Here is a 104,154-nt window from a genome sequence, read left to right as displayed (position 1 = left end):
TCATCCCGTTTTTCTCGTCATCGGACCATTGGCCCGCATCAACGCCATCAGCATCGGACCGAGCGAGAACTCACCGCGCTCCGCCCGCCGCGTCAGATCACGCAGATAGCCGCCGGCCGAATTGATATGGCCGCCGCGTTCCAGAATGCAGGCGATCACGGTGGCAGCATTCTCCGGCCCCATGACGTCGCAGGCTTGCTGATAGGCGCTGGGGCTGACGCCAAGGGTGGAACGGACGACGACGGCGGCGGCCATCAAATCCCGCCAGCTACCGATTCCGCCGCCCGGCCCATAGGCAACAATCTCGGGGCAGGCCTGCAGCACCACGGCAAGGGGGAAGGATTTCGGCGGCTCCCGCCACGGCCGCGGTTCTTCCTCCGGCTTCGCGCCCTGCTTCGTGTCGAAGCTTGGTTCAAGTTCAGATATGGGGTGTGGGTTTGAATTATGTATGTGCCGACCGTTTTGGCTGTCATTGGCGTCTGTTTTTTTTGCTTTTGCCTTCGATTCCAGCGTCTTGACGATCATTTCGCGGAACGCTTCGAGATCAGTCAGCAGGCTCTGGATCTCCGCGGTCGACGGGCGGCGCGGCAGGCTTGCCGATAGGCAATTGAAATGTTGCTGCATCTTGATCCACTCGCCGGCGATTTCCTCTTCCAGCGCGATCTCGATGAGCTTGGTGATGTCACGCCGGCAAAGGCTCAGCCGCTCTCTCAGGCGCTTCCATTCAAGCTTGTCGGCCAGCACCTGCGCCGCCTGGGCTTCGATCTCGCGAGCGCGCACGACGAGCGGTGCCAGGCTGAAGCCGAAGGCTTCCCCAACCCCGCCCTCGCCGTTGCGGCGGGCAAAACGTTTTCCGTTCGGACTATCCCGCCGGATGATCAGGCCGGCCTCCACCAGCATCGCCAGGTTTCGCCGCAGCGTGGTGCCGGCCATGCCATGAGTGCGCAGCGACAGCTGCTCGTTCGAAGGAAAGACGACGAAGCCGTTGGTCTCGGCAATCTCGTTCTTCGGATAGAAGGTCAACAGCGCGTTGAGAACGGCAAGCGCACGGTCGGACACGCCGATCAGGCTCTTTGCTTCACAGAGCGCACGAAAGATCTTCCATTTGTCGACCGATGCGTCCGCATCGATCCTGCTGGCGCTTTCCTGGCTTTCCAGCATGCCAAGCGTCATCGATCGCCGCCCGAAGGGCGTCGATACATATTGAGGCTCCATGTCCCTCACCTTTTTTCAAGGCAAAAGAAATCTACCATCCAAAAGGATGCCGAAGAAGCTTGACACTGATTCGAGGAAGTGCGATTCTCAGATTGTCCAGATATGAGAAAGGCTTCCGCGACGGCAACGTTCGGAGGCTTTTTTCTTTTGCGGCCTACTCTCCTGCTTGCAACTTGCCGGCCTGATAAGCTTCGTAAAGCTCATCGAGACGGCGTGAAATGTAAGCGCCGAAATCCGGCGCATCGCCTGTTTTCAACGCGATCGTGAAGGAATTGCCGGCGCTTTTGATTCGGCCGGCAATCTTGCCGCCGCTCTTCGGCTTCCAGTCATATTCGGTGGGCTCGGGCTTGGCCTCTTTCCTGGCGAGTTCGGCGACCAACAGCTCGAATCGGCGGTCGCTCTCCTCCGCCCTGAACCGATCCGAGGCGATGAACTTCGCAAGCCGCGCCGCCGTCGTCCCATTCCAGTCCTGGGCAAGCGCCATCCACTTGCGTCGTCCGATACCGGGTGCGTCCCCCACCGACCTGATGATTTCGGCCGGAATGGCCTTGGCGACCGACAGCAGCTTCGATAGCTCCGTCTTATCAGTGGACAGCGCCTTCATGATAACGGGACGTTCAAAGCCCTTGAGCTCGAGATTGAGAGCGAAGACGGCGCGTTCGATATAGGAAAGGTTCCGGCGCGCCGAATTCTCGATGCCCTGCGCAATGACGACATCGGTGTCGTCGAGCTGGCGGACGATCGCCTGCACCCTGCGCCCGAGCAGCTTGACGGCCTGCAGCCGGCGATGGCCGTAGGCGATCTGGTACCGCTCGCCATCTTGGGGATGGCGCCGAACAAGGATCGGCACTTCCTGGCCATTGTCGGCAATCGACTGCACCAGCTCGTCCTCGCGATCGAGCGGCTGGTCGGCAAGGCGATCGCGGACGAAGGAAGAATCGATCAGATCGGGATCGAGTTCGACGATGCGCTCGCCGGAGAGCAAAGCCTCCTGCATCGCCCTGCTCTCTTCCTCCATGCGGCCAAGGGTCAGCGCCATTGTCCGAACCGGACCGGCCGATCCACGCAAAGAAGGCTCCTCGTAGTTGGCCGCGGCCAACTCCTGCGCCGTATCGTCGAAAAGACCTTTCAGGCGATCACGTCTGCTCATGTGCGGCCCCAGGCTTTGTGAATGCCGGCAAGAACCTCGCCATTGGCAGCGTTGACCGATTCCAGCGCCCGATCATACGTCGAGCGGCGCACCTGCCCCTTCTCGATTTCGTAAAGCGTCTGCTTTGTCAGCCCCGCATCGGCGATTGCCGTCGATTTGAGAATGGTTGCCGTCAGCACGTCGTCGCCGAACAGGCTGCGCAACAGCGCAACGATCTGCGACTGCGGTGCATCGAAGGGTTCGTGACGGGTGACGACATATTTGATGAAGTCGTGCTGCAGGTCGCCGCCGGCCCTGCGAACCACAGAGAGAAGATCCGAGGTCATCAGCAGGAACTGCGACATGGAGGCGACATCAACCATCTGCGGGTGGATGGTGATGAGCAGCGATGTGGCGGCGCAAACGGCACCGAGGGTGAGATAGCCGAGCTGCGGCGGGCAGTCGATCACCACCACATCGTAATCGGCCTCGACCTCGGCGATAGCGACGCCGACGCGGCGGAAAAACAGCTCGGCCGGCTTCTGGCGATCATTGAGCGCCCGCGGCGTCTCATGCTCGAACTCCATCAGTTCGAGATTGCCGGGCACCAGATCGAGTCCGTCGAAATAGGTCTTGCGGATGATCTCCTTCAGCGGCTTACGAGCCGCATCGTAGCGGATGGCCCCATACAGCGTATCGCCGTCGGAAAGATCGAATTCCGGCTGAACGCCCAGCATGGAGGAGAGCGAGGCCTGCGGGTCGAGATCGACCGCCAGCACCCGGTAACCCTCCAGTGCCAGATGTTGCGCCAGATAAAGCGTGGTCGTCGTCTTGGCCGAACCGCCCTTGAAATTGGTGACGGCGACCGTCTGCAGCTTTTCGCCGGGGCGACGCCACGGGAGGTAACTCAGCGCATCCTTCGGCTTGAGATTCGCCATGTAATGGCGCAATTCATTGATCTGCCCGAGCGTATAGGAACGTCGACCATTTGAGGAAAGCTCCGGCTGCGGCCCCTTGCCGTCAAGCGAAAGCTGGCGAAGATAACCGTCGGAAACGCCGATCATCTGGGCGGCTTCGCCGGAAGAGAATGTGCGCAGCGTCTTCTGCGCAAGCGGCGGAAACAGCTTGTCGCGGAGAAGCTTCAGTTGCCGCGAAAGCTGGTTCGCGTGCCGCTCGATCCGCACGTCTGTCGTCGATACGCTAATGTTGTCCAAAACACCCAATCCTTTTCGATGCGCTTTTCTGTCAACATAGCGTCAAAAAGCGTATCGAAAGTGACACGATTCGGGATTTACGGCAACAATAGGGGTCAAGCCGCCATGTCGGGCCGAGTTGGCCGCGGCCAACTCCCTGCCCCGCCCTTGCGGGCGGCCGGGTTTTTGGGCAAGACCGCTTGGACTCACGGGGAAATATCCGCTTGAAGCATATCAATATCATCGGAATCGGCACGGGCAATCCGGAGCACGTCACCATACAGGCGATCAAGGCGATGAACTCCGCCGAGGTGATCTTCCTGCCGCTCAAGGGCGCCGGCAAGGAAGAGCTCGCCGAGATCAGGCGGGAGATCTGTGAGCGTTATGTCACCCGTCCAGGCGTCCGGATCGCAGAATTCGCGGTGCCGGAAAGGCAGACCGCACACACAAGCTACTCCCAAAGCGTCGATGCCTGGCACGGCGAGATCGCGAATATCTATGGAGAATTGATCTCGGGCCTGCCGGACGGCGGCACCGGTGCCTTTCTCGTCTGGGGTGATCCCAGTCTTTACGACAGCACGATCCGCATCATCGAACGCGTGCGCCAAGCAAACAGCATTGAATTCGATTACAGCGTCGTTCCCGGCATCACCAGCATCCAGGCGTTGGCGGCCAGCCACAAAATCCCGCTCAATCTCGTCGGCAAGCCGGTCGAGATCACCACCGGGCGGCGGCTGGCGCGAGATGGACTTTGCGGCGGCAGTACGGTCGTCATGCTCGATGGCGAACAGGCTTTTGCGAAGATCGACGATGCCGACGCCGAGATCTTCTGGGGCGCCTATCTCGGCACTGGAGACGAGATCATCCGATCGGGACGGCTCGCAGACATCGCTGCCGACATCCAGACACTCCGAAGCGAGGCGAGGCAGCGGCACGGCTGGATCATGGACATATATCTGCTGCGCAAGGGACGCGACTTCGAGGAATAGCCATCGCCATCGTGTTTTGCCGCGCCGGCCGCGATCATGTAAGAGATGATCAGAGGGTTGAGAATGGGCACAAAGGCCGCCAAGGCAATCGACAGGACAGGCGAGGCGGATCTCGATGATCGGCCGCTGGCGAAGCCACGCCCGCGCGGCGCCTGCCCAGCCCTTGCCGCACCGATGCCGACCGGCGATGGTTTGCTCGTGCGGCTGCGTCCGGCCGGCGGCGCCTTGATACTATCGCAATTCTCAGCGCTTGCCCGCTCGGCTGCGGAGCATGGAAACGGCATCGTGGAAATCACCGCGCGCGGCAACCTGCAGATTCGCGGGCTGCGGGTCGAAACCGTTAGGCGCCTCGCCGCCGATATCGATGCCGCCGGGATCGCCGTGCCGGACGGGCCGGCCATCGAAATATCGCCGCTGCACGGCATCGATCCCGAGGAGATAAGCGATCCGGCAGTGCTGGAACAAGCGTTGCGCAGCACGCTCGGAGAGCGGCTCGCCTCGCCGCGGCTAGCACCGAAACTCTCGCTCATCATCGACGGCGGCGGCGCGTTCGGTTTATCGGCGCTTCCGGCCGATATTCGTATCGTCGCGCGACCCGGCGCACAATGGCTCGTTGCGATCAATGGCGACGGCGAAACGGCAACGCCAGTTGCGAAGGGTGCAGCAGAAGCGGCGATATCAGCCGTTGGCGAGATTCTCGAGCTGCTGGCGGTCAGGCAGAGCCGACGGGCGAGGGATATCGATCCGGCCCTTCTGCGGGCGCGGTTTCCCGCTATGGATGCCATCCGATTTCGTCCGTCACATCGAGCAAAGATGCCGCTTTCCGGCTTGCACCGGCTGAAGAACGGAAAACATGTGCTTGGTGTGCGGCCGGAATTCGGTCAGATGAGGGCATCCGATCTGACCACCCTGTTCGACGAGGCAAAAGCCCACGGCGCGACAGCCATTCGACTCGCGCCCGGCCGCGGCTTCTTCTTCACCGACTTTCCGGCGGGTGCCGCGCCGGCCATGCAGATCACTGCGAGCAAACATGGCTTCAGTGTGCAATCCGGCGAGAAATGCGAATATATCGCCGCATGCGCCGGCGCCGGCGCCTGCGGCTCCGCCTTCTTCGAGACCGGAACGCTGGCGCGCCGAATTCTGGCCGCGGCACCCGACCTTTTCGACGGCTCGCTGATGCTGCATCTCTCCGGCTGCGCCAAGGGCTGCGCGCATCCGCGTCCGGCACTGACGCTGACCGGCACGTCTGAAGGTTACGATCTCATCCTCAACGGGTTGGCAATGGACCGGCCGGATGAACGGATCGCTGGCGGACGGATCGATTTCGCTATAGAGAGGCTCGCCCGCTCCATCGAAGACAACAGAGGCGCTGGCGAATCGACCGCCGCCTGCCTTAAACGGCTTGGCGCAACCGGCGTTGCGAAGGCGCTGCGACAGGGATAGGAATGCCAGACTACGATTATATCCGCAGCGGCGACGCGATCTACGAGCGTTCCTTTGCGATCATCCGCGCCGAGGCCGATCTTTCGCGTTTCACCGAAGATCAAGCCGAGATCGCCGTCCGCATGATCCATGCCTGCGGGCTGGTCGAAGCGGCGGAGCATTTCGTCTTTTCGACCGATTTCGTCGGTGCCGCACGCGAGGCGCTGAAGGCCGGGGCGCCGATCTTCTGCGACGCGGAAATGGTCTCCCATGGTGTCACCCGGGCGCGGCTGCCGGCGCTGAACGAGGTGATCTGCACGCTGCGCGATCCGGCGACGCCAGAGCTGGCGCGCGAGATCGGCAATACGCGCTCGGCCGCCGCCATGCATCTGTGGCTCGACCGGCTCGGCGGAAGTGTCGTCGCGATCGGCAACGCGCCGACGGCGCTGTTCCACCTGCTCGAGCTCCTGCGCGACGGCGCTCCGAAACCCGCTGCGATCCTCGGCATGCCCGTTGGCTTCGTCGGCGCGGCGGAATCGAAGGACGCGCTGGCAGAGAATTCCTACGGCGTTCCCTTCGCCATTGTGCGCAGCCGGCTTGGGGGCAGCGCCATGACGGCTGCAGCGCTCAATGCGCTGGCGAGGCCGGGGCTATGACGGAACATGGCCGTCTGATCGGCGTCGGCACGGGTCCCGGCGATCCCGAGCTTCTGACCCTCAAAGCCGTCCGCGCCATCGAAGGCGCCGAAGTCATTGCCTATTTCGCCAAAGAGGGCAGGGGCGGCAACGGCAAGGCGATCGTCGAGCCGCTGCTGAAACCCGGCGTGACGCTGCTGCCGCTCTATTATCCCGTGACGACCGAGATCGACAAGAACGACGAACGCTACCAGAGCCTGATCACCCGGTTCTATGATCGCTCTGCCGCGGCAATCGCCGACCATCTCGATGCCGGGCGGACCGTCGCGGTGCTCAGCGAAGGCGATCCGCTGTTCTATGGATCCTATATGCACCTGCATGTCAGACTTTCCCAGCGCTACCCGACGGAAGTGATCCCCGGCATCAGCGCCATGTCGGGCTGCTGGTCGTTAGCCGGCATGCCGATCGTACAGGGGGACGACGTGCTGTCCGTACTGCCAGGTACGATGGCGGAGACGGAGCTGACGCGCCGCCTGGCCGATACGCAAGCGGCCGTCATCATGAAGGTCGGCCGCAATCTGCCGAAGATCCGCCGGGCGCTCAAAGCTGCCGGCCGGCTTGCGGAAGCCATCTATGTCGAACGCGGCACCATGGCGAATGCGGCCATGGTAAAGCTTGCCGACAGAGCTGACGGCGAGGCGCCGTATTTTTCGCTGGTGCTGGTTCCCGGCTGGGAGGGCAGCCGATGAGCGGCGCGCTTTTCGTGATCGGCACCGGTCCTGGTAATCCCGAGCAGATGACGCCGGAGGCGTTGGCTGCTGTCGAAGCTGCGACCGATTTCTTCGGGTATGGACCCTATCTCGACAGGCTGCAACTGCGACATGATCAGCTGCGGCATGTCTCGGACAATCGCGAAGAGCTCGACAGGGCAGGGGCGGCACTGTCGATGGCGGCGGATGGCGCCAAAGTCTGCGTCGTCTCCGGCGGCGATCCCGGTGTCTTCGCCATGGCTGCGGCCGTCTGCGAGGCGATCGAGAACGGACCGGCCGCCTGGCGCGCCGTCGATCTCACCATCCTGCCCGGCGTCACCGCCATGCTGGCAGTGGCGGCAAGGGCGGGGGCGCCGCTTGGTCACGACTTTTGCGCCATATCGCTCTCCGACAATCTAAAGCCCTGGAATATAATAGAAAACCGTCTTGAATTGGCGGCCAAGGCCGGGTTCGTCATCGCCCTTTATAATCCGATCAGCCGGGCCCGGCCCTGGCAACTCGGCGAGGCCTTCAAGCTGCTGCGGGCGCATCTGCCTGCAACGACACCAGTTATTTTCGGGCGTGCGGCCGGGCGGCCGGACGAACGTATCGCCGTGCAGCCGCTTTCTCAGGCTGATGCCTCGATCGCCGATATGGCGACCTGCATCATCATCGGCTCGGCCGAAACGCGGATCATCACGCGGCCCGGCAGGCCGGATCTCGTCTATACCCCGCGTTTCATGGCGGAGGGAAAGAGGTGATCGATCGCCGCCAGCGCCGCCGCGACAGTTTCGACCGTCTTGACCGCGGACGCCTCAGCCCGCGCGACCATCAACACCTCGATGCCGAGCAGGCGGGCTGCCTCGATCTTCGCATAGGTGGCGGCGCCGCCGCTGTTCTTGGCAATGATGACATCGATATGGTGTTGCCTCAGCAGAGCCAATTCGCCTTCCAGCGTGAACGGACCGCGATCGAGGATATAATCGACATTCGCAAGCGTCAGCGGCGGCTCGACGGGGTCGACGCTGCGGATGAGATAGTGATGCTGCGCTGCCGCTTCCGCATAATGCGCACCCTGCCGGCCGGTTGCCACGAAGACGCGGCGAGGGGAGGGGCCAAGCGCTCCGATCGCCGCCGGAATGCTTCGCAGGTCCCGCCAATGATCGCCCGGCAGGCGCTGCCATTCGGGACGGCGCAGAGCGATTGCGGTTATGCCGATGGCCTCGGCAGCATGGGCGGCATTGGTGGAAATGCGCTCGGCGAAGGGATGCGTGGCGTCGATCAGCAGATCATATCCGCCGGCCTTCAGGAAATCGGCGAGCGCCGCAGCCCCGCCGAAACCACCGATTCGAACCGGAACCGGCTGCGCGGCCGGTTTTTCGGTACGACCGGCCAGCGACAGAAGAACGTCGCAATCGTCACGCGCCGCGAGCGCTTCGGCCAGCAGACGCGCCTCGTTGGTGCCGCCGAGGATCAGGATGCGAGGTCGTCCCATGGCTGATGTCTCTCCTGCCGGCAATCCGCCCTGGCTGACTATTATCGGCATCGGTGAAGATGGTCCAGAAGGGCTGGGCGAGGAGGCGAGGAGGCTGATCGCCGGCGCACCGGCCGTCTTCGGCGGCGCACGGCATCATGCGCTGGCGGCGCCGCTGATATTAGGTGAGACCTTTGCCTGGCAGAGCCCGTTCGAGCGCTCGATCGAAGCCATCCTTGCCAGGCGCGGCACGCCGGTTGTCGTGCTCGCCTCCGGCAATCCGTTTCTCTATGGCGTCGGCGCAACGCTCTCCCGCCATGTGGCAGTGGACGAGATGCGCACCATCCCCGCGCCCTCGGCCTTCAGCCTTGCCGCCTCGCGCCTCGGCTGGCCGCTGCAGGACGTCGCGACGATTTCGCTGCATGGCAGACCGATCGACCTGATCCGGCCGCATCTGCACCCAAGGCGGCGCATCATTGCGCTGACGTCGGACGAGAATGGGCCTCGCGCGCTGGCAAACCTGCTGGCCACCGATGGCTTCGGTCAGTCGCAGCTTACCGTTCTCGAGGCGCTCGGCGGCGCGCGGGAACGGCGCAGAAACGCGATCGCGGCCGATTTCGATCTCACAGATATCGATTCCCTCAACGTCTGCGCCCTGCAAATCGCGGCAGGGGAGGGGGCGCGCATTCTGCCTTTCGCCGCAGGCCTTGAGGACGGGCTGTTCGAACATGACGGTCAGATCACCAAACGCGAAATCCGGGCGATGACGGTGTCGGCGCTTGCGCCGCGTCACGGGCAACTGCTCTGGGACATCGGCGCCGGTTCCGGCTCGATCGGCATCGAATGGATGCTCGCCGATCCGTCGCTGAAGACGATCGCCCTCGAGCAATCGTCGGAGCGGGCGGCGCGGATCGCCCGCAATGCATCCGCTTTCGGCGTGCCGCATCTCGCCGTCGTCGAAGGCGCAGCACCCGGCGCATTAGCGGGCTTGCCGGAACCGGACGCGATCTTCATCGGCGGCGGCGGCAGCGAGCCCAACGTTATCGATGCTGCGACTGCGGCGCTGAAGCGGGGAGGGCGGCTCGTCGCCAATGCCGTGACGCTCGAAATGGAGGCGGTGCTGCTCTCAGAACACGCAAAACGCGGCGGCTCGCTGACGCGCATCGAAATAGCGCGCGCAGGCGCCATCGGCGGCATGAGCGGCTGGCGGCCGGCCATGCCGGTGACGCAGTGGTGCTGGACGAAAGGATGACGGAATGACGGTGCATTTCATCGGCGCGGGGCCGGGGGCTGCAGATCTGATCACGGTGCGTGGCCGCGATCTCATCGCCCGGTGCCCGGTCTGTCTTTATGCGGGTTCGATCGTCTCCCCCGAACTGCTGCAATATTGCTCGGCGGATGCGCGGATCGTCGACACCGCACCCATGTCGCTCGACGAGATCGAGGCGGAATATCTGAGCGCCGCTGCAGCCGGCCAGGACGTCGCAAGGCTGCATTCCGGCGATCTCTCGGTCTGGAGCGCGGTCGCCGAGCAGGTGCGCCGGCTTGAAAAACACGGCATTGCCTATACGATGACGCCAGGTGTTCCGGCCTTTGCCGCCGCTGCCTCGGCACTCGGGCGCGAGCTGACGATCCCGGCCGTCGCCCAGAGCCTGGTGCTCACCCGCGTTTCCGGCCGCGCTTCGCCGATGCCGAACGATGAGACGCTAGCGAAATTCGGCGCGACAGGCGCCACGCTGGCGATCCATCTGGCAATCCATGCGCTGAAGCAGGTGGTGGAGGAATTGACGCCGCTTTACGGCGCCGACTGCCCGGTCGCCATTGTCGTCAAGGCCTCCTGGCCGGACGAGCGCGTCCTGCGCGGCACGCTCTCAAATATCGAGGCAAAGGTTGCGGCCGAACCGATCGAACGCATGGCGATCATTTTCGTCGGCCCGTCGCTTGCGGCAGAGGATTTTCGCGAGAGCTCGCTCTACGACCCCACCTATCAGCGCCGGTTTAGAGGCCGCGAATAGATCGATACGATCGGCCGCTCGCCGGCGGCCGATCGTCAGGCGACGTTGCTTAGGCTTCAAACCCTTGCGGAGAGATAATCCATGCTGGCGCGCAACGCGCCGGCCGGGTCCTTGACCGCATGCACTTCGGCTGCGAAGGGCTCGAAGGAGAAGGGACCCTTATAACCCGCCTGCAGCAGCGCCTTGATCTGCCCGGCATTGTCCAGCCGGTCGTCACCGTCGACGAGCACGCGGTGGGAATCGCGCATATCGGCAACGGAAACAGCGGGATCAGTGACGCCGGAAATGTGGACGAGACCGGCCAGTTCGGGGAAGGTCCCGGCTTCGCCGGCAAGGTGATGGTGGAAGGTGTCGTGGACGAGCTTGAAGGTCGATTGCGCGCCGAGTTCCTTGATTGCCTCGGCCGCCTCGGTCTTCGAGCGCAGTGAGCAGATCTCGAAACCGAGCGGCTCGACGAGACCGATAATGCCGGCTTTATCGAGCATCGGCTTCAACGCCGTCAAGGACTGGCGCAGATTGGCCTGCCGTTCGCCATCGGCGCAGCCGGTGCCGTCGTTCTTCGGAACGAGGACGAGCGCCTTGGCGCCGCAGGCGCTGGCATAATCGATCAGTTCCTGCGCTTCCCTGGCGCGGGCTTCATTCCATTCGTTGAAGCGCTGCAGGGCGTTGATCGAAATAATCGTCAGGCCGTGGCGGTCGGCAGCCTGCTTGATCGCTTCGGGTTTGGTGCCGTCGAGAATCGCATTGCCGGAAAGGTCGTTGCGGATCTCGACCGAATCGATGCCGAGCGACTTTGTCAGCGCGAAGAAATCATCGATTGCGAGCGACGGCGCGGCCATATGGTTGAGCGCAAAGCGGATCGAAGTCATGACGGATATATCCTCCTCGTCTCCGCGACATCAGCGGAGCAGTTCCTCGTGAATGAGCGTGCGAATTTCTATCGGAATTCCTGCGGCAATCCATCGGGCATCGCTGCCCCCCGCTCTCATTGCTGAAAGAATTTCAGCCGAAATGATAGATTTCCATCATTTCTCAGATATTCTCCGAAATATGGATATCGAAGGGCAGGAAGAACTGGCCGGGAACGGCCGTTTCGCTGTTTTCGATCGCACTCGTCATCAGCCCTATCAGCTCTTTGCACAGTGCGGGCAGGGGGGTGCCGATCGCCATGGCGACGATATCGTCGGCAAGCCCGGCTTTGCTGTCGGGCGTCAGCTCGTTGACCACGAGAACGATCCTGCCGCCGAGATTCTCCTCACGGATCGCCGAGATCGCGCCTTCCATGCCGCCGCCGCAGACATAAAGGCCGACGAGATCGGGATGCTTCTGTAGCAGCGTCAGCGTCGCCTCATGGGTGATCTCCGGAGTATCTAGGTTGATCAATGTATCGATGACGTCGAATTCCGGCGCGTTTTCACGAAAATAGGAACGAAAACCGATCTCACGCAGCTCATGTCCGTGAAAACGGTGACTGCCGACAAAACAGGCGACCTTACCCGGCACACGGGCAGTCTTGGCAATCACCCACGCGGCGGTCCGGCCGACCTTGCGGTTGTTGACGCCAATATAGGCATTGCGCACCCCTGAGGCGAAGTCGGAAAGCAGCGAAAAGACGGGAATGTCTCTTTCCCTCAGTTCCTCAATTGCCGCCGTCACCGCAGGATAGTCTGGAGCGACGAGAGCGATGGCCTGATTGCGGGCGCCGAGGGCCTTGAGCTTCTCGACGATCGCCGCCGGTGTTGAAGCCGAGGGATAGTCGATCTGGGTCTGGACACGGGCGGTGGTCACGGCGCGTGCCGCCACTTCGATCTCGCGAGCGAAAGCCTGATAGAAGGGCTGCATCGGCTTTTGCAGCAGGAACGCCAGCCTGTATTGCGGCAGATCCTCGAAGACCCGTTGCCGGATGAGGCCGACGGCATGGTAGCCGATCGACTGGGCTGCGTCATAGACCCGCCGCGCCGTTTCCTCGCGCACGCGGTGGCGACCGTTGAGCACCCGGTCGACGGTGGCGACGCTGACGCCCGAGGCGCGGGCAAGGTCGGAGATGGTGGGGCGGCGCATGGTGTTTCCTGATGGATTCGCTCATGGATGCGAGCCACTCTTGATGGCTTTTGATAGATTACATCAAGCCTGCATTGAGCCTCGCCCAAAGTCAACCTATTCTCCCGGCAACAGCATTAGGGAGGCGGATAATGGCGAGCGAGACCAAGAAGCGTGACTACGACCTGCTCGGCGAAAGCGGCCGCACCGCGGTGGAGACGGGACTGGCGGCTGCCGAATGGTATCACACCGAGATTCCGCGCAAGGAGATGAAGGCGCTGATGCAGCGATCCGATGCGCCGGCGATCCGTGACACGGTCATCTGGCTCGGCAGCATGGTGGTCTTTGCCGGTCTCGGCATCTATTTCTGGGGCTCCTGGATCGCTCTGCCCTTCTTCCTCGCTTACGGCGTGCTCTACGGCTCGGCCTCCGACAGCCGCTGGCATGAATGCGGTCACGGCACCGCCTTCAAAACGCGCTGGATGAACGACGCCGTCTACCAGATCGCCTGCTTCATGATCATGCGCAATCCGGTGACCTGGCGCTGGAGCCATACGCGCCATCATACCGATACGGTCATCGTCGGCCGCGATCCGGAGATCGCCGTCATGCGGCCGCCGGACCTGCTCCGGTTGATCCTCAATTTCTTCGGCATTCTCGACGTCTGGCACGCGATGGCCGACATGCTGCGCAACGCCTTCGGAGTCGTCAGCGCGGCGGAGAAAACCTTCATTCCAGAAATGGAACAGCCCAAAGCGATCCGCATCGCCCGCATCTGGCTGGCGATCTATCTTGCGACCGTCGCCGTCGCGGCCGTCACGGGCTCGATCCTGCCGCTGATGCTGATCGGCCTGCCGCGTCTCTACGGCGCCTGGCACCATGTGCTGACCGGGCTCCTGCAACATGGCGGGCTTGCCGACAACGTCATCGATCACCGGCTGAACAGCCGCACGGTCTATATGAACCCGATCAGCCGTTTCATTTATTGGAACATGAATTACCACGTCGAACATCACATGTTCCCCATGGTGCCCTATCACGCGCTGCCCCGGCTGCACGCAATGATCAAGCACGATCTGCCGGCGCCGAACCGGTCGATCTGGTCGGGCTACCGCGAGATGATCCCGGCTTTCCTGCGCCAGCTGCGCAACGAGGATTATTTCCTGAAGCGGGAACTGCCGGCCACCGCACGGCCCTACCGCGAGGAATTCCACAACGAACTCGCCCCGGCGGCGCAATAAGCACAATCAAGGGAGGTTAGAGATGAGCGGAAACTGGATCGAAGTCTGCGGCAAGGACGAGATCGACGAAGAGGATGTCATCCGCTTCGATCATGGCGGGCGCACCTTCGCGGTCTACCGCAGCCCCGACGACGAATTCTTCGCCACCGACGGACTCTGCACGCATGAACATATCCATCTCGCCGACGGGCTTGTGATGGATGAAATCATCGAATGCCCGAAACATAACGGCCGCTTCAACTACAAGACGGGCGAAGCCAAGGGTGCACCGGTCTGCGTCAATCTCAAGACCTATCCGGTCAAGATCGAAGGCGACACCGTCTTCATCGCTGTCTGAGGAGGCTGATGTGGCTCATTTCGTCATCCTCGGTGCGGGCGAATGCGGTGCTCGCGCCGCTTTCGCTCTGCGGGAAAAGGGTTTTGCCGGCGAGATAACGCTCGTTGGCGCCGAACCCCTTCACCCTTATGAACGGCCGCCGCTTTCCAAGGCCGCTGCCGCCGATGCCGGCGATCCGAAATTCATCGCGGCTGCGGAAAAATACGCCGAAAGCGGCATCCGGCTGCTGATCGGTCTTGAAGCCAGGGATTTCGATCCTGCCTCCCGGACCGTCCTGCTTTCGGATGGCGCCGCACTCTCCTACGACAAGCTTCTGCTGGCGACGGGCGCGGCCGCGCGATCGTTCCCGGGCGCCTCCGAAGGCAATCCGCATATCCGTTCGCTTCGCACCCATGACGATGCGGCCGCTCTGCGCGAAGCCATGAAGCCCGGCCGGCATATCGCCATTATCGGCGGCGGCTTCATCGGGCTGGAACTTGCCGCGACGGCGCGCCTGCTTGGCGCCGATGTCACCGTCATTGAGGGCCTGGAACGCGTGCTGAAGCGCGGCGTGCCGGACGAGATCGCTCATCTGCTGACCGAACGCCACCGGGCCGAAGGTGTCGATATCCGCTGCGGTGTCTCGATTGAGACATTGACTGCGGAAAGCGGGAAGGCCGTCGTCAAACTATCGACTGGCGAGGTGATAGAAGCCGATCTCGCCCTCGTCGGCATTGGCGCGCGGCCGAATGTCGACATCGCCGAAAGGGCGGGGCTTACAATCGAAAACGGCATTGCCGTCGACACCTATCTCCGGACCTCGGCGCCTGATGTTTTTGCCGCCGGCGACTGCTGTTCCTTTCCGCTGCCGATCTATGGCGGCCGGCGGGTAAGGCTCGAATCCTGGCGCAATGCCCAGGAGCAGGGCACGTTGGCCGCCGCCAACATGCTCGGCTGCGACGAAGCCGTTTCAACCGTGCCGTGGTTCTGGTCGGATCAATACGACATGACGCTGCAGATATCAGGCCTCGCCGAAGGGGCGGTCCTGCATCTGCGCCGCGACCTCGGACCGGACGCCTTCATTCTCTTCCACCTCGGCGCCGATGGCCGGTTGATCGCCGCAAGCGGCATCGGCCTGGGCAATGCCGTGGCGCGCGACATCAGACTTGCGGAAATGTTGATCGCGGCTGGCGCCCATCCAGACCCTGCTGCGCTGACATCAAGCAACGTCAAGCTGAAATCCCTTCTGGCCGCCTGAGGCCCCGATATTTTCAAAGGAATTGATGATGAAAAAACATAAGCGTGCAACCGTTGCCGATCTGCTTGCGGAAAAGGGCAAGCGCCAGCTGACCATGCTGCGCGTCACCTCGCTCGAGGAGGCCGAAGCCGCCGAAAAGGCCGGGATCGATATCGTTTCGGTACCGCCGTCGCTGCTCGGCCCGGTCTTCCGCGAGATCGCCCCCACGCCCTTTGCCATTCCGGGTCTCGAATATGGCGACCACGTCTCGGCCGAAGACTACCTGCGCGCCGCCTTTGCGGCCCTGAAGGCCGGCGGTGATGCCGTCTATTGCGCCGCGAGCCTGCAGACGATCCGTCGCCTGCGCGACGAGGGCATCCCCGTCTGCGGCCATCTCGGGCTGATCCCCTCGAAAGCCACCTGGACCGGAGGCTTCCGCGCCGTCGGCAAGACGGCAGCGAGTGCGGCCGAGATCTGGCGGCAGACCAAAGCGCTCGAGGAGGCTGGCGCCTTCGCCGCCGAAATCGAAGTCGTGCCGGGTGACGTTGCCGCCGCCATCAGCAGCAACACCTCGATGCTGATGATCTCGATGGGCGCGGGCAGCGGCTGCGACGCCCAATATCTCTTCGCCGACGACGTGCTCGGCGCCAACCGCGATCATTATCCCCGCCATGCCAAGGTCTATCGCAACTTCGCCGCCGAACATGATCGGCTGCAGCGCGAGCGCATCGCCGCCTTCACCGAATTCGCCGAGGACGTCAGGACCGGCGCCTATCCGGAAAAGCGTCACTGCGTCGGTATCGACGAGGCCGAACTGAAGATTTTCCTCGACCGGCTGACTAACGAGACGGGCAAGCGCTGACGCCTGCCCGGCGACTCCCTTCTTCCCAGCGGGGAGAGGGGGAAAGTTGCATTGGCTTCCGTCGCCGCCTGTGGCAGGAATGATCCGTTCGATTCATTCGGAACGGAGTATTCGGCCCCCTGTGACGATCGGCTTTGCGCATGCGGAACTGATTGCAGTGCTCGTCGCGGTGACGGGGGATGAGCCGCGCGTCATGACCATCCGCTCCGGCAACGCGCTGCCGTCGGGCCCATTCGAAATGGGCCATCGAACCCTGCAATCGGGCCTGCGCGAATGGGTGCAGGAGCAGACCGAGCACCCGGTTGGTTATCTCGAACAACTCTATACCTTCGCCGACCGCGACCGGAACAACGAGATTCTTGGCGGGCGGACGATCTCGATCAGCTATCTCGGCCTCGTCAACGAGCAGGCGGGCGCCGGCCGGCCCGGATGGCACGGCTGGTACGACTATTTTCCCTGGGAAGACCATCGGCAGGGCCGGCCGGCCGTGCTGGATGAAATCGTGGCCCGCCTGAAAAGCTGGGCGGATGCCGATCCGGCCCGGCGGGACCATCGCCATCGCCGCGCCGACTTCACCTTCGGCCTCGACGGCGGCGGCTGGAATGAGGATCTGGCCCTGCAACGCTACGAACTGCTTTATGAAGCCGGCCTCGTGGCCGAAGCCGGATGCGGGGCGGAAGCCAATCTCGGCCGGGCGATGTTTGCCGATCATCGCCGCATTCTTGCGACCGGGATTGCTCGGCTGCGCGCCAAGATTAAGTACCGCCCCGTCGTCTTCGAACTGATGCCGGAGAGTTTTACGCTTCTGCGGCTGCAGCGCACAATTGAGGCCCTGGCCGGACTGACGCTGCACAAGCAGAATTTCCGCCGCCTGATCGAACAGCAGGAACTGGTCGAGGAAACCGGCGGAACTGAAAGCGAAACCGGCGGCCGGCCGGCCAAGCTCTTCCGCTTCCGCCACACCGTGCTCGAAGAACGGGCGCTCGCAGGAACGAAATTACCGCTCTCCCGCAATTGACATATGCTCATAGCGAGAATATGTCTTTGCCTGTGATATGCTCAAATCGAGCATAATTAGGAGCCGGTCATGAATCACGCAGTTTCCGCATCCTCGCTCTACAACCGCGTCAGCCGCGTCATCCCCAAAGCCGAATGGATGTCGTTCGCGGACGACGTGGACGCCATTCTCGAGCTCAAGCGCCGCCGTAATGCCGTCATTCTCGCTCACAACTATCAGACGCCTGAGATTTTTCACGGTGCGGCCGATATCGTCGGCGACAGCCTGGCGCTCGCCCGCAAGGCTGTCGAGGTCGATGCCGATGTCATCGTGCTGGCCGGCGTGCATTTCATGGCCGAGACCGCCAAGCTTCTGAACCCCGAAAAAACCGTGCTGATCCCCGATCTCGGCGCCGGCTGCTCGCTGGCGGATTCGATCACGCCGGAGGATATTGCGCTGCTGCGCCAGGCTCATCCCGGCGTGCCGGTCATCACCTATGTCAATACCTCGGCGGCGGTGAAGGCCGCCTCCGACATCTGCTGCACCTCGGGTAATGCCAAACAGGTGGTGGAGTCGCTCGGCGTGCCGAAGGTGCTGATGATCCCTGACGAATATCTCGCCCGCAACGTCGCCCGTGAGACCGACGTCGAGATCATCGCCTGGCATGGGCATTGCGAAGTGCATGAACTCTTCACCGCAGACGATGTTCGCCGGCTGCGTGAAAACCATCCCGGCGTGACGGTGCTCGCCCATCCGGAATGCCCGCCGGACGTGGTGGCGGAGGCCGATTTCGCCGGCTCCACCGCTGTGATGTCCGATTATGTCGGCAGGCAGAAGCCGGCGCGCGTCGTGCTACTGACCGAATGCTCGATGAGCGACAACGTCGCAGTCCACCATCCCGACGTCGAATTCATCCGCCCCTGCAATCTCTGCCCCCATATGAAGCGGATCAACCTCGCCAATATTCGCGCCGCACTTGAGGAAAACCGCCATGAAGTGACGGTCGATCCGGCAATCGCCGCAGCGGCGCGGCGCGCCGTCGAAAGGATGCTGGCGATATGAGCGAACGTCTCGATCATCTTGCCGGGCGCACCGTCATCGTCGGCAGCGGCCTGGCCGGGCTGATGACGGCACTGACGCTGGCGCCGGAACCCTCCGTCATCGTCACCCGCGCCGCCCTCGGCACACAGACCTCAAGCGCCTGGGCGCAGGGCGGCATTGCCGCCAGCATCGGCGCCGACGACAGTGCGGCGCTGCATCTGGCCGATACGCTTGCGGCCGGCGACGGGCTCTGCGACCGGACCGTCGCGGCCGGCATCATTGCCGAGGCACCGGCAGCCATTGCCGCGTTGGAACAGGCCGGCGTGCGCTTCGACCGCAATGCGACGGGAGAATTCTCGCTCGGATTGGAGGCGGCCCATAACCGCCGCCGCATCGTCCATGCCGAAGGCGATGGTTCGGGTGCGGCAATCATCGCCGCATTGGTACGGGCCGTGGCGCAGTCGCCTGCCATTTCAGTGCTCGAAGGCTTCGAAGCGCGGCGGATTCTGATGGACGGAGAAGGGGTCGCCGGCCTGCTCTGCGCGACCGCGGATGGGACTGCCATCCTGCCGACCGCGAAGGTGGTGCTGGCCACTGGCGGTATCGGCGGCCTTTATGATGCGACCACCAATCCGATCGGCAATTTCGGCCAGGGGATTGCGCTCGCGGCACGGGCGGGTGCCGACCTTGCCGACATGGAATTCGTCCAGTTCCATCCGACGGCGCTCGATTCTCGCCGCAGGCCCTTGGCGCTGGTCAGCGAGGCGGTGCGCGGCGAGGGGGCTCTGCTCGTCAATGAAAGCGGTGAACGGTTCATGGCCTGCATCCCGGGCGCCGAGCTTGCGCCACGCGATGTGGTGGCGCGCGCCATCAGTGCCGAGATCGCCCGCGGCGGCAGGGTCTTCCTCGATGCCCGCGACGCGCTCGGCAGCCGGTTCGCTACACGCTTCCCTGTGATCGCAGCCCTTTGCGGCGAAGCCGGAATCGATCCGGCGAAAGACCTCATTCCGGTGCGCCCGGCCGTTCACTACCACATGGGCGGCGTCGCAACCGATGCCAACGGCCGCAGCTCCGTTCCCGGCCTCTGGGGTGCCGGGGAGGCGGCCTCGACCGGCCTGCACGGCGCAAACCGGCTGGCCAGCAATTCGCTGCTGGAAGCGGCGGTGATGGGCATGCGGGCGGCGCGTGACATAGGGGGCATGCCGGCACGAACCGGCAGTCCCTTCCAATCCGAAAGGCTGCCGGCGCCGGCCGACGCATCGCTGGTCCGGCCGGTCGTCTCGCGCCATCTCGGCGTGCTGCGCAATGGGGGCGCGGTGCAGGACGCGATTGCCGCCCTGCTGCCGCTTGCCGAAAGTGACGGCCCGGCCGCCGATCCGGCCATCGTCGCGCTTCTGATCGCCGTGTTTGCCGGTCTGCGGATGGAATCGCGCGGCGCCCATGCCCGCACCGATTTTCCGCTGAAGCTCGCTGATATCAAGCGTCGTCGGATGCGTCTGTCCCAGGCGTTGGAGATCGCCCGTGCAACACCGTCCTATGCCCTTGCCAGGAGTGCCTGAGATGAGCCTTACTCCCCTTCCGCGTCTGATTATCGAACCCTTGGTGCGGGCAGCCCTGCTCGAAGATCTCGGCCTTGCCGGCGACATCACCTCGGCATCGGTCATTCCCTCGGATCACCACTCCACGGTGGTGATGGCCGCCCGCCAGCCCGGCGTGATCGCCGGCCTCGATGCGGCCGACCTCGCCTTCACGCTCGTCGATCCTCAAATCGTCATGCGCCGCCACATCGAGGACGGCGATGCGGTCAAATCCGGTGACGTCATCGCCACCATCGAGGGCCCTTCGCGCGGACTCTTGACCGGTGAGCGCACCGCGCTGAATTTCCTCGGCCATCTCTCCGGCATCGCCACCGTCACCGCCGGGATTGCCGCTGCCATCAGCGGCACCAAGGCCTCGGTCGCCTGCACGCGCAAGACGACGCCGGGGCTGCGGGCGCTGGAAAAATATGCAGTACGGGCCGGCGGCGGCATGAACCACCGTTTCGCGCTTTATGACGCGGTGCTGATCAAGGACAACCACGTGGCCATATCAGGCGGCGTTGCCGAGGCGATCCGCCGGGCGCGGGCCGGCGTCGGTCACCTGGTCAAGATCGAGGTCGAAGTGGACAGGCTCGATCAGCTGCAGGAGGCGATGGCCGTCGGTGTCGATGCCGTTCTGCTCGACAATATGACGCCGGACCAGCTGCGCGAGGCGGTCGCCATCGTTGCCGGGCGGGCAATCACCGAGGCATCGGGCCGGGTGACGCCGGCAACGGCCGCTGCAATCGCCGCTTCCGGCGTCGACCTTATTTCGGTCGGTTGGCTGACGCACAGCGCGCCCGTGTTGGATATCGGCCTCGATTTCGTCGAGGCCGCCGGCGCGGCATAAACCAGCGCCAAATAGATCGCGCCGATGCTGTGATCGATCAGGACCGCTTGCTGTTGGTTGCGGCTGTAGAGGCCGCAACGGCTGGAATAACGGATCAAAATCACGTCGGGGGGCAAAGTGTTGGCAAGCATTTCCGGCCGCTTATGTGAGAAAATGCAAATATTCGGTGTAAAAACTTCTTTTTGCGCTATGCGCGGGCCTATTATCGCTCTAACATGTTCCTGAGCGACCGGTGCGTATGCGCGTCTGGTCTTCAGGGGTGAGAAGCGGGATGCAACGGACATCCGGACAGATGTCGACGAACAGGCTTTGCCTGCTCGGAAGACCGCGATTGCTGGCAGCGGGGAGGGAACTCCCCTTGCCGGAGAAGTCTTATTTTCTCTTCGCCATGCTCGCCGCCGAAACCAATCTCGAACTCGACCGGGAAACCGTCAGGCGGCAGCTCTGGCAATCGGAAGCCCCGGAAAAACGCGCAGGCAGTCTGCGCCAGCTGCTGGCGCGCATCGAGCAAAGCATTCCCGCCGACCTTCCGCCGCTGCTGAAAGCGACCCGAACCCATATCGGCCTTGCCGACGGCTGGGAGGTCGACGTCCATATACTGAAGCAGAAAGGGCCGCTCGCGGCCGAAGACGGCGACATTCTGAATGGCGAATTGCTTGAAGGCGCCAAGTCGCCGACGCAGGGCGCCGAAGACTGGCTGACTTTCGAGCGCCAGCGCATCGATGAATTGCGCGCCGCCCATCTGACGCGGCTGGTGGAAACCACTGAAGACAGATCGGATGAGGAGCAGGTGGCCTTTGCCCGTCGCCTGCTGGAGCTCGACCCCGCCAGCGAGACGGCCTATCGGTCGCTGATGCGCACTTATGTCAGGATGAACGATCCGGCCGCCGCCCGACAGTCCTATCTGAAGTGCAAGAGCCAGTTGAAGGAAGAGTTCGACACCGAGCCGGAGGAAAGCACCACCGCGCTTGCCCGCGAACTCGGCCTGATCCCGGCAGCTCAGCCCGCAGCGGCCGAACGTCCGTCGGCAGTGCCCGGCGGCTTCGCCGATCTGCTCGGTCAGCCGCGGATCATCATCCTGCCGCCGGAAAGCATTTTCACCGATCCGCTGATGGAGCGCGTCGGCAGAGCCTTGCTTGAGGACGTCACCATCGGCCTCAGCCAGCAGCGCGGCTTCAAGGTGATCGCAGCCCATACGAGCCTCGAAATCCTCAGCCGTTCGGTCGATCCGGCCCGCGTGGTGCCCCGTGCGCTCGACATTAGCTTCGACTATGCGGTTTACGTCACCATCCAGGGCCGCGACGAGGATGTCTATGCGACCTGCCGTCTGACGCGGACGACGACATCGGAGGTGATCTGGGCTCTGGAACTGCCGCTGGTCATGCAGAAGATCAGCGAATCCTTCGCGCATCTGACACGGCGCATCGTCTCCTCGCTTGCCGATACGGTCGAACGCCACGAGCTGGCGATGCCGATCGGCGAGGCGCCGCCATCCGCTTACCGTCTCTATCTGGAAGGCAAGCGGCTGATCGCCCAGACCGATCTGCAGCATCTGCGCCAGGCGCGAAAATGGTTCAGATCCTCGCTTAATCGTTACGAGAATTTCTCGGCCGCCCATGCCGGCGTATCGCGTGCGCTCGGCATGGAATGGCTGATCCGCGGCATGCAGGACACCGAACTGCTCGACGAGGCGAACGGTGCGGCCCGGCTGGCGCAGCAATCCGACCCGAACAGCGGCCGGGCTTACCGCGAACTCGGCTTCGTGGCGCTGTATCGCCGCCGTTTCGACGAAAGCCTGGACTATTTCCAGCAGGCTCAGGATCTCAATCCGAACGACGCCGACATCCTTGCCGATTATGCCGATGCGCTTTCTCACGACGGCGATTTCGATCGGGCGCTGGAGCTGAGCAACGCGGCTTTCAAGCTCAATCCGCTGCCGCCGGACTATTATTACTGGAACCTCGGCGGCATCCATTTCATGCGCGAAGAATATAAAAAGGCGATTGAAGCGCTGGAACCGGTGAAGACCAAGCAGGCAACGGCGCGCCTGCTGGCAGCCTCTCATGCTATGGCGGGCGATCAGGGCAAGGCTGGGAATTACGCCCGGGTCGTCCTTGAAAACTTCCCTGATTTCCGCAGCGACGATATCCGTCACTTCGTTCCCGATCGCGACCCCGCCTTTACGGAACCGCTGATAAAAGGCCTGCAACTTGCCGGTCTTCCGTGATTGCATCGCCTTTTAACGAAGCCTGTAACGCTTAAATGACGCAGGCAATGTTTCCTTCGAATGGTTAACGGCAGAAACGCGCCGTTTAATCAATCGGAGATGAAACATGAAGACGAATGCTGAAACTCCCGCCGCTCAGACACAGTCCCTGCGCTTTTCCGCAGCCGCCAAAGCAGCCCTGAAGCAGGACGAACTCAACGTTTCCGCCAATGGGCTCGAGAGCCTGACGCATGCCCTGAGGTTTCGTTAAAGGGACGAGATCGGTATGTCCGCCTTCGCCGACCTCGAAACGCTTGCCGGTGACCTCGAACGATCATCGGCAGGCGTCAGCGACTATCACGACCGAGCAGTCACGCCGGCGCAGACACTTGCAGCCATCAGGCCGCATCTGCGCGAATTCGGTATTACGCGCGTCGGCCTGCTGACGGCTCTCGACGTGCTGAACATCCCCGTCGCCTTCGCGACGAGGCCGAACAGCCACACGCTTTCGGTCTTCCAGGGCAAAGGCATCGACAATGATGCCGCCATGGCCTCGGCCGCCATGGAAGCGATCGAGACGCGGATCGCGGAAATTCCGCCCGCCGACCTGACGCAGGCGACGGTGGAGAGCATGCGGGCGGAACGCGCCGCCATGATCGATCTCGACAATGTCGCACGATGCACACCCGATGAAATCGGCGGTGACCCCGTCCCCTGGTGCTCCGGCCTCGACGTTCTGTCCGGCAGCAGCGTCTTCGTCCCCTGGTGGCTCGTCGGCCTCGACCATCGCGGCGAACGGCCGCCGGGCTTCGAGCAATCGAGCGATGGGCTTGCCTCCGGCAATACGCCGTCCGAAGCGGTCCTGCACGGACTTTGCGAGCTGGTCGAGCGCGACGCCTGGGCTCTGACCCAGTTGAAATCACCACAGCGCCTCAAGGAAAGCCGCATCGACCCCGCCTCCTTCGGCGATGCGGTCATCGACGTCATGACCGACCGGATCGCGCGCGCCGGCATGCGGCTGCTGCTGCTCGACATGACTACGGATATCGGTGTTCCGGCTTTTCTGGCCGTCATTATGCCGGGCAATCTTTCCGACCGCGTCGACGTGCGCTGGTCGCATGTCTGCGGCGGCTGCGGCTGCCATCCCGATCCTGTGCGCGCCGCGCTGCGCGCCATTACCGAAGCGGCCCAGAGCCGGCTGACCGCAATCGCCGGCAGCCGCGACGATTTCTCCCCGCGCGTCTATCAGCGGCTCGACCGGAGTGCGGCGATGCAGCAGGTGGTCGAGCTCTGCCAGGGCGACGGCCGAACGCGCGCCTTTCAGAACCGCCATCACCGCTCGGCGACAATCCAGGAGACCATCCGCCACATAGCCGACCGGCTGGTGGCGAACGGGATCGAGCAGATCGTCGCCGTGCCCTTTGCCCATCCGGCTTTGCCGGTCTCGGTCGTCAGGGTGATCGTGCCGGGCCTGGAGGTCGATATATCAGGTCAGTACATCCAGCTCGGCCTGCGCGCCGTCAATACCATGAGAGGAGCCCAATCATGAAGGTTCTGTTCGTCGGTCCGAGCCTTGGTGGCGGCCTTGCCGCAGCGAGAAACATGTCTCCCTGCATCGATTTCCGCCCGCCCGCCGCCCGCGGCGATATTCTGAAGGCGGTGGAGGATGGCGCCACCGCGATCGGCCTCGTCGACGGCTATTTCGGCGATCTTCCTTCGGTCTGGCACAAGGAAATTCTCTACGCGCTCGAACATGACGTCGCCATAGCCGGCGGCGCCAGCATGGGCGCGTTGCGGGCTGCGGAATGCGCGCCGTTCGGCATGGTCGGCCTCGGCTCGATCTTCGAAGATTACGATTCCGGACGGCTGCTCGATGACGAAGCCGTTGCGCTGGTACATGCGCCGCAGGCGCTTGGCTGGCTGCCGCTTTCCGTGCCCTGGGTCGATTTCGAGCCGACGATCGATGCGCTTTATGCCTGCGGCGAGATTTCGACGGGTGAGCGCAAGAAACTGCTGCTCTCCGGCCGCTTCCTGCATTTCTCCGAGCGCACCTATGCGCGCGTGGTCGACGAGTGCCATTTCCGCAAGCCGCGCCGCGATCACCTTCTCGCCGCTCTCCGCAAGAATCGAGTCGAACGCAAGCGCGACGACGCGCGGCTGGTGCTGGAGTGGCTGCACCGCGACGAATTCGCGCCCGTCAACCGTGACTGGCGCTTTGCCGCAACCTCGCATTGGGATCTTTTGCACGCCGAAGTCACACGCAATGTGACTCCTGTAACGCTAGAATAACGGTCTCGGCGAAATGATGCAGTACTGATGGAATCTGAGGCTTAACGGCCAAAGGGGCGGGAACAATGTTTGAACAACATAACGAAGGTACAGGCAGTGAATACGCAAGGATCTTCCGGCTGCTGTCGGCAGCCAAGGAGGAGGCTGAAAAACTTCAGCTGCGTAATCTGATGCACCTGACGAACATGGCGCTGCTGCAGGTCGTAATCGATTGGGACGGCATAGATCCGGACAGGGAACTTGACGTCAACCTCGAGAAACTGCTCGGCAGCAAGGCCAAGATCGCAATGAAGGACGCTAGCGAGAATCTGATCCTGATCGATCGCCATTGACCTTCATGCCGTCCGTTAGGATCGCGTGAAGGAGACCGGCCTATTCGGCCGCTTCACCGTCGACCTGTTCGGTGTGGGCGATTGCCTGAACAAGCTTCAGGATCTTCTTGCGAAGAGCTTCGTTTTTGATCGAGAAGAACGCCGCATTCAAAAGGACACCCTCGCGCGAAATAACGAATTCCTCGCTGGGTGCGGGGTTGTCGTTAGCCGTTTCAGGGGTCGACAGGTCGTCGAAGAACGTCCTGACGTCGACATTCAGCGCGCCGGCGATTTCAACCAGCATGCTGGCGGAAACGCGGTTGGAGCCTTTTTCGTATTTCTGGATCTGCTGAAACGTTACGCCGACACGATCGCCCAATTCCGTCTGCGAAACTTTGCGCAGCAGACGCTGTATGCGGATCGTCTTTCCGACATGAACGTCCACTGCGTGCGGTTCTTCTTTCATTTGTTTTCCCTCCTGAGGACACGGACATGAGGTTATTCGCCATATCCGTGTCTGACAACTTGTAACTGAGACACACAAAGCTAGCAATTGTTTGGCTGTAAGTCGTCCCAAACCGAAACATTGCATCGCTTCATATTAGCAGCAGCAAAAAACATGCCAAAGTAGCACTTTTGGGGGGTACATCATCCGATTTCAGGGTGCCGGACATGGTGCGCAAACTTTGGCGGCGGGTTTCGCAGCCAAAGGATCGGGGCAGCGTAAACAAAAAGTTACAATGACCAGAGGCGCTGGGCATTGGCGAAGAGCAGCTTGGACCGCTCCGCCTCGCTGCTGCCGGAGATGACGGCATGGGTCGCTGCAACCCAGGTGGAAAGGCCGCCGCCGAGCGTGCAGACCGGCCAATCGCTGCCCCAGACGACACGATCCCAGCCGAAACTTGCGATCACATGTTCGATATAGGGCGTCAGCGTCTGTGCTGTCCATGTCTGCGCATCCGCATAGGTGACAACGCCGGAGATCTTGCAGATCACGTTCGGCCGGCGGGCGATCTCCGAAATGCCGGCCTTCCATGGCTCGAAGGCATCGGAGCGGATATCCGGCACGCCGCAATGATCGAGGACGAACTGCACGTCGGGCGCGAGATCGACGAGAGCGGTGACGCGACCGGCCTGGTGCGGCAATGTGCAGAGGTCGAAGGTCAGGCCGCTGCCACTGATGCGCCGGATATTGTCTCGAAACAGGGCACTTTCCGAGACGGTGTCAGGCACGACATGCAGCACGCGGCGGAAGCCCTTGACGAAGGGATCGGCCTTCTGCCGCTCGAGATAGGCTGCAAAACCCTCCTCTTCCGGGCGGCAGGAGACGATCGCCCCGGCAATCAGGCTGCCTCGCCCTTTGGCGAGAGAGGCAATGTGGTCGGTCTCAGCCTGCATCACGGCCGGATCGACATCGACCTCCATATGCAGCGCCGTGGTAATGCCGCAGCGCCGCGCCTCGGCCGCATAGGTCTCATAAAGAAAGTCACGATCGAGAGCCGGCACGCCGGAAAGCCAGGGATAAGAAAGCGCCGACCGGTCGATGATGTGCAGGTGGGTGTCGATGAGCACGTTTTCCTCCTCCAGAAATGGCCTTTGCCGCAACCTATTTCTCGTGAATGGATTATTCAAATAGAAATTCCCGAGATCCTCCCACCGATTCAGCCGGAATTGATGACATCCGCCCCGGCCAGCAGCGAAAGCTGAGCGGCGGTCTTCTGCACCAACGTGATCGTCTGCGTGATGTCGGGGGCAGACGGCGCGTTGACAAGGGCGATGAAGGGGCAGGTGAGGGCGGCGATGCAACGCCGATCCGGCCCGAGAACCGGCGCCGACAGATTGTAGACGCCCGATGTCTGGGCGCTTGCCATCATCTCGTAGCCGCGCTCGCGGATCTGGTCGAGACGATCGTAGAATTCGGCACCGAGGTCGATCTCGGCGCGGTTGCGCGCATGTTCCGATATCATCATCTCCCGCTCCTCGTCGCCGCGGAAGGCGAGCAGCACATGCCCCGAGCCGGTGTCGAACAGGCTGATATGGGCGCCGATGCGGATCGAGAAGCCCCAATAGTCCGGTGCTTCCTGCTGGGCGATGACAACGGCGGCGCCACGGTCGAAGACGGCGAGATGATTGGCCTGGCGGGTGCGCTGGGCGAGATCGCGCATCAGCGGCGTGGCATAGGAGGCAAGCCGGCGCACAGGCGCATGCAATTGCGCAAGACCGAAGAGCTTCAGCGTCAGCGAATAGCGATCGCCGTCCAGCCGGGTGACGTAACCGCGACGCACCAGCCGGTCGAGCATGCGATAGAATTCATTGGGGCTGCGGTCGAGCCGCTTGGCGATTTCCGCCTGGGTGAGGCCGCTGTCGACGCCGGCAAGCAGCTCCAGGATATCGAGACCCTTGTCAAGGGCAGGAGCGCGGTAGCGGTCTGACTCGTCGGTCTCCATTCCTTCCTCCTGTGAATATTGTTCTGCATATACGCAGAACCACGGCCGGAAAAGGAAAACTTCGCGCTTGACCCTTGGCCAATCGTCTGTTTGTCTATAAACAGACAAATCATAATTGAAGATAGCCGATCAGCAGAAACGAGGCGAGGCTTCGTGCCTTGCTCCAGACCGGACGAAACGCGCAAAGAGAGAAAATGGCAGGCTCTGATGGACGCCCTATTCCATCACTGCTCGGCCTTCGGCAAGATAACCGCATGCATCGTCTCATGTAGACAATCCAGAAGAGGCCCGTGACATGACAAACAGACTTTCCGGCAAGACCGTTCTCATTACCGCGGCCGGCCAGGGCATCGGCCGGGCGACGGCGGCAGCCTTTGCCGCGGTCGGCGCCAAGGTCCATGCAACCGACATCAACACCGATGCGCTGGCGACCCTTGCCGCGGAAACCGGCGTCTCCACCCATAAGCTCAACGTGCTCGATGGGGATGCGGTCACGGCGCTCGTCGCCGAAATCGGCGCTGTGGACGTGCTGTTCAACTGCGCCGGCTTCGTCCATGCCGGCTCGATCCTGGAAATGCCGGATTCCGATCTCGAATTCGCTTTCGACCTCAACGTCAAGGCAATGATCCGCACCATCCGGGCGGTGCTGCCCGGCATGCTCGAACGCAAGGACGGGTCGATCATCAACATGGCCTCCGTCGCCTCCAGCATCAAGGGCGTGCCGAATCGCTTCGCCTATGGTGTCACCAAGGCGGCGGTCATCGGTCTTACCAAATCGGTCGCCGCCGATTATGTTGCTCAAGGCATCCGCTGCAATGCCATCTGCCCCGGCACGGTGGAAAGTCCGTCCTTGCAGGACCGCATGCGCGCCCAGGGCGATTATGATGCGGCCCGCGCCGCCTTCATCGCCCGCCAGCCGATGGGCCGGCTCGGCACGCCGGAAGAGATCGCCGATCTCGCCGTCTATCTCGCCGGCGCTACCTACACGTCTGGCCAGGCGATCGCCATCGACGGCGGCTGGACGATCTGACGTCGGCTCGTGACGCGGCCGGCAGACCGCCGGCCGATCCGGCTATCGCAATTGGCCCCATAAATCGGGAGGAACACCATGATCCGCATCACCGACCTTCGCGTCTTCGATCTCCGCTTTCCCACCTCGCAAAGCCTGGACGGATCCGATGCGATGAACCCCGATCCCGACTATTCGGCCGCCTATGTCATTCTCGACACGGATGTTCCAGGCCTTGCCGGCCATGGCCTGACCTTCACCATCGGCCGCGGCAACGACATTTGCTGCATGGCGATCGAAGCGATGCGCCATCTTGTCATCGGCACCGACCTCGCCGAAGTTCTCGCCCATCCCGGCAAATTCTGGCGGCACCTGACCAGCGACAGCCAGTTGCGCTGGATCGGCCCGGAAAAGGGCGCCATTCACCTGGCGACCGGTGCCGTCGTCAACGCTGTCTGGGATCTGCTTGCCAAACAGGCCGGCAAGCCGGTCTGGCGGCTGGTCGCCGAGATGTCGCCGGAAGAAATCGCCGATATCGTCGACTACCGCTACCTCACCGACGTGCTGACGCGCGATGAAGCGGTCGCTATCCTCAAGAAGGCGGAAGCCGGCAAGGCGGAACGGATCGCCATTCTCGAAAAGGAGGGCTACGCCTGCTACACGACGTCGGCCGGCTGGCTGGGTTATGAAGACGAGAAATTGCGCCGGCTCTGCCAGGAAGCGATCGATGCCGGCTTCAACCATATCAAGATGAAGGTCGGCCGTGATCTCGACGACGATATCCGCCGTCTGAGGATCGCCCGCGAGGTGATCGGCCCCGACCGCTACCTGATGATCGACGCCAACCAGGTCTGGGACGTCGGCCAGGCGATCGACTGGGTCAAGGCGCTCGCCTTTGCCAAGCCCTTCTTCATCGAGGAGCCCACCAGCCCCGATGACGTCGCCGGCCATCGCAAGATCCGCCAGGCAATCACCCCGGTGAAGGTCGCGACCGGCGAGATGTGCCAGAACCGCATCATGTTCAAGCAGTTCATCGCCGAGAGCGCCATCGACATCGTCCAGATCGATTCCTGCCGCATGGGTGGGCTGAACGAGGTCCTTTCTGTGTTGCTGATCGCCGCCAAGTTCGGCCTGCCGGTCTGGCCGCACGCCGGCGGCGTCGGCCTCTGCGAATATGTGCAGCACCTGTCGATGATCGATTACGTCGCGGTGTCAGGCACCAAGGATGGCCGCGTCATCGAGTATGTCGATCACCTGCACGAACACTTCCTCGACCCCTGCCGGATCGAGAATGCCGCCTACATGCCGCCGACCCTGCCGGGCTTCTCCATCGAGATGAAACCGGCTTCGATCAGCGGCTATACATTTCGAGGCTGAGCAACCAGCGCCGGCGGCGCGCTCGTCCCCGCCAGAACCCGGAGAAGGAATTCTCTGCTCTCAAACCAGCATCGACTGCTGGGCGAAGATACCCGCCATCGCACCCTGCGATATTGCCGTGGTGACGGAGGCCATGGCTGGGTTGGCGACGTCGCCGGCCGCGTAGATGCCGGGCATGCTGGTTTCGCGGCGCTCGTCGACCTTGAGGGCGATGCCGAAGGGCGTATCGACCGTGGCGAGGCCCAGTGATTCATGCAGGCTTGCGGATGGCTTGTTGCGCGGATGCGCGAACAGGATATCAACCCCGGCATTGCGGCCGCTCTCGAGATTAACGGTGGTGATATGGCCCCGGTGATGGGCGATTTCGGCGATCCGGTCATCAACGACAGGTATGTTGCGGCGCGCCAGATCGGCGCGGATATCGGGCGCAATGTCGTGACCATCGGCGAAGACCGTCAACGTGTCGGTCCAGTCGTGATACAGCCTGACATAATTGTGCGACGGCGGGCCGGACCAGACAAGGCCCCAATGCTGGTCGGCGACTTCAAAGCCATCGCAATAGGGGCAGGGCACGATGGAAGTGCCCCAGCTTTCGGCAAAGCCGGGAACATCAGGCATCTGATCGGCGACGCCATAGCTCAGGATGAGGCGGCGCGCCCCAAGGCTTTCGCCATCGCCAGTGAGGACGGAGAAATCATCGATGGCGCCGGAGATGCTGTTGGCCCGGGCATTGACCAGCCTAACCGCGGGATAGCGTGCCAGCTGCTTCCGCGCCTCGGCCAGGATGTCCAGCGGTGGCTTGTGATCGTGGCCGAGCAGGCCATGCGAGTGGCCGGCGAAGCGATTGCGCGGCAGGCCCGTATCGAGAACGGTGACCCTGCGGCGGGCACGGCCGAGCTGAAGGGCGGCGGCGAGACCGGCAAAGCTGCCGCCGATGATGATGACGTCATCCATGGTGATAAGCTCCGTGCTGTTGAGCGAGTGTGATTGGCTGAGCCTTGGCGCGTCTCGTCCACCGATCTGCATCGATATGGCCAAGCGGCTTAGAGACTCGATCTATGGGACAGGATAAAATCCGTTCGTTGGCTTGCATATTTCCGATACTGCGTGGTATCGTAAGACATGAATAACGATACTGTCAAGGATCTTAATGGTCGTGACCGAAAATAGTCGAGGCCGGCGCGGCCGGCCAGCCAACGAGGCGCTTGGCCAAACGATAGTCGACGCAGCATACGAACTCTTTGTGGAATTGGGTTTTCAAGCGACGACATTGGACAAGGTCACCCAGCGAGCGAAGATATCCAAGCTCAGCATCTATCGGCACTTCGAGAACAAAGAGGCGCTGTTCAGCGCTGCCATCGCGGACCGCTGCCATCAGTTTGCACCACAGGCCCTTTTTGAAGGCGTCGACGGTTCCGCCGAAGAGCAGCTCATGGCGGTGGGATCATCCCTCCTTCGCACGCTGTTGAGCCCGGACGTCCGCAGTGTCGAAGCCATGGTCATGGCCGACAAGACGAATCAAAAGTCGTTAAGCAAGCTCTATTACGAAGCCGGCCCCGCCCATGTCATCGCCCAAATCGAGGCCCTATTGCGTCAGTTGCATGCGAAGGCGGTTCTGAACGTCCCCGATCCTCTCCAGTCCGCCCGCTTGTTTGGCGCGCTTTTCAAAGGATCCGATCTGCTGATTATTGCGCGCTTCGACCCGGCAAGAGCAGAGGACGATAACGAAATCGAATCCTATTGCCGGTCGGCCGTCGCCATGTTCATCGCCGCGCACGGTGGCAGCGACCACGCGGGCGGATCACTTGGTTAAGAACGGATCAGAACAAGGATATGGCATCGTGGCAGAGGAAAATTTTTATCAGGTAGCCGACTGGAATGGCCAAAGCGGGGAGCGCTGGGTCGCCAACCAGGCTCGGCTCGACGCCATGCTGGCGGTGTTCGGCCAGGCCGCGATCGAAGCCGCCGCGCCCGCCATAGGCGAACGCGTGCTGGACGTCGGCTGCGGCGCGGGGGCGTCTACTCTGGATTTGGCCGCCCGCGTCGGCGCGGGGGGCCAAGTGCTGGGCGTGGACATATCCGAACCGCTGATCGGCAGAGCGCGCGCGTTAGCACCGCAGGATACGCCGGCCCTGTTCCAGGTGGCCGACGCCAGCAGCGCCGAACTGCCCGAGGGCGCGTTCGACATCTTGTTCTCGCGTTTCGGCGTGATGTTCTTTGACAATCCGACAGGGGCGTTCGCCCATATGCGCCGTGCTCTCAAGCCGGGCGGGCGGGTTGCTTTCGTCTGCTGGCGCGGCATGGCCGAGAACGATTGGGTGCGCTTGCCGATGGGCGCGATCAAGGGCATCCTCCCGCCGACCGCGCCGCCCGATCCCGAAGCGCCCGGCCCATTCTCGTTCGGCGACCGGGAGCGGGTGGCGCGTATCCTGACGGCGGCTGGCTTCACCGATATCGCTATTGCGCCATTCGATGCCTCCATCTCGTTCGGCGAGGGAAGGACGCGGGACGCGGCAATCGACGACGCGGTTGAGATGACACTCGAGGTCGGCCCGCTGTCGCGCGCGCTCGCTGATCAGCCAGACGACATCCGCGCCCGCGCCTCGGCCGCGGTTCGTGCCGCCTTCGCGGACCGCCCCGGCGAGCGGTCGGTGATGATCGACGGCGCGGCATGGATCGTCACGGCGCGCAAGCCGGTAAGCTGACGGGGATTGACCGGCATTATGGCCCTCAATATGCCACAGCAAGCGCCGCGGGCAGAGCCATGTTCGCGACCTCGCGATTGGAGAAAAAGAGCAGCAACGACGCCGATCGCCTGAGTAAATATCTCGCGCGCTTCAGTCTTAGATTCGAAGACATCAAGAAACCGGGATAAAGGCTATTGCTGCGCGCGCGACCGCCGATCATCTCTTTCCATTGAGGCGACAAACATTGGCGGTTGACGGCAAGGATAGTCTTTACGCGTTATCCTTCAGCGCCCGCCGCCATATCCTTAAGCTCGTCCCAGAGGCTTTCGGCGAAGCTGCGCAGGACCGTGAGCTCGAAGCTGTCATCGCCGGTGCGGGCGATCTGTACGGAGATATGGCCGATCATCGTCATCGCCGAACTGTTTTCCTGAAAGACGGCGGGGTCGAGATCGACGGCGGTGCCCTTTGAAAGAAGCAGGCGCGCAGACCGGCCGGAAATGCCGATGCGGACACGGCCGTGGCTCTGATCCATGACGAAGGCTTTTCCGGCAAGCGCTGCTGTGAGAGTTTCAAGACCTGCGGATGAAAGCGGCGCGTCGCCGGCGACGAACCATTGCCGGAAACCGGCCTGACGGATCGAACTTTCCGCAAAGCCCGCCTTCGTCAGTTCAGCGGCAAGCGCCGCTGGCTCAGTTCCGCCGAGCACATGCAGCAGATGGCCTTCCGGCAAGGCTTCCAGCCGGATGCCGGGTCCCGTTACGTTATGTGCCGTGCCGGCGAGAACCGGTCTATGCTGGGGGAGATCAGGCATGGAGCTTCTCGTTTTCAGGATCGATAAAGACGGGATGGCAGAGCACCGCATCGGTGAATTCATTGCGCAGGCCGTTCCAGACCGTCACCTTTTCGCCGATGCGCTCAGGCCCGCGCCGGACCAGCGCCAGGCCGATCGTATGGCCGAGGCTCGGTGAAAAGGCGCTCGAGGTGACATAGCCCTGGTCGTTTTCCAGCGTCGCCGGAGAGCCCTCGGCGAGGATATGCGAGCCGGTGCGGAAGCCGCTTACCGGATTGAGCGGCTTGACGCCGACGAGGCGCGGCCGCTCGGGATCCTGCAGGCCTTCGCGGGCGAGCATCGCCTTGCCGATGAAATCCGGCTTGGTCGATGACACAATGCGGCCGAAGCCGAGATCACCCGGGGTGACCGTGCCGTTGATCTCGGCGTGGGTGACATGGCCCTTCTCGATGCGCAGGACGCCGAGCGCTTCGGCGCCGTAGGCGCAGATGCCGTGTTTTTCGCCGGCGGCCATGATGGCGTCGGCAACGCTTTCGCCGTAGCCGGCCGGCACCGCCAGCTCGTAGGCGCGTTCGCCGGAGAAGGAGATGCGGAACAGCCGGCCTTCGAGACGGCCGCCGAACAGCGAAATCTCGCGGGCGCTCATGAAGGGGAAGGCGGCATCGGAGATATCCTCGTCGACGATCTCGGCGAGGATGGCGCGCGACTTCGGCCCGGCAACCGCCATCTGCGCCCATTGATCGGTCGAGGAGGCGAAGCAGACGTCGAGTTCCGGCCAGAGCGTCTGGGCGCAGAATTCGAGATGGCTCAGCACGCCGGCGGCCAGCGCCGTCGTCGTCGTCATGAAGAAGTGGTCGTTGCTGAAGCGGCTGGTGGTGCCGTCGTCATAGATGAAGCCGTCCTCGCGCAGCATGATGCCGTAACGCGCCTTGCCGAGGGCAAGCTTGGCAAAGCCATTGCAATAGACCCGGTCGAGGAAGGTCGCGGCGTCGCGGCCGAAGATTTCGATCTTGCCGAGCGTCGAGACGTCGCAGAGGCCGGCATTTTTGCGGATATTCAGCACTTCGCGGTCGACGCTTTCGCGCCACGTCGTCTCGCCGGCGCGCGGGAACCAGGAGGAGCGATACCAGAGGCCGGTTTCAACGAAGACCGCGCCATTCTTTTTCGCCCAGCCGTGCAGCGGCGATTTGCGCGCCGGCTGGAAATCCTTGCCGCGCGACGCTCCGGTCAAGGCGCCGAAGGAAACCGGCGTATAAAAGGGCCGGAAGGTCGTCGTCCCCACTTCGGCGGGTGACACACCGCGCGCCTCGGCAAGGATGCCGATGGCGTTGATGTTGGAAAGCTTGCCCTGGTCGGTCGCCATGCCGCTGGTGGTATAACGCTTGGCAAGCTCGACATGGCCGTAGCCTTCGCGGACGGCAAGACCCAGATCTTTAAGATGCACGTCGTTCTGATAGTCGACGAAAGCCTTGCCCTTCGATCCCTTGACCGACCAGAGCGGCTTTACATGCGGAGCCGTCTCGGGAGCTGAAACAAAGGCCGGTTCCGCTGAAAAGCCGATTGCCTGCAATGCGGCGGCGGCCTTCGCCGCGCCATCGCCGAGGCAGGCCGTGGCTTGCGCGAGGCCGGCGGCTGCGCCGGCAACGGCAAGGCCGTCCTGTGATGCCGGCGCCAGGAAGGCCGAAGACACCTCGGACCATTGCGGCTTGCCGCCGCGATGGCAGGCAAGATGAATGACCGGGCTCCAGCCGCCCGACATGGCGAGCGCATCCGCGTCGATCCGGCGAATGCCGCCTGCGGTCTCGATGCTGACGCCGCGCAGGTGTTTGCCGCCCTCTGCATCGATGACCCGGGCGCCCCGCAGAACCTCGGCGCGACCCTGCCAGCCCTTGCCGCCATCGGCGCGGCTGTCGACGATCGCGGCAACTCGAAGGCCGGCAGCTTCGAGGTCGGCGGCGGTGTCATATGCAGTATCGTTGGTGGTGAAGACCACCGTGCTTTGGCCTGGCGCCACCGCCTGCCGATTGAGATAGCTGCGCATGGCGCCTGCCATCATCACACCGGGGATGTCGTTGCCGCCGAAGACCAGCGGCCGCTCCTCGGCTCCCGTCGCCAGAAGCGCCTGGCGGGCGACGATGCGCCACAATCGTTCGACGGGACGCTCGGGATCGGGCAGCGCCACATGCTTCTGCACGCGTTCGACGGCGCCGAAGACATTGTCGTCGTACCAGCCGAACACCGTCGTGCGCGGCAGGCGGCGCACATTCGCCAGCCCTTCGAATTCGGTCAGCACCTCGCCGAGAAGAGCGTCCGCCGGCTTGCCGTCGACGGCGCCGCGGGCAAGCAGACTGCCACCGAGTTCGGAGCCTTCGTCGGCGATAATGACGCGCGCGCCGGCGCGTCCCGCCGTCAGCGCTGCGGCAAGACCGGCAGGGCCCGCGCCGATCACCAGCAGGTCGCAATGCGCCCAGCATTTCTCATAGGTATCGGGATCGGCTTCGTAGGAGGCGCGGCCGAGGCCCGCCGCCTTGCGAATCACCGGCTCATAGAGCTTTTCCCAGAGGGCCGCCGGCCACATGAAGGTCTTGTAGTAGAAACCGGCGCTGAGGAAAGGGGAGAGCAGGCCGTTGACGGCGCCGACATCGAAACCGAGCGAAGGCCAGCGGTTCTGGCTCTTGGCCGTCAGCCCCTGGTAAAGCTCGATCATCGTCGCGCGCGTGTTCGGTTCGGGGCGCCCGCCGCTGCCTGTCGTCACCAGCGCGTTCGGTTCGGCGGCCCCCGCCGTCAGAATGCCGCGCGGGCGGTGATATTTGAAGCTGCGGCCGACGAGCTGGATACCGTTGGCCAGCAGCGCCGAGGCGAGCGTATCGCCCGGATGGCCTTCCAGCGCCTTGCCGTCGAAGGTGAAGCCGAGTGTCGCGGCCCGGTCGATGCGGCCGCCGGAGGAAAGACGGAAACTCGTCATGCCGGTTCTCCGCCGAGCTTGGCAAGGGCGGCATCCCTGACGCCATGGACCTTATGGGTGACGGTATCGCGTTCGACGATCAGCCACCGGCGGCATCCGGAGGAATGGTGCCAGTATTCGCTGTGCCGGCCCTTCGGATTGTCGCGCAGATAGACATAGTCGTACCAGGCATCCTGACCGGCATCCGGCGCCGGCCGGATAAGGTTCGCGTCGCCGCGAATCGAGAATTCCTCCTTGGGCCGGACGCCGCAATGGGGACAGGAAATCAGGCTTGCCATCGTCTAAATATCCTCAGTGCAGATTGGGCTGGGCGCCGACGCCCTTTTCGTCGATCGGATGGCCGCGCGCGAAACGATCGAGCCGGAAGGCGCGTGCCGTCTGATGCGGTGTGTTGCGGGCGATCAGATGGGCGTAGCAGAAGCCGGAGGCGGGTGTTGCCTTGAAGCCGCCGTAACACCAGCCGGCGTTGAGATAGAGATTGCCGATATGGGTGCGGTCGATGATCGGCGAGCCGTCCATGCTCATATCCATCACCCCGCCCCAGGAACGCAGGAAACGTACCCGCGACAGCGACGGGATCATTGCCACGCCGGCTTCGGCGACATGCTCGACGGTCGCCAGATTGCCGCGCTGGGCATAGGAATTATAGCCGTCGATATCGCCGCCGAAGACGAGGCCGCCCTTGTCCGACTGGGAGACGTAGAAATGCCCGGCGCCGAAGGTGACGACATTGTCGATGAAGGGTTTCAGCCCTTCGGAGACGAAGGCCTGCAGCACATGGCTTTCGATCGGCAGGCGGAGGCCAGCCATATCGGCGACGACGGTGGAATTGCCGGCCGCCGCCAGCGCCAGCTTGCCGCAGCCGATGAAGCCCCTGCTGGTCTCGACGCCCGTCACCTGACCGTTTTCGCGGCGGATTCCTGTCACCTCGCACTGGGTGATGATATCGACGCCGCGGCTGTCTGCGCCGCGGGCATAACCCCAGGCAACCGCGTCGTGGCGCACCGTGCCGCCGCGCGGCTGGTATAGACCACCCATGATCGGGAAACGGGCATTGTCGAAATCGAGGAACGGAAGCTTCTTGCGCACCGCCTGCCGGTCGAGAAGCTCGGCGTCGACGCCGTGCAGCCGCATGGCGTTGCCGCGGCGCGTATAGGCGTCTCGCTGCGCATCGGAATGGAAGAGGTTGAGCACGCCGCGCTGCGAGACCATGGCGTTGAAGTTGAAGTCCCGCTCCAGGCCTTCCCAGAGCTTCATCGACAGCTCGTAGAAGGGATTGTTGCCGGGCAGCAGGTAGTTCGAACGGATGATCGTGGTGTTCCGGCCGATATTGCCGGAGCCGAGATAACCCTTTTCGAGAACGGCGACATTGGTGATGCCGAACTCCTTGGCGAGATAATAGGCCGTGGCAAGGCCGTGGCCGCCGCCGCCGACAATGACGACATCATAATGCGGCTTCGGCGCGGGGTCGCGCCAGGCAGGCGCCCAGCCTTTGTTGCCGCGAAGGCCGTTGAGGAAAATCGAGAGAGCGGAGTAGCGCATGGGTCAATCCGAATGGAGTGGCCGCATGATGCCAGAAAGACCGGCGCGGACTTGCGCAATTAGGACACTAATGAATATATAAGGGACATGTCCTCACCCGATACCAGAAATGTCCAGGAGATCGGCTTCATCCTGATCCCGGGATTCGCGCTGATGTCCTACGCTTCGGCGACGGAGCCGTTGCGGGCAGCAAATCTTCTGGCTGGACGCGATATCTATCGTCTGCGGACCTTCTCGCCGGACGGCGCGCCTGTTCTCTCCTCCTCCGGTGTGCCGGTGCCGGCCGAACCTCTTCCCATCAGGGGCGCGGGGCTCGGCACGGCCTTCGTCTGCGCCGGCGGCTCGCCGCGCGACTGGCGCTATCCGGGCGTACTCGCCTGCCTCAGGCAGCTGTCGCGCGAAGGTGTCAGGATCGGCGGCATTTCGGGCGGCCCCTATCTGATGGCGGCCGCCGGACTGCTCGCCGGCCGCGACTTCACCATCCACTGGGAGTACGCCGCCGCTCTTCTCGAGGCCTTCCCTGATCTTTCGCCGCGCCAGGCGCGCTTCATGATCGACGGCAGCAGAATCACCTGCGGCGGCGGCATCTCAGCGCTCGACATGATGCATGTGCTGATCACCGAGCGCATGGGGCCGGATTTCGCCCGCCGCGTCAGCGACTGGTATCTGCACACCGAGGTCAACGAGCCGGCAGCGCCCCAGCGCGCGTCGCTCGCCGAGCGTTACGGCGTCCATCATCCCGGCCTGCTCAGCGTTCTCGAGCGTATGGAGGAGACGATCGAGATGCCGCTCGACCGCGCCGCCATGGCCCGCATCGCCGGTGTTTCCGCCCGTCATCTCGACCGGCTCTTCTCGGCCCATCTCGGCACCACCTTCCTCGATCAATATCACAGGATCCGGCTGCAGCATGCTCACCGCCTGCTGAAGCAGAGCCCGCTTTCCGTCTCGGAGATCGCGGTCGCCACCGGCTTTTCCAGTCTCAGCCATTTTTCCCGGATGTTCCGCGCCCTCTATGGCATTGCGCCGCGGCAGGCGAGGCGGGATTAGGTTTTCTTCACGGTTGAGGAACCTTCACCAGGGGGATAGGTTGGCATCGGGACAAAAGAGCAGGCGGCGGGACATTCATGACAACCAAGCGTGAAACGGCAGAGCAACCGGAACATGGCGGACGCGCGCCCTTTTCCCAGGACCCGCACGCCGTTCGGGAGCCGAAGGAAAACAACCTTGAAATGGCGATCGGCCATGAGGTGCGGGCCTATCGCAAGAAACTCGGCATCACCGTCACCGATCTCGCGGCCGCCACCGGCATTTCGCTCGGCATGCTGTCGAAGATCGAGAATGGCAACATTTCACCATCGCTGACGACGCTGCAATCCCTGTCGCGGGCGCTCGGCGTGCCGCTGACCGCTTTCTTCAGGCGCTACGAGGAACCGCGCAATGCCGTCTTCGTCAAGGCGGGAGAGGGCGTCGAGCTCGAACGGCGCGGCACGCGCGCCGGCCATCAATATAATCTGCTCGGCCATATCGACAACAATTCAAGCGGCGTCATCGTCGAGCCCTATCTCATCACGCTGACGGCCGATTCCGACGTCTTCCCGACCTTTCAGCACGAAGGCATGGAGTTCCTCTACATGCTCGAAGGCGAGGTCGTTTACCGCCATGGCGATCAGCTTTTCCAGATGCAGCCGGGCGACAGCCTGTTCTTCGATGCCGATGCGCCGCATGGGCCGGAGCAACTGGTGAAACTGCCGAGCCGCTACCTCTCTATCATCAGCTATCCCCAGCAGAGCACCAGGGGCTGACTTGCCTTAAAAGAAAAATTTATTCCCCTAAGTTGAAGTCCGCAGTCAGACCTGTTAGTCCTTTCTCAACTTGAAAGGAGGCACAGGCTATGTGCGGCATCGTTGGACTTTTCCTCAAGGACAAGAGCCTTGAGCCTCAACTGGGGAATCTGCTCTCGGACATGCTGATCACCATGACCGACCGCGGGCCGGACTCGGCCGGCATCGCGATCTATGGCGGCTCCGCAGAGGGCAGAGCGAAGGTGACGATCCAGTCCGCCAATCCTGGTGTCGACTTCGAAGGCCTCGCGGACGACCTCGAGAAGGCGGGCATCAAAGCCCATGTGTGGATCAAGAGTACGCATGCCGTCCTCGAGCTTGATGTCTCCAAGCTTGGCGCCGTGCGCGAGGCGCTCGAACAGATCCGCCCGACGGTGCGTCTGATGGGCTCCGGCGAAAGCGTCGAAATCTATAAGGAGATCGGCCTTCCGAAAGACGTGGTCGCGCGCTTCGACGTGCGCGCCATGGGTGGTACCCACGGCATCGGCCACACGCGTATGGCGACCGAATCCGCCGTCACCACGCTCGGCGCCCATCCGTTCTCGACCGGCGCCGACCAGTGCCTGGTGCACAACGGCTCGCTGTCCAACCACAACAACCTGCGTCGCGAACTCATCCGCGAAGGCATGAGCTTCGAGACGCAGAACGATTCCGAAGTCGCCGCCGCCTATCTCTCCGCCGAAATGGCCAAGGGCAAGGATCTCGGCCAGGCGCTGACCGGCGCACTCGACGATCTCGACGGCTTCTTCACCTTCGTCGTCGGCACCAAATCCGGCTTCGGCGTGGTGCGCGATCCGATCGCCTGCAAGCCCGCCGTCATGGCCGAGACCGAGCAGTATGTCGCCTTCGGCTCGGAATACCGCGCGCTGGTCAATCTTCCCGGCATCGAGAATGCCCGCATCTGGGAGCCGGAGCCGGCGACCGTCTACTTCTGGGATCACGACAAGGCTGCCTGAGGGGCGCCCCGAAAGCCAGGAGCCGGCTGAAACCGTCTCCCAGATCAACGAGGAACCAATGCCCACATTCGATCTTTCCAACACCCCTCTTCGCGAGCTGAACAGCGCGCTGCATGCCCTTTCCAAAGGCGCCAACGACACCGCATTCGAAGTCATCAACCCGCGCGGCAGCCATGCCGTCGCCGTCGGCATCGACAGCCCCGTCACGGTCGCCGTTAGAGGCTCGGTCGGCTATTACTGCGCCGGCATGAATGACGGCGGCACCATTACGGTTCATGGCTCGGCCGGTCCGGGCGTTGCCGAAAACATGATGTCCGGCACCGTCGTCATCGAGGGCGACGCCAGCCAATATGCCGGCGCCACCGGCCGGGGCGGCCTGCTCGTCATCAAGGGCAATGCAGCCTCGCGCTGCGGCATTTCGATGAAGGGCATCGACATCGTCGTTCATGGCAGCATCGGCCACATGTCGGCCTTCATGGGCCAGTCCGGCCATCTGGTCGTGCTCGGCGATGCCGGCGATGCGCTGGGGGATTCGCTCTACGAAGCCAAGCTGTTCGTCCGCGGCGAGGTAAAGAGTCTCGGCTCCGACTGCATCAAGAAGGAGATGCGGCCGGAGCATCTGGAGAAGCTTGCCGAGCTGCTCGACAAGGCCGGGGTCACGGACGTCAGGCCCGAAGAGTTCAAGCGCTACGGCTCGGCCCGCAAGCTCTACAATTTCAACATCGACAACGCCGACGCGTATTGAGGCGAGGGACATCCATGAGCTATCACAACCCCTATACCCCGCCCCGCAAGTCCGCGACCTTCGACGACTATACGCTGGCCGAAATCCGCCGCGCGGCGGCCACCGGCATCTACGACATCCGCGGCGCCGGCACCAAGCGCAAGGTGCCGCATTTCGACGATCTGCTGTTTCTCGGCGCCTCGATTTCGCGCTATCCGCTCGAAGGCTATCGGGAGAAGTGCGACACGACTGTTGTGCTCGGCTCACGCTTCGCCAAGAAACCGATCACGTTGAAGACGCCGATCACCATTGCCGGCATGAGCTTCGGCGCGCTTTCCGGCAATGCCAAGGAAGCGCTCGGCCGCGGTGCGACGATTGCAGGCACCTCGACGACGACAGGCGACGGCGGCATGACGGATGAGGAACGCGGCCATTCGCAGACGCTGGTCTACCAATATCTGCCCTCTCGCTACGGCATGAATCCGCGGGATTTGCGCCGCGCCGATGCGATCGAAGTCGTGGTCGGCCAAGGTGCCAAGCCCGGCGGCGGCGGCATGCTGCTCGGCCAGAAGATCTCCGACCGCGTCGCCAATATGCGCAACCTGCCGAAGGGCATCGACCAGCGCTCGGCCTGCCGCCATCCGGATTGGACCGGCCCCGACGATCTCGAAATCAAGATCATGGAGCTGCGCGAGATCACCGATTGGGAAAAGCCGATCTACGTCAAGGTCGGGGGCGCGCGTCCCTATTACGACACCGCCCTTGCCGTGAAGGCGGGTGCCGACGTCGTCGTGCTCGACGGCATGCAGGGCGGCACGGCGGCGACCCAGGATGTCTTCATCGAGAATGTCGGCATGCCGACGCTTGCCTGCATTCGCCCGGCCGTTCAGGCGCTGCAGGACCTCGGCATGCATCGCAAGGTGCAGCTCATCGTGTCGGGCGGCATCCGCTCCGGCGCCGACGTTGCCAAGGCGCTCGCGCTCGGCGCCGATGCGGTCGCGATCGGCACGGCCGCACTCGTCGCCATCGGCGACAACGATCCGCGCTGGGAAGAGGAATATCAAAAGCTCGGCTCGACGGCCGGCGCCTATGACGACTGGCATGAAGGCAAGGATCCGGCCGGCATCACCACCCAGGACCCGGAACTGGCAAAACGCCTCGACCCGGTTGCGGCCGGCCGCCGCCTCGCCAACTACCTCAAGGTCATGACGCTCGAGGCGCAGACGATCGCACGTGCCTGCGGCAAGAACCACCTGCACAACCTCGAGCCGGAAGACCTCGTCGCACTGACGATCGAGGCATCGGCCATGGCGCAGGTGCCGCTCGCCGGCACCAACTGGATCCCCGGCAAGACCGGTTTCTAAAAATGCCCGGCCGGGCGCGTTTGGGAGGATGCGGCCGGCTTTTTCATCAAGTGTCTAAGATCAACATAAGGGGACAAATGTGACACTCGACCTCTCGCAATACGCCTCCGAAAGAGGCATCAAATATTTCATGATCAGCTACACCGACCTGTTCGGCGGCCAACGCGCCAAGCTGGTCCCTGCCGAAGCGATTGCCGACATGCAGAAGGATGGCGCCGGCTTTGCGGGCTTCGCCACATGGCTCGATCTGACGCCTGCCCATCCGGACCTGTTTGCGGTTCCCGATGCTTCCTCCGTCATCCAGCTCCCATGGAAGAAGGACGTCGCATGGGTCGCGGCCGACTGCGTCATGGACGATCGGCCTGTCGAACAGGCGCCGCGCGTGCTGCTGAAAAGACTGGTCGCCGAGGCTGCCAAAGAAGGGCTCCGGGTAAAAACCGGCGTAGAGCCCGAGTTCTTTTTGATCTCTTCTGATGGTTCGGTGATTTCGGATCAGTTCGATACCGCCGAGAAGCCTTGTTACGATCAGCAGGCAGTGATGCGCCGCTATGATGTCATCGCCGAGATTTGCGATTACATGCTCGAACTCGGCTGGAAGCCCTATCAGAACGACCACGAGGATGCGAACGGCCAATTCGAGATGAACTGGGAATATGACGATGTTCTGAAGACGGCGGACAAGCATTCCTTCTTTAAGTTCATGGTCAAGTCGGTCGCCGAGAAACACGGGTTTCGCGCCACCTTCATGCCGAAGCCCTTCATGGGCCTGACCGGAAACGGCTGCCATGCCCATATCTCGGTCTGGGACATCGACGGCAGGATCAATGCCTTCGCCGACAAGGAAATGGCCTTCGGCCTCTCCGCTCAGGGCAAGACCTTCCTCGGCGGCATCATGAAACATGCCTCCGCACTTGCCGCGATCACCAATCCGACGGTCAATTCCTACAAGCGCATCAACGCGCCGCGCACCACCTCCGGCGCCACCTGGTCGCCCAACACCGTGACCTGGACGGGCAACAACCGCACCCACATGGTGCGCGTGCCGGGGCCGGGACGGTTCGAGCTGCGGCTGCCGGACGGGGCGGTCAATCCCTATCTGCTGCAGGCGATCATTATCGCCGCCGGCCTCGACGGCATCCGCAGCCAGGCAGACCCCGGTCCGCACTACGATATCGACATGTATGCCGAGGGGCACCTGGTGAAGGACGCGCCGCGGCTGCCGCTCAACCTGCTCGATGCGTTGCGCGCTTATGATGCCGACGAGGGCCTGAAGCAGGCGATCGGGGCTGAATTTTCAGCCGCCTATCTCAAGCTCAAGCATCGGGAATGGAATGCCTATTGCTCGCATTTCACCCAATGGGAACGCGACAGCACGCTCGACATCTGAGCGGCCAGACCGACGCCTTCGACGACTGCTGGCACGCCGGCCGACAAAGCCCCCGGCGTGACCGGGCCCCTCTGCGCTTGAAACGGCGAAGGAAGAGCCGACATGAAAAGCTATGTATTGACGGTATCCTGCAAATCGACGCGCGGCATCGTTGCGGCGATTTCGAGCTATCTGGCCGAGAAAGGCTGCAACATCATCGACAGCTCGCAGTTCGACGACCTCGATACCGGCAGGTTCTTCATGCGCGTCAGCTTCATTTCCGAGGAAGGACTTTCCGGTTCCGCGATCAGCGCCGATTTTGCTGCCGTCGCCGCGCCCTTCGAGATGGAGTACGAATTCCACGACAGCGAGAGTCGCATGAAGGTGCTCTTGATGGTGTCGCGCTTCGGCCATTGCCTCAACGACCTGCTCTACCGCTGGAAGATCGGCGCCCTGCCGATCGATATCGTCGGCGTCGTCTCCAACCATTTCGACTACCAGAAGGTCGTGGTCAATCACGACATCCCCTTCCACCACATCAAGGTGACGAAGGAGAACAAACCGCAGGCGGAAGCCCAGCTCGTCGATCTCGTCGAGCAGACCGGCACCGAACTGATCGTGCTCGCCCGCTACATGCAGGTTCTCTCCGACCAGCTCTGCAAGCAGATGTCGGGCAAGATCATCAACATCCACCACTCCTTCCTGCCGAGCTTCAAGGGCGCCAACCCTTACAAGCAGGCCTATCAGCGCGGCGTCAAGCTGATCGGCGCGACCGCCCATTACGTCACCGCCGACCTCGACGAAGGCCCGATCATCGAGCAGGACACCGCCCGCATCACCCATGCGCAGTCGCCCGACGACTATGTCTCGATCGGCCGCGACGTCGAAAGCCAGGTGCTGGCGCGCGCCATCCACGCTCATATCCATCACCGCACCTTCATCAACGGCAACCGCACCGTCGTCTTCCCGGCCAGCCCCGGAAGCTACGCCTCCGAACGCATGGGGTGAGTCGGCCGAGGGTCGATCACAGGCGCCAGAAATCAGTCGAATCTTAACCAATTCCGTCGCCGCGATCGTGGCGACAGATCTTCGCTCCGACCATACGTGATGAGTATTCACATTACTGAAACCATATTTATTTTCCGATACTTGCGCCTCATCATCAGCTGAATTGATCGGCCTCCCGTTAGGGAATTTCCCGTCTGCGTTAACCATTTGTTAACCATGTCAGCGGTAGACATGGTCAACGATTTCTTCACACAGATGACCAAAGTGCTAACAGACGCTCGCTCTATCCGCATCAAGGGCCGCTCCTTCCTGGCCGTCATGTTGTCCCCGGACCTTCCTTTCGATGATTGGTTGGCAAGGCTCGACGATCTGGCCTCACGTTCGGCCGGCTTCTTCCTGGGCCGGCCCGTCGTGCTTGATGTGACAGACCTGCAGATCGACCGGCCGGAGCTCAAGGAGCTCATCGCCGAACTCGCCAAGCGCAATGTCAGTATCATGGGCATCGAGGGGGCACGGCCTTCCATTCTCGGCGCGGGCATGCCTCCGGCCCTCAAGGGCGGCCGCTCCGCTTCCGATATCGAGGTTCAGCCGAATGAGCCTGCCGGACCAGCCGGCAAACCGGCAGTGGCCGAGCCCCGCCCGGCAACGACACAATCCATCGTCATCCGGGAGCCAGTTCGCTCGGGGCAATCGGTGATCTTTCCGGAAGGCGACGTCACAATCATCGGCTCGGTCGCTTCGGGCGCCGAAGTCATCGCCGGTGGGTCGGTCCACATCTACGGCGCGTTGCGCGGCCGCGCCATGGCCGGATCCATCGGAAACGCATCGGCGCGCATCTTCTGCCGCAAGCTCGAAGCCGAGCTGGTGGCAATCGACGGCATCTACAAAATGGCGGAAGACATGGCCCCCAATCTTCGCGGACAGGCTGTTCAGCTCTGGCTCGAAGAGGATGCGATCATGGCGGAAAAACTGATCTGACGACAGCGCAGCGTCTTTAAGAGACGCGTGAAGGACGCTTAGCACTTTGAATTACTGCGGCACGGCAAAGGAGAGAGAAATGGGGAAAGTGATCGTCGTCACGTCAGGCAAGGGCGGGGTCGGAAAGACGACCTCGACCGCCGCATTGGGAGCGGCGCTGGCGCAACGCAATGAAAAAGTCGTCGTCGTCGATTTCGACGTCGGCCTGCGCAATCTCGACCTCGTGATGGGCGCCGAGCGCCGGGTCGTCTACGACCTGATCAACGTCATTCAGGGCGACGCCAAGCTGACCCAGGCGCTGATCCGCGACAAGCGGCTGGAAACGCTGTTCCTGCTGCCGGCGTCGCAGACACGCGACAAGGACAATCTGACGGCCGAGGGCGTCGAGCGCGTCATCACCGACCTGAAGCGCTATTTCGACTGGATCATCTGCGACAGCCCCGCCGGCATCGAACGCGGCGCAACGCTTGCCATGCGCCATGCCGACGTCGCCGTCGTCGTCACCAATCCGGAAGTTTCATCTGTGCGCGATTCCGATCGCATCATCGGCCTGCTCGATGCCAAGACCGCCAAGGCCGAACGCGGCGAGCGGATGGAAAAGCACCTGTTGCTCACCCGCTACGACGCCAACCGCGCCGAGCGCGGCGACATGCTCAAGGTCGACGATGTGCTGGAAATCCTCTCCATCCCGCTTCTCGGCATCGTACCGGAAAGCATGGATGTGCTGCGCGCCTCCAACGTCGGCGCGCCGGTCACGCTGGCCGAAAGCCGCAGCCCGGCCGCCATGGCCTATTTCGATGCCGCCCGCCGGCTCGCCGGCGAAACCCTGCCGATCGCGATCCCCGAGGAAAAGCGGAATATCTTCGGCAAGATCTTCGGAAGGAGAGCGGCATGAGCATTTTCCGTCTCTTCAACAGGCAGCGCACAGCGCCGGCCGCCCGCGAACGCCTCCAGGTGCTCCTCGCCCACGAGCGCTCCTCGGCAGGATCGGACCTTGTCTCTCTGCTGCGCGAAGAAATCCTTGCGGTCATCGCCAAACACGTCGAGCTCGACCACGACAAGGTGCAGGTGACGATTGATCGCAACGAGTTTGTCTCGACCCTGGAGATCGACGTCGAAATCCCGCTGAACGCTGCCGTGCAGGCGGCCTGAGGGTAACGACACGCTTCTCTCGTTGCCTTTGAAAATGCGAAAGCCGCCACGGAACATGGCAGCTCAGTTTGATGGCAACCTTGCTCTCCCCGACGTCATCCTCGGCCTTGTGCCGAGGATCTGCTGCCCTATCGACCGGGGGCCGATGCTCGGGACAAGCCCGAGCATGACGAAATGAAGGGTCTGCCGACCTTGTCAGCAGTCTGAGCCGCCATGGAAACCATGGCGGCTTCTTGCGTCGGCCTGCCCGGCCGGAAGGCTCAGCGGCCGCCCTCGATCTTGCGGTGGCGCTGCGCAATCCCGCCTTTGCCATAGGGATAATCGAGCGGCTGCGGCGCGCTGACCTCATTGAGCTTGGCCATCTCCTCGCTGGAGAGCGCGACCTTCATCGCACCCAGATTGTCGGCGAGCTGTTCGGGCGTGCGGGCGCCGAGAATGACCGAGGTCACGGCCGGCTGTGCCGCAGTCCAGGCAAGCGCCACCTGCGCCATGCTGACGCCGCGGACCTTGGCGATATCCTCGACGGCCGCGATGATCGCCCAGGTGCGTTCCTGGGCGTTGCGCGGCGCATAGGATTCGCTGCCGCGATTGGGGTTCTCGCCGAGACGGGTGGCGCCGGTCGGCATCTCATCGCGCTTGTATTTGCCGGTCAGCCAGCCGCCGCCGAGCGGCGACCAGGGTAAGAGGCCCATGCCGGCGTCCTGGCAGGCCGCGACGATTTCGAGCTCGATATCGCGCGCCAGAAGGCTGTATTGCGGCTGCAGCGTCACCGGACGCGTATAGCCGCGCGCCTTGGCAATCTCGGAAGCCTTGGCGATGTGCCAGCCGACATAGTTGGAGAAGCCGTAATAGCCGATCTTGCCCGAGGAAATCGCATCGTCGAGGAAGCGCAGCGTCTCTTCGATCGGGGTCAGCGCGTCCCAGGCGTGCATCTGGTAGAGATCGATCTGTTCGAGGCCGAGGCGGCGGAGCGAATCGTCGAGCGCCTGGCCGAGATGCCGGCGCGAAAGGCCGATCTCGTTGGGGCCGTTGCCCATCGGAAAACGCCCTTTGGTGGCGACGATCGCCTGGCGGGCCTCGGTCGGTCGCGCCTTCAACCAGCGTCCGATGATCTCTTCCGACTTGCCGGCGCTGTAGACGTCGGCGGTGTCGATGAAATTGCCGCCCCATGCGAAATAATCGTCGAGCAGCTTGTGCGAGGCCGCTTCGTCGGCTTCCGCGCCAAAGGTCATGGTGCCGAGGCAATAGGCGGTGACGACGGTCCCGCTCGGACCGAGCTTGCGATAATCCATGTCTTCCTCCTCATGCGGATACCCGCGGCCGACGCGGAAAGTCGTCGGGGTAGAAGCCGGGGCTCCTGCAATCAATGACAATATCGTGCTTGAAGCGGCCTCTGCCGCTGGATGAGGTACAGCGCCCCAGGCTGGGTAGCGCGGGGGCGAGGGCAGAATAACCAATCCCGTCCGTGCGACAAGTGGGAAAAAATATTTCCGCCTGCCGTCGCGGCCGGCAGCCGTTATGGATTTCTCGACGACGCGCCGGCGATCCGGTCGGCTGCGGCGACACCGGTCTCGTAGGCGCCATGCGCCGTCGAATAACGCGAGCGCGAACAGGCTTCGCCGGCAAAGAAGATCCGCGCGTCATGCGGTTCGGCGAGGACGGTGCGCAGATCGGAGGCGCCGGCTTGCGCGTAGGAATAGGAGCCGCCGATATGAGGCATCGCGGCCCAGGTCGAGATTGCCGCCACCGATAAGTGCTTGCGGATGTCGGTGCCGAATTGTGCCGCCAGCTCATCCGCGGCGAAAGAAAAGGCAGCCTCTGCTCCCATCCGCTCCAGATCATGCGCGAGATCGCCGGCGAAATAGGCCTCGACAACGGGAGCGCCGAACGGCCGCAGCTGATAGGTGCCGGTCGCGCCGCGACTGGTCGAGCCGAGCATATGCGTATCCGCCGGCAGCGCCTCCGGATCGGCGACGCTGAGGAAGAGCTTATCGGCGAGCCCCAGGGGCAAACGAGCTGCGGCTTCGATCTTGTCGGGTAGGGGAGGATCGAAGGCGATCCTGCCGGTGGCAAGCATATTTGTCGACACTGTGACGAGCACAGTGTGGGCGGTGATCGTTCCCTGGTTCGTCTCGATGCTGATACGGCCGGCATGGCGGTGATCGACGCGCTTTGCTTCGACGCCGAGCCTTGACCGAACCGGCGCGCCATAGAGCGCGATCAATGTTCCGTAGCCCTGCCGGACACGCCAGTCGGGACCGGCGCCGGGATCATATCTGTTGTAGTCGACGATCGACGAGCGCTCCAGTTCGGCGCCGGTGATGTAAGTGCCGATCGCCCGGATCTGGCCGTTCCAGCGACCGCCGGGCTGGAGCTTTGCTGCCAGGTCGCTATCGTTGCCTTCATGGCTTTCGAGGCGTTCGAAATAAGCGCCGATCGCCTGCTGCGCGGCCTGGATCTCCGCATCATCCCGCTGAAGCCGCCGGCCGCCGTTCCAGGGCGCCGGCGAGCGGTCGACCGTCAGTCCGACCTCACCGGCAATCGCCGTCCAGGCATTGGTCCGCGCCCCGTGCAGCCAGCCGCAACCGAGATCGAAACCGAGATCGCCGGCTCCAGGCAGCCCGACCGTCCAGGCCCTCCCACCGAGACGGTCGCCGGCTTCGAGCAGGAGGACGGAAAGACCGGGACAGATTGCCAGCAGGCGGCGGGCTGCGGCGATACCGGCAGCGCCGGCGCCGATGATGACGACGTCTTCGTCGGCGTCCTTGATGTCGTCACGAGGCATGGTTTCTCCTTCCGCCGCTGACACTCAGCTAAACTTTCCTGTCCATGAAAGGCAAGGGGCTGGGCATAGCGCGCCGCGGGCGATGGATTCGCCCGCGCCTCCGTGACATACAAAGTCGATGAGCGTGCACAGAGATTCGCAACTCGACATGTTTGCCAAGGCATCGCCCGCAATGGCCGAAGCACGGGGCCCATCGCGCCGGCGGCCGTCACCGCCGGCGCCCCCCTCCGATGAAGACATGGCGCGGGCGCTGGAGGAGAGCGGCAATTATCGCATCCTGAGGAAACTCGCCGCCCGGCCGGTCGCGGCAGCGAGACAGCCGGGTTTCTCGCGGCTCGGCGTCATCCTCGACACGGAGACGACGGGCCTCAGCCACCGCAGCGACGAGATCATCGAAATCGGCGCCGTCGCCTTCACCTTCAACGATGACGGCGCGGTCGGCGATGTGGTCGGCATCTATGGCGGCCTGCAGCAGCCCTCCAGGCCGATCCCGCCCGACATCACCAGGCTGACCGGGATTACCGACGCCATGGTCGACGGACAACTCATCGACATGCCGTCGCTGAGTGCCCTGATCGAACCGGCGGACCTCATCATTGCCCACAATGCCGGGTTCGACCGGCCGTTCTGCGAGGCCTTCTCGCCCATCTTCGCCGGCAAGGCCTGGGCGTGCTCGGTTTCGGAGATCGACTGGAGCGCCCGCGGTTTCGAGGGCACGAAGCTCGGTTATCTCGTCGGCCAAGCCGGTTATTTCCACGATGGCCACCGCGCGGTGGACGATTGCCACGCGCTCCTGGAGATTCTCGATCGCGAGCGAGGCGACGGTGAAAGCCCCTTCGCCGAGCTTTACCGCGCCAGCCAACGCTGCCGCATCCGCATCTTTGCCGAACACAGCCCGTTCGAGATGAAGGATCACCTGAAGGCAAGAGGCTACCGCTGGTCTGATGGAAGCGATGGCCGCCTGAAATCCTGGTGGATCGAAGTGGGCGAAGACGATCTCGGGGACGAGCTTTCCTATCTGCGTTCGGAAATCTACCGGTGGAAGGAGGCCGATCCGCCGATCGTCCGGCTGACGGCCTTCGATCGCTTCAAGGCCTGACGCCGGCCGCTGCCGTCAGAACCCATGCATTTGCCGCATAGGTGCAGTGAAGCATTGGCGCTGCAACAACCGAGGGTCCCGTATTATATCAAGCGCATCGAAGCAAACGAGGCGCCAAGGACTGGCAGCTAGGCTTCGAAAGCCCACGGAAAGGGGATCATCATGAACGTAGCACGCTCTTTCAACAATTGGCGCAAGTACCGTCAGACGGTCGCTGAACTGGGCCGTATGTCCACGCGCGAACTGGACGACCTCGGCATCGGCCGCGGCGACATCCGCAACGTTGCGCGCGCAGCCATCGCCCGCTAACAGCTAGACAGACGACCATCTTCGAGCCTTGCCAGCGCCTGCTTCTCCCGAGCGGGCGCTTTGCTTTTTGCGCTTGCCCGCCAGAGGGCGAGCTGCCCGCTTTTCGCATAACGCATAGCTGCCCTGCAAAGAAATGCCTATCATCTGAGCAGGAAATAAGTATGATTATTTCCATCGAAGCGATGCACCTCCTCCCGCATCCCTTCGAACATGCAGGCGCCCCATCCTCCTCCCAGGGTCGCTTGCGGGAACGGCAGCACTCCTCCTCCCAGCTGTCGTTCGGTTTTTATCGAAAGCCTGCCGCACCTCCTCCCGCGGCAGGCTTTTTCGTTTTGACCGAGGAATGTCCGACCGCGCCGAAAGCGGCGGCGCTTGCGATCGCTTCACGTTTGCTCAGCCGAGTCCCGGACAAACCTGTTGACACCAAACTTGTCGTACAACTATGTAACCAGACGGATACCGCCGCCGCGGAAGACGCCTGATGGACCGGCTTGCGCGATAGCGACGATGCGTGACGACAACGAAGCTGAAGGAAAACTGACATGCAGATCGACGTGAGGCACGCCTCCCATCCCGAGGCCGTGCGCGAATACGACACCGAAACGCTGCGGCGTCACTTTCTGGTCGAGACCGTTTTCGCAGGCGGCGAGATCCGGCTGACATATTCCCATTACGACCGGATGGTCATCGGCGGCGCCACGCCGCTTGGCTCTGCGCTGACGCTGACGGCGCCGACGGCGATCGGCCAGGAAACCTTCCTCGCCGAGCGTGAACTCGGCGCCCTGAACATCGGCGGTGCGGGCCGCATCATCGTCGACGGCACGAGCTACGACCTTGCCAAATATGATTGCCTCTACGCGGGCAAGGGCGCCAAGGACATCCGGTTTGAAAGCGCCGATGCTGCCAATCCGGCAAAATTCTATCTCGTCTCGACGCCGGCGCACCAAACGCACCCTACCGTGCTGCTCACCCGCGAAAAGGCGCGCCACCTGACGCCGGGCGAAGCGGCGACGGCCAACAAGCGCTCGATCTACCAGTTCATCCACCCCGAGGTCTGCCAGTCCTGCCAGCTCACCCTCGGCTTCACCATGATCGAGCCGGGCAGCGTCTGGAACACCATGCCGGCCCATACGCATGACCGGCGCATGGAAGCCTATCTCTATTTCGACCTCGACGCCGACCAGCGTGTCTTCCATTTCATGGGCGAGCCGCAGCAGACCCGACATATGCTCGTCGCCAACGAACAGGCGGTCATTTCTCCCCCCTGGTCGATCCATTCCGGCGCGGGCACCAAGAATTACAGCTTCATCTGGGCGATGGCCGGCGACAATAAGAGCTTCACCGACATGGATCACATCGCCATTGCGGATCTGAGGTGAGCGCCGTGGCCAGTCCCTTCGACCTTTCCGGCAGGACGGCCGTCGTCACCGGCGCCAATACCGGCATCGGCCAGGCCATCGCGGCGGCGCTGGCCGGGGCCGGCGCCTCGATCGTCGCCGTCGGGCGCTCCTCAATGGACGAAACCGAAGCACTGGTGAAGGAAGCGGGCAGCCGCTTCCATGTCATCAAGGCCGATCTCGGCACCATCGAGCCGGTCAAGGGGATCGTCGCCGAGGCCATCCAGACTTTCGGCGGCCTCGACATCCTCGTCAACAATGCCGGCATCATCCGCCGTGCCGATGCGCTCGACTTCACCGAGGAAGACTGGGATGCAGTGATCGACGTCAATCTGAAGACGGCCTTCTTCCTGTCGCAGGCCGCCGGCCGCCACATGGTCGAGAAGGGCAGGGGCAAGATCATCAACATCGCCTCGCTGCTCTCCTTCCAGGGCGGCATCCGCATCCCGTCCTATACCGCCTCGAAAAGCGGTCTGGCCGGACTGACGAAGCTGCTTGCCTGCGAATGGGCCGGCAAGGGCGTCAACGTCAACGCCATCGCGCCGGGTTATTTCGTCACCAACAACACGACGGCACTGCGCGAGGATGCCGACCGCAACGCCGCCATCCTGGCCCGTATTCCGGCGGGGCGCTGGGGAACGCCGTCCGAACTTGGCGGTGCCGCCGTGTTCCTGGCATCGCCCGCATCCGATTACGTGCACGGGACGGTGCTGCCGGTCGACGGCGGTTGGCTGGCGCGGTGATCGCTTTCACCGACTGACGAAGCACAGAGTCTCGGCTCGCGTCGTTTTTGCCTTTCCGGCCGGCATGCGCTAGCAAAGCATAGCGGCCGGCGCAGCCGCCCCGATAGGCAGGATTTGACAAGGGATGACGGACAAGGACAACGCGCTCTTCAGCACCATTCGCCAGCCCTCGAACCTGCGCAGCGGCCTTGCCGATACGCTGACGGCGCAGATCGAGTCCGGCGACCTGAAGCCGGGCCAGCGCCTGCCCACCGAACAGGCGATCATGGCGGCGACCGGCGTCAGCCGCACGATCGTGCGCGAGGCGCTCGCCACCCTGCGCGCCAAAGGACTGATTACCACGCATCAGGGCCTCGGGGCTTTCGTCTCGGACGATCCGGCACCGAGATCCTTCTCCATCATTCCCAATGATCTGCAGTCGATCGATGAGGTTCTGCGGGTGCTGGAACTGCGCATGGGGGTCGAATATGAGGCGGCCGGTCTGGCCGCGCTGCGGCGCACGCCGGAAGATATCGACCGCATGCAGGACCGTCTCGATGCTCTCGACAGGGCGCTCGAAGAAGGTGGATACGGCGCAGAGGAGGATTACGCCTTCCATAGGTCGATCCTGGTCGCGACGCAGAATTCCTACTACGGCCGCCTCTTCGACACCTTCGGCAACCTCATGGTGCCGCGGCAATGGGCGCGCTTGGACAAGATGACGGCTGCGGAGCGCAAGCGCCATGCCGCCCGCATGCGCAGGGAACACCACGCCATATTCACCGCGATCCGCGACGGCAACGAAGCGGCCGCGCGGCGTGCCATCCGCAGCCATCTGTCGAAGAGTGCCGCCCGCTTCGAGGAACTGCGCGACGCGACCGACCTGTCCTGAACGTTCGCTTCTTGAGGGCGTTGCGTGGTTTCCCGCTGAACAACGCAAATGAAGAAAAGCGTTACGCGCCGCCCTCATCAGATAGCCAAATCCGCAATTGGCCGACCGGCCTGAAACCCAGTTTTGTCATTTCGTCCAGTGCTTCATCACGATCGTATCCGACAAGCGGCAGATCGGGTGAAAAGGCGACAGTGGCCAATGAGATGGCATCCTGGAAGACCTGTGGCGTGCCAGCCAAGCTAAAGATGTTGGATATCCCGACAGCCTCGGGTGATCGATTTACGATGCAGCCCGCGTCAAAGCCGTCGCCAGCCCATCGGCCATAGATGTGTATGTCGGGATCGGAGAGCAGAGCCAGTGTGAAGACGTTGGCATCTGTGGGGCTGCCCGACTCTTTCCACGAATGTTCCCAGCGTTCCAGGGCCGCGCCATCGCGAATGCGTGCCCAATCTTGCGACGCACGCGCTGAGGTTCTGTGAGGTTCAGCCCAAATCCATGATGCGGAAAACAACAACTGGAACCCTTTGTTGACAAGATCGAGTCTGGAAAACCCGTCTTTGACACCAGGACGCCGTCCTAGCCGATCTGTCAGCCGACCGAAACCAGCTGTTCGTCCGTTGCATCCGGGTCGAGTGTCGTCATATTGGAATAGTATGGCGGTGCGATCGCGTCACTTGACCAAAATGCGCTGGTGCGCTGATCCGGCAGTCCATGGGCACGGAAAACCGCCTGATACAGGTCTGCATTGTTAGCGGCACAAATGCGCGCTTTTTCGGCATCGGATCGTGCCGTGTGGTTCAGGATTTTGCTTTGTGAGGAGTTGCGGATCATAAGAAACCCCGTTGCTTGGCGTTCTCTCTTACCATTGTTTAGCGTTCTCTCAACGCTATCCCTTCCACATTCGGCTACCTCAGCCGCCGCCAGGCGGCGTGATCCGTCTGCAGATTGACGGCGGCATGCGCCGCAGGCAGGAGCGGTTTGCGCCTGCGCCGGCCGAAGCGTCGTTTGAAGCCCAGGATATTTTCGACGAAACTCCTGGTGTAGAGGCCAGGTCCGCTCGAATAGATGCGCCATCCACCGTCGACGGCGATCTTTCCGGTCTTGGCGCGCGCCCAATGCTCCGCCGCCTGATAACGGTCATGGAAAGCCGCGTCGCTGCTGCTGAAATAGGTGTTGCGCTGGCGCAGTGAAGCATGCGGCAAGGCCGTCGTGACGGCGATCGGATTGACGACGGCGATCGCCTTCCACAGCTCCTCCGCCGAAGCCTCCAGCGCCAGCGTTTCGCAATAGCGCAGATGCGCATGTACATACATCAGCCCGATCTCGCGGCCGAAGAAGGACGAAGATTCGGCTCGGCGAAACAGCGTTTCGGGCCCACCGGAGTAGGTCGCCGGCTTTTCCATCAGCCGCACGCCGTCAGGGAAGAGCAGATGCTCTTCGATCAGCCGCATGTGATGCCGCCTCTGCGCCGGCGTGAACAGCTTGCCGAGCATAGCCTGCGTCATCGAGATCAGCGAGAAGGAAAGACCGGTGCGTTTGTCGCTCGGATGAAGCAGCAATTCGACGCCGTCATGGGCGGGATCGAAGATGCCATAGCCCGCAATGACGCCGTCGCGCACGAGATGGCGGTTGAAATCCCGGCGCATCGCGGTTGCGATCTTCCGCAGAGCCTTTGCCTTGCCGCCGTTGCCGCAGCGGCGCAGGATGGCGGAATAACGGACGATCTGCTCATAGAGCAGGGCGACCGTCCAGCTGCTGACCATCCAGTCGCGCAGATGCGGATCGGCCGGCTGCAGCGAATCGTTCCAGTCTCCCTCGCCATAGCGGATCAGATGCGTTCCCGGGATGAACTGTGTGCGGACAGTATCGAGCAGCTTCTCGACATGGGTCGCGATAGCATCGGTCTCGGGCGCCTTCTGCATGGTCTTTTCGTCACGCCAGGAGACCTTCTCGTCGAGAATGCCAAGATCACCGGTCGCCTCGATGTAGTCGCAGAGCGCCTTGAGCGGCCAGACGATGACGTCGCCGTGACTGTCGCCCGCGCGAATGTTGGCATAGGGCTCCAGCATGAACCATTGCGGCCAGTCGCCTCCTTCCAGATATTGCTCACCGAAGACGGTCTTCACCACTTCTTTGGCTTCGCGGTCGTGCTCATAGGCGAGCAGAAATTCGATCGGCCCCTGGCAGGCATCGCGCGTCCCCCAGGCCGCACCCGTATATTGTTCCAGGCCGTGCGGCACGCTCAGATGGACGATGGCGTCATGCGCGAGCCAGGGCAGGAGGGTCGCCTGGGCAGCGAGATCGGGCGAAGGACTGTCGATGCTCATGCCGCGCACGACGTTACGCCAGAATGCCGATGCCGGCGCAAGCATGGCCTCATCGGTGAGGCCGCTCTCGTAACGGCTCGCCAGCCGTTCAGCTTCTTCGGCATCGGTCATCGAGCCGACGACGGCAAAGGAGAGCGCCCGCGTCGGCCGGGACTTGAGCGCGATGAACGCGCCGTTGCGCGCAACGCCATCGGCATACAGCAGCTCGTCGCCGCCGATCTCGTCGATGGCCTCGGGCGTCGAACTCACCAGCCAGTAGACGGCATCGGGATAACGCTCGCCCCAGAGCCAGGCCGGGTCCGGCCGGAAAGAGATGCGTTTGCGGCCGGGATCGAATTCGATCTGCCCGCCGGCGTCATATTCGCGCTCCCCGAGCACGACATGACCAAACACCAGGAAGCGGCACGGCCTGCCCTCAACCGACACGCTCCACTGCATTGCCGCATCCTCGCCGGAAGCGACCGCCGTGACCATGATCCTGCGCTCCGGGCACTCGTAGATCCAGCGGCAGTCGTTCAGTCCCATCTCAAAAGCCGATGGCACCGCCAGAAGCTGCCAGCCCGCGCCGAGATCGGCCATGATGCGCAGCCCGCTGGCGCGCGTCAGATTGTAGGGATCGCGGGACACCGAAAAGAGCTTGTGAAAGGATGTATTGCCGATCGTCAGCTGCGCGGCGAAAATCCCCTGCATCCAGCAGCTGGCGGCAAGGGTGGAATCGTCGAGCAGCATGTTTTGACCGCTTCGCACGATGGCGCCATGGCGCCGCGCGACGATGAGTTCCTTGTCGCGCAGAACGACGTGGCGGTTGAGAACGCCGTCCGGCACGAAAAATGAAAGAAGCTTTCCGTGCGCGCGCTCTTCGAGGCTCCGCTCCGGATAGAGCTTTCGGATCCCGCTCAGGTCCAGCGCCTCGGCCTCCAGCAGGGGCGCATCCTGAAGCAGGCTGCGAACGGCCGGGGCCGCCCCCGGATCGGCGGCTGCACTTTCCGGCACCTTGATATCCTCGAGCCGCGAAAGGTCGGCATCGCCTGACGCCTCGGGATGATCGGCGGCGAACAGGGCAAAGAAACTCGCAGTCGCACCGCTTGCCGGTACGGAGAAGGATTTCGACTGAATGGCCGGACAGGCCGTCTCCTGCTGCCGCCGGTCGCTCGGCAGACTCGTTCCGAAGCGACCGACCAGCAGGTCGTCCTGGCGATGCTTCGCCTGCACCAGCTGGATCGCATCCGTGGCATAGGCAGCCGCGCCATCGAAGCACCCCTGGACGAGCCAAGGATTGCGGGCGCCCGGCTGCTTGAGATTTTGCCGGTTCATGACGACGGGGCCGTATGTCTTGTGATCGGCGATATGGTGATCGACATATTGCGAAGCATAGGCTTCACTGTTCATCAGGAAACCGCGATCGCCGAGACCGACGTCCTGGATCAGCACCAGATCCACCGGCAGCGTTCCCTTCCTCGGATGCTTGAGCGAGACGCGCCAGAACCAGGCGGTTTCGGTAGCATGAAGCTCGAGGCGGACGGTGTAGCTGATATCGCCGGCCTTGCCGCTCCAGGAAAAGCTCGTCGCGTCGTGCCCGAAGCGGCCGTCGGCGCGAGGGCCGACGATCTCGATGACATCAGGCTTGCCGCCGCCGATGCGCAGGTAGAGGCGGCTGATGCCGCCGTAGAGCGGCGAGCCCTGGATCTGATTGATCTGCACCACCCCCTTCTCGTCGGCATATTCGATGGCAAACAGCGTGCCGTTCGGCAAAGCCGATATCGACAGGCCGGAACCGTTGCTGATCGCAAGGAGACCCAGCTCTTCGCGTCGTGGCATTTGCAAACTGCGCTTGAGGTCCAGGGCCATAAAGATCTCGTCGCTTGATATCAGAGGGGAATCGAAGGATGGCGCAAAAAGATTGAGAGAAATCTTACCGGTGACGGGAAGATCGACAAGGTGCCGCGACTGATGAACGCACATCAGAGCGCTACCGAAACTCGCCTAAAGCGGAACAGATTCAGGCAGAGCGGAATAGGAAACGAAAAATATCACGGTGCGCAGATGGCTATCGCCACTTCTCGATGAGAAATCCCGATGGTCCCTTAACGGGATCGGCATCGGGCAGGGGCACTGACGAGATTTTCGCCACCATTTCACTTGAAGCAACCGAAGTCTGAATATCGGCATGCTGCCCTTTGGGATAAGCGCCGATGACCTCGAAGTCCGCCGTGCAGCCGAGGTTTTGGTGCCCGGTTCCGGCTGGAAGCACCAGACAGTCTCCCGCCGCGACTTCGAACGCTCGACCGCCGGGACCGCCGATCAGCAGTGTGGCGCTGCCACGTGCAATGCCCAGCACTTCATGAGCGCCGGAATGGTAGTGCTGATAATCGAAGACACCGTTCGTCCAGATGCCGGTCCAACCATTTGTCGCGAAGCGACTTTTGAAATCACGAGGTCCCCCGTCGGCAAAGACATCCCGGTAAAGCAATACGGGAAGGCGCGGGTTGTTCGGAACCCAGTCGCTCTCATCGAAAATAATCGTCTCGGTGTTCATGCTGAATTCCCACGGTAGGCGATGATGGCCTCAACACGATGGTCTTGCGAGCCATCGGTGCTGGTGGGCGAGTTCGGTGCGTCTGCCATTGAACTCATCTCCGTCGATGGCTTCAAAGGCTAAACTTTGGCGGCCGCCGGCGGTTCCCTCACACGCTGGAGCCTCGCTATGCCATAGAGACACTTTTTGCTTGGCGAATTGGCTTAACGCTAGGTAAGACCCCTCTTTTTGAAAGAGGGCAACATGCGAAAATTATTATCGATTCTATTCAGCTCAGTCATCGTGGCGGGAACAGCGCACGCTCAAGCGAGAGTTCAGGCCACCCACAGCAACCGCCTGATCGAGAGCTATCGCGCCTATATCGGCGACGCTGATCTTTACAATTCAAATGGGGCCAGACTTACCCGGCCGTGGCAGATCATCCGACAAGACCGGGCGAATTTCCATCAGTACCATGTGCGCGATCATGACGATCAATCGGACTCATTCTTTGCCGATCCGGCAAACCGCCAGGCTCTGGAGCAGATGCTTCGGAACGGTACGATGACGCGAGAGGCCGCCAATATGATCCTGCGTGGCAATATATGGATTGATGTTGATATCTACGGTGACCAAGGAACCGGTCGATGGATCGACGTTTCTGTATCCGATTGATATTTCGCCAGGTCTCATGCCGGTGCCGGCCGCCTGGCGAAAGGGACCGAGAGCAGGGCGCAGCCGGTCAGGACGGCGACGACCATCCAGGCTTCGTTCATCGCCTGAACGCTGGCCGCGGTCTGGACCAGCGGATCGAGCGTGGCCATGGCATCGGCATCGAAGCTGCCGCTATGTCTCGATATGATCTCGGCAGGCGCGCCGACAAACGTGGCCGCCTCGATGTCGCCGGCCGCAAGACGTGCCCAGAGGTCTTGTCCCAGCGGCTCCGAGCGTGTGTAGATGATGGTGTCGATCAGCGCGATGCCGATGGCGCCGCCGAGATTGCGCATCAGATTGAAAAGCCCGCTCGCATCGGGAACGCGATCGGCCGGAAGCGTGCCGAGCGCCAGCCTGGTCGGCGGCAGCAGGCAGAACATGATGGCGACGCCGCGCACCACCTGCGGCCAGAACATCGCGTCGTAGTCCGAGCGCGGATCCTGAAACGCGCTCATACCGACGCCGATCGCAAACAGGGCGAAACCGGCGGCCGACAGCAGCCGCGCATCCATGCGCTTCTCCAGCACGACGGCGACCGGCGCGGTGACCAGCTGTGCGATGCCGGTGACCAGCATGGTCACGCCGATCTCAAGGGCGTCGTGGCCCCTGATGAAAGCGAGAAAGACCGGCATGAGATAGACCGAGCCGAAAAGGCCGATGCCGAGTATGAAGCTCAGCACCGAGCCGACCAGAAAATTCCGATCGCCGAAATTGCCGAGATCGACGATCGGCCGGCGTCGGCGCAGCGTTCGCGTTATGAACGCGCCGCCCGAGACAAGGCAGACGGCCAGCAGGCTCAGCACATAGGCCGAGGTCCAGCCGCTGGTCGGCGCCTCTTTGAGGCTGAGTTCCAGCGCCGTCAGCGCGGCCGCCATCAAGAGGAGCGACAGGCCATCGAGATGCCTGAGTTCGGAGGGATCGGTCGCCTGCTTGGGAAGGAAGCGGGCCGCCAGGATGGCCGAGGCAAGCCCCGGAAGGATGTTGATCAGGAACAGCCAGTGCCAGGAATAGGTTTCGGTCAGCCATCCGCCGACGATCGGGCCGACGGTCGGCGCAAGCACCGCAAGCACGCCGGCAATCGTCGTCGCGAGCGCTTGCCGCTCGTTCGGAAACAGGATGAACACGGCCGAAAACACCGAGGGGATCAGCGTCCCGCCGGAAAAGCCCTGAAGCACCCGCCAGGCGACCAGCACGCCGAAGCTGCCGCTGGCCGCACAGCCGGCAGACGCCGTCACGAACAGACCGATGGCGACGACGAACAGCCACCGCATCGTCAAAAGCCGCGTCAGCAGGCCGGTCAGCGGGATGGCGACCACTTCGGCGATCAGATAGGCCGTCTGTATCCAGCTCATCTGATCCGGACCGATATCGAGCGCCGACTGGATGGTCGGCAGCGATGTCGCCACCACCTGAACATCGAGGATCGCCATGAACATGCCGACGCACATGGCCAGGAAGCCGAGCCAGACGATGGCGGGCGTTCCGTCAGGACGAGCGGCTTCAAGTCGTTCCGACATGCGAGGATCCCGCCAGCGGGCATTGTCTGCATCGGTGAGAAATCTAGGGCCTTCATGTTTGCGACCGAAACGATCCGCATGTCAACCGGCATGCTGCGGCGAAAAGCTGACAGCGCGCACAGACCGAGGAGATCGCCACCAGCCGGGCGTTGGTCGCTCATTCCCAAAATGCGACCGAGCCTGACCGGGAAGGCCAGGCTCGGTGTTCGATCGGCGAATTTGGGCCGGCCGTTCTATGCGCCCGGCTCCCGTTGCGTCGGCCAGTCCGATTAGCCGCGGAAGAGCGACAGGATGTTCTGGGACGAGGAATTCGCGATCGACAGCGACTGGATCGCCAGCTGCTGCTGGGTTTGCAGGGCGGAAAGCTTGCTCGACTCCTCCTCCATATCGGCATCGACGAGGCGGCCGACGCCGGAGTCGATCGAATCCGACAGCGCACCGACGAAGTCTTCCTGCAGTTCGATGCGGGTCGAGACCGAACCCAGCTGTGCACCGGCCGAGGTCATCGCCGAGAGCGCGGATTCGATGGTCGACAGCGCCGACTGGATCTGGCCGGTGGTAAAATCGGTAATGTCGAGCGAGTAAACGGAATCGCCGTTTGCATCAGCCGTTCCGAGGATACCCGTGGAGGTTTCGATCGAGCCGCCGCTCATGCCGAACAGGACGTTGCCCATCGAGCTGGTATCGAGAGCGTAATCGGTCATTTTCACCGAAACGGCGCCGGAGCCGTCGCGGACGAAGGACGATACGACGCTCACGGTGCCATCAGCACCGGCGACCCAGTTTTCGCCGGAGAAGGAAGCCGACTGGGCAATGCTCATCAGCTGTTCCTGCAGCTGGCTGATTTCCTCCTGGACCTTGGATTTGTCGACGCCGTCTTCGGTCGCCGCCACCAGCTTGGCTTTGATCTCGTCGACGACGTCGATCGCGCTGTCCATCGCCGTGTAAGCCGTATCGACCTTTGCCGCGCCGAGGCCGAGGGCGTCGGAGACGGCAGACAGCGCCTTGTTGTCGGAGCGCATCGTGGTGGCGATCGACCAGTAGGCGGCGTTATCGGATGCGGTGTCGACCCGATAGCCGGTCGAGACGCTGTTCTGTGTCGTTTCGAGATTGGAATTGATGCTGCGCAGCGTCTGAAGGGCAGCCATTGCGGAATTGTTGGTATTGATGCTCGTCATTGGAGTTCGCCTGCTTCGGAGGTTGAATATGGTGAAACCCGGGACACATCCCGGCCGTGGCGAGCAGCCTCATGCTTATTGACCTTTCGTTTCCGATCAATTCGCCATCGTTGGATTAATTATCGTACTTAAAAGTACCTTAATGGTTAACGCGATGCGCGTGGGCCGAATTTTTATTCGGAAGTCGCCGCACAGAAATTCCGCGTCGCCGATTGACGCCCCGGCGAAAAACCGACTATCAATATTAAATCAATTTGATTGACTTCAATTCGCATTCCGATCCTCGAAGCCTGGTTTTCCCTGAAGGAAGAGTGATGATGTCGACACCGCGACCGAACGCCCTGCGGCTTGAAACCCTTTGGAACCCGCCCGCCGACGGTAAGGAATTCTCCTATGTCCTGCGCCTCAAGAACCTCGGCAGCGAGCCGCTTTCGAATTTTTCCCTCTGCGTCAGCGGCCCGGGCCGCGTCGATCCGGCCGGACGCGTCGAAGGCGCGACGGTCTCAAAGCGGCTTTCCAATTTCACCGAATTCCAGCCGCCGGCCGGTTTCGTGCTCGGCGCCGGCGAGACCTGGACGGTCTCCGTCTATGCGCTGAGCTGGCAGTTCCGCCACTGGACGGACGGTGCGACGAGCGCCTATCTCGCCCTTGCCGATGGCAGCACCATCGTGCTCGGCGTCGAGCCGACGCGCTCTTCGGTCAGCAACGCGGCCCTGAAACGCGGCGCCGAGATCTATCCCGTTCCCGCCAATGCGCCCGTCCAGATTTCGGTCATCCCCTGGCCGAACCATGTCGCGGTCGCCGCGCGCCGGCCGCTGCCGGCCGGTTTTGCCCCGCGGGCGCAGAGCACCGAAGGGGAGGCGGCGGCGAAAGGCTTCGCGACGCTGGTCGACCATCTCTTCGCCGTCGAAAGCATCGTGCGCAGCGAGGCCGAAGGTGCTGTACCCGTCATCCTGCAGGATGCCGCCGGCTTCGGCCCCGAAGCCTATCGGCTGAGCTTCGACGAGGAGACCCTGACGGTCGAGGCGAGCAGCCGCACCGGCTTCCTCTACGGCCTCGTCACACTCGGCCAGATCTGGCGCGGCGCCAGGCTGCATCCCGGCGTCTTCCAGTTTCCCGCATCCGGCGAGATCGTCGACGAGCCGTCGATGGGCTGGCGCGGCCTGCATCTCGATGTCGCCCGCCAGTTCTATGGCGCCGCCGAGGTCAAGAAGCTGCTGGCGGTGCTTGCCTGGAACAAGCTCAACCGCTTCCACTGGCACCTTTCCGACGACGAGGCCTGGCGCGTCGAGATCGACGCCTATCCCGCCCTGACCGAGATCGGCGCCTGGCGCGGCCACGGCCTTGCCGTGCCGCCGCTGCTCGGGTCAAGCCCGGCCCGGACGGGCGGCTACTACACCAAATCAGTCATCCGCGAAATCGTCGCCCATGCGAAGAGCTTCGGCATCGAGATCGTGCCCGAGATCGATATGCCCGGCCATTGCTACGCCATGCAGCAGGCGATCCCGGAGCTGCGCGATCCGGCCGAGAAAGGCAGCTACTACTCGGTCCAGGGCTTTCCCGACAATTGCATCAATCCGGCCCGCGAGCAGACCTACGAGATCGTCGAGACGATCCTTACCGAACTGATCGAGCTCTTTCCGTTCAAAACAATCCATCTCGGCGCCGACGAGGTGCCGCTCGGCGCTTGGTCCGGCTCGCCGGCAGCACTCGCGCGCCTGCGGGATGTCGCCGGCGATGGGGTTGCCGATGCTCATGCCAAGCGGCTCAACGTCGTCACCAACACGCACGGCGCCGACGATATCCACGGCTCGGGCGCAGCGATCCTGCAGGCGGCGTTCCTGGAGCGCGTCCAGCGTTTCCTGGCAAGCAAGGGCTGCATCACCGGCGGCTGGGAAGAGGCGGCGCACGGCGATGTCATCGACAAGGAGAAGAGCTATCTCTGCAGCTGGCGCAATGTCGAGGTCTCGGCCGAGCTCGCCGAACGCGGCTATCAAATGGTCGTCTGCCCCGGCCAGGTCTATTACCTCGACATGGCGTTGAGGCCGGATTGGGACGAACCGGGCGCCAGCTGGGCGGGGAATTCCGATGCGGAGAAGCTCTATAAGTTCGATCCGCTCAGTGGCTGGACGGCGGCGCAGAAGCAGAAGCTGCTCGGCATCCAGGCCTGCATCTGGTCGGAACCGATGACCGACCGCGCCGTCTTCGACCGCCTCGTCTTCCCGCGCATCTCCGGGCTTGCCGAAACCGGCTGGACGAAGCCAGCCGCCAAGTCCTGGGAACGCTTCAAGGCGCTCGCCGGGTTGATGCCGCTGCTTTATGGGCTGCAGGAGTCGTAAGGCATGTCTCGCAAAAGTGTGCAGCGGTTTTGCGATAAAGACATGCGTAAAAGCAAAGACCTAAAGCGTGACAAGCGATCTGAAAGATCGCGACACGCTTTAGCACCGGCGCTATTGTCGCTGCCGGTAGGCAGAGGGTGTAAGACCGGTGCCAAGCTTGAAGGCCCGCGTCATGTGGCTCTGGCTGCTGAAGCCGCAGGCCGAGGCGATCTGCGCGATCGGCTCCACGCCCGATAGCATCATTTTGGCGCGCTCGACGCGACGGTGCGCCACCCAGCCATGCGGCGACACGCCAAAGCTTGCCCGGAACATCCGCTGAAAATGAAAGGCGCTGAGCTGGCCGATATCAGCCAGATCCTGCAGGCGGATCGTCTCGCCAAGATGGGCCTCGATATAATCCAGGGTTCGGCGCCGCACATGCGGCGCGATCCCGCCGCTGATCGTACAGGCACGCATGCCTCCATAACGCGGATCAACGAAGAGATCGTGGATCGCCTGCGTCATCGCTTCTTCGGCGAGCAGATGCCCGCCCGCCAATATCGCTTCCGTCATCTGCCGAAGCCTCAGCGCCAAGGCGGGGGCATCGTCGAAGGTCACTTCGGGAAGAGCCATGAGCCGCGCATCGCGGTCAAAGGTCTCGGCAAACATCCGCCGCATCTGATCGTCGGGAATATACAGATGGACGAATTCGAAGAAGTCGGTGATTTCCCATTCGGACGAGTACCCCTGCGGCATGATGCACAGCACACCAGGACGGCCGCGCGCGTCGGGGCCGCCATCCAGCCGCCGCGTTCCGGCGCCGCCGCTCAGATAAAGACTGAACGTATGACCGTCCGGCCGCTGATAGCTCATCCTGTCATGCGCATTGCTCCAGATGGCAGCCGATCGCCCGAAACCCAGATCGATCGACTGTGACATCCGCGCAGTGGGAGAGGCGGACAAAAACCTAAAAACCGAGAGGCGGCTATCGTTCACTCATTCTTTCTCACAGCTGGCCACGCGCTCAGAATAATACGGGGCGACCGCTGAGATGGCGAGAGGGAAGTCCGGGCACATCGATTTCATAGCAAGAATCTGCAAGAGACCCGCTCACGGTTTGCCTATTGGTGGAGAAAACGAGGATACCTCCATGGCAAATGCCGTTCTTTTCATTGCGACCGTTCTCATCTGGGGGACGACCTGGATCGCCATTGCGATGCAGGTCGGTCCCGTGCCGGTGCTGGTCTCGGTCTTTTACAGATTTGCGCTCGCAGCGGTGATCTTCGTCGCCATCCTGGCTGCCATGCGCCGGCTCAAGCTTCCTGCCTTGCGCGATCAACCCTTCATCCTGGCGCAAGCGCTCTGCCTGTTCAGCCTCAATTTCATCTGTTTCTACAATGCCGCCGGCTCGATTCCTTCTGGGCTGATCTCGGTGATCTTCTCGCTCGCGACGATCTACAATGCCGTCAATGCGCGCCTCTTCTTCGGCGACCGCATTACCGGCCGCACGCTCTTCGCAGCGGCGCTCGGCGCGACCGGCCTTCTCCTGCTGTTCGGAGAGGACGTTGTCGTCGATTTCGATATGGGCACGCTGAAAGGGATTGGGCTCGCAGCGCTCGGCACGCTGTTCTTCTCGCTCGGCAACATGGCATCGCGCCGCAACAGCGCGGCCGGCATCTCGCCGCTGACCGCAAATGCCTGGGGCATGACCTATGGCGCGATCATCCTCCTCGTGCTGATTGCCGTGACGCGGACGCCGATCGTGGCACCACCCGGCATAACCTATCTTGCCGCGCTGCTCTATCTCTCGGCGATCGGATCGGTGATCGGTTTCACCACCTATCTCATGCTGGTGTCGCGCATCGGCTCCTCACGCGCGGCCTACGCCACCGTGCTGTTCCCGATCGTCGCCCTGTCGCTGTCGACGGTCTTCGAGGGCTATCACTGGAGCGGCCTCGGCCTGATCGGCCTGGCGCTGACGCTACTCGGGAACGTGGTCATCTTTGCACGACCTCTCGCGCGGCGGTCGCCGCAACCAGATGCGAGCTTGCCGGCACGCAGCTGAAGGACGGGCAGCGTCGCGGTCTTTCAGATGGATCGCGACGTCTTCGACCGTCGTATTCCCGCGGATCTCAGGGCTTTCCGAAACCGACTGGACGAGGCCATCGCCCAAGCCACGGAAACGCTTCAAAGGAGCTCGGAGGACACTTGGGTCATACGATCCGTTAACCACCTTCAATGTCGTAGAAGGGGAAGCAGAGGAGAACGCTCATTCCACTTGCGCGAGGAAAAAATCGCGAGATGCTGCGAGTATATGTGGGCGATTTTTCCAAGGGCTAGGGCAAGGAATGACGCACGGCGAAATCAACTTTGCGATCCGCGTCACGCTGGGAATTGATGTTGTCATCATCTGCGTGCTGATCGCATACTTTTATGTGCGTAACGAAATGCTCGCAGCACGCGCTGCCCGGATAGGGAATATAACTTACCACGCCGGAACTATTTTCACGGGAATCGCCTATGGCCACCCCGATTGTCCGCCCGAGATTGCCGCAGAGTATCTATCACTCAGGCGTAAACGTCTTATAATAACCACCATCGCCTCTTCCCCGATGATAATTTACATGATTTTCCTTCGGAAATACTTTCACTAGACCACAATACCCCTTGACCGTTTAGCCGACCGGCTTCTGCAGCACGTCGAAGCGTGGATTGGTTTCGGAAAAGATCGGCAGGGCGGCGGCGCCGAGGATGGCGGTATCCTTGCCGGTCATGCCGATCATCACGCGCGGCACCGTCCGCTGCCGGCCGGGGTCGATCGGCTCGTGCAGCGGCTCCAGCCGCTCGGCAAGCCGGCGCATCAGCGAGGTCGGCAGGCTGCCGCCGAGCACGATGGTCTGAGGATCGAAAGCGAGCTCGAGGAAATCGACGGTCTGCCGCAGCGGCTGGACGGCTTGGTCGAGCCAGGTCTCCAGACCGTCGCTGCCCCTTTCGATCAGCGCGTCGAGCGCGTCGGACGATAGCTCCCCTGCATCGGCGATGCCCATGAAGTCGTAGGCGACCGACGGCGAGACATAACGATCGAGGCAGCCGCGTTTGCCGCAGCTGCAGAGCCTGCCATGCGGCTCGACGATGATATGGCCGATTTCGCCGGCATTGTTGCGGCTGCCCTTGTAGAGATGGCCGTCGAGGAACATGCCGGCGCCGATGCCGCCGCCGCCGGCCAGAAACAGGTAGACGAAGCTGGCGAGGCCGCGGGCAACACCGTGCAGGCGCTCGCCGATCGCCGCCGCCGTCGCATCGTTCTCGACCAGCACCGGCGCATTGAGCCGCTGTTCCAGCTCGTGGCCGACGGGGAATCCCTGCCAGCCGGGCAGGCTCTGGGGGCTGAGAGAGGTGGTGCCGCCCTCGGCATAACGGCCGGGCAGGGCGATGCCGACGCCGAGCAGCCGCTGCTGATCGAAGGCGAAGGCCTGCCTGAGATGCTCGACGATCGACTGGAGGACCGGCATCGCCCGCTGCGGATCGGGGTGTTCGACCTGGCGCTCGATGCGCGCGCAGACGGCGCCGGAGAGATCGGTCAGCACGCCGCTCGCCCGCTGGCGGCCGAGCTCGAGACCGATCGAATAGGCGCCGGCCGGATTGATGGAATAGGGGATGATCGGCTGGCCGCGCGCCAGCTTCTGCGCCTCGGCGGCGACGAGCAGATGCGACCTCTCCAGCTCCTCGACGATATTCGACACCGTCTGCGGCGTCAGCGCCGTCATTCGGGCGATCGCCGCCCGCGACAGGGAGCCGTGCGTGCGGATCAACTCGATCACCACCCGCCGATTGTGAGACTTGGCCTGCTCGAGATTCGTGCCGGAAATCGCCTTCATGTCGCCTTCAGAGGATAAGCCTCACCACCCTTGTCACAAGACGGGTGGCGATGAAAGCTCCATTCTTCGTACCGCCTATTGAACCCCGGCGTCGGCGGGCGCAACGGCATTGCGCCGCTGCAGCAGGCCGAGGATCGTGATCCCAGACAGGCCGGTGACTGCGCTCAGAATGGCGGTTCCGGAATAATTGCTCGCCCAGGTGCCGACGGCGAAGACCAGCGCACCGATGCCCGCACTCGCAAAGACATTGACGGAGATCAGCGCGCTGCCGAGCCCTGGCCGGTCGCCAATGAGATCCTGCAGGTAGGTGATCGGAATGCTGATGATCGCCGCAGCACCGATACCGGCAAGCAGGGTCAGCGCATAGAGATGCCATGGAGCGGAGGCAAAGCCGAGCAGGCCGAGAAACAGCGCGTAGATGATGGTCCCGGCGGCCAGCGCCGTCATCTGGCCGGTCTTCCGGGCGATCCGCGACCAGACGATGATAAAGATGATCTCCAGCGCTGCGACGATGCCGACGAGAATGCCGACATCGCTGAGGCGGCCATGCGCCGCGCCCGTGGCGATCAACGGCAGCAGGGCGTCGTTCAGATGCAGCGTGCTGGTGATCAGCGCCACGCCTGCGATATGCGCCGAAATCCGCGGCGACACCACCTGGCGGAGCGCTTCGAAATAGGTGAGACGGCGAACCTCCGCCAACATCGCTCCGGCGCGCTTCGGAAGAGCGAAGAGGATGATGCCCTGGCAGAGCACACAGGAGAGGCTGGCAAAGAGATAGGCCGGCAGCATGCTCGATGCACCCGAGAGCACAAGACCCGTGATGCCGGGGATCAGCACCCAGGAGAGCGAGATCATCGCGCGCACGCCGGAGTTGGCCGTCACCATGTCGCTGCGGCTCATGCCCTGCATCGCCGCGCGCGCATTGGCAAACAGCAGCGAATTCAGCGCCCCGTAGATCGGCAGCGGCAGCAGCGCGCTGACGATGAAGGTCGCCGCGCTCGGAAAGGCATAGACGATGCCGTAGCCGAAAATGCCGAACAGACAGGCGCCGATCATCGCCGAACGGTATTCGCCGAGCCGGTCGGCAAGATTGCCGAGCAGGACGCTGATCACCACATTCACCGCCGCCGAGGCAAAGGCGAGGAAGGAATAGAGCCCGTCGCTCAGGCCCAGTTCGCGAATGCCGACGATCGACCGATAGGGCGCGGTCATCGCCCCCGCCATGCCGAAGGTGAAAATGGCGATCATGCTGGCGCGGATCGCCGGATTGCGGAAGACGTCGGGAAAGAAGCGGCTCATCGGATCATCAATCGAATGGGAAGATTCGCGGGCGCGGCCGCGGCGGGCAGTCCTGAAGGTCTGTCATGCTGTCTGTGCGCTCGAAGATCGGAGCGGCTGATCAATAATGCTCTGACTGGGAGAAAGTTCGCGCCAGTTCGGCCTGGCCTGCCGTCAGCCCGCAATCGACCGGCAGGCAGACCCCTGATATGGCGGCTGCGAGCGGACCGGCCAGGAAGCCCACGGCATTGGCGACATCGCGGGGATCGACGACACGTTGCAGCGGATACCACCGGCGCGCCTCCTCGAACACGTTGGGATTGGCGGCGGCGCGCGCCTCCCAGGCCTGCGTTTTCACCGTGCCGGGCGCGACGGCATTCGAGCGGATGCCGAACTTGCCGTATTCCACCGCGACCAGCCGGGTGAAATGCAGCAGGCCGGCCTTGGCGGCGCTATAGGCCGGGTGCCCGAAGACCTGCATGCCGTTGACCGAGGCGATATTGACGACAGAGCCTTTGGACGCCTTCAGCATCGGCTCGAAGGCGCGGAAACACAGGAAGGCAGCCTCGAGATTCAGCGCATTGTCCGCCCGCCAGATCTCCGGCGTCGTGTCGTGCAGGCTGGTCGCCCGCGCCGCACCGGCATTGTTGACCAGGGTCCGCACCACGCCGAAATCGGCGGCGCGTTTTGCCAGTTCCGATATGCTCGTCTCGCTGGTCACATCGCAGCCGACGGCGACGAAACGGTCGGCCGGCCCGAGTTTTGCAGCGACGGCGGCCGCCGCCGCGGCATCGATATCGGCGAGCAGCACGACGTCGTGATCTTCGGCAAGACGTGCGGCGATCGCCGCGCCGATATCGCCCGCTGCCCCCGTGACGATGGCTGCCGATTGGGTCATTTTCCCACACTCCCGCTCATGGATTCAGTCTCCAAGCAATTGCCGGTCGTCGCCGTCGCGGTGGATGACGAGCTGCTGCTTGATGCGCCGAAGCGTGGTCGTCGCCTTCGGCTGAACGGCGTAAGCGACCAGGCTCGAGAGAATATCGACCGTCGCGATATAGGCGATGCGCGTCGAGGTCGGACGATAGATATTGTTGCCTTCGGGCAGGTCGATCGGCACGACGATTTCGGCGGCCTTGGCGACGGGGCTGTCCGTCTGGGTCAGCGCGATCGTCTTCACCTTGTTCTGGCGGGCAAGCTCGAAGGCGCGCACCAGCTCCAGATTGCGGCCGGAGAAGGACGAGCCGATCAGCACGTCGCCCGGCCGGGCCGCGGCCGCCATCATCAGCTGCATGCTGTGATCGGAACTGGCGGTGATGCGCAGCCCGAGACGGAAGAGGCGGTTCTGCAGCTCGTCGGCGATCATCGACGAATTGCCGCCCGAGCCGAAGGCATAGATCATCTCGGCCTTGGCGATATGAGCAACGGCCGCTTCGATCGCCGCAAGATCGAGCGAGCGGTGCAGCAGAAACAGCGCGTTCTGCGCCTTGGTGATAATATCCTGGGCGACATCGGCCGGTTCGGTGCTTTTCGATTCCGGCTTCAGATAACGCACGCCGATATGGGCGGTGCGGGCGAGCTGCACCTTGAAATCGGAAAAACTCTCGCAGCCGAGCCGCCGGCAAAAGCGGGTGACGGTCGGCGGCGAAACCTCGGCGCGTTCGGCGAGCTCGATGATCGAGGCATTCACCGCGAACTCGAAATCATTGACGATGATCTCCGCGATGCGGTTCTCCGAAGGAGAAAGCCGGCTCTTATCTTCCTGCAATGTCGAAAAGATATCCAAACTGACTCCCACCGATTTTTCCCTACGCGTCCTTCTTCTTATAAGCCACGCAGTCGATCTCAACCTTGCAATCGACCATCATCGACGATTGCACACAGGCGCGTGCCGGCGGATGCTCGCCGAAATACTCCTGGTAGATCTTGTTGAAGGTCCAGAAGTCGCGCGGATCGTCGAGCCAGACGCCGACGCGCACGACATGCTCGACGCCGTAGCCGGCCTCCTTAAGAATCTCCAGCACATTGGCGATCGTCTTGTGGGTCTGGGCGATGATGTTGCCGTCGATGATTTCGCCGTCTTCCATCGCAACCTGGCCGGAAACATAGAGCCAGCCATCGGCTTCGACCGCACGCGCGAATGGCAGCGTCTTGCCGCCGGCGCCCGTTTGAACCGTGCCATAGCGCTTGATGGGCATGCTGAAGTCCTTGCAAATTATTTTCTTGATACGTTGACAAATGACCATAGAAAGCAGAATTTGACCAGTGAAAAACGTGATTTATGAAAAGAATTTCAATCCGGGGCACACATGCGCGATCCTTTTCAGAACCCTTTTCCCTCGGACAGCGCCCGGCAGGCGATCTGGGAAATGCTCGTTTCGCGCGATATCGACGCTTTTCTCGCCGCCGACTGGTCGATGGTGGAAGATGACTTCGTCGAAGAGGGCTTCATCGGCATCGATGGCCGCAAGGAGGTGAACCCCGACAAGTGGCGGCTCGCCTTTCCCTCGCTCGCCGCCTATCGCGAGGAGTGGCTGCGGCAGGCGAGAGATTTCGCCGGGCAGGGCTTCGCAGAAGATCCGCGCACGGCGATCTTCACCACGACGACGCTCGAAGACATCGAGATCGAAGGCGACACGGCGCTGGTCCGCAAGAAATTCGATGGCGGCATCACCAAGGCCGACGGCACCCGCGATGTCCTGCAATGGCAGACGCTCTATTATTGCAGGCGGCACCAGGGACGCTGGAAGATCTCAGGTTTCACCGGCTACCTGCCGAACCCGATGGGGTGATGCGGGGCCTGCAACACGAAGGCCACTTTCTTGCGCATATTCACGGCAGCACTGGCGACCGAGACCAACACCTTCTCCCCGATCTGCGTCGATCGTCGCGCATTCGAAGCCTCGCTTTATGCGCCGCCCGGCCAGCATCCTGATACACCGACGCTCTGCACCGCGCCGATCACCGTCGGCCGGCGCGTCACCAGAGAAAAGGGCTGGGAGCTGATCGAGGGCACCGCCACCTGGGCCGATCCGGCGGGCCTCGTCAACCGGACGACCTATGAGGAGCTGCGCGACGAAATCCTTGGCCAGCTCAAGGCAGCCATGCCTGTCGATGCCGTCGTCATGGGCCTGCACGGCGCCATGGTGGCAGCCGGTTATGAAGACACGGAAGGCGATCTTCTCTCCCGCATGCGCGAGATCGTCGGCCCCGATGTCCTCATCTGCGCCGAACTCGATCCGCACAGCCATCTCACCGCAAAGCGTGTCGCCGCGCTGGATTTCGCCGTCTATTTCAAGGAATTTCCGCACACCGATTTCGTCGACCGCGCCGAGGATCTCTGGCGCATCGCCGTCGATACGCTGGAAGGCCGGGCCACGCCCGTCATGTCGGTGTTCGATTGCCGGATGATCGACGTCTTCCCGACCTCGCGCGAGCCGATGCGCTCCTTCGTCGACAAGATCATGCGGATCGAGAAGGATGACCCCGAGATCCTGTCGATCTCGGTGATCCACGGCTTCATGGTCGGCGACGTTCCCGAAATGGGAACGAAGCTGCTCGTCGTCACCGACAACAAGCCGGAGAAGGGTGCGGCTCTGGCGCGCGACCTCGGCCTCGAACTCTTTTCCAAACGCGGCACCTTCATGGTGCCGCAGATCGACGAAAAGGAAGCGGTTTCCCGCGCCATGGCCGCCACCGCATGGCCCGTCGTCATCGCCGATGTCTGGGACAATCCGGGCGGCGGCACGGCGGGCGACGCGACGGTTATCCTCGCGGAGCTGATCGCCCGCGGCGTCAGGAGTGCTGCGATCGGCACCATCTGGGATCCGATGGCGGTGCAGATCTGTTTTGCGGCAGGCGAGGGGGCTGAGATCCCGCTGCGCTTCGGCGCCAAATCGGCGCCCGGCACCGGCAATCCAATCGACGGCACGGTCAAGGTCGTCAGGCTGGTGAGGAATGCCGAGATGCAATTCGGCGAGAGCCTGGCACCGTTCGGCGATGCCGCCCATATCGTGCTCGACGGCATCGACATCATCCTCAATTCGACGCGCGCCCAGAGCTTCGACCCGAGCCTGTTTTCGGTGATGGGCATCGATCCCGAGAAGCAGAAGATCCTGGTGATCAAATCCACCAATCATTTCTTCGCCTCCTTTTCGAAGATTGCCGCGGAAATCCTTTACTGCTCCGCCGGAACGCCCTATCCCAATAATCCGGCGACGACGCCGTACCGGCGGGCGCCGAAGACGATATGGCCGATCGTGGCCGATCCACATGGGTTAAAACGCGGAGCCGCCTGAATGCCTGATCGCAGCTTTGCCGTCGTCGCCAAATCAGGAGACCGGATCGCCGATCTCTCGACGCCGCGCCCCGTGATCGACGAAGACCGGCTGGCCGCCAACATCGCCCGCGTTCAATCCTATATGGATCAGCACAGGCTGAACTTCCGCCCGCATATCAAGACGCACAAGATCCCGGCGCTTGCCGTCGCCCAGGTCGCCGCCGGCGCAAAGGGCATCAACTGCCAGAAGGTGACGGAAGCGGAAGTCTTCGCCGAAGCCGGCTTCAACGACATCCTCATCACCTTCAACATCCTCGGACAGCAGAAGCTCGAGCGCCTCGCCAGGCTGAACGAGCGCATTTCTGATCTCAAGGTCGTCGCCGACAGCGAACAGACGGTCGACGGGCTGGCAGCGCATTTTTCCGGCCACAAGCCGCTGACCGTGCTGGTCGAATGCGACACCGGCGGCGGCCGCTGCGGCGTGCAGACGCCGGATGAGGCGGCCTCGCTCGCCAGGCGCATCAACGCTGCCGACGGCCTCACCTTCGGCGGCATCGTCACCTATCCGAAGCCGCAAGCGGCCGCCGCCGTCGAAGCCTTCATCGCCGAGACGCTGCAACGCCTGCAATCCGACGGCATCGCCTGCCCGATCGTCAGCAATGGCGGAACGCCGAGCCTGTTCGAGGCGCATCTCGTCAAATCCGCCACCGAACACCGCGCCGGCACCTATATCTACAACGACCGCCAGATGGTGCGCATGGGCCATTGCAGCGAGAACGATTGCGCCATGCACGTGCTCGCCACCGTCGTCTCCCGCCCGACCGCCGACCGCGCCGTCATCGACGCCGGCTCGAAGGCACTGACCTCGGACCTGCAGGGCTTCAGCGATTACGGCCTGATCGTCGGCTATCCCCAGGCGCGGATCACCAGCCTTTCGGAGGAACACGGCGTGATCGATCTCGCAAACTGCACCGGCCCCCGCCCACAGATCGGCGAAAAGCTCTTCATCATCCCGAACCACACCTGCGTGGTGTCCAACCTCTTCGATACGATGGTGTTTCATCGAGGCGGCATCGTCACCCGCGTCGAGAAAGTCACGGCCCGCGGCCTCGTCTGGTAGGGGGCGGTTCCGGTTGGTGGCGAAATGGGCCTGATCACCGAAGGCCGCGGGTATCGGTGGATTGCGCGCGATCTAGGTATCGGCTCCTGCTTAGCCAATGTGCTTTTTTCCTCGTTCTGATCTACGATCCGTTGCAGGTCGGCGATGGAATCGTCTAAGTCATCTTGCGATGTCTGAATGATCCCCTCTTCGCTTTGGCCGTAGACCTCAAGTTTTGTTTCAAGGCGACCGAGGTAGCGATAGTAATCGCTTGGGCTGTATCGGATCGACTGCGTTGTCTCGATCGAAGACAATTCCCTTCTGAGTTCTCGGATTTTCTCGTCGTTCCGTATGTAAATATCTTTGACTTCGTTCAAGAATGGAAAGCTCTTGCGGCTGCGCAATGAAGATTTGATGTCGGAAAGCTCGCGCTGCAGCCTAGCAATGACTTCATTGGCGAGTTGAGATGGGAATATGTCTTCAACTTGAGAATTGAAGGCGTTCACAGGCTTAAGCGAGTCCTCGGTGTCTCTCAAAGCACTGGTGTAAGCAGGCCTGCCATCGATGAATGCTTGCAACTGGCGATTCTTCGCAACCAGACTGAAGATTTCACGCTCGATCCTCTCGGCTTCACGTTTGTGGCCAACTGGATTCGCCGGTGTTTGAACCAATTCTCGGAGGACAGTGAAACTTTCTTCATAAGTTTCAGGAATTCGCTCGATCACGCCCAGCGAATAAGCCTCTTTAGAAAGAGACTGCACCTCTTCGGAAAATGCATTTGCAGATTTTAGGTAAGACTCATTTTTTCTCGTCTGAACGGCTTTCTTGCGCTCCAATTCGGCGAGTCGATTCCTTGAAAGCGCGGTGTCAACATTCTCTGCTCCGATGGCCATTCTGAACGTTCGTTCGATGGCTTCCTGGTAGCGCCCATCAGTCGGCCGAATGTAGAGGTGATCTGGCGCAACTATCGTGTTTTGATCCTGGTAGCAGTACGCGAGGAAATTTCGGAAGGAAACCTTTGATCCTGCCTGAATATATTGGCCACCGTACGGTACCCTTAACTCGGTATCGATGCCAAACGCACCGCTGAGAACTTTTTTGAGGTTATCAATCCTCACATTTAGTACGGGCTGAAGCGGAACGACACCATTCTCGCTGAAATACGCTTGATCTGTGGTTCCATTGCTTTCAGAGGGGCGTGCTATGACTAGCTCTTTGCGATCAACTGAAAATTTGACGCCATACCAATCGACTTTAGAGTCAATATTGGTCTTCGATATGCCAGTCGTCTCACTTGCTAGCAAACAATAATCTATAATGAAAAGAACTGACGACTTACCCTTGCCGGCATCTCCGGTAATTACATTTACGCGATTTTCCAAAAAATCAAGAGACCTTTTGATGCCGTTCTTCTGCCAAAGTACAACACTTAAAATCTGAATATTGCTCACAACTCGATCCTGAATGTCTGATAGAGATCAACGCAGTTTTCGCTGAGTATTATTCCAAGCTTGGGGCCAGACGCCAAGATGTCTGATGCAATACTGCCAATATCGGACTGATCCTGAAGAAATATTTTCGTTTTAAGTACTAGGGAATCGTTTTCTAGTGTCGCCATGCCCAACTCCTGACTGAGAAGTATGGTGTTCAAGGAAGTGATGGTCAGGTCCTCGTATCTCGCACGAACGGTAATAAACGCGGTTGGATTGGAAAATAGAAGATCCTTGCTGCTCAACACGACGCTGTTTTTTCTTTTCAGGACCGAACGAACGGCCTTATCAAAAAGCAAGGGTAAAACCAGCATTGTTTTGGCGAGAGATAAGCGGCATTCCTTTGAATGTTCCAGCGCGGTTTGGATGGCAACCGTCCCGATCAATTCGTTTTGGGACAAGCGATTCATTTTTTAAACTTACTCTTCCAATTCTTACGCCATCCGATGCGAGGAAGATTGGAGAGCTTGATGTATTTACCGCAGCTCAAATTGCTGGGGAGCTCCACATTTCCGGACTTCAAGGGTTTGCGCATGGTTTGGTCATAGCAACTCTGCGCTGCCTGGCGATGTTCCGCCTCATCATCTTCTTTTGTACTTCTATGAGAATGGTTATGTAGAAGTTGCCAGTCGGAAACTGCAGTATTCTCAAGCCTTGAATTTTCGCTGGAGCTAAATGAGCCAGCAATCCGAAGATTCTCCATAAACTGCTCCGCCAGCATCATTTCGACACCGCGATCAACAACTTCTTCGTCGCTAATTCCAATATCTTTCAGTTGGTCATGGAAATTACTGCCACTAAAAGAGAGCGTGTCCGGCCGTACGTAGCTGTAGTAGATATCTACAAACCGATCAAAATCGGCAGGTTCGGATCGAGCGGATCTGACAATCCGGTCAAACCCCATCTCGGTCCGAAAATCGTCAAAGGTGATAATGACTTTCTCGCCTTTGATAATCTTTGAGAATTTCGACTCCTTAAAGGCGCCGATCACATGTTTTCTGGTCTCGTCTAAGCGTGACGTGGGGATCGAGAGCTGGCGTAGCGCGGAAGTGATCCTTGCGATAACGGAGGAGTTATCAGAATAAAATTCAAATCGCTCGAAGATGAATTTGAGCTTTTCATCACTCGTCTGTGAGATCGATTTCACATATTTCGCAATCGGATTTGGTGAAGCACCAGGTTTCTTTTTTAATTCTTCCTCGGAAATTTCTCGATCCGTGTCTCTTATATGATCAATAATTGCTTGAACGTTCTGACGCGCAGCTTTCAGCATGCGAATGAACGCCTGGTTGTTGAGATTTTTGTTGGTGTACAGTTGAAAACTGAGTGTCTGGTGCGCCGGCAGGCCTGGGACAAGCTTCACCCAGTTGTAGATGGTCTTCCAAAGATCAATGTCTCGGTCAGTGATATTCCCCTCGTTGACAGAGTGCTTGACCTGCATGAGAAGTAGATCTTTGATAGACCCATCGTCTGCGGCGGTTGCAATGTGGATGTCGTCGTGAAGCTCGAGTCCCAATGTTTGTCCGGGTCTGAGCTCGATTAGCTTCTCAGTGTAGACAAAATCCTGATATTCAAAACCAAGTGATGTTTTGTCCGCTGCGATCTTGTCTGAATGGCTCATGCCGTTTTCATTCGACTGCATAAATCCTGTTTGTTATTCTGAAGGAAACTGTCCTGATTTGGTTTTTCGATCTCAACAAAAAGTTGTGAGATCTGTCAACACTGAAGACGGAAGAAAACTGGGAATACATCCGAACAGGTCTTGCGCGCCCTGCCTCAGCGCAGTTGCAAGCCTAAGCAGCGCCATGAGTTGTTTAGCAGCTTTCAGGACATCACGATGGCGGCTTCAAACGTCTGAAATGGGCGCGCATGGCAGTCGCCTAGGTCACCTGCGGCGCAGGTCGGCTCGGAGCCCTTCACAGATGGTCATCGACGTCGCCTTCACCTATGCTCCAAGTCCCAAGGCAGCGTCAGTATAGAGAATGGTGCACCTGTGGGCACAAATCGCTCGCAAAACAACGGCCGATTCATCCACACGCCGCCATCCTGGACTTGCGACCGTCAATTTTACGATGCCACGTCCGCTACTTCTTGCGCCAGGAGTTGATTTCTTTAGCGAGTTGCGGATCGTGTCGTAGTTCGTCAACCGCATCTTTGCTGATAACGGCCTTCGACCGTCTTAAAGGTCCAATCAACAAGAGGCGGCTTTCTCCATTGGTGGTATCTTTCGCCAATCCAATAAGTTGGGGGAGCGTCTCTTCAGTTACTGATCCGGAAAGCGCGCAAGCTAACGCGTCCTTAAAACCCAGCACGAATTCCGTCTCTTCGTTGGGGAAAACAGGGCCCTTGCCGTGTTTGGCGTTGCGGTATTGCTGAACAAGGAAATCCCAGTATTTGCTGGCCGCAGGAACCGCCAGAGCTCTGGCGATCCCGCTGCGCGTTCGATCAGAATAAGGCAATTGCAAATGCTTCATTAATATCGACACCAGATGCGGATACCCACTTCTGCTGTTAACTAGGTCCCAGATCGAGGTGATGTTCGCGCCTGCCTCGCGTAAATCGTTGACAATGGGCTTTTCTTCTTCAAGCAGTCGAGCGTCGCGAATAGCCCAAATATCGCTCATACTATCCTCCTAGATCGAAGGGCACGTCTATTTTAACGAGCCATTCGCCCCCGGACCCGCCGCCTGACTCGCAAACCGCGCAAACTGAGCCAATCGTCAAGCCGCCGTCGGATTGATCACGTTCATATCGATTTCCGTCAGCTCCACGCGCCGCTCGAAAGCAATACCCGCCTCGTCGAAGAGATGGCAATCGGCGGCATTGATGCCAGTGGCAACCGGCGTGTCGGGGCGGATGCCGACGCTGCCGGGGAGCATGGCGCAGAAATTCTCGGCCTCGCCGTTGAGCGAGGCATAGGCGACCGTATTGGCGCCGAGGCGTTCGATGACGGTTGGAGTGACGGTAAAGACGATGTCGCCGCCGTTGAGCTGGATATGCTCCGGGCGGATGCCGAGCGTCAGGGTTTTGCCTGATATGCCGTCGCGCGGCGTCACCGGCAGAAGGGCGGTCTGGCCGAGATAATCGACTTCGACGCCGGCGGCGCCGACGCTCTTGCAGGTGACGGGGAGAAAATTCATTTTCGGGTTGCCGATGAAGCCGGCGACGAATTTGTTGGCGGGCTTGTGGTAAAGCTCCAGCGGCGCGCCGGTCTGGGAGATATTGCCGGCGTCGAGCACGACGATGCGATCGGCCATGGTCATGGCCTCGACCTGGTCGTGCGTCACATAGATCATCGTCGCCTTCAGCTGCCGGTGCAGCTTGGCAAGCTCGATGCGCATATCGGCGCGCAGCGCCGCGTCGAGGTTGGACAGCGGCTCGTCGAACAGGAAGATCTTCGGTTCGCGCACGATGGCGCGGCCGATGGCGACACGCTGGCGCTGGCCGCCGGAAAGCATGCCGGGCTTCTGCTGCAGCCGCTGGTCGAGATGCAGGATGCGCGCGGCGTTTTCCACCTTCGCCTTGAGCCTTGACTCTTCCATCTTTTCGACGCGAAGCGGGAAGGCGATGTTCTCGAATACAGTCATGTGCGGATAGAGCGCGTAGGACTGGAACACCATGGCGATGCCGCGCTTGACCGGCGGCAGGTCATTGACCCTGACGCCGTTGATGACGATATCTCCCGCCGTCGTCGCGTCGAGGCCGGCGATCATCCGCAACAGCGTGGACTTGCCGCAGCCGGACGGCCCGACGAAGACGACGAATTCGCCGTTCTTCACCTCGAGCTGCACGCCCTTCAGAACTTCGTAGTCGCCGTAGAATTTCTGAACGTTGTTGAGAAGGAGCTGTCCCAAAAATCTGTCTCCGCCGGCGGTCTTCGTCGCACATTCGATAGAGGGAGGGGCCGCGGCTTAGGCCGCGACCCCAGGGAGAGCCTCAAAAGGGCTTATTTGAAGGCTTCGATTTCGCCGGCAGCCTTCTTCAGCGCGGCTTCCGGTTCGGCCTTGCCTGTGACAACCGACTGGATCATCTCGATCATCGAGTTCTGGAAGCCCTTATAGTCGGTGAAGAGCGGCTCGGGACCACCATAGCTGATGCCCTCGATGAGCGGCTTCCAGGAGGGGTCCTTGGCGACGAACTCGTCGACCTTCTTCGAGGGGCGGAGGGGCGTGAGGCCGGCGCCGCCCTGCAGCTCATATTCCGCCTGCACATCCGGCGAGGTGATGAACTTGGCGAATTCGGTCGCCTTGTCCTCGACGCCCGAGCCCTTGAAGATCGCCAGGCTGTCGGTGATCAGAAGCGTGCCGGGGCCCTTGGCATCGGGGCCGAGCGGCAGCGTCGTGATGCCCCAGCTGATCTTCGTCTCCTTCAGGCGGGAGGCCGCACCCGATCCGGCCTGGATCATGGCGACCTTGCCGTCGAGGAAGATGGCGCGGACTTCGTTCTGCTCATAGGCCGTCGGGCCTTCTTCGGAGTAGGGCACGATATCCTTGTAGGCCTTCAGCGCGGCGAGAATCTGCGGGCTGTCGAGGGTGATCTTGCCATCCGCATCGATCACGCTGCCATTGTTGGTGTAAACCCAATGCATGAACTGGTGCATCGTGTTGTCGAAGGTCTTGGCGGAGAGACCGAAGCCCGGAATGCCGGTCTTTTCCTTGATGGTCTTTGCCATCTCGATTTCTTCGGCCCAGGTCTTCGGCGGCTTCTCGGGATCGAGGCCCGCCTGCTTGAAGAGATCCTTGTTCCAATAGAGCGCCTTGGTGGAGAAGGCGATCGGAACGCCCCATTGCGTGCCCTCGAAGGTCACCGTGTCGACGATGTGGGGATAGTAAGCCTTCTTTTCCTCATCCGTCATCGGCACCTTGACGATGAGATCGTTCTGGGCGAACTCCTTCAGCGTGCGCGAGCCGACATAGGCCATGGCCACCGGCGTGCCGGCAGCGGCGAGCGTCGTTGCCTTGTCCTGGCACTGCGCCCAGCCGACGACTTCAGGCGTGACCTTCCAGCCCGCGTTCTTTTCTTCCCACTGCTTGATGTATTTGGTGTGGACCGGGTCGATCGTGTCGCCGCAATAGATCCAGCTGATTTCCTTGTCGGCTGCATGGGCAGTGACTGCGGTCAGTGCCGTCGAACCGAGCAAGGCGAGCGCCATAAGGCCTGTCTTGATTGTTATGCTCACGTCGTGACTCCCGTTTGGTTGTTAGCTGTTCACTCGTTTTTTAGTCTTATTGTTTCACCGCACCGGCGGTCAGCCCGCCGACGAGGTAACGCTGAAGGAAGAAGATGACGACCATCGCCGGCGCAATGCCGACGAAGGAAGCCGCCATCAGTTCGTTCCAGATGACCTCCTGCTTGCCGAAGTAAGCAAAGAGCCCCACCGGCAAGGGCATGTATTCACTCTTCGAGTTGAAGGTCAGCGCGAAGATGAATTGCTGGGCGTAAGCGCCGATGAAGGTGGTGATGGCGACGACGATAATTCCCGGCATCGCAATGGGCAGGATGACGCGGCGAAGCGTGTAGAAGTGGCTGGCGCCATCCATGAAGGCGGCTTCGTTGAGCTCCTGGGGAATGCGGATCATATAGGTGCGCAGCAGCCAGATCGCCGACGGGATCAGGAAAGCGACACCCGGCACGATCATGGCGAGATAGGTGTTGAGCACACCCATGCTGCGCATCAGCCGGAAGAGCGGGATCAGAAGCACGGCGCCGGAGAACATGTTCACCGTCAGGAAGGCGCCGAGCAGGATGCCCATGCCCTTGAATTCGAACTTGGCGAAGGCGTAAGCCGCCGGAATGACGAGGCAGAGCACGATCAGCGTGACGATGATCGAAATGAAGAAGGAGTTGAAGATATAACGTCCGAAGCCCGGCACGCTGATCCACATCGTCCGGTAGGCTTCGAACGAGCCGTTCTCCGGCCAGAAGCGGTAGGGCGAGGAGAAGAGCTGGGCGAGCGGCTTCAGCGACACCAGGAAGCCCTCGACGAAGGGCGCCAGCACGAAGAACAGGAACACCGCGATGCCGCAATAGATCAGGATGATCTCCCACCAGCGGTAACGGTCGATCATGGCAGCACTGCTCATGCGCGCTTCTCCGGGTTGAGGCGGCGGGTGACGCGGAAATAGGCGAAGCAGAAGAGCGACAGGAAGATGCAGATCAAGACGGCGCGCGCCGCACCCTCGCCATATTTCTTCGAGCCGATCGCCGTCTGGTAGGTATCGATGATCATCGTCGTCGTCTCGCCGCTCGGGCCGCCCTGCGTCAGGATCCAGATAATGTCGAACGAGTTGAAGGTGGCGATCAAGGACAACATCGACATGGTGATGATGGCCGGCACCATCAGCGGCAGGGTGATGCGGCGGAAGCGGTACCAGCGGCCGGCGCCGTCGGTCCAGGCGGCCTCGTAAAGATCCTTCGGGATCGACTGGATCGCCGCCAGGAAATAGATCGTCACCAGCGGCACGCCGATCCAGACATCGGTGACGATGGTCGCCCAGAAGGCGGTGCTGCCATAGGCGAGAAAGGCGACCGGGCCGTCGACGAGGCCGAAACGCTGCAACAGGCCCGAGATCATCCCGAACTGGCCATTATACATCCAGCCCCACATGAAGATGCCGATCGCCATCGGCACGATCCAGGGCGGCATGGTCAAGAGCCGGAACAGCGAACGGCCGGGCACGGCGGCGTTCAGCATGCAGGCGCCGAAGGTGCCGATCACCATTTTCAGGGCGACCGAGAAGAAGGTCCAGATGAAGGTGCGCAGGATGACCTCGGCAAAGGTGGCGTTGAAGATCTTCTCGTAATTGATCCAGCCGACCCAATTGGTGGTCTTCTTCAGCGACGCGTCGGTGAAGGAGAGAATGAACGTATCGACGAGGGGATAGGCGACGATGGCAAGAACATAGAGGACAGCCGGAAGAAGAAGGATCCAGGCGAAGATGAAGGCGCTTCTTTGAACACTCATCTTGCCGCCGTCCTCAAGCCGCTCTTGCGTGAAGGGCCTCGTCGAAGCGGTCCCAGATGGGACGCAGGTCGACGACGGTTTTCTTCATCCTCGCTTCGTCCATGGCGAGCGCCAGGATGCCTGCCTCGAGCGCATTCAGGGTGGAAACCGGCAGTTCGAGCCCGGTGCGCACGCTTTCCAAGAGGTCGCTCGCCATCTGTTCATCGGCGCCGTAATGCTGGGAGAGTTCGGTGGCGGCATATTTGTTTTCCACCACCTTGTTGCCGGTCAGCTGTTCATGCACGTCGAGATAGCCGCGAACGAAATCGCCTTCGGCCATGCCGCGCGAGCCCATGATGGCGAAACGCCGGAACTGGTCGGGCACGTTCAGATTGGTGTGGAAGTTCATGCCGACGCCGTTTTCATATTCGACGATCGCCACCTGGTAATCGATGATATCGGCATCGCTGTCGAACACCTTGTCCGATCCCATCCAGCCGCTCGGCTTGCGATGGAAAAGCTCGAGGTCGTTGATCCCTTCGCGCGCCGGGTCGTTGGCCGGAATGAAGCTCTTGCGGCCGCCGAAACTTGCGACCCGCTCCGGCCGCGCGCCGACGACACCATTATAAAGGTCGAGGTCGTGGCAGCATTTTTCCAGCATGAAGCTGCCGGAATAACGCTCATAGCGGCGCCAGTCGCGCATGAAGAAGGCGCCGTGATAGGGCTCGATATGTTCGGATGCCTCAATCGATACGATCTGGCCGAGTTTGCCCTCGGCCTGGATGGCGCGCAGATCCTTGTAGAGCGGGGAGTAACGCAGCACCAGGCCGACCATCAGCCGCTCATGACCGAACTTCGCCATCAGATGGGCAAGCTCGATGCTTTCGGCGATCGTCGTGACGATCGGCTTTTCGCAGAAGACCTTGAGCCCGGCCTGCAGCCCGAGCCTGATATGGCCGAGATGCATGTGATTGGGAGAGCCGATCATCAGCAGATCGAGCTTTTCGGAGGCGAGCAGCTCTTCCGGCGAGCCATAGGCCTTGCCGGCCGAAATGCCCTTTTCCGTCAAACCGGGAAGGCCGGCGGGATCGGGATCCACATAGCCGACGATATCGAAGCTGCTATCGATCGCCTTGAAGACGTAACCGAGGTAGCCGAGCCGGAATCCGAGCCCGATGATGCCCACTTTCATGCCGATCAAGTTCCCGATTTAAGTAATTTATTTTCTTTAAGTTGGGACAAAAATCGGAAGGCGTCAATAGAAAACGGGCCGCAAGACGCGGGCATGAAATTAATTTTCATAATCCGATAGTCGGCTGGCGAATAAGCGCTGCAACCGGCGGCATCAGGACTTGCCCGAGCGAAAGCGCGCCCCGTGGAGGCTGGAATCTCGCAGGCGAACGCGTGGCTGCAGACCGCTTTTGCGCCGGCAAGCTCACGCGAAACTCGCGAAAGATTGAAAAAAGCGCCGCGCTTACCTGTGTAGGATGCAGCGAGAACCCGAGGCCAGGAGGAGCCATCATGACCCGCATGACCGCCAAGGATTTCCCACAGGAGCTGCTCGAACTCTACGATTATTACGCGCATGGAAGGATCACCAAGCGCGAGTTTCTCGACCGGGCGGCCAAATTCGCCGTCGGCGGCGTCACCGCGGCCGCCATTCTGGCGTCGCTGAGCCCGAATTATGCGCTGGCGACTCAGGTCGAGGCAACCGATCCTGACATCTCAGCCGAATACATCACCTATCCCTCGCCGAAAGGAAACGGCGATGTCCGCGGCTATCTCGTCCGCCCCAAAAACGCCACCGGCAAGGTCGCCGCCGTCGTCGTCGTGCATGAGAACAGGGGACTGAACCCCTATATCGAGGATGTGGCGCGGCGCGTGGCGAAGGCCGGCTTCATTGCGCTGGCGCCCGACGGCCTCACCTCGGTCGGCGGCTACCCCGGCAATGACGAAAAGGGACGCGAGCTGCAGCAGAAGGTCGATCCGGAAAAGCTGATGAACGACTTCTTCGCGGCGGTCGAATATTTGATGAAGAGCGACCTCACCACCGGCAAGGTCGGCATCGTCGGCTTCTGCTATGGCGGCGGTGTCGCCAATGCCGCGGCGGTCGCCTATCCCGAACTGGCCGCCGCCGTGCCGTTCTACGGCCGGCAGCCGCGCGCCGAGGACGTGCCGAAGATCAAGGCGCCGCTGCTTCTCCACTATGCCGGGCTGGACAAGGGCGTCAACGAAGGCTGGCCGGCCTATGAAGCGGCGTTGAAATCGGCGGGCAAAACCTATGAGGCCTACATCTACCCCGACGTCAATCACGGCTTCCACAATGATACGACGCCACGCTACGACGAGGCGGCCGCCAAGCTCGCCTGGCAGCGAACGGTCGACTGGTTTACCAAATACCTTGCTTGAGAATGCGACGACCAGTCGGCGGGAGCGATCCCCGCCGACTGGCTCATTTTCGCGTCCGGCTATTGCGAACGCTTGCCCGCGCGCCGTCCCCGGCTGACCATCATTCCGCCGATGATGAGGGCAATTCCGCCGGCGTTCGCCCAGAACGAAGCCGGCACGGCGCTGAGATAATCAAACGCCACGCCCGTGACCATCTGCCCGCCGATGATCAGCAGAGCCGAGTTGACAGCGCCGATCCGCGCAATCGCCCAACTGCCGGCGGCCACGAAGACAACGCCGAGCGGACCGCCGAGATAGGCATACCAGGGCGTCTCGGCGGCACCCGCCGGAAGCAGGCCGCCGACGAAGACACCGAGGCCGGTGAGGGCGGCAAAGCCGACGGCGTGGTTCCAGAAGGATGCGATCAGCGGCGTCGTCGAGACGCTCAGCCGGCCATTGAGCTGGCGGCTGAGGCCGACGAGCACGCCGCCGAGGCAAGCAAGCAGAATGAAGAGCATCATGCCGCACCTCGCCCGAACAGGATGATCAGCGCCGCTCCCGCAACGACCAGGCCGAGTGCAACGATGTCGCGGCTATCGGGATGCCGTTTCTGCAGGCCGAACAGTCCCCAGCTGTCGGCGGCGACGCTGAAGACGACCTGGCCGGCCAGCCCCAGAGCCAAAGTGCCGGAGAGCCCGAGCGGCGAGTTGACCGTCGTCGAGGTCAGCATGACCGTCGCCGCGCCGGAGAGCCCGCCGAGATAGGCCCAGAGAGGCGCGCGCAAGCCCTGTTCCGGCTTTGGCCTGCGCCGCCGGTGGACCAGCAGGAGAAGAATGATGGCTGCGACCATGCCGGTGCCGTGCGCCGTCCAGGACGAAAACAGCGGGCTCCCATAGCGTGCCAGCTCGCCGTTCAGATGCACCATGAAGGTCAGGAGCCCGCCCGTGGCAAAAGCGCCGGCAAAATAGATCGGATGCGGATTTCGTGCGGCGTCGATGGTCATTGGAGATCCCGTCAGCGAATCGGTTGCGGCGGATGTTTTCAGATCGCCACTAAGGCCATTCATCGGCATCGTCAGCAAGACGATTGCCACCAGCCAGTTGGCCCCCGCGGCGCACGGGTTCGATTGATGGCAGCAGGCGTTCTCACGCATCTTCTACGTCTTCAGCGGCGCCGTTGTCGCCGACGGACAGACCTTTACCGAAGGCGAGCAGGGCCTGCATCAATCCGATGACAGGCTCGAAGCGGAGGCGAAGAGCGCAAGCATCCTGGTCGCCTTTCTGCTCGACCCGAACGCACCGATTGCCAGGGAGTGGACCGTCGGCAACCACCGGAAGATACCGGCGGCCATCGTCATTCGCGCACTTCTGAAATGGCGGAGGTTTCGCCAGATATGGCGGCGTTCTTCATAGCTGCGGCCTTGTTCAATGATTACCGCAAGTCGCTTCCGCTTTCGCCAATTGTGCGGTAGCCTGTAGTTTCGTTCACATCGAGCGAAGATTTTCGCTGCGACACAGAGGCGCCGCGGGCGGACGAAGTTGCGACCGTCCAGAGTTTCGCAACAGTTTCCGTCAGCCATGGTACGGCTAAAAATGAGATGTGAGCGGAACAAGCATGCCTGCAATTGGGTTTCGAACCTTAGCGTTCAAAAGGAGGAGCATTATGCCTACGGTTGCTGCGACACCCATCACGCCGCCCGACCAGCACGTTGTCACCGCACGCGAGGCCATTGAGCCGCTGTATGAGAAGCTCGAACTGCAAACGGAATCCCTGGTCCTGTCAGCAGCGCTGGAGGCCGGATGGTCCCCTGATGAGGCAACGAAGGCACTGGCTGCGCTCAGGCTGCAGGACGCGCTTTCCACTCTGGACGAACAGTCTGGCCAGTAAGTTCGTCAGGAGTGGCGGCTCCGTCATGGCGACAGATCTACCTTTCTCTGCTTCTGAGGTCCCACACGCCAGGTGGGATGCGTGAGTGCTTTGCGCCGTGACCGCGGCACCGGCCTTCGGAGCGATCCTTCAATAATCATTATCCCAGGCAAGTATCGCGGGCGCCGTTCTTATCCCTTCAAGGCCGGGCGCGCCCGAATGTCGCGATAGCCCCGCAGAATGTTCCCTGTGCGGACGTGGCGGGCGATGAGGGAACTTTCCAGAATGGCAGCTTGGCGAATGGCTGCGGCCGAACGGGGCCGGAAAACAGACACATTCTCAGCCGGCGGCTGATGCATGCGCGAAGACGCCACGCAGGCCCTCATGAGCCGGACTACAACGTGCGCGTTCGTCCGAATGACCGCAGCAACAGATTGAGAGAGACGGCAACCTTGTCGATGTCGCGAATGTCCCGCGAATATTGGCCGGTGTAGAGTTTGACAATCATGCTGTCGCGAGCAGAGCCGCTGAGCTCGAAATAAAGGTGCAGGTAATAGGCCTGCTTATCGCCGCCGCGACTGATGCTGCTTCGTCGTTGGGTGACCTGTCCGAGCTCCGCTTTGATCGGGTCGAAGCCGGCGATTTTCAGCATCACCGATTTGGATTGAAATCTGGCCATGTTGTGGACGGCAACGACCGCCTTGTCCAGTGCCAGACTGACGATCCGGCCGGGGACATCGTCGACGACAGCGGGCTCATCGAGCTTGAACGCATGAAACAGGCGCCGGGGTTTCTCGAAGCAGATGAGCGACGCGATGAGCAGGACGACGATATTGATCCCTGACCACCAGGCTGCGACCGGCGAAAACTGGCCTTGCACATGCGACGTTTCCGGCACGACGTTGAGCAGCAGACCGAAGACGGTGATCGAGATCATGCCTGCGATCCAGGCGAAGCTGTAGCGGTCGAACTGGTTCGCCTCGTTGCCACTGCCCTTCGGCGTCACCCTGAACGGCTTGCCAAACGGTCTCACCAGGCTGGAGACCACTGTCGGCAGCATGCGGAATGTCGCAAAGGTCCCGACGGCGCTGGAAACAACAGGCAGATAACGCGTCGGCGTGATCCACAGCATCAGCAGGAAATACGCCGCCAGCAGCGGCACCTGATGCGAGACATAATCGGCTACGTCGGTGAAATAGAGCGGGAGCAGGCCGAACCAGAGATAGACGATGGGGACGAGCAAGATCATGAAGCGGACCAGATACTGCACCAGCCATGATGCCGGCAGGAACATGATCCTCTGAAAGAGCGTCAAGCCGGGGCCGCGCAGCGGGCCATTATAAAGGTAGAGGGTTTGAATACCGCCCTGGCACCACCGTTCGCGCTGCACAAAATAACCGGTCAGGTTTTCGGCGGCCAGTCCCATCGACAGCCGCTCGTTCAGGTAGCGCGTCTTGTAGCCCTTGTTGAGCATCGACAGAGTGGTCAGCAGGTCCTCCGTGATCGACTCCGTCGGAAACCCGCCGATTGCGTCGACGGCCTTGCGGCGGGCAATCGAGCATGAGCCGCAGCAGAAGCTGACGTCCCAGGCATCTCGGCTGGGCGCGATCTCGTCGAAGAACAAGCGCTGCTCGTCCGGCCAGATGTTTTCCAGCCCGAGGTTTGATTGCACCGGATCGACATTGAAGAAATGTTGAGGCGTCTGGACGATACCGATGCTGTCATCGGAAAAGAAGGGCAGCGTCCGGCGAAGAAAATGCCGATAAGGAACAAAATCGGCGTCGAAGATCGCAATAAAATCGCCCGAGCTGACCTTCAGCCCATTGTTCATATTGCCCGCTTTGGCATGGCTGTTGTCGCCGCGCGTGACGTGGATGACGTTCTTTTCTTCGCAATAGGCCCTCAGCCAGTCGCGGCGTTGATCGTCAAGCACATACACCCTCAATTTGTCGGCAGGATAATCCAGCGAACGGGCGCCGATGATGGTTCGCTCGAGCACGTCGAGCGGCTCGTTATAGGTGGGAATGAAAACATCGACGGTCGGCAGCTCCCGCTTGTCGCGCGCGAAGAAAACCCGACCGAGCCTGTCCGCCTCTGCGCTCCGGTCGACATGGCGGCTCATCAATATCAGAAAAAGCATGACTTCGAAGCAGGCCAAAACTTCGACGGCAAAGAGGATCCAGACCCAGTAGAAACTCGGACCGTCGCTGGGATAGGGAAGCACTGTCTCCGTCAAGCGCCAGAACATGTAGCGCAGTGCGAGTGCTGCGACGAACGCGCAGGTCACCGCCCGTGTCCAGCTGTGATGGCGCGACCAATTGAACGGCCCCAGGAAAAAGAACGCCAAAACGACTAGGGTCGGAGCCAGCGCTACAAGATACTGAACCACAGGCTTTTCACCCAGTTGGATAGGTTGATGCCGTGTTTGGAAAACCGGACCTGCACTGTGCGTCCGACCTGGCAGGAGTTCGCAAAGTCATTATTCATGAAGGATGGATCGAGGCGAACCCGAATGCGGGCATTGCGTTGCGTCGACGGCGGCAAGCTGGCGGCAAAGGAATCGGCCTCGACCGAAGCCGAATTGCCTCTGACGGAAATGACCGTGCCCTTGAAGACATCGCTGCGGCCGAACAAGCGCACCTGCGCAACAAGTCCCGGGTAGATCTCGTCGTAATTGACCTCGGGAACAAGGATATCCACGAACAGCTCTCGACAGTCGAGGAGGCGCATCAGCTCGTCATTCAGCACGACGTTCGAACCGTTGACGATACTCCTGGTCCAGACAACGCCGTCGAATGGCGCTAATGCGGTTGCGGATTCAAGGCTGTTGACGCGGTCTGCCTCTTTGACCAGCTGCTTTTGAACTTCGGTGGCGCGTGTCTCATTTTCCGCTATGCGCGAGTTCAAGTCGTTGATGCGAACGACGACCTCGTCCTCGCGCTGGCGCGAATAGGGCACGTCATTTTGCCCATCGCCGAAGACAAAGATACCTTGGCGGACCGCATTGAGCCTCTGCTCCAATTGATCAACAGTCAGGTTGCTGATTTCGACCTCGCCGCCGGTCGCAGCTCCGGCGGCACGCGCGGCCTCGACCAGCTTCTGCGTCAGAATGCCTTTAGACTCGAGCTGCACCCGCCTGCTCAGGTCGACCTGCGCGACCAGATCCTGAGCTTGCGACACTTCGACTTTTTTCCTGAGGATTTCGACTTCGCGTTCGAGATTGGCAATGGTGGTCTGCTTGTAGACTTCCAATCTGGCAGACAATTCCTCGCGAAGTGCGGAGAGTTCCTCTCGTTCCTTTTTAAGGGCGGCGACGCGGTCGAGCGCCGTGTTGCGATCTGCCTCGAGCGAAGCGAGGATTGCGCGATTGACACGCGTATTTCTGATTTCCGCGAGGGCTTGTCCCGCTTTGACCGCGCTGCCGGCCTTGAGTGGTTCTTTGGCAATCGTCCCATCGATCGGGGCATTAACGACGGCAAACCGCGCGTTGACCGTGCCATCAAGGCTGGTAAAGCCGGTAATCGTCGGCAATGAGACGACCGCCACGAGCGTCAGGAGCAACAGGCCGACAACGATGCGCGTGATGCGATGGTTCCAGATCATGTTGCCATCCGAAGGTATCGCTTTGCAGCCATCGGCCCCTGCCGGGGACAAACGGATGCAACTCATTCTTGCATAATTTAGCGCATTATAATTTGTAGGCAAGTGATGGTCGTAACGCCGCGACAGAAACAGTTCGGCTCTGTAGAAAATGCCGCCGAAACGGCCCTGACACCGTATCGGCGCGGCCCGGGAAAAGGGTCAAAGCCCTCACCGGCCCGGCGACTGACTGGATGGGTGGTTGGGGTGCTGGGAAACTGCGCCGCCTCACGTGCTGCCAGAGACAGAAACAGCACAATTCCACGCGATTTTTCTAATGCGCATCGCATGCAATTTGATTCATGCGATGCGCATTAGTTGTTTGTCTTTTGCACGTCGTTATCCCGGGACCGTCGCACACTTCCAGGGCGACAGGCATTAATGGGGTCGAAGCCGTTTGGTGGCAATCAGCATGACGAGATCTTCGGAGGCATCTGCGAGCTCCAACGCCAATTCCGCAGCCGACCATCCGCGTTTCTGCAAACTGACGAGCATTTCCACCATCGCAACTTCGACCTCTCGTCTGCAGTTCGAAATCGGCTTCAATTCGATTTGTTTCTCTTCACATGCTGTGGTCATCTTAGCCTCCGTTCTGCCTTCGCAAGGGCAGCGTTGCAAAAATTCGCCAATGGGTGGTATGGTTGGGGTTGCGCGCAGGCCGCGGGTCATTACGCATTGACACAGATGACCTCGGCTGCGCGCAACCCTTCGCGCGCTCTTATTGGCCGATGTCCGGCCTCACGAGCGTCTTCTGGTCTCTGACGGTGTTCGCGCAAAGCGCGCACGAATATTGCTCTGATAGTTCACGACTATCCTCCTCTGCTTTTATTTGTTTTGATTAGTGTCGTTTCACGTTGAGAGTGCTCTAAAACTACATCGCACCCGGCAAGTGAGAATTTTGGAATTTCCGAACGTCCTTCGGATAACCATTGCCTATTTAGATATAGGAACATGGCGCAATTGTCGTTATCGCCGCATCCTGGAAATTATCGGTCCGTCCATTTCTGCTCGCCAGGGAATATGATAAGTAACTTATGCACGCGCTGGAGGAGTGGATGGCTACGGAGTCTGGAGATAAGCCCGCTGCGGGACAGGAATGGCCGGCCCACCTGGAGCGGCGGCGCTGGCCGCGCGAGCCGTCCCCGCAGAAAGAACATCGGGTGGATGTTGCTCCGGCGCTGGTGCCCTTGCGATTTTCGACGCACGACCTGCCACCGAATGAACAGTTCCAGTCCTGGCGATCACACATGGCGCCGCTTGTCGATGTTCATCTGCCGGACGGAAAATCAGAGGACGACGGTTTTCTCGCGGAACAGACGGCCTGGCAGCTTGGCGATATTCTCATCGTCCAGCAGCGCACGCAGTCCTGCAGCTATATCCGCGATCAGGCCATGCTGCGCTCGAGCCCGATCGATCACTGGAACGTCGGCATACTGCGCAGCGGCCGGGCCTGGACCGAGGCCAATCGGCAGGTAACGGAGACCGGCCCGGGTGAGATATTTTTCAGGTCTCTTGGTTATCCGTACCGCGGGCGGATGACCGATTCCGTCGCCGTGCTCGTCTTCTTGCCCTATGAACTGTTGAGCCGTGACGCGCCTCTCCTGCAGAACGCCAACAATATCGTCCTCTCCGGCAGCCTGGCTGAATTGCTCGTCAGCTATATCAATGGCCTGGAAGCCAATCTCGGCAATCTGACGGTGGAGGAGGTGCCGCGGATCATCCAGACGATCGGCGATATGGTCGTTGCATGCGCTGCATCGTCCACAAGTTCGGATCGGGGCCGGGAACAGACCAATATGGGGCTGATGGAGCGGGCGCATCGCTATATTCACCTCAATCTTCATTCAGACAGCTTGACGCCTGACGTCATGTGCCGTGCGCTGGGCATCTCGCGCACGCGGCTCTACCAATTGTTCGAAACGAGCGGTGGCGTCTTCAATTACATTCGCAAACGTCGATTGCTGCAGGCCTATGCGGATCTGACCAACCCGACCGACACCAGGCCGATCGCGGAGATTGCCGAGGCCGCCGGCTTCGACGTTGCGGCCAATTTCACGCGCGCGTTCAGCCATGAATTCGGGCTCAGCCCGCGTGAAGTGCGAAAGACCGTAGCAACTGAGCGCCCGGCCGTCCCTGCAACACGGCCCACGCGACGTTCTGGGGCAACGATCGGCGATTGGCTAACCCTCGCACGTTGATTTGGGAACGCGCTAAAAGTAATTGATATTGCTGCGTATTTTCAAAACGATTATGCAGCAGCGTTTGCTTGCGCTTTCAAGTTCCATAACACATAATACGCCGGATTCACCCGTTTCTCCACTCCACTCCACCACCACCGTTCAGCTGTGGCAACGCTCAAATCAGACGTAATCACTCGAGGCAGGCAGGAGAGAATCTCGACGCCTAATGAGGGTTAAAGGCGACAGAGCTACGTTCAACCAGCTTGCAAGAGACAACCCGACTGCCCGGATAAATCTTCTCGCCCGCTATCAAATCGTTCAGCCACGTCGCACCCTCTCGGCCGAGATCGTAGTATGGCAATGCCGCTGTGGTCAGCTCTGGCTTCAGCGCCATGGTGACTGTTCGAAAATCGTCAAAGCCGACGATGCTGACGTCTTGTGGAATCCGCAATCCCAGTGCCATGGCGGCAATGTAGATTTGAATTGCCATTTCGTCGTTGCCGCTCATGATCGCGGTCGGACGACCGTCTTGTTTGAGCATTTCTGTCGCTGCCGCAAAGACATAGTTGTTTTCTGCCCCAACAGGTCCTTCCATGCCAAGGCTGATCGAGAGGTCGTTCTCCGGGAGACCGAATTCGCTTGTCGTCCGGCGAAATGCATCCAGACGCAGTTCGGCTCCCAATAGAATCGGATTGAGCCGGATGTAACCGATTCTGCGATGGCCCCGTTCAAGGAGGTACCGGGTAAGATCTCGCGCCCCCTGATAATCATCGGGCTCGATGGACGGCAGGAGCTCCCTTGTTTGCGGCCGGCAATTTATCATCACTGTCGGGATGCTGACATCGCCCGTCTCCGGATCCACAATGCGGCGGTACATGGTGACATACAGGACTCCATCGATGCGATGAGACTGGAACATTTTCCAGATTTCCACCTCTCGCTCGAAAGACCCCCCGGTGTTGGCGATCAGGATGGTTTTCCCGTTCGCATTGGCCCAATCCTGAATTCCGCGGACAATATCGACCGAATAAGGCGTCGTGGAAACATAATCGGTGATAATCCCAAAGGTGTTGGAACGGCTGGATCGGATGAGGCGCGCCGCCATATTCGGGATATAGCCGAGATCGCGAATAGCCTTTTCCACCCTCTCCCGGGTTTCCTCAGTCACGTAGGGCTCGCCATTGATGACGCGAGAGACTGTTTTATTCGAAACCCCGGCCGCTTTTGCGACGCTGACGATGCTCACCATGTCCACCAATTCTCCTGATGCGGGTCTGTTGTAAACCACACGCATGACAACGTCGACATATTTTTCTGACAACGTCGACAATCGCGATTGACAACGTCGTCATAGCGCGCCTATGGTCCCGGTAATGGAACAGCCTGAGGCAAGTGCTTCCGGCGGAACAAGGGAGGAATTCATGAAGAAACTGCTTGGCGCCAGCGCGCTCGCGCTCGTTTGCATTGCGGCCTCCGCCAAGGCCGAAACCATCAATATCCTCGTGGAAGGCGGCGGCGAAATGCTGCAGAAGGCAGCCGCAGAGAAGTTCACCGCGGAGACCGGCATCAAGGTGGACTTCACCGTCGTTCCCTATCAGGGCGTCTTCGACAAGTTTTCGGCCGAAATCGCCTCCGGCTCATCGGCCTTCGATGTGGTAACGATCGACGTCGTGTGGAACGCGAAATTCGCAAGCCATGTCGAAGACCTCGCGCCGCTCTTCACCGATGCGGTTCGCAAGGACCTGCCGCCTGCCTTGCTTGCCGACGCGAAGATCGGTGACAAGCTGATCGGCATGCCTGCCTGGGCCAATGCCGAAATTGTTTTTTATCGCAAGGACCTCTTCGACAAGCCGGAGGAACAGAAAGCGTTCCAGGCAAAATATGGTTATCCCCTCGCCCCGCCAAAGACTTGGGAGCAATGGCGCGACATCGCAACATTCTTCACCCGAGACACAGATGGTGACGGCAAGACCGACTTTTGGGGCACCGACACCATCGGCAGCTTCTCCGAAGAATGGATGGCGCATGTGCTTCAGGCGGGCTCGCCAGGTGTGATCCTCGACAAGGATGGGAAGGTGATCATCGACAACGAAGCGCATAGGAAGGCGCTCGAATTCTACATCGCGCCACACTGCGTCGATCATTCCGTGCCCGAAAACGTGAACGAGATCGGCTGGGGCGAGGCTCAGAACCTGTTCTATCAAGGCAAGACGGCGATGATGAAATTCTGGGCGCACGCCTACAAGATGACGCCCGCTGATTCCAAAGTCAGCGGAAAGGTCGGCGTCGTCCCGATGCTGGCCGGTGATGCCGGAATCGCGGCAATTCCGGGTCCTTGGTACAATGTCGTTCCGTCGACCTCCCAACACAAGGACGCGGCCAAGAAGTTCATAGCCTTCGCGATCGCCAACAATGCCCTCGGTATCGAAGCGCCGCTTGGATTGGCTGCGACGAACTCGGCCTATAACGGCTATGCAAGCAAGCCCGGTTATGAGCATTTCACGCCGCTGCTTGAGACGTTGGGTGCTCCTGCGACGCAAGGCCGTCCAATGAACGAAAAATATCAGGAAATTGTCGACGAAGCGGTTCTTCCAGCCGTGCAGCAGGCCCTGACGTGCAAATCGGATGTCGGCAAGGTCCTGACGGACGCCAAGGAAACGATCGAAGACATCCTCGACTAGTCCCTCGGCGGCGAGGAGGACGGGTGGTCCTCCTCGCATCATCAGCTTTCGGAGAGCGCCATGTCGGGTGAAGACCGATTCGTGCTGTGCATGCTTGCGCCAGCCCTCGCCATCCTTGGCTTGCTGGTCGCATACCCGGTAGGGCTTCTGGTGTTCGACTCCTTTTTTAAGGTCGACACCATTACTCCCCACATACGAGAGTGGATCGGGCTCAAGAACTATATCGACGCGCTAACCTCGAAGCGCGTCGCCGAAAGCGCATTCAGAACAATCCAGTATTCGATCTTTGCGCTGTTCTTCGAATTTACCTTCGGTTTCTGCGCCGCTCTGCTGTTTTCGGCGCTCCCCGGTCAGTCGCGCTGGCACCGCACGATCTTCACGCTGCCATTGATGGTGCCGCCCATTGTCGCCGGCCTCTTGTGGCGCTTTCTCCTGGTCGGGAACATCGGCATCTTGAATTATGGGCTCGTCCATCTGGGCGTCATCAGCGACCCCGATGCGATTGCCTGGTTGTCCGACGAAGATATCGTCATCTATTCCGTCTCTTTCGCCGATATCTGGCTGACGACATCCTTTGTCGCCCTCGTCTCCTATGCCGGATTGACAAACATTCCCAAGGACCTGCTCGAGGCGGCGCGGATCGACGGCGCGAACGCTTTCAAGCGCTTCTGGCATGTCACGCTGCCGCTGATGCGCCCGGTGATCGCCGTCGTCGTCATCGTGCGTGGGGTGGATGCGGCCAAGACCTTCGACCTCATCTGGATCCAGACGCAAGGTGGCCCCAACCACGCTTCCGAAGTGTTTTCGATGAACATCTATCAGCGCATGGTGCGCTTCGGCGATCTCGGCGAGGCCTCGGCCTCCGGCACGCTGTTTCTGATCGTCATGATGCTTCTGGCCGCCGCTGCCTATTGGAAGATATGGAGGCCGGTCCATGCGTAGTGCGCGCCGCCTCAATCTCAACGGCATCGTAATCAAGGCCGCCGCGCTCGTCCTCGTCCTGTCCTATGCGCTGCCTTACGTCTATCTGCTCATGACGTCGATCAAGCCAGCAGCGGATGTCCAGCAGATTCCCCCGAGCTTCTTTCCCGTGGTGATCTCATTCGAGAATTTTCGCGATGTCCTGCAATCATCGACCCTGCCGCGGGCCTTCGCAAGTTCGCTGATGGTGGCAGTGCTGACAACCATCCTTTCCCTGGCTGTGGCGGTTCCGGCCGCTTATGTCGCGACCCACTATCGGCGCCGGATCACCACCCTGTTCCTGCTTTTCGCGCTGGTCACGCGCATGGTGCCCTCGGTGTCGCTCGGCGTGCCATTGTTCCAGCTTCTGAAGTCGCTCGGTTTGCTGGATACCGTTCCCGGTCTGGTGCTCGCCCACACATCAGCCGCGGTACCTCTTGCGCTTCTTCTCATGGCAGCCTTCTTCGAAGGCGTTCCGAAGGATCTGGAAGAGGCGGCGCGCATGGACGGATGCACCCGTTTTCAGGCCTTTCTGAAGGTTATTCTTCCGATCATGACGGGCGGAATCGCCGTCACCGCGCTCTTTACCTTCATCACGAGCTGGAACGAGTTCCTTTACGCACTGCTACTGACGTCAGAGGCGACCAAAACGGCACCGATCGTCATTGCCGAATACAACTCAGTCTATGGCCTTGCCTGGGGAGCGATGACGGCTGCGGCCGTGCTCTATTCACTGCCCGTCATCATCGTAACGCTTGCACTTCAAAAGCAGATCGTCGGCGGCCTGACTTTCGGCGCTGTAAAAGGATGAGGGAGGCGGAGATATGGCCGGTATAGAACTACGCAACGTCAACAAGATCTACGGCAACAGCTTTCATGCGCTGCATGACCTGAGTTTCAACATCAGGGATGGTGAGTTCATGGTGTTTGTCGGTCCCTCGGGTTGTGGGAAATCGACGGCGCTTCGGATGATCGCCGGCCTTGAGAGCATTTCGAGCGGCGAACTCAGGATCGGGGACAGGGTCGTCAACGATGTCGATCCCAAGGATCGCGACATCGCCATGGTCTTTCAATCCTACGCGCTGTACCCGCACAAGACCGTGCGCGAAAACATCGCCTTTCCACTGCTGATGGCAGGGTTGCCGAAATCCGACATTGCCAGCCGCGTGGACGAGGCCGCGCGCATCCTCGAACTGACGGCCCTGCTCGACCGCAAACCGGCGCTGCTCTCGGGCGGCCAGCGGCAGCGCGTCGCCATGGGTCGGGCGATCGTCCGTCAGCCGTCGGCCTTCCTGATGGATGAACCGCTGTCCAATCTCGATGCAAAACTGCGTGTGCAGATGCGCGCCGAGATTGCCAGCCTCCAGAGAAAACTCAACGTCACCACGATCTACGTCACTCACGATCAGGTTGAGGCAATGACGATGGGTGACCGTGTCGCTGTCATGAAAGGCGGTGTGCTGCAGCAAGTCGACACACCGCAAAACCTGTACAGTCGCCCTGACAACGTCTTTGTTGCGGCTTTTATCGGATCGCCATCGATGAACTTGTACGAGGCCGTTCTGAATGGAAGGACGGTGGTCCTGGGCAGCAACAGTTTCGAAATTCCTGACCGGGTTTTCGAATGCCGGCCCTCGCTCAACGGTGCGTCTCACCGTCAAATCCTCCTCGGCATCCGGCCGGAGCATATGAACGACGCGGCAATCCGGCCTTCTTCGGCCGAGATCTCGGCCCCGGTCACTCTTGTTGAGGCGCTGGGTTCTGAATCCATGGTGCATCTGAATATCGATGCACCTTGGGTGGATGCTGGCGACCCGGACGCCATCGCCGACATCGGCGACGAAAAAGCTGCGGTAGCCCGTTTTTCCCCAAAGAGCACAGTGCGAGCAGGTGACATCGCGCGCATCGCTGTCGATGCCGAAGAACTTCACTTCTTTGACCCGGGCACCCGCACCAGCATCTGGTGATGGCACAGCCAAAAGAAACAAGATTAACCCTCGCTGTCCGAGGAGACATGACAATGCTCAGCGAAAATTGTTACGACGTCACCAAGTATCCAACAGGCAACCCTCGTGAGGATATTGGCGCCGTCATCAATAGCATCATTGCCGATATCAAGAACAGGCAAGCGGTGGTCGATGCCAATGACGGCGGAAAACCTGGATCGGTTATCTATATACCGCCGGGCGATTATCGTCTTGTCACTCAAGTCGTTATAGACGTGAGCTATCTGAAAATCGTTGGCTCTGGGCATGGTTTTACATCGTCGAGCATCCGCTTCAACACACCCGCAGGCGAGTTGGCCCACTGGCACGAAGTGTGGCCGGGCGGAAGTCGAATCCTTGTGGACACGTCTCCAGAGGCCGCAGACGGTGAGGCTGCCGGTGCCGCGTTTTATGTCAAGCGCAGTGGAAATCCTCGGATAAGCTCTGTGGAGTTTGCTGACTTTTGCATCGATGGCTTGCACTTCATCGATGATGGTTCGGGGCAAGACGACCCAGAAAACACATACAGGAATGGCAAAACGGGAATCTATGTAGGCAGCGCCAATGACTCATTCCGAATAACCGGAATGGGCCTTATCTATCTGGAGCATGGAGTTACTGTTCATGATGCAGATGCGCTCGCGATAGATAACAATTTCATCGCAGAGTGCGGCAACTGTATCGAACTGAAAGGTATGGGGCAGGCCTCAAGAATAGCAAATAATTTTGTCGGCGCCGGATATAGGGGACACTCAATTTACGCCGAGAATTACGCCGGCATTCTGGTATCCTCGAACAACGTATTTCCTCGAGGAGCAAGCAGTGTCCATTTCTCCGGCGTGGTGCGTTCCTCGGTCACAGGAAATAGGTTCCATTCCTTTTATCCGGGAATGTTGGTTTTTGCTGCTAATTGCTGCGAGAATTTGGTCTCCTCAAATCACTTTCTGCGAGACCGCGAGCCATGGGCGCCGATGCAGAAGTACGACAATGGGTTGGATGATCTGTTCGGGCTATTGCAGATTGACGGCAGCAACAATTCGGTGATCGCGAACCATATTTCACACACCATAGACACTCAATATATCAGGCCTCCCGCAGCCAAACCCGTCATAATCAATGTAGTTTCCGGCAATGGAAACTACATAGCCAACAACCACATCGTGGCCACCACAGAAATACTTCAAAAAGACCGGAGCGATGCGCCAAACAGTGCCTGTTTTTCAACACAAGTGAGCGCATTGCTTTCAACCGGGAATTCGACATTGCTCGACATAACAACAGTGTTGGTGCAAAAGGCGTCCGTACGGAACACAGTCCTGGACTCCGGAAATGTCGAACAAGTGGTGATGGACAGAACGGCAAATGCATTCAGGGGCACTCCGGTCCCTGGGCAATAGACCGCAGCCGCCAGGCCTCTCCCGCCGGTCGTGGGACCACAAGTCCTCTTCCCGAGAACAACTTGGGCCAGTCTTCGCACTGGCCGTTCTTCACTCAGATTGCATCTTCAAATGGCTAAAGCGACTGTCTATTTTGCTTCGGGCGAGCGTCTGGAATTCTGGGCAGTTGGCCCTGGGACCGTCACCATTTCACAACATGGTCAGACCCTCTGGCATGTGCCCGCTTTCGAAGCTCGTCCATCATACTATTCCTATCACCACCGCGAGGCCGGCAGCGTCGTCGTTGAATGGGATCGCCGGGAAGCATTCCTTTGGGCTTACTCCTACGATCCGGCAACTGTTGCGGAGGCCGGCATAAAGCTATGGGAACTCAGCACGGATGAAATTCTCATTCGCGCAGGAAAGGAAATTGACACATGGCTGCGAAGCGATCCTCAGCGGCCTCGAATTCATTTTTCTCCTTGTCGCAACTGGATGAACGATCCCGTGGGTCTCTGCAGGATCGGCGATTGCTGGCACGTGTTTTATCAATTCCATCCGTGCGGCGGCGACTGGGGGCCAATGCACTGGGGACATGCTACCAGTCCTGACCTGTTCAACTGGACACACATGCCGGTTTTTCTCCATCCGGAGCAGAACCTCTGGCGTCTCGGTGCAACCGGAGGCGCATTCTCCGGCAATGCATTTCAGGATAGGGATGGCAGCCTGATGTTCTTCTACACGGAACGCCTGCCGGCCTATGACCTTTTCAAAGGTTATCGAGAAATACAGAAGATCGCCCGGCCGGACCGGCGGATGATCAAGGCGGAAAGCATCTCGGCGGTGCTCGAGCAGCGCCCCGAAGGCGTTGAGCACGACTTTCGCGATCCAAAGGTATGGTGGGATGAAGCCTCCCGCGCCTATCGCATGGTGCTCGGCGCTTCTATTCATGGCGACCCGGCAGTCTTGCTTTACGGTTCGGAGGATCTGCTTGAGTGGAAATACCTGGGACCGCTGTACCGTGCACCACCCTTCTTCCGCGAGCAGGGCGCCAGAGCAGTTGAATGCCCCGACTTTTTTCCCCTCGACGGCAAATGGGTGCTGATCATGGGGCTTGTCGGACACTGTGATCCTGACAGCGGGCGACACAACCTGCTCTACGGGCTCCTCGGAGATTTCGTCGATGACCGCTTCATTCCGGACTCCGATGCCCTGCAACTCCTCGATTTCGGCAGCGACTTTTATGCGATGCAGAGCTTCGCGACGGGTGGCAGGCAGATTGCCTTTGCGTGGCTCTTCAATTGGGAGTTCCGCAAGCCTGCCGGATCGCCGTATTCCGGCGAGTTGTCCTTACCCCGCCAGCTATCGCTGGATGCGCGCAACAGGATATGTATGAGACCCGCTGACGAAGTGGAGCAGGCCCTCACTCATGCGCCTCTGTCTTCCGCAGAGCCCGGCACATATGTTCTGGACGAAGCATCCGTCGATATCCGACTGAACGGGATGCTCGACGGAACAAGGATCACTGCGACCGAAGCTGGACGATTGTCATTTTCCATCGTGGTGGCAGATCAAAGTATCTCCGTGCAGCTGCCACAAGACGACGGATCGATCCGTTACGCCGCGGCCATTACCGATGCGACGGATCTGAGAGTCATCCACGACAAGGGCATCTTAGAGATTTTTGCTGACGGAGGAGCCGTCTGCGGCACGCGGCGCAACTATCTCAACGTCAGACCGGACGATCTTGTTATCCTGTCAAAGGCACATGTGAGTGTTTTCAGCCGGGAGTAATCGTATCGTGCTGAAGGCGCTCTAAGAGGCAGATTCTGTATGTCGATGCCGTAGCCGCGAAGTTACGCGCGTCGTTTCCTACCCCACCTCGAATTCCGGATCTGTGGGAACCTGCATGGCGAGAGCGAGATGATTTGTCTGCGCGGCAAGCCCGATGATCGTCAGGAGTTCGCCATGTTGGGCATCGGTCATGCCGCGGGCTCGGGCGGCTGCGGTGTGGGATTGAATGCAGTACTGGCAGGCATTGGCCGTCGACACTGCGATGTAGATCATCTCCCGCGTCAACGGATCGATGGCGCCTTCGACCGTCATGACCGATTTGAGCGTCTCCCATACCCGCTTGAGATTGGCGGGATCGTTGGCAAGCGCACGCCAGAAATTGTTGATGAAATCGGTCTTGCGGGTCGCCCTGATGTCATCGAACACGGCTTGCACCGCCGGAATGGCCGCGGCCTCTTCATCCGACAGGAGTTTAATTGTTGCCATCGAAAGTTCCTTTCCGGGCGCCGACCAGGGCCTCAAGCATGATTTGTTCGGCGATCCCACACTGC

General features: G+C 61.3%; 100 protein-coding genes and 1 pseudogene. 57 read left to right on the top strand and 44 right to left on the bottom strand.

Annotation, left to right across the window (positions count from 1 at the left end):
* From repC to repA, 3 genes are all read right to left on the bottom strand, one after another.
* Entirely contained in the window at nt 1-1,215 is a 1,215-nt protein-coding gene (repC, locus tag AMK00_RS27015; protein WP_064812308.1) for a plasmid replication protein RepC, read from the bottom strand.
* 154 nt (nt 1,216-1,369) lie between these two features.
* Nucleotides 1,370-2,365: a plasmid partitioning protein RepB gene (gene repB, locus AMK00_RS27010; protein ID WP_064812307.1), complete on the bottom strand. Its 996-nt coding sequence runs from the start codon at nt 2,363-2,365 to the stop codon at nt 1,370-1,372.
* Complete coding sequence (gene repA, locus AMK00_RS27005) at nt 2,362-3,558, bottom strand: plasmid partitioning protein RepA (protein ID WP_064812306.1); 1,197 nt, start codon at nt 3,556-3,558, stop codon at nt 2,362-2,364. The genes repB and repA overlap by 4 nt, the downstream gene beginning before the upstream one ends.
* A gap of 203 nt (nt 3,559-3,761) precedes the next feature.
* On the opposite strand from repA, the gene cobF reads away from it, so the two are divergent.
* The 5 genes from cobF to AMK00_RS26980 all read left to right on the top strand — a co-directional run bounded on the left by cobF (nt 3,762) and on the right by AMK00_RS26980 (nt 8,093).
* Nucleotides 3,762-4,526 (top strand): precorrin-6A synthase (deacetylating), encoded by a 765-nt coding sequence (gene cobF, locus AMK00_RS27000; RefSeq protein ID WP_064812305.1) that lies wholly within the window; start codon nt 3,762-3,764, stop codon nt 4,524-4,526.
* Between the two features lie 63 nt (nt 4,527-4,589).
* On the top strand, nt 4,590-5,969 hold the full coding sequence (gene cobG, locus AMK00_RS26995; protein WP_064812304.1) for a precorrin-3B synthase: 1,380 nt from the start codon (nt 4,590-4,592) through the stop codon (nt 5,967-5,969).
* 2 nt (nt 5,970-5,971) lie between these two features.
* On the top strand, nt 5,972-6,604 hold the full coding sequence (locus AMK00_RS26990) for a precorrin-8X methylmutase (protein ID WP_064808796.1): 633 nt from the start codon (nt 5,972-5,974) through the stop codon (nt 6,602-6,604).
* Nucleotides 6,601-7,332 (top strand): precorrin-2 C(20)-methyltransferase, encoded by a 732-nt coding sequence (locus tag AMK00_RS26985; protein ID WP_064812303.1) that lies wholly within the window; start codon nt 6,601-6,603, stop codon nt 7,330-7,332. Before AMK00_RS26990 ends, AMK00_RS26985 begins: the two co-directional genes overlap by 4 nt.
* Entirely contained in the window at nt 7,329-8,093 is a 765-nt protein-coding gene (locus AMK00_RS26980) for a precorrin-3B C(17)-methyltransferase (protein ID WP_064812302.1), read from the top strand. The genes AMK00_RS26985 and AMK00_RS26980 overlap by 4 nt, the downstream gene beginning before the upstream one ends.
* Here AMK00_RS26980 and AMK00_RS26975 read toward each other — a convergent pair.
* Nucleotides 8,057-8,827, bottom strand: a complete 771-nt coding sequence (locus AMK00_RS26975; RefSeq protein WP_064812301.1) for a cobalt-precorrin-6A reductase — start codon at nt 8,825-8,827, stop codon at nt 8,057-8,059. The genes AMK00_RS26980 and AMK00_RS26975 overlap by 37 nt on opposite strands.
* On the opposite strand from AMK00_RS26975, the gene AMK00_RS26970 reads away from it, so the two are divergent.
* Together AMK00_RS26970 and cobM are read left to right on the top strand one after the other, a co-directional pair.
* Nucleotides 8,826-10,058, top strand: a complete 1,233-nt coding sequence (locus AMK00_RS26970) for a bifunctional cobalt-precorrin-7 (C(5))-methyltransferase/cobalt-precorrin-6B (C(15))-methyltransferase (RefSeq protein ID WP_064812300.1) — start codon at nt 8,826-8,828, stop codon at nt 10,056-10,058. The two genes, AMK00_RS26975 and AMK00_RS26970, sit on opposite strands and share 2 nt — an antisense overlap.
* A gap of 4 nt (nt 10,059-10,062) precedes the next feature.
* Nucleotides 10,063-10,821: a precorrin-4 C(11)-methyltransferase gene (gene cobM, locus AMK00_RS26965; protein WP_064812299.1), complete on the top strand. Its 759-nt coding sequence runs from the start codon at nt 10,063-10,065 to the stop codon at nt 10,819-10,821.
* 56 nt (nt 10,822-10,877) lie between these two features.
* Here the strand turns inward: cobM and AMK00_RS26960 are convergent, their stop codons facing one another.
* A complete protein-coding gene (locus AMK00_RS26960; protein WP_064812298.1) occupies nt 10,878-11,690 on the bottom strand; it encodes a TIM barrel protein in 813 nt (270 codons plus the stop codon).
* Nucleotides 11,691-11,853: 163 nt separating this feature from the next.
* Nucleotides 11,854-12,882 carry a LacI family DNA-binding transcriptional regulator gene (locus tag AMK00_RS26955; protein WP_010007774.1) on the bottom strand — a complete coding sequence of 343 codons (1,029 nt, stop codon included), beginning with the start codon at nt 12,880-12,882 and terminating at the stop codon, nt 11,854-11,856.
* Nucleotides 12,883-13,013: 131 nt separating this feature from the next.
* Here AMK00_RS26955 and AMK00_RS26950 point away from each other — a divergent pair, with 131 nt between their 5' ends.
* From AMK00_RS26950 to AMK00_RS26895, 13 genes are all read left to right on the top strand, one after another.
* Complete coding sequence (locus AMK00_RS26950) at nt 13,014-14,102, top strand: fatty acid desaturase family protein (RefSeq protein WP_064812297.1); 1,089 nt, start codon at nt 13,014-13,016, stop codon at nt 14,100-14,102.
* A 22-nt stretch (nt 14,103-14,124) separates the two neighbouring features.
* Nucleotides 14,125-14,439 (top strand): MocE family 2Fe-2S type ferredoxin, encoded by a 315-nt coding sequence (locus AMK00_RS26945; protein WP_011428298.1) that lies wholly within the window; start codon nt 14,125-14,127, stop codon nt 14,437-14,439.
* A 10-nt stretch (nt 14,440-14,449) separates the two neighbouring features.
* Complete coding sequence (locus AMK00_RS26940) at nt 14,450-15,676, top strand: NAD(P)/FAD-dependent oxidoreductase (protein WP_064812296.1); 1,227 nt, start codon at nt 14,450-14,452, stop codon at nt 15,674-15,676.
* A 25-nt stretch (nt 15,677-15,701) separates the two neighbouring features.
* Nucleotides 15,702-16,517: a 3-methyl-2-oxobutanoate hydroxymethyltransferase gene (locus tag AMK00_RS26935; protein ID WP_176439347.1), complete on the top strand. Its 816-nt coding sequence runs from the start codon at nt 15,702-15,704 to the stop codon at nt 16,515-16,517.
* Between the two features lie 79 nt (nt 16,518-16,596).
* A complete protein-coding gene (locus AMK00_RS26930; protein ID WP_189637647.1) occupies nt 16,597-17,535 on the top strand; it encodes an NUDIX hydrolase in 939 nt (312 codons plus the stop codon).
* Between the two features lie 69 nt (nt 17,536-17,604).
* Entirely contained in the window at nt 17,605-18,576 is a 972-nt protein-coding gene (gene nadA, locus AMK00_RS26925; RefSeq protein WP_064812294.1) for a quinolinate synthase NadA, read from the top strand.
* Nucleotides 18,573-20,114, top strand: a complete 1,542-nt coding sequence (locus AMK00_RS26920; RefSeq protein ID WP_064812293.1) for an L-aspartate oxidase — start codon at nt 18,573-18,575, stop codon at nt 20,112-20,114. The genes nadA and AMK00_RS26920 overlap by 4 nt, the downstream gene beginning before the upstream one ends.
* A complete protein-coding gene (nadC, locus tag AMK00_RS26915; RefSeq protein WP_189637052.1) occupies nt 20,092-20,982 on the top strand; it encodes a carboxylating nicotinate-nucleotide diphosphorylase in 891 nt (296 codons plus the stop codon). The genes AMK00_RS26920 and nadC overlap by 23 nt, the downstream gene beginning before the upstream one ends.
* Before the next feature lie 271 nt (nt 20,983-21,253).
* Nucleotides 21,254-23,209 carry a BTAD domain-containing putative transcriptional regulator gene (locus AMK00_RS26910; protein WP_064812292.1) on the top strand — a complete coding sequence of 652 codons (1,956 nt, stop codon included), beginning with the start codon at nt 21,254-21,256 and terminating at the stop codon, nt 23,207-23,209.
* A 106-nt stretch (nt 23,210-23,315) separates the two neighbouring features.
* Nucleotides 23,316-23,459 carry a hypothetical protein gene (locus AMK00_RS32745; RefSeq protein WP_164517828.1) on the top strand — a complete coding sequence of 48 codons (144 nt, stop codon included), beginning with the start codon at nt 23,316-23,318 and terminating at the stop codon, nt 23,457-23,459.
* A 15-nt stretch (nt 23,460-23,474) separates the two neighbouring features.
* On the top strand, nt 23,475-24,737 hold the full coding sequence (locus AMK00_RS26905; RefSeq protein ID WP_064812291.1) for a YcaO-like family protein: 1,263 nt from the start codon (nt 23,475-23,477) through the stop codon (nt 24,735-24,737).
* The gene (locus AMK00_RS26900; protein WP_064812290.1) at nt 24,734-25,477 is read left to right on the top strand and encodes a TfuA-like protein; all 744 of its coding nucleotides are present in this window, start codon (nt 24,734-24,736) and stop codon (nt 25,475-25,477) included. The genes AMK00_RS26905 and AMK00_RS26900 overlap by 4 nt, the downstream gene beginning before the upstream one ends.
* 65 nt (nt 25,478-25,542) lie before the next feature.
* Entirely contained in the window at nt 25,543-25,809 is a 267-nt protein-coding gene (locus AMK00_RS26895) for a hypothetical protein (protein ID WP_004668299.1), read from the top strand.
* Between the two features lie 40 nt (nt 25,810-25,849).
* On the opposite strand, the gene AMK00_RS26890 is transcribed toward AMK00_RS26895, so the two are convergent.
* The 3 genes from AMK00_RS26890 to AMK00_RS26880 form a co-directional block, all read right to left on the bottom strand.
* Nucleotides 25,850-26,254, bottom strand: coding sequence for a helix-turn-helix domain-containing protein (locus AMK00_RS26890; RefSeq protein WP_064808765.1), 405 nt, complete (start codon nt 26,252-26,254; stop codon nt 25,850-25,852).
* A 269-nt stretch (nt 26,255-26,523) separates the two neighbouring features.
* Complete coding sequence (locus tag AMK00_RS26885) at nt 26,524-27,360, bottom strand: amidohydrolase family protein (RefSeq protein WP_064812289.1); 837 nt, start codon at nt 27,358-27,360, stop codon at nt 26,524-26,526.
* Between the two features lie 89 nt (nt 27,361-27,449).
* Complete coding sequence (locus AMK00_RS26880; RefSeq protein ID WP_064812288.1) at nt 27,450-28,235, bottom strand: IclR family transcriptional regulator; 786 nt, start codon at nt 28,233-28,235, stop codon at nt 27,450-27,452.
* Nucleotides 28,236-28,530: 295 nt separating this feature from the next.
* Between AMK00_RS26880 and AMK00_RS26875 the strand changes: the two genes are divergently transcribed.
* Both AMK00_RS26875 and AMK00_RS26870 read left to right on the top strand, forming a co-directional pair.
* Nucleotides 28,531-29,265, top strand: a complete 735-nt coding sequence (locus AMK00_RS26875; protein WP_064812287.1) for an SDR family oxidoreductase — start codon at nt 28,531-28,533, stop codon at nt 29,263-29,265.
* A gap of 78 nt (nt 29,266-29,343) precedes the next feature.
* Nucleotides 29,344-30,621: an L-fuconate dehydratase gene (locus AMK00_RS26870; RefSeq protein ID WP_064812286.1), complete on the top strand. Its 1,278-nt coding sequence runs from the start codon at nt 29,344-29,346 to the stop codon at nt 30,619-30,621.
* 60 nt (nt 30,622-30,681) lie between these two features.
* Here the strand turns inward: AMK00_RS26870 and AMK00_RS26865 are convergent, their stop codons facing one another.
* Nucleotides 30,682-31,575, bottom strand: a complete 894-nt coding sequence (locus AMK00_RS26865; RefSeq protein WP_064812285.1) for an NAD(P)/FAD-dependent oxidoreductase — start codon at nt 31,573-31,575, stop codon at nt 30,682-30,684.
* 202 nt (nt 31,576-31,777) lie between these two features.
* Between AMK00_RS26865 and AMK00_RS26860 the strand changes: the two genes are divergently transcribed.
* Together AMK00_RS26860 and AMK00_RS26855 are read left to right on the top strand one after the other, a co-directional pair.
* Nucleotides 31,778-32,434 carry a TetR/AcrR family transcriptional regulator gene (locus AMK00_RS26860; protein ID WP_064808873.1) on the top strand — a complete coding sequence of 219 codons (657 nt, stop codon included), beginning with the start codon at nt 31,778-31,780 and terminating at the stop codon, nt 32,432-32,434.
* Nucleotides 32,435-32,462: 28 nt separating this feature from the next.
* The gene (locus AMK00_RS26855) at nt 32,463-33,326 is read left to right on the top strand and encodes a class I SAM-dependent methyltransferase (RefSeq protein WP_064812338.1); all 864 of its coding nucleotides are present in this window, start codon (nt 32,463-32,465) and stop codon (nt 33,324-33,326) included.
* Nucleotides 33,327-33,585: 259 nt separating this feature from the next.
* On the opposite strand, the gene AMK00_RS26850 is transcribed toward AMK00_RS26855, so the two are convergent.
* From AMK00_RS26850 to AMK00_RS26835, 4 genes are read right to left on the bottom strand one after another with little or no spacing between them, the layout of a single operon-like run.
* Nucleotides 33,586-34,119: a sarcosine oxidase subunit gamma family protein gene (locus tag AMK00_RS26850; protein ID WP_064812284.1), complete on the bottom strand. Its 534-nt coding sequence runs from the start codon at nt 34,117-34,119 to the stop codon at nt 33,586-33,588.
* Nucleotides 34,112-37,063 (bottom strand): sarcosine oxidase subunit alpha family protein, encoded by a 2,952-nt coding sequence (locus AMK00_RS26845; protein ID WP_064812283.1) that lies wholly within the window; start codon nt 37,061-37,063, stop codon nt 34,112-34,114. The genes AMK00_RS26850 and AMK00_RS26845 overlap by 8 nt, the downstream gene beginning before the upstream one ends.
* Nucleotides 37,060-37,341, bottom strand: a complete 282-nt coding sequence (locus AMK00_RS26840) for a sarcosine oxidase subunit delta (protein WP_064812282.1) — start codon at nt 37,339-37,341, stop codon at nt 37,060-37,062. Before AMK00_RS26840 ends, AMK00_RS26845 begins: the two co-directional genes overlap by 4 nt.
* 13 nt (nt 37,342-37,354) lie before the next feature.
* A complete protein-coding gene (locus AMK00_RS26835; protein WP_064812281.1) occupies nt 37,355-38,605 on the bottom strand; it encodes a sarcosine oxidase subunit beta family protein in 1,251 nt (416 codons plus the stop codon).
* An 87-nt stretch (nt 38,606-38,692) separates the two neighbouring features.
* Between AMK00_RS26835 and AMK00_RS26830 the strand changes: the two genes are divergently transcribed.
* From AMK00_RS26830 to minE, 10 genes are all read left to right on the top strand, one after another.
* A complete protein-coding gene (locus AMK00_RS26830) occupies nt 38,693-39,652 on the top strand; it encodes a GlxA family transcriptional regulator (RefSeq protein ID WP_064812280.1) in 960 nt (319 codons plus the stop codon).
* A 77-nt stretch (nt 39,653-39,729) separates the two neighbouring features.
* The gene (locus tag AMK00_RS26825) at nt 39,730-40,407 is read left to right on the top strand and encodes a helix-turn-helix domain-containing protein (RefSeq protein WP_064812279.1); all 678 of its coding nucleotides are present in this window, start codon (nt 39,730-39,732) and stop codon (nt 40,405-40,407) included.
* 89 nt (nt 40,408-40,496) lie between these two features.
* Nucleotides 40,497-41,402: a class II glutamine amidotransferase gene (locus AMK00_RS26820; protein ID WP_064812278.1), complete on the top strand. Its 906-nt coding sequence runs from the start codon at nt 40,497-40,499 to the stop codon at nt 41,400-41,402.
* 58 nt (nt 41,403-41,460) lie between these two features.
* Nucleotides 41,461-42,147, top strand: a complete 687-nt coding sequence (locus tag AMK00_RS26815; protein WP_064812277.1) for a GXGXG domain-containing protein — start codon at nt 41,461-41,463, stop codon at nt 42,145-42,147.
* Between the two features lie 14 nt (nt 42,148-42,161).
* Nucleotides 42,162-43,490 carry an FMN-binding glutamate synthase family protein gene (locus AMK00_RS26810; RefSeq protein WP_064812276.1) on the top strand — a complete coding sequence of 443 codons (1,329 nt, stop codon included), beginning with the start codon at nt 42,162-42,164 and terminating at the stop codon, nt 43,488-43,490.
* A gap of 79 nt (nt 43,491-43,569) precedes the next feature.
* A complete protein-coding gene (gene glnT / locus AMK00_RS26805; RefSeq protein WP_064812275.1) occupies nt 43,570-44,877 on the top strand; it encodes a type III glutamate--ammonia ligase in 1,308 nt (435 codons plus the stop codon).
* Between the two features lie 102 nt (nt 44,878-44,979).
* Nucleotides 44,980-45,864, top strand: a complete 885-nt coding sequence (gene purU, locus AMK00_RS26800) for a formyltetrahydrofolate deformylase (protein WP_064800306.1) — start codon at nt 44,980-44,982, stop codon at nt 45,862-45,864.
* A 255-nt stretch (nt 45,865-46,119) separates the two neighbouring features.
* Nucleotides 46,120-46,842 (top strand): septum site-determining protein MinC, encoded by a 723-nt coding sequence (gene minC, locus AMK00_RS26795; RefSeq protein ID WP_064812337.1) that lies wholly within the window; start codon nt 46,120-46,122, stop codon nt 46,840-46,842.
* 79 nt (nt 46,843-46,921) lie between these two features.
* Nucleotides 46,922-47,737 (top strand): septum site-determining protein MinD, encoded by an 816-nt coding sequence (gene minD, locus AMK00_RS26790; RefSeq protein WP_064808731.1) that lies wholly within the window; start codon nt 46,922-46,924, stop codon nt 47,735-47,737.
* The gene (gene minE / locus AMK00_RS26785) at nt 47,734-47,994 is read left to right on the top strand and encodes a cell division topological specificity factor MinE (protein WP_064808730.1); all 261 of its coding nucleotides are present in this window, start codon (nt 47,734-47,736) and stop codon (nt 47,992-47,994) included. The genes minD and minE overlap by 4 nt, the downstream gene beginning before the upstream one ends.
* A 260-nt stretch (nt 47,995-48,254) precedes the next feature.
* Here the strand turns inward: minE and AMK00_RS26780 are convergent, their stop codons facing one another.
* On the bottom strand, nt 48,255-49,286 hold the full coding sequence (locus tag AMK00_RS26780) for an aldo/keto reductase (protein WP_064808728.1): 1,032 nt from the start codon (nt 49,284-49,286) through the stop codon (nt 48,255-48,257).
* Nucleotides 49,287-49,510: 224 nt separating this feature from the next.
* Complete coding sequence (locus tag AMK00_RS26775) at nt 49,511-50,779, bottom strand: flavin monoamine oxidase family protein (protein WP_064812274.1); 1,269 nt, start codon at nt 50,777-50,779, stop codon at nt 49,511-49,513.
* A 118-nt stretch (nt 50,780-50,897) separates the two neighbouring features.
* Between AMK00_RS26775 and AMK00_RS26770 the strand changes: the two genes are divergently transcribed.
* The 6 genes from AMK00_RS26770 (at nt 50,898) to AMK00_RS26745 (ending at nt 55,198) form a co-directional block, all read left to right on the top strand.
* On the top strand, nt 50,898-51,878 hold the full coding sequence (locus tag AMK00_RS26770; RefSeq protein WP_064812273.1) for a 3'-5' exonuclease: 981 nt from the start codon (nt 50,898-50,900) through the stop codon (nt 51,876-51,878).
* A gap of 162 nt (nt 51,879-52,040) precedes the next feature.
* Complete coding sequence (locus AMK00_RS26765; RefSeq protein WP_011428254.1) at nt 52,041-52,187, top strand: DUF1127 domain-containing protein; 147 nt, start codon at nt 52,041-52,043, stop codon at nt 52,185-52,187.
* Between the two features lie 161 nt (nt 52,188-52,348).
* Nucleotides 52,349-52,669 carry a hypothetical protein gene (locus tag AMK00_RS26760; RefSeq protein ID WP_064812272.1) on the top strand — a complete coding sequence of 107 codons (321 nt, stop codon included), beginning with the start codon at nt 52,349-52,351 and terminating at the stop codon, nt 52,667-52,669.
* A 60-nt stretch (nt 52,670-52,729) separates the two neighbouring features.
* Entirely contained in the window at nt 52,730-53,566 is an 837-nt protein-coding gene (kduI, locus tag AMK00_RS26755; protein ID WP_064808722.1) for a 5-dehydro-4-deoxy-D-glucuronate isomerase, read from the top strand.
* A complete protein-coding gene (gene kduD / locus AMK00_RS26750; protein WP_269465934.1) occupies nt 53,563-54,327 on the top strand; it encodes a 2-dehydro-3-deoxy-D-gluconate 5-dehydrogenase KduD in 765 nt (254 codons plus the stop codon). Before kduI ends, kduD begins: the two co-directional genes overlap by 4 nt.
* A 124-nt stretch (nt 54,328-54,451) precedes the next feature.
* The gene (locus AMK00_RS26745) at nt 54,452-55,198 is read left to right on the top strand and encodes a FadR/GntR family transcriptional regulator (RefSeq protein ID WP_064812271.1); all 747 of its coding nucleotides are present in this window, start codon (nt 54,452-54,454) and stop codon (nt 55,196-55,198) included.
* 61 nt (nt 55,199-55,259) lie between these two features.
* Here the strand turns inward: AMK00_RS26745 and AMK00_RS33335 are convergent, their stop codons facing one another.
* From AMK00_RS33335 to AMK00_RS26730, 4 genes are all read right to left on the bottom strand, one after another.
* Entirely contained in the window at nt 55,260-55,712 is a 453-nt protein-coding gene (locus AMK00_RS33335; protein WP_237350521.1) for a hypothetical protein, read from the bottom strand.
* 74 nt (nt 55,713-55,786) lie between these two features.
* On the bottom strand, nt 55,787-56,029 hold the full coding sequence (locus tag AMK00_RS33330; protein WP_237350520.1) for a hypothetical protein: 243 nt from the start codon (nt 56,027-56,029) through the stop codon (nt 55,787-55,789).
* Nucleotides 56,030-56,103: 74 nt separating this feature from the next.
* Nucleotides 56,104-59,373 carry a GH36-type glycosyl hydrolase domain-containing protein gene (locus tag AMK00_RS26735; protein WP_064812333.1) on the bottom strand — a complete coding sequence of 1,090 codons (3,270 nt, stop codon included), beginning with the start codon at nt 59,371-59,373 and terminating at the stop codon, nt 56,104-56,106.
* 199 nt (nt 59,374-59,572) lie between these two features.
* Nucleotides 59,573-60,061, bottom strand: a complete 489-nt coding sequence (locus AMK00_RS26730) for a hypothetical protein (RefSeq protein ID WP_064812270.1) — start codon at nt 60,059-60,061, stop codon at nt 59,573-59,575.
* Nucleotides 60,062-60,304: 243 nt separating this feature from the next.
* On the opposite strand from AMK00_RS26730, the gene AMK00_RS26725 reads away from it, so the two are divergent.
* Nucleotides 60,305-60,715 (top strand): hypothetical protein, encoded by a 411-nt coding sequence (locus tag AMK00_RS26725; RefSeq protein ID WP_064812269.1) that lies wholly within the window; start codon nt 60,305-60,307, stop codon nt 60,713-60,715.
* A gap of 14 nt (nt 60,716-60,729) precedes the next feature.
* On the opposite strand, the gene AMK00_RS26720 is transcribed toward AMK00_RS26725, so the two are convergent.
* Both AMK00_RS26720 and AMK00_RS26715 read right to left on the bottom strand, forming a co-directional pair.
* Nucleotides 60,730-62,271, bottom strand: coding sequence for a DHA2 family efflux MFS transporter permease subunit (locus tag AMK00_RS26720; protein WP_064812268.1), 1,542 nt, complete (start codon nt 62,269-62,271; stop codon nt 60,730-60,732).
* A 269-nt stretch (nt 62,272-62,540) separates the two neighbouring features.
* Entirely contained in the window at nt 62,541-63,449 is a 909-nt protein-coding gene (locus tag AMK00_RS26715; protein WP_064812267.1) for a flagellin N-terminal helical domain-containing protein, read from the bottom strand.
* A 317-nt stretch (nt 63,450-63,766) separates the two neighbouring features.
* On the opposite strand from AMK00_RS26715, the gene AMK00_RS26710 reads away from it, so the two are divergent.
* Nucleotides 63,767-65,788, top strand: a complete 2,022-nt coding sequence (locus AMK00_RS26710) for a beta-N-acetylhexosaminidase (protein WP_064812332.1) — start codon at nt 63,767-63,769, stop codon at nt 65,786-65,788.
* A gap of 111 nt (nt 65,789-65,899) precedes the next feature.
* On the opposite strand, the gene AMK00_RS26705 is transcribed toward AMK00_RS26710, so the two are convergent.
* Nucleotides 65,900-66,640: a helix-turn-helix domain-containing protein gene (locus AMK00_RS26705; RefSeq protein WP_064812331.1), complete on the bottom strand. Its 741-nt coding sequence runs from the start codon at nt 66,638-66,640 to the stop codon at nt 65,900-65,902.
* A 277-nt stretch (nt 66,641-66,917) separates the two neighbouring features.
* Between AMK00_RS26705 and AMK00_RS26700 the strand changes: the two genes are divergently transcribed.
* Both AMK00_RS26700 and AMK00_RS26695 read left to right on the top strand, forming a co-directional pair.
* A complete protein-coding gene (locus AMK00_RS26700; RefSeq protein ID WP_064812266.1) occupies nt 66,918-67,832 on the top strand; it encodes a DMT family transporter in 915 nt (304 codons plus the stop codon).
* Between the two features lie 283 nt (nt 67,833-68,115).
* Nucleotides 68,116-68,421 (top strand): hypothetical protein, encoded by a 306-nt coding sequence (locus tag AMK00_RS26695; protein ID WP_064812265.1) that lies wholly within the window; start codon nt 68,116-68,118, stop codon nt 68,419-68,421.
* A 21-nt stretch (nt 68,422-68,442) separates the two neighbouring features.
* Here AMK00_RS26695 and AMK00_RS26690 read toward each other — a convergent pair whose 3' ends face one another.
* The 5 genes from AMK00_RS26690 to AMK00_RS26670 form a co-directional block, all read right to left on the bottom strand.
* Nucleotides 68,443-69,645 carry an ROK family transcriptional regulator gene (locus AMK00_RS26690; protein WP_064812264.1) on the bottom strand — a complete coding sequence of 401 codons (1,203 nt, stop codon included), beginning with the start codon at nt 69,643-69,645 and terminating at the stop codon, nt 68,443-68,445.
* Between the two features lie 75 nt (nt 69,646-69,720).
* Nucleotides 69,721-70,944, bottom strand: a complete 1,224-nt coding sequence (locus tag AMK00_RS26685) for an MFS transporter (protein ID WP_064812263.1) — start codon at nt 70,942-70,944, stop codon at nt 69,721-69,723.
* Between the two features lie 100 nt (nt 70,945-71,044).
* Nucleotides 71,045-71,821, bottom strand: coding sequence for an SDR family oxidoreductase (locus AMK00_RS26680; protein ID WP_064812262.1), 777 nt, complete (start codon nt 71,819-71,821; stop codon nt 71,045-71,047).
* Nucleotides 71,822-71,845: 24 nt separating this feature from the next.
* Nucleotides 71,846-72,709, bottom strand: coding sequence for a MurR/RpiR family transcriptional regulator (locus tag AMK00_RS26675; protein ID WP_012490677.1), 864 nt, complete (start codon nt 72,707-72,709; stop codon nt 71,846-71,848).
* A gap of 22 nt (nt 72,710-72,731) precedes the next feature.
* Nucleotides 72,732-73,121 (bottom strand): RidA family protein, encoded by a 390-nt coding sequence (locus AMK00_RS26670; protein WP_012490676.1) that lies wholly within the window; start codon nt 73,119-73,121, stop codon nt 72,732-72,734.
* Nucleotides 73,122-73,232: 111 nt separating this feature from the next.
* On the opposite strand from AMK00_RS26670, the gene AMK00_RS26665 reads away from it, so the two are divergent.
* Genes AMK00_RS26665 through AMK00_RS26655 form a run of 3 tightly spaced genes read left to right on the top strand, consistent with a single transcriptional unit; the run spans nt 73,233 to nt 76,322 of the window.
* A complete protein-coding gene (locus tag AMK00_RS26665; protein ID WP_064812261.1) occupies nt 73,233-73,715 on the top strand; it encodes a hypothetical protein in 483 nt (160 codons plus the stop codon).
* 30 nt (nt 73,716-73,745) lie between these two features.
* Nucleotides 73,746-75,221: a M81 family metallopeptidase gene (locus AMK00_RS26660; protein ID WP_064812260.1), complete on the top strand. Its 1,476-nt coding sequence runs from the start codon at nt 73,746-73,748 to the stop codon at nt 75,219-75,221.
* On the top strand, nt 75,222-76,322 hold the full coding sequence (locus AMK00_RS26655; RefSeq protein WP_064812259.1) for a D-TA family PLP-dependent enzyme: 1,101 nt from the start codon (nt 75,222-75,224) through the stop codon (nt 76,320-76,322).
* Here the strand turns inward: AMK00_RS26655 and AMK00_RS26650 are convergent.
* The 9 genes from AMK00_RS26650 to AMK00_RS26610 form a co-directional block, all read right to left on the bottom strand.
* Nucleotides 76,262-77,752 carry a DUF3732 domain-containing protein gene (locus AMK00_RS26650; RefSeq protein ID WP_189637646.1) on the bottom strand — a complete coding sequence of 497 codons (1,491 nt, stop codon included), beginning with the start codon at nt 77,750-77,752 and terminating at the stop codon, nt 76,262-76,264. The genes AMK00_RS26655 and AMK00_RS26650 overlap by 61 nt on opposite strands.
* The gene (locus AMK00_RS26645) at nt 77,749-78,201 is read right to left on the bottom strand and encodes a three component ABC system middle component (RefSeq protein ID WP_064812258.1); all 453 of its coding nucleotides are present in this window, start codon (nt 78,199-78,201) and stop codon (nt 77,749-77,751) included. The genes AMK00_RS26650 and AMK00_RS26645 overlap by 4 nt, the downstream gene beginning before the upstream one ends.
* Nucleotides 78,198-79,412 carry a hypothetical protein gene (locus AMK00_RS26640; RefSeq protein ID WP_123876256.1) on the bottom strand — a complete coding sequence of 405 codons (1,215 nt, stop codon included), beginning with the start codon at nt 79,410-79,412 and terminating at the stop codon, nt 78,198-78,200. The genes AMK00_RS26645 and AMK00_RS26640 overlap by 4 nt, the downstream gene beginning before the upstream one ends.
* A gap of 463 nt (nt 79,413-79,875) precedes the next feature.
* Nucleotides 79,876-80,415: a hypothetical protein gene (locus AMK00_RS26635; protein WP_064812256.1), complete on the bottom strand. Its 540-nt coding sequence runs from the start codon at nt 80,413-80,415 to the stop codon at nt 79,876-79,878.
* A 96-nt stretch (nt 80,416-80,511) separates the two neighbouring features.
* Nucleotides 80,512-81,645 (bottom strand): ABC transporter ATP-binding protein, encoded by a 1,134-nt coding sequence (locus AMK00_RS26630; RefSeq protein WP_064812255.1) that lies wholly within the window; start codon nt 81,643-81,645, stop codon nt 80,512-80,514.
* A 92-nt stretch (nt 81,646-81,737) separates the two neighbouring features.
* Nucleotides 81,738-82,943 carry an ABC transporter substrate-binding protein gene (locus tag AMK00_RS26625; protein ID WP_016736721.1) on the bottom strand — a complete coding sequence of 402 codons (1,206 nt, stop codon included), beginning with the start codon at nt 82,941-82,943 and terminating at the stop codon, nt 81,738-81,740.
* A gap of 73 nt (nt 82,944-83,016) precedes the next feature.
* Nucleotides 83,017-83,874, bottom strand: coding sequence for a carbohydrate ABC transporter permease (locus tag AMK00_RS26620; RefSeq protein WP_004672438.1), 858 nt, complete (start codon nt 83,872-83,874; stop codon nt 83,017-83,019).
* Entirely contained in the window at nt 83,871-84,755 is an 885-nt protein-coding gene (locus tag AMK00_RS26615; protein WP_064812254.1) for a carbohydrate ABC transporter permease, read from the bottom strand. The genes AMK00_RS26620 and AMK00_RS26615 overlap by 4 nt, the downstream gene beginning before the upstream one ends.
* 13 nt (nt 84,756-84,768) lie before the next feature.
* Nucleotides 84,769-85,926 (bottom strand): Gfo/Idh/MocA family protein, encoded by a 1,158-nt coding sequence (locus AMK00_RS26610; protein ID WP_004672435.1) that lies wholly within the window; start codon nt 85,924-85,926, stop codon nt 84,769-84,771.
* 329 nt (nt 85,927-86,255) lie between these two features.
* On the opposite strand from AMK00_RS26610, the gene yghX reads away from it, so the two are divergent.
* Nucleotides 86,256-87,143, top strand: coding sequence for a YghX family hydrolase (yghX, locus tag AMK00_RS26605; RefSeq protein WP_012490663.1), 888 nt, complete (start codon nt 86,256-86,258; stop codon nt 87,141-87,143).
* A gap of 59 nt (nt 87,144-87,202) precedes the next feature.
* On the opposite strand, the gene AMK00_RS26600 is transcribed toward yghX, so the two are convergent.
* Both AMK00_RS26600 and AMK00_RS26595 read right to left on the bottom strand, forming a co-directional pair.
* Nucleotides 87,203-87,643, bottom strand: a complete 441-nt coding sequence (locus AMK00_RS26600) for a DMT family transporter (protein WP_064812253.1) — start codon at nt 87,641-87,643, stop codon at nt 87,203-87,205.
* Complete coding sequence (locus AMK00_RS26595; protein ID WP_064812329.1) at nt 87,640-88,125, bottom strand: DMT family transporter; 486 nt, start codon at nt 88,123-88,125, stop codon at nt 87,640-87,642. The genes AMK00_RS26600 and AMK00_RS26595 overlap by 4 nt, the downstream gene beginning before the upstream one ends.
* 151 nt (nt 88,126-88,276) lie before the next feature.
* On the opposite strand from AMK00_RS26595, the pseudogene AMK00_RS33325 reads away from it, so the two are divergent.
* A pseudogene (locus AMK00_RS33325) lies at nt 88,277-88,534 on the top strand (pirin family protein); the annotation flags it as partial.
* 250 nt (nt 88,535-88,784) lie between these two features.
* Nucleotides 88,785-89,009, top strand: coding sequence for a hypothetical protein (locus tag AMK00_RS26585; RefSeq protein ID WP_010058730.1), 225 nt, complete (start codon nt 88,785-88,787; stop codon nt 89,007-89,009).
* 373 nt (nt 89,010-89,382) lie between these two features.
* Here AMK00_RS26585 and AMK00_RS26580 read toward each other — a convergent pair whose 3' ends face one another.
* From AMK00_RS26580 to AMK00_RS26570, 3 genes are all read right to left on the bottom strand, one after another.
* Nucleotides 89,383-91,377: a glycosyltransferase gene (locus AMK00_RS26580; protein ID WP_064812251.1), complete on the bottom strand. Its 1,995-nt coding sequence runs from the start codon at nt 91,375-91,377 to the stop codon at nt 89,383-89,385.
* Complete coding sequence (locus AMK00_RS26575; protein ID WP_064808673.1) at nt 91,359-92,591, bottom strand: HlyD family secretion protein; 1,233 nt, start codon at nt 92,589-92,591, stop codon at nt 91,359-91,361. The genes AMK00_RS26580 and AMK00_RS26575 overlap by 19 nt, the downstream gene beginning before the upstream one ends.
* Before the next feature lie 414 nt (nt 92,592-93,005).
* Complete coding sequence (locus AMK00_RS26570) at nt 93,006-93,206, bottom strand: hypothetical protein (RefSeq protein WP_064808671.1); 201 nt, start codon at nt 93,204-93,206, stop codon at nt 93,006-93,008.
* Between the two features lie 476 nt (nt 93,207-93,682).
* On the opposite strand from AMK00_RS26570, the gene AMK00_RS26565 reads away from it, so the two are divergent.
* The gene (locus AMK00_RS26565; RefSeq protein ID WP_064812250.1) at nt 93,683-94,825 is read left to right on the top strand and encodes a helix-turn-helix domain-containing protein; all 1,143 of its coding nucleotides are present in this window, start codon (nt 93,683-93,685) and stop codon (nt 94,823-94,825) included.
* 205 nt (nt 94,826-95,030) lie between these two features.
* Here AMK00_RS26565 and AMK00_RS26560 read toward each other — a convergent pair whose 3' ends face one another.
* The gene (locus tag AMK00_RS26560; protein WP_064812249.1) at nt 95,031-96,056 is read right to left on the bottom strand and encodes a LacI family DNA-binding transcriptional regulator; all 1,026 of its coding nucleotides are present in this window, start codon (nt 96,054-96,056) and stop codon (nt 95,031-95,033) included.
* 172 nt (nt 96,057-96,228) lie between these two features.
* On the opposite strand from AMK00_RS26560, the gene AMK00_RS26555 reads away from it, so the two are divergent.
* The 6 genes from AMK00_RS26555 (at nt 96,229) to AMK00_RS26530 (ending at nt 103,603) form a co-directional block, all read left to right on the top strand.
* Nucleotides 96,229-97,488 (top strand): ABC transporter substrate-binding protein, encoded by a 1,260-nt coding sequence (locus AMK00_RS26555; RefSeq protein ID WP_064812248.1) that lies wholly within the window; start codon nt 96,229-96,231, stop codon nt 97,486-97,488.
* 60 nt (nt 97,489-97,548) lie between these two features.
* The gene (locus tag AMK00_RS26550) at nt 97,549-98,430 is read left to right on the top strand and encodes a carbohydrate ABC transporter permease (protein WP_003594698.1); all 882 of its coding nucleotides are present in this window, start codon (nt 97,549-97,551) and stop codon (nt 98,428-98,430) included.
* Nucleotides 98,423-99,259, top strand: a complete 837-nt coding sequence (locus AMK00_RS26545; RefSeq protein WP_064812247.1) for a carbohydrate ABC transporter permease — start codon at nt 98,423-98,425, stop codon at nt 99,257-99,259. Before AMK00_RS26550 ends, AMK00_RS26545 begins: the two co-directional genes overlap by 8 nt.
* A 13-nt stretch (nt 99,260-99,272) precedes the next feature.
* Nucleotides 99,273-100,415, top strand: a complete 1,143-nt coding sequence (locus AMK00_RS26540; RefSeq protein WP_064812246.1) for an ABC transporter ATP-binding protein — start codon at nt 99,273-99,275, stop codon at nt 100,413-100,415.
* Nucleotides 100,416-100,468: 53 nt separating this feature from the next.
* Nucleotides 100,469-101,830, top strand: coding sequence for a NosD domain-containing protein (locus tag AMK00_RS26535; RefSeq protein ID WP_064812245.1), 1,362 nt, complete (start codon nt 100,469-100,471; stop codon nt 101,828-101,830).
* A gap of 111 nt (nt 101,831-101,941) precedes the next feature.
* Nucleotides 101,942-103,603: a glycoside hydrolase family 32 protein gene (locus tag AMK00_RS26530; RefSeq protein WP_064812244.1), complete on the top strand. Its 1,662-nt coding sequence runs from the start codon at nt 101,942-101,944 to the stop codon at nt 103,601-103,603.
* Between the two features lie 78 nt (nt 103,604-103,681).
* On the opposite strand, the gene AMK00_RS26525 is transcribed toward AMK00_RS26530, so the two are convergent.
* Nucleotides 103,682-104,089, bottom strand: coding sequence for a carboxymuconolactone decarboxylase family protein (locus AMK00_RS26525; RefSeq protein WP_064812243.1), 408 nt, complete (start codon nt 104,087-104,089; stop codon nt 103,682-103,684).
* Nucleotides 104,090-104,154 lie beyond the last annotated feature (65 nt).

Origin of the sequence: Rhizobium sp. N621, assembly GCF_001664325.1 — a bacterium.
Lineage (GTDB): Bacteria > Pseudomonadota > Alphaproteobacteria > Rhizobiales > Rhizobiaceae > Rhizobium > Rhizobium esperanzae.
The sequence above is the reverse complement of the archived record's forward strand: the minus strand, read 5'-3'. Positions and strand labels throughout refer to the sequence as shown.

Excerpts from the sequence above, each read along its gene's own strand:
- AMK00_RS26670 (WP_012490676.1), bottom strand. The coding sequence starts at position 73,121 with ATGCCCATCAAGCGCTATGGCACGGTTCAAACGGGCGCCGGCGGCAAG.
- AMK00_RS26680 (WP_064812262.1), bottom strand. The coding sequence starts at position 71,821 with ATGACCCAATCGGCAGCCATCGTCACGGGGGCAGCGGGCGATATCGGC.
- kduI (WP_064808722.1), top strand. The coding sequence starts at position 52,730 with ATGCAGATCGACGTGAGGCACGCCTCCCATCCCGAGGCCGTGCGCGAA.
- AMK00_RS26900 (WP_064812290.1), top strand. The coding sequence starts at position 24,734 with ATGAAGGTTCTGTTCGTCGGTCCGAGCCTTGGTGGCGGCCTTGCCGCA.
- repC (WP_064812308.1), bottom strand. The coding sequence starts at position 1,215 with ATGGAGCCTCAATATGTATCGACGCCCTTCGGGCGGCGATCGATGACG.
- AMK00_RS26615 (WP_064812254.1), bottom strand. The coding sequence starts at position 84,755 with ATGAGTGTTCAAAGAAGCGCCTTCATCTTCGCCTGGATCCTTCTTCTT.
- AMK00_RS26610 (WP_004672435.1), bottom strand. The coding sequence starts at position 85,926 with ATGAAAGTGGGCATCATCGGGCTCGGATTCCGGCTCGGCTACCTCGGT.
- AMK00_RS26575 (WP_064808673.1), bottom strand. The coding sequence starts at position 92,591 with ATGATCTGGAACCATCGCATCACGCGCATCGTTGTCGGCCTGTTGCTC.
- yghX (WP_012490663.1), top strand. The coding sequence starts at position 86,256 with ATGACCCGCATGACCGCCAAGGATTTCCCACAGGAGCTGCTCGAACTC.
- AMK00_RS26685 (WP_064812263.1), bottom strand. The coding sequence starts at position 70,944 with ATGAGCCGCTTCTTTCCCGACGTCTTCCGCAATCCGGCGATCCGCGCC.
- AMK00_RS26830 (WP_064812280.1), top strand. The coding sequence starts at position 38,693 with ATGTCCTCACCCGATACCAGAAATGTCCAGGAGATCGGCTTCATCCTG.
- AMK00_RS26880 (WP_064812288.1), bottom strand. The coding sequence starts at position 28,235 with ATGGAGACCGACGAGTCAGACCGCTACCGCGCTCCTGCCCTTGACAAG.
- AMK00_RS26905 (WP_064812291.1), top strand. The coding sequence starts at position 23,475 with ATGTCCGCCTTCGCCGACCTCGAAACGCTTGCCGGTGACCTCGAACGA.
- purU (WP_064800306.1), top strand. The coding sequence starts at position 44,980 with ATGAAAAGCTATGTATTGACGGTATCCTGCAAATCGACGCGCGGCATC.
- AMK00_RS26655 (WP_064812259.1), top strand. The coding sequence starts at position 75,222 with ATGCCTGATCGCAGCTTTGCCGTCGTCGCCAAATCAGGAGACCGGATC.
- AMK00_RS26980 (WP_064812302.1), top strand. The coding sequence starts at position 7,329 with ATGAGCGGCGCGCTTTTCGTGATCGGCACCGGTCCTGGTAATCCCGAG.
- AMK00_RS26645 (WP_064812258.1), bottom strand. The coding sequence starts at position 78,201 with ATGAATCGCTTGTCCCAAAACGAATTGATCGGGACGGTTGCCATCCAA.
- AMK00_RS26725 (WP_064812269.1), top strand. The coding sequence starts at position 60,305 with ATGCGAAAATTATTATCGATTCTATTCAGCTCAGTCATCGTGGCGGGA.
- AMK00_RS26895 (WP_004668299.1), top strand. The coding sequence starts at position 25,543 with ATGTTTGAACAACATAACGAAGGTACAGGCAGTGAATACGCAAGGATC.
- AMK00_RS26730 (WP_064812270.1), bottom strand. The coding sequence starts at position 60,061 with ATGAACACCGAGACGATTATTTTCGATGAGAGCGACTGGGTTCCGAAC.
- AMK00_RS26810 (WP_064812276.1), top strand. The coding sequence starts at position 42,162 with ATGAGCTATCACAACCCCTATACCCCGCCCCGCAAGTCCGCGACCTTC.
- repB (WP_064812307.1), bottom strand. The coding sequence starts at position 2,365 with ATGAGCAGACGTGATCGCCTGAAAGGTCTTTTCGACGATACGGCGCAG.
- AMK00_RS26620 (WP_004672438.1), bottom strand. The coding sequence starts at position 83,874 with ATGAGCAGTGCTGCCATGATCGACCGTTACCGCTGGTGGGAGATCATC.
- AMK00_RS26930 (WP_189637647.1), top strand. The coding sequence starts at position 16,597 with ATGATCCGTTCGATTCATTCGGAACGGAGTATTCGGCCCCCTGTGACG.
- AMK00_RS26850 (WP_064812284.1), bottom strand. The coding sequence starts at position 34,119 with ATGCCTGATCTCCCCCAGCATAGACCGGTTCTCGCCGGCACGGCACAT.
- AMK00_RS26985 (WP_064812303.1), top strand. The coding sequence starts at position 6,601 with ATGACGGAACATGGCCGTCTGATCGGCGTCGGCACGGGTCCCGGCGAT.
- AMK00_RS26945 (WP_011428298.1), top strand. The coding sequence starts at position 14,125 with ATGAGCGGAAACTGGATCGAAGTCTGCGGCAAGGACGAGATCGACGAA.
- AMK00_RS26640 (WP_123876256.1), bottom strand. The coding sequence starts at position 79,412 with ATGAGCCATTCAGACAAGATCGCAGCGGACAAAACATCACTTGGTTTT.
- minE (WP_064808730.1), top strand. The coding sequence starts at position 47,734 with ATGAGCATTTTCCGTCTCTTCAACAGGCAGCGCACAGCGCCGGCCGCC.
- AMK00_RS26540 (WP_064812246.1), top strand. The coding sequence starts at position 99,273 with ATGGCCGGTATAGAACTACGCAACGTCAACAAGATCTACGGCAACAGC.
- minC (WP_064812337.1), top strand. The coding sequence starts at position 46,120 with ATGACCAAAGTGCTAACAGACGCTCGCTCTATCCGCATCAAGGGCCGC.
- AMK00_RS26890 (WP_064808765.1), bottom strand. The coding sequence starts at position 26,254 with ATGAAAGAAGAACCGCACGCAGTGGACGTTCATGTCGGAAAGACGATC.
- AMK00_RS26535 (WP_064812245.1), top strand. The coding sequence starts at position 100,469 with ATGCTCAGCGAAAATTGTTACGACGTCACCAAGTATCCAACAGGCAAC.
- AMK00_RS33330 (WP_237350520.1), bottom strand. The coding sequence starts at position 56,029 with ATGATCCGCAACTCCTCACAAAGCAAAATCCTGAACCACACGGCACGA.
- AMK00_RS26545 (WP_064812247.1), top strand. The coding sequence starts at position 98,423 with ATGCGTAGTGCGCGCCGCCTCAATCTCAACGGCATCGTAATCAAGGCC.
- AMK00_RS26865 (WP_064812285.1), bottom strand. The coding sequence starts at position 31,575 with ATGGATGACGTCATCATCATCGGCGGCAGCTTTGCCGGTCTCGCCGCC.
- AMK00_RS26585 (WP_010058730.1), top strand. The coding sequence starts at position 88,785 with ATGCCTACGGTTGCTGCGACACCCATCACGCCGCCCGACCAGCACGTT.
- AMK00_RS26920 (WP_064812293.1), top strand. The coding sequence starts at position 18,573 with ATGAGCGAACGTCTCGATCATCTTGCCGGGCGCACCGTCATCGTCGGC.
- AMK00_RS26560 (WP_064812249.1), bottom strand. The coding sequence starts at position 96,056 with ATGGTGAGCATCGTCAGCGTCGCAAAAGCGGCCGGGGTTTCGAATAAA.
- AMK00_RS26975 (WP_064812301.1), bottom strand. The coding sequence starts at position 8,827 with ATGGGACGACCTCGCATCCTGATCCTCGGCGGCACCAACGAGGCGCGT.
- AMK00_RS26910 (WP_064812292.1), top strand. The coding sequence starts at position 21,254 with ATGCAACGGACATCCGGACAGATGTCGACGAACAGGCTTTGCCTGCTC.
- AMK00_RS26705 (WP_064812331.1), bottom strand. The coding sequence starts at position 66,640 with ATGAGCTATCAGCGGCCGGACGGTCATACGTTCAGTCTTTATCTGAGC.
- AMK00_RS26780 (WP_064808728.1), bottom strand. The coding sequence starts at position 49,286 with ATGGATTATCGCAAGCTCGGTCCGAGCGGGACCGTCGTCACCGCCTAT.
- AMK00_RS26765 (WP_011428254.1), top strand. The coding sequence starts at position 52,041 with ATGAACGTAGCACGCTCTTTCAACAATTGGCGCAAGTACCGTCAGACG.
- AMK00_RS26820 (WP_064812278.1), top strand. The coding sequence starts at position 40,497 with ATGTGCGGCATCGTTGGACTTTTCCTCAAGGACAAGAGCCTTGAGCCT.
- AMK00_RS26990 (WP_064808796.1), top strand. The coding sequence starts at position 5,972 with ATGCCAGACTACGATTATATCCGCAGCGGCGACGCGATCTACGAGCGT.
- AMK00_RS26715 (WP_064812267.1), bottom strand. The coding sequence starts at position 63,449 with ATGACGAGCATCAATACCAACAATTCCGCAATGGCTGCCCTTCAGACG.
- AMK00_RS26825 (WP_064812279.1), top strand. The coding sequence starts at position 39,730 with ATGACAACCAAGCGTGAAACGGCAGAGCAACCGGAACATGGCGGACGC.
- AMK00_RS26565 (WP_064812250.1), top strand. The coding sequence starts at position 93,683 with ATGGCTACGGAGTCTGGAGATAAGCCCGCTGCGGGACAGGAATGGCCG.
- nadC (WP_189637052.1), top strand. The coding sequence starts at position 20,092 with ATGCCCTTGCCAGGAGTGCCTGAGATGAGCCTTACTCCCCTTCCGCGT.
- cobG (WP_064812304.1), top strand. The coding sequence starts at position 4,590 with ATGGGCACAAAGGCCGCCAAGGCAATCGACAGGACAGGCGAGGCGGAT.
- AMK00_RS26690 (WP_064812264.1), bottom strand. The coding sequence starts at position 69,645 with ATGAAGGCGATTTCCGGCACGAATCTCGAGCAGGCCAAGTCTCACAAT.
- AMK00_RS26695 (WP_064812265.1), top strand. The coding sequence starts at position 68,116 with ATGACGCACGGCGAAATCAACTTTGCGATCCGCGTCACGCTGGGAATT.
- nadA (WP_064812294.1), top strand. The coding sequence starts at position 17,605 with ATGAATCACGCAGTTTCCGCATCCTCGCTCTACAACCGCGTCAGCCGC.
- AMK00_RS26525 (WP_064812243.1), bottom strand. The coding sequence starts at position 104,089 with ATGGCAACAATTAAACTCCTGTCGGATGAAGAGGCCGCGGCCATTCCG.
- AMK00_RS26600 (WP_064812253.1), bottom strand. The coding sequence starts at position 87,643 with ATGATGCTCTTCATTCTGCTTGCTTGCCTCGGCGGCGTGCTCGTCGGC.
- AMK00_RS26845 (WP_064812283.1), bottom strand. The coding sequence starts at position 37,063 with ATGACGAGTTTCCGTCTTTCCTCCGGCGGCCGCATCGACCGGGCCGCG.
- AMK00_RS32745 (WP_164517828.1), top strand. The coding sequence starts at position 23,316 with ATGAAGACGAATGCTGAAACTCCCGCCGCTCAGACACAGTCCCTGCGC.
- AMK00_RS26950 (WP_064812297.1), top strand. The coding sequence starts at position 13,014 with ATGGCGAGCGAGACCAAGAAGCGTGACTACGACCTGCTCGGCGAAAGC.
- AMK00_RS26720 (WP_064812268.1), bottom strand. The coding sequence starts at position 62,271 with ATGTCGGAACGACTTGAAGCCGCTCGTCCTGACGGAACGCCCGCCATC.
- AMK00_RS26970 (WP_064812300.1), top strand. The coding sequence starts at position 8,826 with ATGGCTGATGTCTCTCCTGCCGGCAATCCGCCCTGGCTGACTATTATC.
- AMK00_RS26955 (WP_010007774.1), bottom strand. The coding sequence starts at position 12,882 with ATGCGCCGCCCCACCATCTCCGACCTTGCCCGCGCCTCGGGCGTCAGC.
- AMK00_RS26835 (WP_064812281.1), bottom strand. The coding sequence starts at position 38,605 with ATGCGCTACTCCGCTCTCTCGATTTTCCTCAACGGCCTTCGCGGCAAC.
- cobM (WP_064812299.1), top strand. The coding sequence starts at position 10,063 with ATGACGGTGCATTTCATCGGCGCGGGGCCGGGGGCTGCAGATCTGATC.
- AMK00_RS26735 (WP_064812333.1), bottom strand. The coding sequence starts at position 59,373 with ATGGCCCTGGACCTCAAGCGCAGTTTGCAAATGCCACGACGCGAAGAG.
- AMK00_RS26710 (WP_064812332.1), top strand. The coding sequence starts at position 63,767 with ATGTCGACACCGCGACCGAACGCCCTGCGGCTTGAAACCCTTTGGAAC.
- minD (WP_064808731.1), top strand. The coding sequence starts at position 46,922 with ATGGGGAAAGTGATCGTCGTCACGTCAGGCAAGGGCGGGGTCGGAAAG.
- AMK00_RS26550 (WP_003594698.1), top strand. The coding sequence starts at position 97,549 with ATGTCGGGTGAAGACCGATTCGTGCTGTGCATGCTTGCGCCAGCCCTC.
- AMK00_RS26840 (WP_064812282.1), bottom strand. The coding sequence starts at position 37,341 with ATGGCAAGCCTGATTTCCTGTCCCCATTGCGGCGTCCGGCCCAAGGAG.
- AMK00_RS26665 (WP_064812261.1), top strand. The coding sequence starts at position 73,233 with ATGCGCGATCCTTTTCAGAACCCTTTTCCCTCGGACAGCGCCCGGCAG.
- AMK00_RS26700 (WP_064812266.1), top strand. The coding sequence starts at position 66,918 with ATGGCAAATGCCGTTCTTTTCATTGCGACCGTTCTCATCTGGGGGACG.
- AMK00_RS26760 (WP_064812272.1), top strand. The coding sequence starts at position 52,349 with ATGATTATTTCCATCGAAGCGATGCACCTCCTCCCGCATCCCTTCGAA.
- AMK00_RS26815 (WP_064812277.1), top strand. The coding sequence starts at position 41,461 with ATGCCCACATTCGATCTTTCCAACACCCCTCTTCGCGAGCTGAACAGC.
- AMK00_RS26775 (WP_064812274.1), bottom strand. The coding sequence starts at position 50,779 with ATGCCTCGTGACGACATCAAGGACGCCGACGAAGACGTCGTCATCATC.
- AMK00_RS26625 (WP_016736721.1), bottom strand. The coding sequence starts at position 82,943 with ATGGCGCTCGCCTTGCTCGGTTCGACGGCACTGACCGCAGTCACTGCC.
- AMK00_RS26935 (WP_176439347.1), top strand. The coding sequence starts at position 15,702 with ATGATGAAAAAACATAAGCGTGCAACCGTTGCCGATCTGCTTGCGGAA.
- AMK00_RS26570 (WP_064808671.1), bottom strand. The coding sequence starts at position 93,206 with ATGACCACAGCATGTGAAGAGAAACAAATCGAATTGAAGCCGATTTCG.
- AMK00_RS26770 (WP_064812273.1), top strand. The coding sequence starts at position 50,898 with ATGAGCGTGCACAGAGATTCGCAACTCGACATGTTTGCCAAGGCATCG.
- AMK00_RS26875 (WP_064812287.1), top strand. The coding sequence starts at position 28,531 with ATGACAAACAGACTTTCCGGCAAGACCGTTCTCATTACCGCGGCCGGC.
- AMK00_RS26530 (WP_064812244.1), top strand. The coding sequence starts at position 101,942 with ATGGCTAAAGCGACTGTCTATTTTGCTTCGGGCGAGCGTCTGGAATTC.
- AMK00_RS26870 (WP_064812286.1), top strand. The coding sequence starts at position 29,344 with ATGATCCGCATCACCGACCTTCGCGTCTTCGATCTCCGCTTTCCCACC.
- AMK00_RS26555 (WP_064812248.1), top strand. The coding sequence starts at position 96,229 with ATGAAGAAACTGCTTGGCGCCAGCGCGCTCGCGCTCGTTTGCATTGCG.
- AMK00_RS26635 (WP_064812256.1), bottom strand. The coding sequence starts at position 80,415 with ATGAGCGATATTTGGGCTATTCGCGACGCTCGACTGCTTGAAGAAGAA.
- AMK00_RS26960 (WP_064812298.1), bottom strand. The coding sequence starts at position 11,690 with ATGACTTCGATCCGCTTTGCGCTCAACCATATGGCCGCGCCGTCGCTC.
- AMK00_RS26595 (WP_064812329.1), bottom strand. The coding sequence starts at position 88,125 with ATGACCATCGACGCCGCACGAAATCCGCATCCGATCTATTTTGCCGGC.
- AMK00_RS26745 (WP_064812271.1), top strand. The coding sequence starts at position 54,452 with ATGACGGACAAGGACAACGCGCTCTTCAGCACCATTCGCCAGCCCTCG.